Source organism: Deinococcus sp. QL22, assembly GCF_023370075.1.
GTDB lineage: Bacteria > Deinococcota > Deinococci > Deinococcales > Deinococcaceae > Deinococcus.
In genome coordinates this window covers 3042247-3155854 of the sequence record NZ_CP097149.1, presented here as the reverse complement: position 1 = coordinate 3155854, position 113608 = coordinate 3042247, and the positions used below count along the sequence as shown (strand labels likewise).

Here is a 113608-nt window from a genome sequence, read left to right as displayed (position 1 = left end):
TCGTGCTGAGCGCCGCTGGCCTGGAGGCGGTCGACGTCCTGATCCTGCTGCACGGCGAGAAGAGTCGCCTGTACCCGATCACCACAGAGGGCACCAAGCCGGTCAGCCGGTACCGTGCCCTGACCGAAGAGGAAGCGCCCTCTCTGGCCGACCCCAGCGTGTACACGGTGTTGCCGGTGTACGGCACGTTGATCATCACCGGGCCGAGTGAGACGGATCGACCCGGCACGGCGATGGATTTCGCGTTCTTGTTTGAAGCTTCGTACACGCGGAGGCTGGTATGAACGTCACGATCACGCTGCCGCCCGCCCTGGGGCCAGTCATCGTGACTCTGCCCGATGGTTCGGTGCTTCCCGCCACGGCTGCGCCTGAACGGCCTCCCATCGTCATCCGGCCACCGGGGCTGCCTGCCTCCGCTGAACTGCTGCCCGCACATGGTACGTACCCCGCCTCCACGCTGTTGGCGCGAGTCAACGCCCTGGTAGACCGCAAAGCTGAACTGACCGACACCGTTGTTCCCGACCTCGTTCTCTGGTTTGACAACCAAATTCTTTAGGAGTTCCCATGCCTACGATTCCCCTTGAACAGCGGTTGCTTGATCTGATTACCCGCACCACCACCGAATTTAAGACCATTCGCAGCGAGACGGGTGCGCTGGCTAACCTCACCACCGCACAAAAGGGCAGCTTGGTCGCCGCCATCAATGAACTCAAAACCCTCGTGGATTCGGCTTCTGGCATCAACGACGCGGCCCCCAGCACGACCACCAGCTACTCCAGCAGTAAGACCGACCAGCAGATTCAGGCCGCCATTAACGCCCTGAAGGGGGACGCGCCGCTCGCGCTGGACACCCTGAAGGAGCTGGGCGACCTGCTCTCCAGCAGCGACACCGACACGGATACCGCGCTCGCGGCGGTGTTGGCGGCCCTAGACGTGCGCCTGCGCTTCGACGCCGCCCAGGCCCTCACCGCCGAGCAGCAGCTACAGGCCCGCACCAACATCGGCGCAGTCAGCGCGGCAGCCCTTGGGAATACCGAACGTGACCTGGTGGAAGACTTCAACCTGGCGCTCCTCTAACCATGAGCCTGGAGACACGACTTTCTGCGCTGGGAACCCGCATCGGTCAGGTCATCAAGGCCCACCTCACCGACACGGCCAACCCGCACGCCGTCACCAAAGCACAAGTGGGCCTCGGCAACGTCCTGAACTCGCCGCAAATTCCGGCCAGTGAAAAAGGTACGGCCTCTGGGGTGGCCACTCTAGGTGCAGATGGGAAAGTGCCGTCTGCTCAACTGCCTGCGGGCGGCTCTAGCCCTGCCCGCACCACTGCGTCCGTCACCTCGTCTGTTCTCGCCAACAACGCATCCGAAGACCTCTCCATCACGCTTGCCAAAGGGTATGCCCTGCACAAAGTCACGCTGTCTGTCTCGGGCTGGCTGCGGGTCTACCGGGACACCGCCAGTCGCACGGCAGACGCCAGTCGCGCTCAGACCACCGACCCTGCCCCCGGCTCTGGCGTGGTGGCAGAAGTCATCGGCACGCTGGGCGTCTGGGATCAAGCGGTCAGCGGGTGGGACGGCAAAACACCTCCTGACGGCGTGATTCCGTTGCGCCTGAGCAACCTCAGTGGCGCGGCACAGACCATCACCATCACGCTCACCTACCTACCCTTGGAGGCTTAAATGGCTGCCAGTGCTTTTATCTACCCCAACAATCAGTCCACAGTCGCTCAGGTGATGACGAAGTTCCACGAACTCGCTCTTACAAAGGGGTGGGAACTTCAACATGCCAATACCATTGCCATCGGCACAGGCACGGCAACGAACCCGAAGTGGGACGCCACACCCGCCCTGAGTACGCCCGCAGGGATCGCCAGCTACCTGATGCCTTTGGCTGGCCTGACGAACCGCTGGGTGATTCAGATTGAGTGGGCCTGGGGAAACAGTTCCCCGACTGCGGCACTTGGATACACGACCACCGCTCAGGGCGTGAACACCTCGACAGGTGCGCTCATCAGTCCTGGGCGTCGGAACGGCTGGGTTGCACCCTCTTTCGTCGCCGGGATGACCTCCCTTTCCGTCAGCGAGTACGGCTTTGCCTTTATGATCGCCGCGCAGTGGCATGGTGTTGAACGTCGTCGGTCAATCGGCAACGTCATCCTTGACGATTTGATCTCACATCAGTTCGCTGAAGGCGGTTCGACAGGCTTCACGGGTGGCGCAAGGAACGTCGTACGTCGGTGGGACACACCCGAGTTTGGCGAGGACGGTTTAGCTTTTCTCGCGGGGTTTTCCACCAGTTCAACTTCTGGGGTTGCACAACTCTCCACGCTCAGCAGCAGCGATAACAATACCGGCTATCCCGTTGGGCCGCTGAGCAACAGCAACGGACTGGGCGGCATCCTGCGGCATGTCCAGTGCTTCCGCCCCAACGACTCGATTGCGAGCATTGACCAATCTATTGAGATTGACGGGCAGGCCCGACTGTACTTCCCCTATCCAGTGACCGGCCCAGGGGGACTCCGCACCCTCATTGCGAAGTCCTGACATGCCAGCACCCACCATTGCTAAACCAGAACTCCTCACGGGAATCTTTATGAACACGAAGTTCCGTGAAACGTTCAAGCCGCCCACTGGCACAACGGCGACCACTGCCGCTGTGACCCGCTCGGTGTCTGGGGCCGTCTACCCGCGTCCCACCCGCTAAATCCCGCCCCTGCGCCCGCCCACGCTTCTGGCAAGCTGGGCGGCTTTCTTTGGCCCGATGGGAGGCCCATGCACCGAACTGTCCGCTTGTTTCCCCTGCTGCTGCTGATCGGAGCCGTCGCCCTCGGTCTCGCTCCGCTCGCCGCCTTCAGTGCCCCCTCCCCGCCCGCTTACTGCGCCGTGCAGGCCAGCGCGAAGCCCACCATTACCCCTGGCATCTACACCGTCACCGTCGCCGTCACTTCCGCCTGTCCACCTAACGGGCAGGCCGGCGTGCGCCTGGAGTCTTACCTGGGCGGACACTTCCCCCGCAACAGTTGGTTCAACGTGCGCCCTGGCCTGCCCCTGATTCGTTCCGGCACCCCGTGGTACTGGCGGGGGCGGGTGCGCAGCCAGAGCGGCGCGGCCAGTTACCCCCTGATCATTCCCGGCATGACCTCTCCGTTTTCTCCTGCAAGGCCACCGCGATGAGGAGGGGCCGTGACTCAATCTATTTTTGCTGCCGTGGACTGGTACCTGGTGCTGTACGCGGCAGGCATGGGGGCCGTCATGTCCCTGCTCATGACCTGGCGGGAACGCAATGCCCAGAAGAGCCGCAACCTGCCGCTCAGCCCGTGGACGAGTCTCATCCCCGAAATCCTGATCGCCAGTTTCACCGGCACGTTCACAGCACTGATGGTGGCCGCCCGCTTTCCGGCGCTTCGCACCTTCGAGGGTGTCGGGTTTGTGGCAGCGGTCGCGGGCGTCATCGGGCCAGCCGTGTGGGACTGGATTCGGGCCAATGGCAGGCAAACGCTTCTCGAGTGGGCCGGGTCAATGGCCACCGGGGGCCTCAAGAAACTGGCAGACATTGCTGCGAAACACAACAAGGGAGGGCCGCCTGATGACCAGCAAAGCAAACCCACACCACCCGACGAATCGACGCTCTGAGCGCACCAGCCGCTTCCTGCGCGCACACAATCCCCTGCAGCCGCCCAAGCTGCGCGTGTGGCATGTCCTGCTCGGCCTGATCCTCATCGGCTTCTTCGCTGCCTGCGTGATTGCGTCCGGCGTGGCGGGGGAATTGGGCCGCATGACCCTGAAGGATGACTGGCGGATCACGGTGCTCTGGATTGAGGGGATCGCGGTGCTGTGCCTGGTCGCGCTGGTGGCCGTGCGGGCCATGAGCCCCCTGATGTATGTGGGGCTCTCCCTGCAGGTGGTGGCGCTCGGCTTCTGGCTGGGCATCTCAGTCACCGAACGGCTGCCCTTCACGCTGATCAACGGTGTCCTGCTGTTGGTGCTCACGCTGATTCCAGTGCGGGTCATCACCCGCCCGAATGAACAAGACCAGCTGGTGCAGACGCGGCAGGAACGAGATGACGCTCTGGCGGACAACGCCCACTTGAGGGCAAAGCTTGCCCGGTATGAAGGAGACTCGTGACCGCATTCTGGCCCACGCTGGATACCCCCACCACCCGCTACACCGTGCAGCCCAGTTGCGGCTGGCTCGATCCTGCCTATTACGCCGCCCTGGGCTCCGTTCATCCTGCCATCGACCTCAATGCCGTCACCGGCGGCAACACCGATCTGGGCGACCCGGTGCACGGCGCAGATTCAGGCCGCGTGGTGGCCACCATGTGGGATGCCTACATCGGCGGCATTGTGGAAATCCTGCACGGCGACGGCAGCATTTCCGGTTACTGGCATCTGCGGGACATTCACGTCAAGGTAGGCCAACTGGTCAGGGGCGGCGACCTGATTGGGCAGATCGGCAAGGGCGCGAAGCTGGACATGGCCGCGCACCTCCACTTCTACGTCAAGAAGGCAGGCGTGGTGCTCGCCCCGAACCACTGGCCGAGCGCGCACATCAAGAACCGTCAGGCCTGCGAAGCGTTTGTCCGTGAGCATTACCACCCGCCCGAGTATTGGCTGTACGCCCGTGACGCGAAGCGGACGCTGGCCTCGCTGCAGGCCTTGCGAGGGGCACCGACGACCCGCGTGCTGGTCAACGACATAGAGATTACCGGGCAACTGGTGCAACGTCCCGAACACGACCTGAGCATCGACGCCCGCACGGAAACGGTGCGCGTGTACCTGAACAGCCGTGAGCCCATGCCGGTCATTCCCGCCCTGCCCCCCGGCGTCGGTCACTGACGCGAGGAGACTGCCATGACCAATATTCCCTTGATTCTGCAGCCCGACGGCACCTATATGGGCACCTTGTCGAACGGCGACACCTTGACCCTGACTGTGTCGTTGTCGTTGGCCATGACGCCCGCATTGGTGGCCACGCCTGCCCCTGCACCCGTGGTGACGCCGCTGCCGCCTCCGGTAGTCACGCCGGAACCCCCCGTGATTGTCGTTCCCGATCCGCCTCCAGTCGTGGTGCTGCCCCCACCCCCGCCGCTTGTGGTGGTGCCGACACCGCCCAACATTCCGATGCCCAGCATTCCCCCAGTGCGGCTGCGGCCCACCCTGCCGGAACTGCCCAAAGGCAAAGTCTGGGAAAGCGCCATCAAGGTCAAACCGACTGACAATCTGGAAGGGCGCTACTTCTGGAACGAAGGCGAGGGGCCGTGCTTCACGTTGCCTGCCAACACGGTTCTGCCGTCCTTCGACAACGTGGTGGCCGTGTCACGCGGGCCAATGTTCTCTGGGTGGCGGTCGCGATTGAGAGGCAAAGACAGTTCCTACCGGATGCTGCCCCCCATCAGAGCAGGCCAGCCACCCGCGAGGTTCTTCGACCTTCAGGAGTTCATGGACATTGACTGGCACCATAACGATGTGTTTGGCATCGGTCAGGGCCTCTTCCTAAGTGGCTATAGCGAAGGCAATCCTCTGGCCCGTCAGTTTGCCGGGAACCCGAGCAAGGGCGACCGCTTCCGGCTCTACCGCAACCACCTCCACAACCCTGACGGCCGCATGAGTGACGGCAAAGGCGGATACATTCGCAGCCTGTGGGTGTCCACCCATGAAAACAATGCCCGGCGCAAAGCCACCGGCGGCGTGATTGGACGCGAGGTGTCCAACTACCTGCGACTGGGGAAGGTGCTGAACGTCCCCGGCATCGTGGAATGGAACCTTTGCACGGCTGACCTTGGCTACACGGTTGAAGACGGACTGGCCTTTCAGGAAACCTCGGGCCTGTCCAGTGACCCGCTGGTGGTGCAAGACAACTTCGTGGTCAACACGGGCGGGCCTGATCACGACTACGTGCCGGGGGTGAGCAAGAGTTACAACGGCTCCAATCAGGTGATCAGCAACCCCACCAGTCCGCAAGACCCCAGCAAAACCGAGTACAGCGGCACGAGTGGGTTGATCGAAGGCGTGGACAACATTCACGCCCGCAACCCGCACGACATGGTGCTTCGGCGCAACTGGGGGATCGGCTTCCGCGCCATCTGGTCGCAGCAGGGCGGCCACCACTGTGAGTGGGACGCCAACCGTAGCTACCTCACCGACCGCCACATTGAGGGCGTGCCGTGGGCAGGCGGGCCGAGCGCGTACTTCCAGATGACCAACTACGAGGAGCGGCGCAGACTGGCCACCGACAATGGCCTGCCAATCTTCGACGCCATCCTGTTCAATCGGAACGTGGAGTTTAACGCCACCACCGAAGGCCCGCTGGCCCTGCCTGCCGACCTGAAGACCTATGGCGGCAGCGGCAAAGACAACCTGAAACGTCTGATGGTTAAGGACGGCGGCAAGGCTGCTCTAGCCGAGTGGTGGGCCTTAGCGCACGCCAACAATCAGTCGGTCGGCAGACGCTTCTAACACCTGTTTCGGCCCTGTTCCATCAGGCCTGCTGCGTCACTAGACGCTGAAAATCCACCCCCTTCCGGCCCTGCCTTCACGGTGGGGCCGCGCCCTTGGAGTGTGCTTATGAATCCGATCATCGCTGTGTTGTTCCTGTTCGTGGTGACGCTGCTGCCCACGGCTTTCGCGCAGTCCCTTGGCCTGCCTGCAGGCATTCCCGCCGAATACACCGCCATTGTGACCGTCATCATCACTGCGCTCACGGGCTGGCTGGTCACGCCCCTAACGGCAGTCGCGAAAAAATTAGGGCGAACCGAAGGCCCCACCACCGTGCTGATCAGTGCGGTGTTGAGCATCGTCATTGCGCTCGGTCTGACCATCATTCAAGCGGCCCTGTCCAGTGGGACTGATCCGCTCTGGCCTGCGGTGATTTCGGCGCTCGTGGGGTGGGTCAAGGCCAACGGCGACTACCTGATGCGCGTGCAGGCCAACACCAAGGCCAATGTGCTGGCAACGGAGTCGGCGCGCGGCCAAAGCGATGAGGCGGCCGCGTCAGGGGGAGTTGAGCAGGAGGCGCTGCGCCCCTCTGGAGTGGAGGCTATTCCCACACCCTTCCTCAATGGCCTGCCTGAGGGTGCACGTCTGCTGGGCGGCAATCTGGGCAGCGCGGCGATGGGTGCCATGACGGGGCTGATTTCCTCGCCGCTGCTGGAGGTGGCAATCGGCTTGCTGACGAGCGCCTTTCCCAGCGGCGTGCCGAAAGGTTTGGCGGAACGTTTCCTGACGGAAGCCGTTCGCCTCGCGCCGGAGCTGCTGGACGGCGACGGGTACGTTTCCAACGCTGGTCGCCAGCGCCTGAACGGGGTGCTGCTGGACATCAAGGCAGGCCGACTGTAATCCACTCGCCCTTGCCTCTTCACTGATCTTTCGACAGGAGAACTCCCATGAAAAAAACCTTGTTTCAGTGCTTGTTGCTGTGCTCGCTCGCCCTTGCTTCCTGTGCCCCGGTGGCCCAACTGCTCCAGCCCAATGAGGGGGCCACGCTTACCCGCGACGGCTCCAGCCTGGTGCTGGCCAATCCCGGCCCGGACGCCCTCACCGGCGACCCGACCAAGCCCACGGACGGCCCCGCGCTGACCATCGACACGTCGGACACGCTGCGCCTCGACGCCGTGGCGCAGGCCTGGTGCAAGTCCGAGAAGATCTCCGTGGGTCTGCGCTGGTCGTGCAACGTGCCAAACCTGCTGCCGGGCACTCAGGTGCGGGTGCGGTTCGAGGACGGCACCGTGATCAACGCGGCGGTGCTGGCCTACCGCCCCAGCACTGGGATTCGTCCTGTGTCGATCTGGCTCAAGTAAGGAGGGCTTATGGCCTACAAAGTCAAGCTCGAAAAGGGGCGGCGGCGGCCGTGGGCTATGTGCTGGTGTCTGTGACGGGCTACGAATACTGAGCTCTGAAAGCACCCCATCACGGAGACAGCCGTCGGCCCACAAGAGAGTCTGGCGGCTGCTTGCTGCCGGAGGTACGTATGCAATTGAGTCTGCCACCCCTTACTCTGCTAGGCAGTGAGGTGCTTCCTATGCAGTTCGAGTCGATTACGAGACTGGATTTTCCACCGTTTAAAGATTTTTCACTCCAGTTGCCACCAGGTGTTACCGTCATTGCCGGGACAAATGGAGTTGGAAAATCTAGACTTTTGACGTTTCTCGCTCAACAGCGCTTTGGATCCTCTGGAGAACTGCACACTGTGACAATGCGCGGGATGGGAAGTGATGGCAAACTCATTCACTTTCAGCCCTACAGAAACCTCCCGCAGATAGGAATTCAGTCATTACAGCCTTACGATCAGCGTTACACCCCTAACAATTCCCCCCCGGATACCTCGAATTTTTCCAACATGGGGTACATTTTTAAACACTGGTTTGTCCATATGGACTACTTTGAAACAAAGGGTTGGATTGAAGATCCTCAGAGTGCAAGCAATTACAATCTATGCAAAAAAATATTTTCTATTCTTGATCCACGCTACCGGTTTCTGGAGATCAATAGAAATTTCGATGTTCTCATTGAGACCCCAACAGGACCCCTCTCCTACGATCAGACTTCAAGTGGTTTCCAGAGTGCTTATATGTTGCTTTTTGGCATCGTTCTCGGAGTTGAGTATTATTCCCGTGGCCAACAGGCTGCGGAAGAGTTTGATGGCTGTATTCTTATTGATGAAATTGACGTACATCTGCATCCAACTTGGCAAAACAAAATCCTAAGCTTGATTCAGGAAATTGTGCCGCGTGCGCAAATCATCGCGACTACGCACAGTCCCCACATCATTCAGGGATTGAGCGAGCATCAGTTGGTCGTGCTGGAGAGTGGGACAAATGGTCTTCCGCAGATCAAAAAGATTTTTCCCAAGCCGGAGTCCTACGGCTTTCAGGGCTGGAGTATCGAGGAGATCTTGCGGGATGTGATGGGGATTGAAGACACCCTCTCGCAGGAGCGTCAACGGATAGAACAGGAGTTTAATGACGCTCTTGACAGCGATGACCTTGCTGCTGCTCAGGCACCGTATGAGCATCTCATGACCATGCTCCATCCGACCAATCCCCTCCGGAGGGTCTATGACATGCAGTACAGGGCCATGGGTGGAGTCAGCGTGTGATTCGACTGCAACGAGGCCGCCCACCCGAATCGCTCGACACGCCCGAAAAGGAACAGGCCCTGGGAGAGCATTTCGAGCAATACCGTTCCACCCGTCCATGGCGGGCTGCTGACATCTTGGCCGCGCTGTTCCTAGAAGCGCATGAGAAATGCGTTTACTGTGAATCGTTACTGGGATCCATCGACAATATGCAGGTCGATCATTTCATTCCTAAAAACGAGAAGCCTTTGTTGGCGGCGACGTGGAGCAATCTCAACTGCTCATGCGCTGACTGCAACCGTCTCAAAGTGGTGGGGCCTGCATACGTCAATCCCTATGAGGATGAGCCTGCACAGCATTTCTTTTACTCGGGTTCCCGTTTGCATGCCATTACCGAGGAGGGTCGGGCCACCTTGAAACGCCTGCGCCTCGGCTCCCGACTGTCCGGCAAACATGACGTGGTCTGGGAAGGAATCGTCAGACTGGTGGAGACACTACATCACAAACTGGACAGAGTGGTGGGCGGCGAACTGGATGAGGTTTTGAAGGCGGATATCTGGTCAGATGCTGTGGCCATCGTGGAAAGTGGGACACCTGAGAAGGAATTTAGCGCTGTGATGGCCTCGCAGCTGCTTCAGTATTCGGAATGGGAGAGGGCTGAACAGGTGTTGCGGCACCTCAAGGTTTGGGATGCTGAGCTTGAGCGGTTGGACGTCCTGATGCGGTTGCAGGCCTTGCCGATTCGAAGGCCAGCTTAATTCAGCAGGCGGAGTTCAGGTGACTTCCCTCGCCCGGTCTCCTCTAATCCAGTGCCCCCGCCCCAGCTTCGGCTGGATGGCGGGGGCTATTCGATTGTTCACGTTGCACTTCAGCCCCGGGAGACTCGCCCCGGCTTCATTCCGCTCGGCTAACGAATCACCGTGTAGAACAACACAAATTCAGGGTTACTCCTGTAAAATTGATCCCGGTATCCAGCCGTAATAACTCCAGTCGTACTATTGCCGATATTGACTCCCCCGCTGATGCTGCCCGAAAAGCCACCAAATCGAAAGGTCACTTCCGCCTGCATGCGTGCGCCGTCTCCGCTCACTGGCCCCACCGACAGAATCCGGGAACCGTCGCCGGGATACACCGGTGAGATCAGTGCCAGCGGGTAGGCACGGTCGAGGGGAGGATCGGCGGTTACGGTCAGTATCACCGTTTTAACCTCTTCCGGACGGCCAGTGACTGAACGCGGTTCAAAAGAGGCCGTAAAGTTGATCGGCAGTTCAGTCAGTTGCACTGGTACGCGGTCAAGGGGTTGACCGTTCTGAGAGATCACCAAGTGAAAAGCGGATGAGTAAGAGAAAGCGCCGAGTGGTTTGGGGGCAGCGAACACCAGATCATGTGTTTCGGAAGCCGCGCCACTCAGGGTCAGCGTGTTGGTCTGAAGGACGATTGGAACAGGGTTAAACCCCGGCTGGATTGGATCGGCCACCAATCGGATATCGACTGGGCCGGATTTGTAGTTGGCAAAGGTCGCTTGGAGGGTGCCTGTATTCAGATGGTAGACCGAAAGTGCCGACTGGTTCAGCGTCAGTGTGGCAGGCCTGCTGGGCGTGGTGGCCTGGCAGGAGATCAGGGGTTTGGCCCAGTCCGCATGGTCAAAGTCGATGCCGTCGCCCGCATCGGTGACCACCAGGCGCAATTCCTGTTTCCCCGTAATATCGAGGTCAATCGTTTTGGTTGGGCTCGCCCCAGTCATGGTGCCGCTGTCATACGCTTTCTGGCCGTCCAGATACACTTGGAACACCACGCTGCCTTTGCTGCCCACTTCGTCGTCCAGGCCGATCTGGCTGGTGAAGCGCGTACAGGTTGCATCCGTGCCTTTGAGGCCGAAACGCATTTCGCTGCCGGCATGCGTCCCAAAACCCCGGTCAAAGGTGACGCCGTTGAGGGTGAGCGTCTTGCCGTCCCCGGCTTGTTGCTCGCCGTTGCTGCGGTCGATCTCGATGGGGCCCCAGGCGTTGTGGGCGGCGAGGATCGGCTCGTAGTACAGGTTGTTCTCTCCAGCAGTCAGACTGAGTGGGGTGAGCTGGTTCGGTGACGTGGTGTAGGCCCAGGGATAACTCACTCCACCTGCATACGGATCGGCGGCAACAGACGAGGGGGGCTGACCGCAGGCGGTCAACGCGAGGGTGAGGGCGCTTCCGACCAGCAGGGAACGGGTGAGTCGTAGATGCATTCCAAAGAGCCTCTAGCCACGGTGAGATGTGAGGGTTGTGAGGGGTGGCTGTTCAAAGGGTACCCCCAAGAGCTTTAGGTTTCTTCAACTTCAGTTCATGAAAGCTTAGGCGCACAGGAAGGCATGACAAGGCAGGGAAGGTGAAGTTGAGTCGGTTTCTTCAGTGAACCGCCCCCCGCTCCAGCTTCGGCTGTAGGCAGGGGCCTTCTTGCATTCTGTTGCTGTTGCGGCATTTGAGCCTTCGAAGTCAGTCCCCAGCTCTTACACTCAGAAGTATGAGATTCCTCACTCCCCTGAGCCCCGCCCCGCTCTTGCCGGACTCAGCTCCATGGTGACTGTTGCGGCCTGGCAAGCGTGGGTTGCCAGCTTGCCGAGTGATCCAGTCGAACTTGCACAGGTCAGGGCAGGGCTGCAAGTTGAGGTCACGCAAGCGGAGCGTCGGTTGGCGGAAGTCTTGGCCACGGGGGGTAACAGTCGGGCCCACCGAGAGACCCTGATTGAGCTGGCCAAACTGAACAGCAAGCTGAGGCTGCTGGAAGCTCGTTTGGTGGCGGCTTAAGGTCTCAGGGGCATTTGGGTCGCACCCTTTCACTCGGGTTGCTCACACCTCGCGACGCCCCCGCCTCAACTTCGACTGTGGGCGGGAGCATTTTGTTTTACCTTCTGCCTATGCACCCGCCTGACCTGACGCCTGTTGAGATTGCCGATCTCTTAGACGCCGCCTACCGTCAAGACCGAGGGTTGACGCATGACGGGCCAGATCTGACTGTGCGGCTCGAACTGGCTGATTATCTTGGCTGTCATCCTGAGGTACAAAGCGAGACCTGGAACGTGTGGCAAGAACTGATGGGTGATGAGGAAGGGGATGTGCTGGAAGATGATGCCGCGTTCTGGCTGGACGTGGAATTCGTGGAGCCCTGTCCAGACTCGTAAACCTGCCAGCAAAACCAGAAGTCCCACCTTGCATTCCGGTGCAGTGGTGGGGCTTTTCGTCATGTTTGGGGGTTAAGTAGTTCTGGGGTGGTCAATCCGCGAATGCAGTTCAATTCAGCAGGCTCAGCAGGTGCCGCAGCGTGGTATCAAACACGGTTGCCATCATCCACCCCATCAGGCTGTTCAGGAGCCGGGAGCGGATCAGCGGCCACGACAGGCGGGTGAGGACTGGCGTCGGCGGGTCGGTGGGGCATCACCACCAAGAGACACCCCACTGACCCGGCGTCAGTGGGGTGTCTCTTGGTGCAGCGTGGGTTAGAACACGCTCACGGGCAGGGTGGTGGGCGAGGTCACGGTGGAGTTCCGCATCTCGCCTTCAGCATTGGCGCTGTTGATGGTGCGCACCACAGCGTTCCAGCCTACTTTGAGGTTGAGGTTCAGCGTCGTGCTGAACGTGGGGCAGCTCAAGGTGCCGGTAACCGTGTGGGCCTGAGCCGTGTAAATGCGCTCGATGAAGTAGTCGCCCTGCACCGCTTTGCCGTTGTAGCTGAGGTTGCTCTGCTCGAAGTCGCGGGTGAGCACTTTGTTGGTGGTCGTATTTTCGAGCATGTACTCATCTACGGTGTAGTGGGTGGCGTTCGGCAGGCTCTGGGTAAAGAAGCCGGTGCAACCTTCGCGGGGGGTGGTCTGGTAACGGTTCAGATACGGCGCTACGTCGGCAGCAGTGGGCAACGTGAGCGAAAAGTTGCCCTGAGCGTCTATCGGGGCGGACGCGAGTACCTTGGCGTCTGCCACGTTGGTGGTGGGGTATTCCACGACGCTGAGGCGGCCTAGGGTACCGGGGGTCCAGGTTACGACCTTGTCGGTGATGACGCCGGCTGTGAGGGCGGGGTCAGGGGCGGGGGCGAGGTCGCTGGCCCGGTCGCACGAGGCGATCAAAACAGAGAGACTTAAGGCAGCAACAGCAAGGGAAAGTCGGTTCACGCGGGCCATCATAGGGTGAAGGTCTGGTGAGGGGAGGCTCAGATCCAGCATCCCCTGATGGGGGGGAGCAGAACTTCAAAGCAAGTTACCTCTGTAAGAACCTGACGCCTTGCTACAGAAACCCCGCTCTTTTCAGAGCGGGGCGCCGCAGCTGGTGGGGAGATCTACTCCCGCCGAAGCGTGCAGAAAGAGTAGCAAGGAAGAACCCTCTCCTTCGCTGATGCCTGGGCGAGGGCATTTTTACGTACCCCCCTGCGCTCACGTCGCTATGCTTTTCCCATGAATGACGTTCCCTGCCCTTGTGACTGAGTCTGGCGGTTTCGTGCTTCCCCTCGCGGGCTGATCGTTTATCAGAAAAAAGGCGAGGGTTGGTCACCGTGGCCGTCTAATCCGTGGTCATCGACGATTGAAAAATTCCGTTGTCAGTAGGGTAAAAACCCTCGTTTGGAGACTTGGCGCTCGTAGAGATCAACCGCCAATATCTGAGCAACAAAAACCCTTCCACTAAGGGACGGGGCGCTGATGCTGATCGAGATGGCGTTCAAGCGCCTGTTCCCTCAAGCCGGTACCGGACAACTCAGGCGATTTGGCTGGCTTGACTGCTCTCAAGAAGATGGCAACAAACTTGTCTCTTCTGGCTGGCGGCGTTCCGGCGCATTCGTTTTCGGTATGAGAGGTCGGCGGAAATGTTTCTGGCCCTGAACCTACTGGCCTGCGTATTGATCTGTTTCCGACGGCTCAAAAACGCGAGCAAGTCGTAATGCCGCGCCGGTTTTAGGTGTCCCAGGGCCACGGCGCCCCGGTGCAGGATGCGAGCTCCGGATCGAGGGCCAGCGTGAGCGCTCGGTCAAAGGGCCAGGCCATCCACTGCTGCTCTTTACGGATGAACAGGGGTACGAAGTGGCGGAAACTTGATGCCACGAGATACGCCGGTTGGTCCATTCCATCCTCGTGATCCATGAATAACACCGGATGGCTTGGTCCGTAACGTGCATCCAACGCCACTACGTAGACATTGCCGCACCCATCAACGGCCACTGGGAGCCATTGGGCTTGGACCCAATGCGGGTAGTGCGTGAGCACTTCACCCATGTCATTGGGCATATCGGGCGCAATCCCAAGGAAAGCCTGCGAATCAACGAACGCGCCATTGGTACGCCGGAGCCATTCGTGGACATCCTGAGGGACATGGACCCCGAAGCGCGTTTCGAAATGATGCAGCGCGTCAGCGGCGAGGCCTTGGGGCAGGGCTGGATCTGGTCGTGGCAGGGCGTCCAGAACCGCGAGCGCCTCATTGTAGGTGTCCATAGGATGCCGCCGTTCTATCACCGCCACCGACATAATCGACGAAGAAGTCAACCCCCCAAGCTTATGAAACAAGTTCTAATTCCGGCGTTGTCAGGAAGTTGTCACAGGCTCAGGCGCACGCTGAATCATGTCCCCACCTCCCGGGCCCAAGCCGCCACCACCGCCGCCCCGACCCCCGCCTACAGTCATTTACCCGCACCCCTCGACTTAAGCGAACAACAAGCCCTCACCTGCGCTGATGCGTGGGCGAGGGCTTGTTTAGTGTGCCTTGACACGAGTCAAGAACCATGAAGGGTGACTTACCTTGGACGGCCTGCGGTGGTTCTACCCTCTGCCCATGCACCCGTCTGACCTGACGCCTGTCGACCTCGCCGACCTGCTCAATGCTGCCTCTCGCCAAGACCGAGGACTGAGCCGGGAAGGGCCAAATCTAGAGATGCGCTCTGAGCTGGCTGATTACCTTGGCTGCTCCATCCCGACCCTTTAGTTGAGTCCGTTGTCGGGCCTGGGTTTCCCTTTTCGCTGGTACATGGCGGTATCGGCGTGATGGAGCAGCGACTCAACCGTGATGCCGTGTTCTGGATAGTTACTGGTTCCGACACTTGCCGTCACGGACAGTTCCTGCCCCGCCCATGTGATCGGCTCACTCACCGCCTGAGCAACACGCTTTTGAATGGTCGCAATCGTATCGATGCGGACAAGGTTCACCACAGCAGCAAATTCATCGCCACCCAAGCGCGCGACCACTTCTCCACCCCGCAGCATCGAGGTCAGACGCTGACCGACCAGCCGTAAGACCTGATCACCCATCTCGTGACCATAGGTGTCGTTGACCTGTTTAAATCCGTTCAAGTCGATGTACAGCACGCAGAAGGGCACAGGTGGGTTGGCACTGGATGCGGCGTCCATTCGGCGGGCCACCTCCTGTTCAAACCAGCGGCGATTCGGGAGGCCCGTCAGAGCGTCCGTGTGCGCCAGCTGTTGATACACTCTGGCCCGTTCCAGGGTGGCCGCGTGGCGACCCGCAAAGTGATACACGATCCCCGCCAGCACGAAACAGGTCAAATTGGCCAGATTCAATTGGACAAGCGCGTTCAGGGTTTGGCCGTCACGCTCGAACTCCGAGGTGGCCGCGTAGATGCCGGAGAGCAAGACCATCAATGCGATGAAAACCATGTTGACCATTCGGCCCAGGCGGAGGTTGGTGGTAAGGAAGGTGAACATGAAGACCGCTGGCGTCCAGAAAAACGTCCCGCTTAATCCTGCGGTCACATCATCGGTCGTGGAGAGGAAAAACAGGAGATAGCTCAGTTTGGCCAGAAAATAAGCGCTAAACCCGATCAGAACGCTGGAAGAGACAAACGCGTACGATCGGGGGTTCAACACCAGCAGAAGGGCAAGCCCGAGGAGACTCGCGAGAACTCCCCGGTACATCACCAGATCGAATGAAGGCGGAGACGGTGCCGTGGACTCGAGCACCAGGGCGGCTAGGGTGGCGACAACGGCCATGGCGAAGATCAGGAGCACCGTGGAGCGGTGCACGCCCACGATGTGGAGTGGCGGCTCTCGCCCCTGTTGATCCAGTTTGTTGCGCACTTGACCTTCCATGATAGAGGCGCCGGCTGATCGCTATCTTTCCCTGAGCGGATCAACCCTTTTTTGCCGGGGGGTTTGCGCGAAGGCGGAGGGAGAGCAGACCGACTGGAATATCCATGCGGTTGATCCATTCCATGAGGAGAGCCTCGTTACGCTCTCCCGTGTAGAGAAGAAGACCACCGGCTAAGCCCACCGATACACCCGAACCTGCCCGCCTCAGCGCGGGCTTTTCTCTTGCCAAGAAAAAGCCCCCTCCACGGGGGGCACGCTTGATCAAGCGGTACAATCCACCTGTCCAGCGCAACCACAGCATGAATCCAAGCAGGGACGTGGGTCTATCGGATTTCTGATACACCCCCACCGTATGAAAACCCCGCCCAGTGAAGGACGGGGCGCCGCAGCTGGTGGGGAGACCTACTCCCGCCGAAGCGTGCAACAAGGATATTAGACCGAATCTGCTGAGTGCTCCCGCTTGTGCTGCATCTAAAAGAAGGTCTCAGGTCAGTTTTTGGTGTGCGCTATCTGTAGATCACGTGACGTTCCTCAGGGCCTGGGCCTCGAATCCGAGTGTCCTCAGGTAAAGAGAGCAACTGCAGTGTCCGTCGCATCAGCTCGATAGCCTCATCCATGCGTGACCCATCCACCTCGATATCGATAATGATTTTGCCCATCCCTGCTCCCGCACCAGTGACCTCTCCCATGCGGGCGGCTTGTAACGCCTCTTCAAGAGCGTCCTCGATATCCTCTCGATCGATGGAATCAGAGGCATCAAAGCTTGTGACATTGAGAATAATCTCAAAAAATGATTTCTCAGCCATGCATTCAGCGTAGCCTCTCGTGGTGTCTTTGCGGTTGAGTCCATCGCCAAACTGTCTACGTTTTTCTACATCAGACCACTAGCGTGAGTTATCCACAGGGCAACCTTAGGGGAGTGGATAACTTATTGCTGTCATGAGTGCGCTACCACTCACTTCCGGGGCCACTTTGCTGGCCTGCCGTGACGCCCTGACCGCTGCCGGAGTGCGGGAATTTTATTACGCGGTCATTGCCCGTTGAGGTTGTTTCTTCACTCTCCCTGAACTGCCCGCAGATGCTCCCGCTTCCCTTTCGGCCCTGCCCTTTTCTCTACGCTTAAGCCCGCTGCTGCCAGTGCCCGCCGCACCCGTCCCGCCGCGCTATAAGTAGACAGGACGCCGCCCGGAGCCAAGGCCGCCGCCAACTGCTGGGCCACTTCCGGTGTCCAGACTTCCGGGTTGCGATCCGGCGAAAAGCCGTCCAGATAGAGGGCCGACGCCCACTCCTGCGGCAACTTGGCAGTCAGGACATCCCTAAAATGGACGGTCAGGCGCACCTGTTCGGTTTCTACCGTCAGTGTGGGAAGGGTAGGCCAGGCGTCCAGCAGGGCCAGCCACGCCGGATGCTCCGCGCCCTCATTGCCCTCAGCCACGGCCCGCAATACCTCTACCGGGGCCGGGTCAAATTCGTAAGCCACGTACTCCAACGTCGCTCCCCGCCTCGTCGTATCCGTCAGCGTCGCCCGGAAGTTGACGCCCACGCCAAAGCCGATTTCCAGCACGCGGGGGGCGGGGTGGGTGTGCGTGCCCGTGCCCTCCACGAACACATGCCGCGCCTGTGCTGCTGCGCCAAACCGCGATCCATACGCTTCTCCGAACCGGGCGTTGAAGGCGGTGCGCGAGCCGTCCGGGGTGTCTATCAGGGTGGGGAGGGAAGGGGAGGCACCGGGCATGGGCCAAAGCATAACGGTGCATCTCGTACCGGCGCACCTGTTGCGAGTGCTGCCGCTGGATGTATGCTGACGCCACCAACATTTTCTCTGAAGAACACTTTGCCCGGCGCGGTGGCTGTTCGCCCGTTCACTCTCAGTTCCCAAAAGGTCTGGTGGTGCAAAAATGCCCTTCCGTATTGTCAGCATCGCCGCGCACAGTGGCGCGGGAAAAACCACGCTCTCCGAAGCCCTGCTGCACCGTTGCGGGGCCGTTTCACGTGCCGGGAAGGTGGAAGACGGCACCACGCAATCCGATCACACCGAGGCCGAAAAACGCCACGGCTTTTCTATTACCACCGGAGTCCTGCGCCTGACCTGTGGCGGCACCGAGTTCACGTTGCTGGACACGCCCGGTTACGCCGACTTCGTGCGCGAGATTCGCGGGGCGATCCGGGCCGCCGACTCCACGCTCGTCCTGGTCAGCGGTGTCAGCGGGGTAGAGGTGGGCACCGAGCGTGTATGGGCCACCGCTGACCGCTTTGCCATGCCGCGTGTGGTGGCCATCAACAAGATGGATAGGGAACGCGCCGACTTTTATGCCGTGCTGGCCGACATCAAGTCCAGCCTGAAGGGGCCGGTGGCCGCCGCTTACCTGCCGTTGGGCGAAGGCGCAGACTTCCGGGGCGTGGTGGAAATCCTGACCGGGCGCGTGCTCTTGGACAATGGTCAAGAGGGCCAGCCGGAAGACGCCGCCGCCCTCCGCGCCCCGCTGCGTGAATCCCACGAAGCCTTGCTGGACGCCATCGTAGAAACCGACGACGACCTGATGAACCGCTATCTGGAAGGTGAGGAACTGAGCAACGAGGAGTTGCAAGCGGCGTTCTTGAAAGCTGTTCATGCTGGAACGTTGTATCCGGTGGTTCCCGTGAGTGCGGCTACAGGTGTTGGATTAGGTGCCCTGCTTGACCTGATGGTGGCCGGAATGAGAAGCGCCCGCGAGCGCGGCCCGGTGACGGGAGCGGACGGCCAGACCCGCGACCCCCTGCCCGAAGCGCCCGCCAGTGCCCGCGTGTGGCGTGTTAGCGTTGATCCGTACGTGGGCAAACTGGCCTATATCCGTGTCTGGAGCGGCACGATTCAACCCGGCGACACGCTGCGCAATACCACCCGTGGGGTGGACATCAAGCCCGCGCACCTGTATGTGGTGAACGGCAAAGACCTGACCGAAGTGCCGGAACTGCGGGCCGGAATGATCGGCGTGCTGACCAAATTGCCCGACCTACACACGGGCGATACTTTGGCCGACCCCGCGCAGCCCATCGAATACGATCCGCTGCTGTTGCCCGACCCGGCACATACGGTGGCCCTGCACGCCACCACCCGTCAGGACGAAGACCGCCTGAGCGCGGCCATGTCGCGGATTCTGGACGAAGACCCAACCCTGCATTTCACGCGCGAGCCACAAACCGGCGAGCAACTGCTGTCGGGCATGGGCGAGATGCATACCGTGATCGCCATAGAAAAATTGGCCGCGTTGGGCGTCAACGTGACCACTAGTATTCCCCAGATTCCGTACCGCGAAACCATCCACGCACCCGCTCAGGCACAGGGCAAGCACAAAAAACAGAGCGGCGGGCACGGGCAATACGGAGATTGCCGCATCCGCATCGAACCCGGCGAGGGGTACGCTTTCAGGAGTGCGGTGGTGGGCGGCGCGATTCCCGGCAAGTACATTCCCAGCATAGAAAAAGGCGTGCAGGACGCGCTGCAAAAGGGGCCGCTGGCAGGCTACCCGTTGCAAGATATTCACGTCACCGTGACTGACGGCAGCTACCACGACGTGGACAGCAGCGACATCGCCTTTCGTACCGCCGGAATGCTGGCCCTCAGAACCGCCGTGCAGGACGCCCGCCCCGCCCTGCTGGAACCTGTGATGCTGCTGAAGGTGCGCGCGCCCGCGCAGTTTACTGGCGACCTGATCGGAGACTTGCAAACCCGCCGCGCCCGCGTGCAGGGCATGGAACCGGAAGGCACGGTCATTACTGTGAGTGCCGTGGTGCCGCAAGCCGAACTGCAGAACTACAGCGCCGACCTCCGCAGCCTGACGGGAGATAGGGGCGCGTATTCGGTCAAGTTACATGGCTATCAGGATGTGCCGGAGCATCTGGCAAAGAAAGTGATTGAGGAAAGAAGGGGGGCGGGGGTGTAGAGGAGAACAACAATCTGTGTTCCTTCCTTGAAGGGGCGTTGCGGAGTAACGGGTGGGTTGTCTTGCAAGTCAGCCGACCTCCCCAAGAACATCAAACCAACAAGAACAGCCCCCGACGCATCCACGCCGGGGGCCACCCTCATGTGTCTTGACTCAGATATCCTTGCTTTACTCCGTCGCCACCGACTGATCCACCGTCTGCGAAGCGGGAAGCACCATGCGGAAGTGCCCGGCAGGATTCACCAGCAATTCGGCAATGCGGCGGGCGGGCACAGGTTGCTCACTCTTCAGCAGCAGCTCGTGGTATTCGCCCAACAGGTCGCGAATATCGGCGGCTCCCTGTGCGCTGAGAGGCAGGATTTGCACGCTGGCACCTTTGGCAAGGCGGCGAGACAAGGCCGCGTCGTCCATGCCCTGACCGGGTTCAAAACGCAGGTACACCACGCCGCCGCTCATGCCCGAGCAGATCCACGGGCCGGGGTCGCCCACCACGATGGCGCGGCCTGCGGTCATGTACTCGAAGGCGTACCCCTTGGCGTTGGCGCGGGTGGCGAGTGCGCCCAACGTGTCGTCAATGGGAGTGCGGAGGTCGCCGCCCAGCACCACGTCGGCCCCGCTGAGGCGCACGCAAAAGCGGCTGTCGGCGCTGCCCTGCACAAAGAATTTCCCGCCGATGGCCCCGTAGGCAAAGCTCTTGCCCACGCTGCCGTCCACCCGCGTGCCCTGATGGTTGCGGCCCTTCAGGATCACGATTTTGCCGCCCAGCGCACTCTTGCCCACGCCGTCCTGTGCGCCGCCGTCCACATGGATGTCCACGGGACTGTTGTTGAACGCGCCCAGTCCGTTGCCGGGGATGCTGCCCGCTTCAAAGTGCAACTTCACGCGGCGGGCCTGACGGGCGGTGCGGGGGTCGCGGGTCAGCGTGCCGACCAGATGCGTGCCCAGCGCACGTTCGGCGCTCTGAACCGGGCCGTCGCGGTAGATCACGTCTTCTTCGTCATCTTCCTCGATGGCTTCCGTGACCCACTCGCTCACCATTTTGGTCATGTAGTTCAGCGGCTTGTGAATCACGCGCTTACGGTTGCCGACCGTTTGCCACGCTTCGGGCTCTTCGGCGCGGCTCAGCAGTTCAGTCAGGTCGAGGGCGTCGGTGACTCCACTCAGCAGGTCGGCGCGGCCCACGAGTTCCTGCAACGAGCCGAAGCCCAGGCCCGCCACCAGCACGCGAAGTTCGGAGGCGATGCCGCTGTAGAAGGCGTGCAGGCGGTCTACTTCGGTAGGCAGCACACGCGGCACGAAGCGTTTGAAGCCGTGGGCTTTGGCCTCTTCTTCCGTCTCCACCTGCGTTGTGATTCCGACATGGCAGGTGTCCAGTTGGCAGCCCCGGCAGATCGTACAGCCGATAGCCACCATGCTGAGCGTGCCGAAGCCCACGCGGTTTGCACCCAGCGCCACCATGCGGGCCACGTCCAGTGCAGTCTTCAGGCCACCATCGGCCCAGAGTTCCACGCGGTCACGCATTCCGGCCGCCACCAGCATCCGGTGGGCACGCGCCACGCCGAATTCCACGGGCATTCCGGCGTATTTCAGCGCGTGACTGCGGGCCGCACCCGTTCCGCCTTCAAACCCAGACAGCGTGATGATGTGTGCCCCGGCCTTCGCCACGCCCAGCGCAATGGTGCCCACGCCCGGCGTCACCGGAACCTTCACGCTGATCTTGGCCTGCGGCGCGATGGTCTTCAGTTCCTCGATGAGCTGCGCGAGGTCTTCGATGGAATACACGTCGTGGTTGTTGGACGGCGAGATCAGGTCGGTGCCCTGAACCGCGTGACGGGCCGCTGCCACTTTCGCACTGACTTTCTTGCCGGGAAGGTGGCCGCCCTCGCCGGGTTTCGCGCCCTGTCCCACCTTGATTTCGATCACGTGGGCGCTGTTCAGCATTACGGAGCTGACGCCGAAACGCCCGCTGGCGACTTGCTGGCCGCGCCAGTGTGTGTACTGGTTCAGCATCGAGGGAATCTCGCCGCCCTCGCCGTTCATCGCCATGATGTTCAGGCGCTTGGCGGCTTCCACATAGGCACGGAAGGCTGTTTCACCCTGCGAGCCGAAGCTCATGGCGCTGATCACAAACGGCAGGCTGTGGCCGCCCACCGCCAGGTCTACGCTGTCTGGGTCTACGTCTTCGCGGTCTATCGGGGCCTTAAATTCCAGCAGTTGCCGCGCCGACAGGGGCATCTCCAGTTCCAGTGCCCGAATCCGCTGCTGGTAATCGGCGGGGCTGATTTCTCCGTTGGCGAGGCTGAATGCGGCCTTGAACACGCGGGGATTGAAACGCTGATCTCTGTCCATCGTTTCGCCGCCCGCGCCAAATTTGGTCAGGCGGGTATGCAGCGTCTTCTCAATCCCGGCGAGGTCGTAGCCCTTCTCGCCGCCCCAGAAGCCGCGTGCGCCGATGGCGTTCATCACGTCGGCAGACAGGCCCAGCGCACTGAAAATCTGGCCGTAGCCGCGCAACTCGTGAATGCCCATCGTGGACATCACCTTTTCCACGCCTTTGGTCAGGCCCGCGACCAGCTTGTTGGCGGCTTCCTCGGCAGGATACAGGGCGTACATGGCGCTCGGCTCCACGGCTTCGGCTCCCAGCCCGATGAGGAGCATCACGTCGTGCAGGTTGCGAATCTGGCCGCTGCGAACGACCACGCTGGTCAGGCGGCGCAGGCCCACGCCAGCCTCATCGCGGGCATTGGTCAAAGCCTGTTCCAACGAACCCACCGCCAGAGCGATGTCTATGGCTGCTTCACCGTTGGCGTACAGCGCCGTATCGTCCACGATCAGCACTTCCGCGCCGCCGCGCACGGCCTCGGCTCCCTGCGCGTGAAGGCGGGCCAGGGCGTCGGTCAGGCGTTCGCCCGTTTGCAGGTTGGGCATCAGCGTCACGGTCTGAAAGTAGTCGCGCACGCCCTGCAACGTCAGCGTGCCGTGTACTTCGGCCACCACTTTATTGGGGGCCAGGATCGGCGTCAGCAAATCCACGCTGTTGCCGTCGCTGCTGCCAGGCAGAGGGCGGCGGCCCAGCAGGGCACGGGTCGAAAAGTGCTCGATTTCGCGTTCGCGGTCAATGGCGGGGTTGGTGACCACGGCCACCGTCTCCTTGAAGAACTCCGCGAGGTTGGGTTTTTCAGCCCGCAGCGCAGGCATCTGGCCGTCGAAGCCCAGCGACGCGATCGGCTCTGCGCCCTTGTCGGCCACGGCTTTCACGTATTCCTCGTCCCAGCGTTCCCAGCCCATAGCCGCACGCACGGCCTTGGAAAATTCTGGCAAGCTGGCTTCGTCGGTGGCGGGGGCGTGGGGGCCGTTCACGCGCTCATGGGCGTTCTCGAAGTTGTAGCCCTTGCCGTGCACCCGCTCCAGCACCAGGCGCTGCACATTCTCGTTGGCGTGCAGTTTGACGGTGCCGCCGCCCAGGCAGGCCACCATTTTTTCACCGGGGGCAAAGGGGGCAGGGTCGATGACCATGCTGCCCAGGGGAATCACGCCGCGCTCGCTGCTCCAGAAGTATTCCTTCTCGGTTTCACCGAACCACAGGGGGCGCAGGCCCATCGCGTCCACGGAAAACACGCACTCGTTGCCGTGCCGCGCAATGATGGCTGCCGGGCCTTGCGCCAGTGGCCCGCCGCCCGCCCGCAGGCCGATGTAGGCGCTTTGCAGGGTCGTGGAAAAGCTCTTGACCTCGCTCAGCACGGGCGGGAACACGCTTTCTACAGCTTCCAGCAGGCTCATGCCCCGGTCATGGATATAGCCCATCAGCACGCGGTTCAAATCTTGGCTGTCGCTGCCGCCCGTGAGGGGCAGGCCCAGTTGCGTGCCTTCTTTGCGCAGACGGTCAATGGTGTTGATTTCGCCGTTGTGGGCCAACAGACTGAAGGGCTGCACCTGCTCGAAGGTCGACAGTGTATTGGTGGAATAGCGGTTGTGCCCGATGGTGACCACTGACATAAAATCGGGCTTGGACAGTTCGGGGTAGTAGCGGGGCAGGAGTTCGGCGCTGCCGCGCACCTTGTACACCACGGCGTTGGTGGCGAGGCTGACCACATGCACCGGGTACTTCTGTTCCAGTTCCAGCGCCAGATTGAAGAGCTGTGAGTCGCGTTCGTGGCGGGTTTCGCCCTTCACCATGCCCGCGATCTGCACAAATTGCGGCTCGGTCAGGCGGGCAATCGGCCCCAGCGCGTGCGAATAGACCTGCCCCTGACGCTCCAGCGACACAGTGACGCCGTAGCGACTGGCGGCCACCCGCAAGGCGTCCAGCAGTTCGCGGGTGCTCTGGCCCTGCGGCACAAAAAAGTGACCGACGAAAAAGTTGGGAGAGTCTACATCGGCCACATTCTGGCGGCCCTCTTCCATGTAGCGCTTCCAAACGAGGCGCGGAATATCGGTCTGAATGCCGGCGCCGTCGCCCTCGCCGCGCACTTCGCCGCTGCGGTGGGCCATGTGCGCCAGTTCTTCCAGTGCCCGCACCACGTTGCCGTGACTGGCCTCGCCTGTCTTGCGAATCTTGCACAGAATCCCGCAGGCGTCATGCCCGATCTCATCGAAATTGCCGGGGAACATCGGCTCCAGCCGGGTGCGCTCGGACTGGCGGTACAGGCTATCGCCCGGTTGGTAGAAGGGTCGGTCAGAGTGAGATGGGTTGGTCATGGCATCCTCCGGAGAAACTGGAACGGGCTGAGATGTGGTGCAGGTGCGGCTTCGTGTCCGGGAGACACCAACAAGGTGCATGCGGAGCGAAATTATTCATGTATATGGCATAAAGCAGCCGTTGCGTGTGCGGGCCTGTCCAGATACAGCGGGTTACTTGTACAGGCACAGGCCTTCATGAAAGCGCACTCTGAAACCACATGAAAGGAAAGGGCCTGCTGCTGTTACGTGGCGTTCCACATGTTATTTTGTCTCAGATCCATTCAAGTGATAGGGGCGGGGCATACCAGAGGGGTTACGTCTGACCCGAGTGGTCTAGTCTTTTGCCTGTATGCAGCACATGCATATAAACTCTCTTCAGCTGGTGTTGATTCAGGCCGTCTGGCATCCTTCCGATCTGGAGTGTCAATTGAGCAGAGGACTGACGGCGGAATCGCTCGTGCGGGCCGCGCTCTGAAACCAGCGGAAAAAGGCGTCTACGACCTCCGGGTCGAGTTGTTGGCCGCGCTGGTTCTTGAGTTCTAAGAGGGCGGCCTGTTCTGTCCATGCGCCCCTGTGTGGCCGCACACTGATCAGGGCGTCGTAGCAGTCGGCCACCGCAAAAATGCGTGCCAGCAGGGGAATATCGGTTCTAGCTAGCCCAGCCGGGTAGCCGCCGCCATTCCAGTGCTCGTGGTGAGAACGCACGATGTCCAGCGTGCCGGGCAGCACACCGGGAAAGTGGGCAGCCAACTCTGCGCCCAACAGCGTATGGGTGTGCATGATGTTTTGCTCGGCGGCGTTCAGAGAGCCGGGTTTCAGCAGCACCTCGTCTGGAATCTGCAATTTGCCCAGATCGTGCAAGTACGCCCCCTGCCGCAGCGCCGCGATGTGCTGGGCGCTCAGATTGAGCCACCGGCCCAATGCCGTTGCCAACTCCACGACCCGGCGGGTGTGGCCCGTCGCCTCGCCGCCCCGCGTTTCCATCGCCAGCCCCAGCACCAAGAGCGCTCCTTCCTGCGCCAACTGGGTCTGAAGGCGCTGCTGGTGCGTAGAGAGCATGGCGGCGGCCCACAGCCCAAACTCCTCGGCCATCACCAGGGACGCGTCGCTAAAAGCGTGGGGGTCGTGCAGGTTATCGAGGTTCAGTTCGGCAAATACCTGGCCGCCTACCAAAATCGGCAGCAGCAGATTTGCCTGCAATTCCTTCGACTGGCCCGATAACTTGTCTATATCAGGAGACTTGTCGGCCAAATCGAGGCGGCGCTGGTGCAATGCCTGCCCCACCAAAATTCTGGGCCGTCCCTGTACATGACCTGTGGGATCGCCGTGCCAGGCCTGCATATTGGGAGCTGGATAGATAAACCCCAGCAACTCTGGGCTAAACCCGACCTGCGCCTCGATGACCGAAATGCTTCCCCGGCGCACCCACAAACTGCCTGCTTCAGCACCTGGCACACATAGAATGGCGGCTTCCATCAGGCCTTGCAAATCTGGCATAGTGCCGCCCTGATGGGCCAGAAACCGCAGCAGCGAGCGGAAGGTATCTACAGCAGGCGACGCGGCGTTTAGTGGAGGCTGTACCAAGGGAGCCAGCGGAAGTTTCCATGCCACGGCCAAGCAGTTGCGGCCCGCGTTTTTGGCGGTGTACAGCAGGTCGTCGGCCTCCTGAAACGCTTTGGGGCCATCGGCCACCAGGCCGCCGGACAGGGTGATGGCGCGGTCTTGGGCGTCTGGCCACGCTATGTGGAACCGTTGGGTCAGCAGGTGCGCCACCTCAGTCTGGATGGTCTGTGCCAGGGCTTCGGCCTGCTGCCGCGTGCCCTGAATCCGTACCGCAAATTCCTCACCGCCCACCCGGTAGGCATGGGTCTGTTCAAGTTTGCTGCCCTCAACATGCATCTGCAGGAGCGTGCCAAAGTTGCGCAGCACGTCGTCTCCGGCCAGATGTCCGAATCTATCATTCAACGATTTGAAATGGTCGAGGTCCAGCAGCAGCAAAAATCGGTCAGGGCCAGAAACGTCGGGCTTATCGGTCTCAAAGGCGTAGCGGTTGAGCAGGCCAGTCAGGGCGTCGCGGGTTGCCAACACCTGATAGGTGCGGGCACTCCGGAAACCGCGGCGCATCAGCAACACCGTGGTGGCCCACAAAATAAACCCCAGCACGCTGAAGCCAAATTGCAGCGCCAAATTGGCCCAGGCTACGCCCGACCAAACATCAAGGCCCCAGTGAATGATGTTGAACATGATGCTACTGGGGATAAATATCAGCGCCGCCAGGTAGCCATAGGCCCGCACACTCCGCCAAATCCATCTGTTGTTGGAAAGGTCGGTCAAAGCAGGCCCGGCGTCCAAATCTGCCGGAGGAGTGTAGGTGTTTTGAAGCGCCCGCAGAGGACGGAGGCGCATATAGACTCCCCAGCGCAGCGCTCCCCCCACAATCATGATCAAGCTCATATGGATAAGCTTGGGTGTCGTAACTTCTTCACCGAGCAGTGCGGTATACAGGGCGACAACGAGAGCCAAGGCCAAGGCGCGGCTCGTTCCGGCGAAAAATGCGGCAATAGCCAGCGGTACGCCCCAAAAGTTGACGTACAGACCCGAAGACAATTCGTAAGGGTGGGCGAAAAAGGTCAGGCTGGCAACCCCGTATGTCACTATCCGTAAAAAGATGCTCAGGAACGAGGTGGCATGAGTAAAGGTAAAGCCGATCACCAGGGCAAACATGGCAAAAAGGGCCACATTGGTAAATAGTCCATCTACCCCAACTTTCAATACCTCATCCATCTGCGCCCCATCTTGACCTAAGAAAGATGTTTTGTGAAGCGTCAGAGAGGAAATTGCATGCATGGATACCTTCTGACTCACCGGTTTATATCAGGTGACTATAAGTATTTTTATACTGTCATTCCTCAGATAAATGATCATGTCCTGGTGTGAGCACCTCACCTGTTTGCTTCCGGCACAATAGTGAGGCTAGACTGAAAATATATTCACCCAACGGAGTGGACGGCCTGTCTGTATAAGTGTGTATTTAAGTGCGTGTATCACGTCTGCTGCGCTCTATGCGCCTCCGCCTGTCAGCCACAGCCTCCCCTCCGCCGATTCCGTAGAAACCTATGCTTTTAAGGAAGTGACCTAGAGTGGAAACTTTGCGCGTGTCCGGCAAATCTCGGCCCAATGCGGTGGCTGGCGCAATTGCTGCTCTGATTCGTACAGAAGGACAATTGGAAGTGCAGGCCATCGGCCCCGCCGCCGTGAATCAGGCGGTCAAGGCCCTCGCCATCGCCCGCAGTTACCTGGAGGGAGACCACCTCGACCTCACGGCCCAGCCCGCATTCGTCAAACTGGAGCTTGAATCTGAGGAGCGCACTGCCCTGAAATTTGTGGTGCTGTCGCTGAAGCCCGTGCGGTGAGCCGCGTCCGAGCAGCTTTGGAGTTGCTGAATACGAAGATCAGCTCCTCTCATAAAACTTGAGTGCCATACACTAAGATCGGTGGGGAGGAACTGCCGCTATGGACTTCTTGTTTGGCCCCTATAGCTCACTGATTCTGCTGATTTTTGTGGCTTCACTGCTCATTCAGGGCTATCTCAGCCGCACCTATGGCAAGTGGAGCCGGATTGCCAACCCCCGTCAACTTACAGGCGCGGAAGTGGCCCGTATGATGCTGGATGAACACGGCCTGCAACACATCCCAGTCAACGCGGTGCCGGGGCAACTGAGTGACCACTACGACCCGGTGCGTAAGACCGTCAATCTATCTCAGGGCAATTACGCCGTGCCCAGCGTCAGCGCGATGGCGGTGGCCGCGCACGAAGTTGGACACGCCATACAGGACAAAGTGCGGATGCCTGCGCTGGTGCTGCGGGGCCGCTTGGCCGTTCCCCTCGGTCTGGGCATGAATCTGGCCCCGTTGCTGTTGTTGGCGGGGGTGTTCCTGCAACTCACGGGCCTGATCTGGGTGGGTGTGCTGCTGTTCGGTGCGGCGCTGCTCTTCCATCTGATCACCCTGCCCGTAGAGTTCGACGCCAGCCGCCGTGCTCTGGCCTACCTGAATGAAGGCGGCCTGAACGGTGGCCCCGAAACCGCCAACGGCGCACGCACAGTCTTGACAGCCGCCGCCCTGACCTACGTGGCGGGCTTTGCCATGGCCCTGGCGCAACTGCTGAACGTGCTGGGAATTGCCCGCAGCCGCAGTAGCTGAATACCTCGCAGTAACGCTTTAGCTTTACCGAGCGGAGCGAGAAACGAAGAAAGTACGGCGCACTGGAAACGTGCCATGTTAAGTGCGCCGTACTTAAAGCAGTAGCTAAAAAGGTTGTGGGCCGGAGGGGATGTGGGCGCGTGCTCAGTACCCGAACCTGGTATGTCAAGTTGGCGGAGAAAAGACCCAAAAAGATCCTATGAATGGGCTGGGATGGGGCCGCCCATGTGACGCGCCTGCAAGGTTCGGTACAGCTCGCGGGCTAGGTGGGTCTTGAGTGCTCGAAGTGCCGCTCGTTTCGTTTTTCCCTCTTGTTCTTTCCTGGTCACGAATGTTTTGGTGCGTTCATCACAGCGCAGCCGGGTCAAGGCCATCAGATGGAGCACCCTGTTGAGCTGTCGGTTGCCACCGACACTCACGCACCAACGCGTGTTCTTCCCACTCCCCGTTCAACTGGGGCAGCGCCGATAACTGGCGAAATGATGGACATCCTCAAACCGCTTGATGTCACCGACTTCGGCGAGCACAGTGCCGGCCAGCACGACGCCGATCCTGCAACGTCAACAGGGTGGGGCCACCTGAGCGACCAGGGTCGCCATGGCGTGTTCAACTCTTTCAACGCTGCTTCGAGAGAGGTCAGTACCGCCTGCAGGGCGGTGCTCAGCAGTCCGTCGTCGTGTCTGGGAGCGCTTCGAGCATCATCTGGTTGGCTTTACGCTGCTGAGCGAGCTTGTCCCGCGTGCGGGACAATTCCTGCAAGCGGGTGCGCTGCGTGCTGAGCTGGTAGGGCGGGAGCTGTGGGTTGGCCAGCAGCACCGGGCGACGTTCTCGGCGTCGACTAGGTCGTTCTTTTTCTTGCCGCGACGCGCACGGTATTGGCTGGTCAGGCTGGGATGGATGTGATACACCGACTGATCATTGGCAAAAGCAGGGCCAACAGGGGAGCGACATACCGGTTGCCTGCACCTTCAATGGCCCAGCAATGCTCTTCGAAACGAGCAGACCAAGCACACAACTGATTCAGGCCGTCGGTGTCGTTCTGGACGCTCAGGCTGTCCAAAACGACGCCCGAGAGTCGAGAGCGACGGCCGTATGGGTCGTGGGGTGGGGATCAAGTCCAAGAATGATCATGGTGTCCTCCAACAGAGTTCGGCGTTTCACCCCCACCCGCGCAGGTCTGTTCTGGATTGGGCCCGCAGGCAGCCTGGTATCAAGCGAAGAGCAGCGGTGTCGTGCCGTTGAGAAAGAGAACGCGCAATTCGGGTACAAGCGACGAGCGCAGACAGTTTCAGGGCGACGCTCTCTCCTCACCTTATTTTTGACATACAGACAGTTTCAGGGGCTTGAAAAGCTCGGCTGACACGCGAGAACAGGACGCGTCCCCCGATGTCCTCGCCAAGCTGACCCGCTGCTTCACCGCGCACTTCCCGGAGTTCCGCAAGAACCAGGTCGAGTTGCTCTCGCTCATGGTCCTCGCTCTCCTTGGGGGCAAGGACGTCCGGCATGCTGAACTCGCGGCGCGCTTCCCCGGAAGCGCGCACACCGCCTCCGTCATTCGCCGCATAGAGCGCTTCTTTGACCGTCATCCCATCCAACCGGCCGACGTCGCCCGGGTCGTCTTGACGCTCCTTCCCGCCGCGCAGCCACGCGAATTCATCCTTGACCGGACAAACTGGAAGTACGGACAGACGGACGTGAACGTCTTGCTGCTGGCCGTCATCTGGCGGGGCGTTGCCATCCCCCTGCTCTACGAGCTGCTGCCCCACGGGGGCGGCAGCTCGACGGAGATCCGGCACACCCTTATGGACGATGCCCTCTGCCTGCTGTCCGCAGCGGAGATCCGGGTCCTGTATGCCGACCGCGAATTCGTCGGCTACGACTGGATTCAGGGACTGGCTCACCGTGGGATTCCCATCTGCGTGCGGTTGCGGCGCGACACGCTTCTAGACGACTGGACGGCGCAGGACTGGCTGAGTCGCTTGCAGACCGGCAACGCCGGTCTGCTGGTCGAAGACACAGTGGTCTACGGACAGCTGATGAACGTCGTTTTGACCTATACGCAGGATGGTGAGGCCCTGATCATCGCCAGCAACGCAGGGGCAGTGACCACGATCCAGTCTCGCTATCGGCGGAGGTTCCTGATTGAGTGTCTCTTCAGGGCGTTGAAAAGCAAGGGCTTCCAACTGGAGGGCACACACATGACGCTCCACGATCACGTGGAGCGCCTGCTGTGCCTATTGACGCTGACCTACACGTGGTGCGTGCTCGTCGGGGTCACTCTGGAATGTCCGAAGAAGACACATGGTCGCCGGGCCTGGAGCGTGGTGAAGATGGGTTTGCGGGAACTGGTGCGGTCGTTCAGCCGAGAGTCAGCACGCATGGGCGACTTGATTGACCTGCTGATGCCGTCCCACACGAACTCCCCGGAAAATGTCTGTATGTCAAAAATAAGGTGAGGAGAGAGCGTCGCCCTGAAACTGTCTGCGCTCGTCGCTTGTACCCGAATTGCGCGTTCTCTTTCTCAACGGCACGACACCGCTGCTCTTCGCTTGATACCAGGCTGCCTGCGGGCCCAATCCAGAACAGACCTGCGCGGGTGGGGGTGAAACGCCGAACTCTGTTGGAGGACACCATGATCATTCTTGGACTTGATCCCCACCCCACGACCCATACGGCCGTCGCTCTCGACTCTCGGGGCGTCGTTTTGGACAGCCTGAGCGTCCAGAACGACACCGACGGCCTGAATCAGTTGTGTGCTTGGTCTGCTCGTTTCGAAGAGCATTGCTGGGCCATTGAAGGTGCAGGCAACCGGTATGTCGCTCCCCTGTTGGCCCTGCTCTTTGCCAATGATCAGTCGGTGTATCACATCCATCCCAGCCTGACCAGCCAATACCGTGCGCGTCGCGGCAAGAAAAAGAACGACCTAGTCGACGCCGAGAACGTCGCCCGGGTGCTGCTGGCCAACCCACAGCTCCCGCCCTACCAGCTCAGCACGCAGCGCACCCGCTTGCAGGAATTGTCCCGCACGCGGGACAAGCTCGCTCAGCAGCGTAAAGCCAACCAGATGATGCTCGAAGCGCTCCCAGACACGACGACGGACTCGCTGAGCACCGCCCTGCAGGCGGTACTGACCTCTCTCGAAGCAGCGTTGAAAGAGTTGGAACACGCCATGGCGACCCTGGTCGCTCAGGTGGCCCCCACCCTGTTGACGTTGCAGGGGATCGGCGTCGTGCTGGCCGGCACTGTGCTCGCCGAAGTCGGTGACATCAAGCGGTTTGAGGATGTCCATCATTTCGCCAGTTATTGCGGCGCTGCCCCAGTTGAACGGGGGAGTGGGAAGAACACGCGTTGGTGCGTGAGTGTCGGTGGCAACCGACAGCTCAACAGGGTGCTCCATCTGATGGCCTTGACCCGGCTGCGCTGTGATGAACGCACCAAAACATTCGTGACCAGGAAAGAACAAGAGGGAAAAACGAAACGAGCGGCACTTCGAGCACTCAAGACCCACCTAGCCCGCGAGCTGTACCGAACCTTGCAGGCGCGTCACATGGGCGGCCCCATCCCAGCCCATTCATAGGATCTTTTTGGGTCTTTTCTCCGCCAACTTGACATACCAGGTTCGGGTACTGAGGGGCGCGTGCCTGCATCCCCTCCTTTTGTTTTGACTGCTGCTGAACCCGGCATACTGGCCGCCATGCAGCAGTTCGTGTATGTGTTGGAAGTGGTGCGCGGCACTGGGTACATCCGGGCGCATTTTGCCCAAACGGCGGGAGCCGCGCAGCGCAGGGCCAGCAAGTATGTGGCTGGCGGAGTCTGGGCCGAAACTGGGCAGGTAGGCCAACCGTTGCGCCTCCTAGACGGCCAGCGGGAGTTGGCGCGGGTGGTGCGAGAAACAGTGGATTACAGCTGAATATTGATCGTCCTCGCCCCTCCTTAGACCCTCAGACCCTTGACCCTTGGACACAGCACACTCGGATAAGCACAGCACCCTTAGACCTCGCCCGCCTAAACGTGATTCCCTCTGCCTCCCGGCCTAGCCCCTATGCTGGCCCCCTATGCGCGTTGTTCTGAAGTTGGGTACGAGTGTCTTGACCGCCGGGGGAGACCGGATTCACGCGCCCCGGATCGTGGATCTGATGCGGGGCATGGTGGCGGTGCGGGCGGCGGGGCATGAGGTGGTACTGGTCACGTCGGGCGCGGTCATAGCCGGGTGGGAGGCGCTGAATTTTCCGCCGCGTGACCGGACTCTGGCCGAAAAACAGTTGTTGGCAGCCGTAGGACAGGGCCGCCTGATGCACACCTACGCCCAGATTGCCGACCTGTACAGGGTTCCGGTGGCTCAGGTCTTGCTCACCGCCGACGATTTCCGAGACCGCACGCGCTACCTGAATGCCCGCACCACGCTGGACGCCTGCCTGTCGCGGGGCGTGCTGCCGATCATCAACGAAAACGACACGGTGGCGACCGGGCAACTGAAAGTGGGCGACAACGACACGCTTTCTGCCTTTGTCGCCAACCTCACCGAAGCCGATTTGCTGGTTATTCTGACCGACGCGCCCGGCCTGTACACCGCCGACCCGCGCACCCACCCCGACGCCACCCTGATTCCCGTCGTGGAGCGCGTGACCCCCGACATCTGGGCGCTGGCGGGCGGCGCAGGCAGCCACCGGGGCACGGGCGGGATGCACACCAAAATTCAGGCCGCCGAAATCGCCACCCGCGCCGGAACCCCGGTGGTGGTCGCGCCCGGAGACGCCCCCGACGCCCTGCCCCGAATTGTGAGCGGCGAGGCGCTGGGCACGCGCTTTTTGGCCGCCGTGAACCGATTGGAGGCCCGCAAACGTTGGATTCTGGCCGAAATCGCGCCGGGTTGTGTGACGCTGGACGAGGGCGCGGCGCGGGCCGTGCGCGAACGGGGCGGTAGCCTGCTTCCCGCCGGAATTACCGCTGTAGAAGGCACCTTTGAGCGAGGCCAGACCATTCGGCTGTTGGCGCCCGATGGCAGCGAGGTGGCGCGTGGCCTGACCCGGTACCGCGCCGCCGACCTGTCGCGCATTCTGGGTCGCCACTCCCGCGAGATAGAGGGCCTGCTGGGCTTTACCTACGGCGCAGAAGCAGTGCACCGGGATGATCTGGTGAGGATTTAGAAGCTGGGGTGTGGATCGTAGGAAAAGCGCGGCTCTGACCAGCATGTCTAGCTGTTGACCTGCCCACAACCGACAACCGACACCCCCCAACCCCCTTCCCCCCATACTGTTGCCCGTGCGTTCATCCCCTGTTCCGCCCATTCCCGCTCTGATCCTGTCCATGCTGTCTATTCAGGGCGGCGCGGCTTTTGCCAAAACGCTGTTTCCGCAATTGGGGCCAATGGGCACGACGACGCTGCGAGTCACGTTGGCCGCGCTGATCTTGGGTCTGATCTTCCGCCCCCGCCTCAGCGCTCTCAATCGGGGCGATTGGTTGGCCATCATTCCCTACGGCCTGTCCCTCGGGCTGATGAACCTGGCGTTTTATCTGTCTCTCACGCGCTTGCCGCTGGGCTTGGCCGTAACCCTAGAATTTGTGGGGCCGCTGGTATTGTCGCTGGTTTTGTCGCGCCGCCCATTGGATTTTGCTTGGGTGGGGTTGGCCGCTGTGGGCATCGTCATGATCGCGCCACACGGGGGAGGGAGCGCGGCGCTTGACCCGATAGGCGCGGCGTTGGCCCTCTTGGCGGGCGCCTTTTGGGCGCTGTACATCCTTGCAGGCGGGGCGGTGGCACGGCGCTTGCCGGGGGCGACGGGCGTGGTGGCGGGCATGGCTATTGCCGCGCTGGTGTCGCTGCCGTTCGGGTTGGTGCAGGCGGGTGCGGGCTTGCTGCACCCCTCCGCGTTATTGATTGGCTTTGGCGTGGCCATTCTATCGAGTGCGCTGCCCTACACCCTGGAAATGTACGCCCTTCGCGCCCTGCCCGCCCGCGTCTTCGGCGTGATGATGAGTATAGAACCGGCCTTTGCTGCCCTGAGTGGCCTGCTGTTCCTGAACGAACGCCTGACGCTGGTGCAGTGGTTGGCGGTGGCCTGTGTTATTGCCGCCAGTGCCGGAATCAGCCTGACCGGAGTCAGCGCTCACAGCGAGCCGGAGCCGATTGGGTGAAGGTTTTTGTGTGGTTGGGCGTGAATATGACCGATTATCTCAAGTAGTTTCTTTTTGCCCCACAAGCCAAAAAAACGCGGAGTGTGCCCGTAGTTACCTACGATTCACACTCCATGTTCCAGTTTTTGCCCTTCTAATACGGACTCCACTTCATTCGGAATTCTTCTTACAGGTTAAATCCGAACATCCGCATCTGGCGTTTGCCGTCTTCGGTCATCTTGTCCGGCCCCCACGCGGGTGTCCACACGAACTCCACGTTCACCTGATTCACGTTGTCCAGACGGCTTACGGCCATCTCGGCGTCGGCGCGGATCAGGTCTTGCACGGGGCAGCCCACGCTGGTCAGGGTCATCGTAATGTCAATAATGCCGTCCGGGTTGATGTCCACGCCGTAGATCAGGCCCAGATCGACCACGTTTACAGGGATTTCAGGGTCTTTGACCACTTTCAGGGCTTCCATGACCTGCTCCTCGGTAGGCATTCCGGCGGCGGCCAATTCGCTGGCGGGAATCGGAGTCAAGTCGTCCATTACTGGCCGCCCTTCACGGTGGGCAGGCCCTGTTCGGCCCAGGCCATCGTGCCGCCCTTCAGGTTGGTCACGTCGCTGTAGCCATTCTGAAGCAGGAATTGTCCGGCCCGGTCACTCCGCGCCCCACTGCGGCAAATCATGACCAATGGGCGGTCTTTGGGCAGTTCGGCAAAGCGGGTTTCAAATTCGCTCAGGGGAATCAGGGTGGCTCCCTCGGCGTGGATTTCGTCGTATTCGTTCTGCTCGCGCACATCCACCAGCAGTGCGCCGCCCTGCACCAATTGTTGCCCTTCGGTGGGCGTCGCTTCGTTCAAAGTTCCGGCAGTCATGCCTTCATAATACCTGAGTAGAGCAGTCGGATTGTGCCGAGTGCGGAAGGCGCGGGCCTATCCTGTGCCTATGCTCATCCCGCCTAACGCCACGCTGATAGACCTGCGCTCAGAGGCGCTGCGGGCCGCCCAGCCTCTAGGCGAATATGTCAACAATTCCGTGCTGGCCGTCACTCTGGAAGCGATAGAAGAAGGCACACACAGCCTCGCCACTGTGCCGGGGCCGCTGCTGGTGATCTGTGAGCGGGGCGTGCGCTCCGGCCTGGCGGCGCGGTATTTGCGGGCCGATGGCCTGGACGCGGGGCATGTGGTGGGCGGACTGGCAGCCTTGATAGAAAAATAGGGTTTAACTCCGTCGAGAAGTCAACAACGCGGGTTACCCTTGGCCTTCTTAGACCCTCAGACCCTTGGCCCTCAGATCGTTCTGCCCGCCCCTAACCCCAACCCGCCCCACCTTCCCACCCGCATCAACCCGCTAAACTAATCCGTTATGTCGTTCGAGCCTGTGCCCCAATCCAACCCAGTTCAGCCCAACTCCACCCTATCCATGCCCCTCCAGCGCACCAGAGTCAAGCCAGAGGTCATGAGTCCGGTAGGCGGCTGGCCTCAGTTGCGGGCGGCAGTCGAGGCGGGGGCCGACGCCGTGTTCTTTGGGGTCAATCCGGTGGAGGGCACAGGCTCCGGTTTTCATGCGCGGGCCAAAGTGGGCTTCGACGCCGCCGAATTGCCGGACATCATGCGCGACTTGCACGAACGGGGCGTGCAGGGCTTCGTCACCTTCAATGTGCTGGTGTTTGACCGGGAACTGCGCGACGCCGAGCGGCAACTGATTCACCTTGCCGAAAGCGGCGTGGACGCCATCATCGTGCAGGATCACGGCGTGGCACGGCTGGCCCGCCAGATTTGCCCCGATCTGGCCGTTCACGGCAGCACCCAGATGAGCGTAACCAGTGTGGAAGGCGTGCGGCACGCGGCGCGGTTCGGGGCCAGCCGGGTGGTGCTGGGGCGCGAACTCTCGCTGCGCGACATAGAACGCATTGCCGCCGCCACCGATATCGAACTGGAGACCTTCGTTCACGGCGCACTGTGCGTGTCCTATTCCGGCCAGTGTTTTTCCAGCGAGGCGTGGGGCGGGCGCAGTGCCAACCGGGGCCAGTGCGCCCAGGCCTGCCGCCTGCCCTACGAAATGCTGGTAGACGGCGTGCAGCGCGACCTCGGAGACGCCCGCTACCTGCTGTCTCCGGGCGATCTGTACGCGCTTCATCAGGTGCCGGAACTGGTCAGGATCGGTGTGAATTGCCTGAAAATCGAGGGCCGCTACAAAGACGCCGAATTTGTGGCCCTGACCACTGCCGCCTACCGTCAGGCTGTAGATGAGGCGTGGGCGGGCCTGCCCCTCAGCGTCACGCCGCAGCAGGAGCGTGATCTGGAGCAGGTGTATTCGCGTGGACTCGCGCCGCACTTTATGGCCGGAACCAACCACCAGACCGTCGTGCGGGGGCGTGCACCGCGTCACCGGGGCGTGCAGGTGGGCGTGGTGCGCGGCGTCACCGAGCGCGGCGTGCTGGTGGAACTCTCGGAAGCCCTGAAGCCCGGCGACGGCCTGGTTTTTGACCCGGCCAACTGGCGTGCCCCCGAAGGCCGTGAGGAAGGCGGATTCCTGTATGGCCTGTGGGCGCAGAGCCGCCAACTGAGCGAATCCGAACTGGCTGCAGTGCGCCCCGGCCAGACCTACGAACTCCGCTTCGGGCGCGGCGCTGTCGATGGCCGCCGCGTGCGTGTAGGCGACCCGGTGTGGCGCACCCATGATCCCACGCTGGTGGCCCGCGTCAAACCCCTGCTGGACGCCAGCGATCCGGTCTACACCCGCCCAATTTCGGCTGAGTTCGTGGGGCAAGTTGGTCAGCCGGTTTCGCTCACCCTTACCGATGAAGTGGGCCGCAGCGTCACTGCCACCCTGCCCGAACCGCTGGCCCCCGCCCGCAACCGCGCCCTGGATGAGGCCAGCCTGCGCGAGCAGTTAGGCAAACTGGGCGGCACACCGTTTCACCTGTCGGCCCTGACTGTGCAACTCGAAGGTGCGGGATTCCTGCCCATGTCTTCGCTGAATGCCCTGCGCCGGGACGCCACCGACCAACTCCGGGCGCTCCGCCGCGAAGGGAAAGCGCAAACCGTTATCCAGACGCCCGCGCCTGTCTCACTGACCCCTGAGCCCGTCCCAGTTCCCGCCGTTTCCCCCCGCCTGCACGTCCTCGTCCGCACCCCCGAACAACTGGACGCCGCCCTTGCCGAGCGCCCCGATTCCATCACGCTGGATTATCTGGAACTGTACGGCCTGAAGCCCAGCGTGGAGCGCGTGAAGGCGGCGGGCATTGCCGTTCGGGTCGCCAGCCCACGCATCCTCAAACCCACCGAACAGAACTTGCAAAAGTTCCTGCTGTCGCTGGGGGCCGACCTGTTGGTGCGTTCCGGTGGCCTGCTGGAAGGCCTGCAAGACGCACTGGCCGAGTTGCCCGAAGACCAACGCCCTGCGCTGATCGGTGATTTCAGCCTGAACGCTGCGAACGTCCTGACCACCCGCGCCCTGCTGGACTTAGGCTTGCAGCGCGTCACGCCCGGCCACGACCTGAACGCCCGGCAGGTCACCGAACTGGCCGCCCTCGCCGGAGCCGCCAACTTGGAAGTCATCGCCTACCAGCATTTGCCCGTGTTCCATACCGAGCATTGCGTGTTCTGCCGTTTCCTCTCGGACGGCACCGACTACACCAATTGCGGCCACCCCTGCGAAACGCACCGCGTGGCCCTGCGAGACGAACGCGGCGTGGCGCACCCGGTTATGGCCGATGTGGGCTGCCGAAATACGGTCTTCGAGGGCCGTCCGCAAGTGGCGAGCGCGCATCTGGGCGGCTGGCTGGAAGCGGGCCTGCGCGACTTCCGTTTTGAGTTCGTTCATGAATCGCCTGCCGAAGTGAGCGAGGTTATCCGCGCCCACCGTGCCTATCTGGACGGGCAGGATTCGGCCCACACGCTTGCCATGCGGCTTGCCCCCATTGGCGCTCAGGGCGTCACCGAGGGCAGTCTATTCGTGCCCAACAGCTTTGAATTGCTGCCTGCCTTGCCGGTGCTTTAGGCATGTGTTAGGGCGTGAAGTTGTCTACATTGCCCCCATTACATACCCCCCAGTTATTTAGATCTCTACTTTTTAAGCTCATCACAGTCAGGTAGTCTGCTGTATGTCGGTTCACTTGCCTGCCTGCCCGCCTGCTGCGGCACATCCTGTCAAGACCGAGCGCCACGATACCGACGCGATGAGGCATCACACCAACACGGGTGTGCGCCACGTCCATACCTACCGCGAACACGCGAACGGGCTGTTCGTGGCGCGGCGTTTTGACCGTCATCCACGCATTCGGCATTGGCAGGCGCAGTTGCTCCCCGCGTTGGGCGTGCAACTCTGCCGCTACGACTTTCATCAGGCCCGCGAACATGATTACTACATCGACATTGCCTCTATTTCGCAGTCAGTGGACGACGCCGCCGTGTGGGAAGTCCGCGACCATTACCTAGACGTGATCGTCCATGAAGGCGTGACCGCTGAACTCGTAGATGCCGATGAATTGGAAGCCGCCCAAGCCGCCGGATTCATTTCCGAGTCGGAAGCCCACCGCGCTTACGCTGCCGCCGATGCTGTGCTGCACGGCCTCCGGCTGGCCCGCTACCATGTGGCCGACTGGCTGGAAGCACAAGGCGTGTGCGTGGAGTGGTTGAAGTCGGAAGGCGTGGGACAGGGGGAGTCGGCTGAAGTTCTGTCCAACTAGGAGGGGCGAACGTGGAGTGCGGAACGTGGAAACAGCCAAACCACGATTCCACTCCAAGATTCACGCTGCACGATCCTGCCTGTCACCTTCCCGTGACACGCCGCCCGCTAGCCTGAACCGTGATCGAAGTCAGCGGGTACACCAAACGGTACGGGCGGCATGAGGCGGTCAGCAACCTGAGTTTCAGCGTGCAACCGGGCGGCGTGTTTGGGCTGTTGGGCAGCAACGGGGCGGGCAAGACCACCACCATTCGGGCGCTGGTGGGCCTAACCCGCCCCACGTCGGGTACGGTGCGGGTACAGGGATTCGATGTGTGGGCCGACCCGGTGAAGGCCAAAGAAGCCTTCGGTTACATCCCAGACCGCCCGTATCTGTACGGCAAACTGACTGCCCGCGAGCTGCTGCGTTTTGTGGGCCAGCTCTACCGCGTGCCCAACATCGACTCCGAAATAGACCGGTGGCTGGAACTGTTCCGCCTGACCGACTACGGCAACGAACTGATCGAAACCTACTCGCATGGGATGCGGCAAAAAGTAGCCATCGTTGCCGCCCTGCTGCCCGATCCGCCCGTGCTTATCGTGGACGAACCGATGGTGGGCCTCGACCCACACGCGGCGCGGCAGGTGCGCGAGTTGTTCCGGGGGCACGCAGACCGGGGCCGCACGGTGCTGCTGACCACCCATTCCCTGCCGCTGGCCGAAGCCATTTGTGACCGTCTGGTCGTTCTGGATCGGGGCAAGGTGCTGGGCGAGGGCACGATGGACGACCTCCGCACCCGCACTGGCACGGCGGCGGGCGGGGTACACGGCGACAGTCTGGAGCGGATTTTCTTCCGGCTGCTGGAGGAAGAATTGGCCGAGGCGGAGAGCCGCAAGGCTGAGGCATTGGTGTGACGACCCAGCCTTACCGTCCGTTTCCGCCGCCTGCCCGCGCTCCCAGTTTGCTGGCGCTCAAGGCCACCGCTTTCGGGCATACGCTGCGGCACGGGCCAAAGTGGGGGTATGCCTTTCTGGTGGTGCTGGCAGTGGCGCTCGTCTCGGCAGAAGTCTACGGCACCTGGCGGGCACTCCAGTTTCTGGGGCGTTTCGGCTCCATCGGCACCAATGTGTTCGCCCGCGTGCTGGAAATCGGCCTGATTACCCTCAGCAGCGGCGTCACCTTCAGCGCCACAACTACGGCTATTTCCACGCTGTACCTCAGCGACGACCTGAATTTTTTGCTGACCCAGCCGATCCCCACGCGCCGGGTCTTTGCCCTGAAGGTCTTTGAAACGTTCCTGAACACCGCCCTCGTGCCGCTGTTCCTGATGCTGCCGCTCTTGGCGACCATCGGCGTATTTTTCGGTGCGCCGCTGTGGGCCTACCCGGTGATGCTGGTGGCCGCCGTCCTGACTTTTGCCGCTCCAGTCGGCCTCGGCGCACTCTTGGCAGTTGGCCTAATGCGCGTCGCTCCGGTGGGCCGCGTGCGCGAGGTGTCCACGGCGCTGGGCGTGCTGTTCAGCGCGGGTCTGGTGTACGCTATCCGCGCCCTGCGGCCCGAAGTGTTGGTGGAGAAGGTGCAAGACCCGGCCCAATTTGAGGCCCTGATGCAGAATTTTTCCAGCCCCAGCAGCCCATTCTTGCCGCCTGCCTGGGCTTCTCAGGGCATCTGGCAGGCCGCGCAGGGGCAATTGGCGTGGCCGCTGCTGCCGCTGGTGTTGTTGTCTGCTGGTCTGTTGTTGGCCGCCACCGCCCTCGCCACCCGTGCCTATCAGGAAGGGTGGGCGCGGGCGCTGGACTCCAGCACGCCCCGGCTTGATCCCCGTCCCCGCCGGGCCAGCGCCGCCGAACGCCTGGCAAACCGCTTCGGCATCGGCGGTAGCCTCGCCTACAAAGACCTGCGCCTGACCCTGCGCGACCCGACCCAGTGGAGTCAGTTGTTGGTGGTCGTGGCACTGGCCGGGGTCTACCTCGTCAGCGTCAGATCGGTGCCCATTCCGATTCCACAATTTCGCGGCATTCTCGGCTACGTGCAGTTGGCCTTTCAGGGCTTCATCATCGCGGGCGTGGCGGTGCGGCTGGCCTTTCCAGCCCTGTCGGTGGAGGGCCGCGCCTACTGGCTGCTCAGAACAGGCCCCATTACCGCCCGCCAGATCGTGGTCAGCAAGTTTTTGGGTGTGCTACCCGTCACGCTGATTCTGGGCCTGGTGATGGGTCTGGTCAGTGCCCGCAGCATGAATCTCGGCCCCACTCTGCTTCTGCTCAGTGGACTGGTCAGCGTCAGCAACGCCTTTGTTATCACCGCTTTGGGCGTGGGCCTCGGCGCAGCGGCTCCCAAATTCGATGCCGACAACCCCGCCGAAATCGGGGTCAGTCCAGGCGGGTTGGCCTTCATGGGTCTCAGCCTGGCGTATTCCGTGCTGGCGCTGCTGCTGCTGGCCCGCCCGGTGGCCGGAAGCGTTCTGCGCCCCGATCTGTTTCCCGGCTACAGCGCCCTATCTACACCTGAAGGAATCTTGGGCCTGATCGGGCTGTCGGTGGCGACGGTGCTTTGTACATTGGGTGCGCTGCGTTGGGGTTGGACGCGGTTGGATCGGCTGGAATAGCGGGTCTGGGACGCAGGAAAGACACAGCGATTTAGTCAAGCTGTTCTTCAGAGCTTGTCGCCTACAGTCAAAAAGAGGGCGAACAGCGCACACTCACGCCCCCGCCCTCTCTTCGTGGTGTTTTCCTAATCCCTCATTCAGTCGTGAACGAGTTCAATTCCGGTCAACTCTTCCACCTTCAGGCCCCACTGGTTCATGGCGGCCACGAAAGGATCGGGGTCAAATTCTTCCACGTTGTACACGCCAGCCTTCTTCCACGTGCCCTGAAGCATCAGCATCGCGCCGATCATGGCAGGCACGCCGGTGGTGTAGCTGATGGCCTGCGCCTGCACTTCCTTGAAGGTCTCGGCGTGGTCGCAGACGTTATACACAAAGTGAACCTTCTCCTGGCCGTCGTGCCCGATGCCGCGAGCCTGCACGCCGATGCAGGTTTTGCCGCTGTAATCGGCGGCGAGGCTTTCGGGGGCGGGCAGCACGGCCTTCAGGAACTCGATGGGCGCGACCTGCTGGCCCCGGAAATTAATAGGCTCGATAGAGGTCATGCCCACCGCTTCCAGCACGCTCAGGTGCTTGATGTAGGCTTCCCCGAAGGTCATCCAGAACCGGGCGCGTTTGATGGTCGGGAAGTTGACCACCAGCGATTCGAGTTCCTCGTGGTACAGCACGAAGCTCTTACGGGTGGCGACTTTGGGGTAATAGATGTCCTGCGCAATTTCCAACGGCTGGGTCTCGATCCACGCGCCGTTTTCCCAGTAGCGCCCGTTGGCCGTAATTTCGCGGATATTGATTTCTGGGTTGAAATTGGTGGCAAAAGCCTTGCCGTGACTGCCGTTGTTGCAGTCCACGATGTCCAGATAATGAATCTCTTTGAAGTGATGCTTGGCGTGGTGGGCGGTAAACACGTTGGTCGCGCCGGGATCGAAGCCGCAGCCGAGAAGCGCCATCAGGCCCGCCTTCTCGAAGCGCTCGCGGTAGGCCCACTGCCACGAATACTCGAACTTGGCCACGTCCAGCGGCTCGTAGTTGGCGGTATCGAGGTAATGCACGCCGGTTTCCAGGCAGGCGTCCATAATCGTCAAATCCTGATAGGGGAGGGCCACGTTGATGACCAGTTCAGGCTTGAAGGAATTGAACAGTTCCACCAATGCAGGCACATTATCGGCATCCACGCTGGCCGTACTGAACTTGGTGTTGCTGTCCGGCAGGTGCTCATGAATTTCGGCCACGATCTTGTCGGCCTTGCTGACGGTGCGCGTGGCAATCAGCACTTCCGTAAAGACGCTGTCGTTCTGGGCGCATTTCTTGGCAACCACGTTGCCCACGCCGCCTGCTCCAATAATGATGACTCGGCTCATACGCGGCCCAGTGTAATACCAAATTGTGATGATTCGCCAGAATCATCCGAGCGGAGCGAGTGGCAAAGAGTACGGGCTGGCGGCGATGGACAAACATCCGGTGAGGGTACGGTAGGGTTGGGAATCAGAGCATGTCCGTATAACCCGAGTGCGCCCCCCCCCGTCAGATACCCGCTGCTGTAATGGGCGGTGTGAGGTTTCTGGTCAGGTGGTCTTGCTAGGCTGCCCACATGAGTAAGCCCACCCCGCCCCCAGTTCGCACCATTACCGATGCCCAGCGTAAAAGCACTTTCCGCACCTTCCTCTGGATTCTGGGCGGATTCATAGCGACCATTGGCCTGTTGGTCGCCACCTTCAGTTTTCAGGGTCGCGCCGCCCGCGACTACGGCTCCCGCGCGGTACAGGCGGCCCTGGCCAGCCAGCCCTCACCCAGCATTTCCTACGAGCAACCCTGCGCCGACCTGTTGAATATGCCGCTGCCCGACACCGTAGAAAAATGCGTGATTCGGGTGGTCAGCGGTGCGCCGGAGGCCATTCTGGATGTCGAAGGCGGACGGCAGTACCGGATGACCAAGTGAGATAGACGGCCCACCAGATCTATACGGCCTTTTAAATATGTAACGAATAGCCTAACAGTCAGATAAACCAGCCAAAGTGTATGGATGGGCTAGGGCCGCTCTAAACCAGCTTTGGCGGTCATCTCATCTGCATGAATCGTAAGCGTTTCACACTATGAGACATGAAACACCTTATGTTCCCTACGGTGGCGCAGGCCGACGCTTTTGTTCAGGACTTGCAGTCTCAAGGCGTTATTCGCTCTGAAATGGGTTCGGCCTCTGTCAATCGCCGCAGCACCATGACCGACAGCAGCATGGCCAGCACCACTGGCGTGACGAACGATATGGGCACGGACTACGCAGGCGGCACCGCCGAAGATGCGGGCGCTGGCGCAGTGAAAGGCACGGGCGTAGGCGTGGCTGTGGGTGCGGTGGCCGGGGTCGTTGCCACCATTGCAACGGGCGGCCTGGCCGGGATTCCCGTCATTCTGGGGATGGCGGCTCTTGGTTCGGGTGTAGGCGCAGGCGTGGGCGCAGTGGGCGGCGCGGCGGGCGTGGACGAAACCAATGGAATGGGCCACACCTACGACGTGGACGACGACCACTACGACCGGATGAGCAGTACGGTTTCCAATGGTGGACGCGCTGTTGCCATCGAAGATTCCATTCCCCACGATGTGGTCGCTGCTGCCGCCGCCCGTCACGGTGGACAGTTCGTCTAAGTTCTGCGTTTTACCCCCAAGCAGAGAAGGCCGCTCCGATGTGGATGCGGCCTTCTCTGCTTGCCTAAGTTTTCCTTGCTGAACCTGACTGGACTGCTTTCAGTCAGCGGCGTTGACGGGTAAGGGCGCACCCGCCGAATTCACGTCATTGACCAGGCCACCGTCGTCACGGGTTTTGGCAACGGCGATGGCATAAATCAGCAGGCCGAACAACGGCTTGGCGAGAACGTCGGCAATGGTGTAGCCGACCTGCACGCCCACCACGGCGCTCGAGCCCACGATGCCCAGCATCGGCAGAATGTAGGCGATGGGGTACACGCCCCACGAGGCCAGCAGAAGCAGGCGCAGGTTCCTCACCAACACCTTCACTTCTGCAGACTGGCGCTCGGTGGCGCGGGCCAATTCGACCCACAAGATGTACAGGATGTACAGGAAAGGAATGGTGCTGAGCGTGCCCCACAGGAAACGGGTACCCGTGTCGGTGGCGATTTCGCCGGGGTAGCCGAGAACGATCATCAGGGTAGCGGCCACCGCCAGTCGCAGAATCAGGCTGTTGGCCACGTGGCGGGCCAGGGCCAACACGGCAACGGCTTCTACCAGCAGGAGGGGCACCGTCAGCAGCCAGTCTACGTAGCGGTAAGCATCGTTGAATGGCACAGTCGTCGGTGCATAGACACCTGCCGCATTCAGCGCATAGGCCGCCTCGAAACTATTGAAGATTCGGACGTAATGATAGGCAGCGATGGTCACGACGACGCCACTGATCAGCAGGGCGATCCGGTATTTTGGAGCCACACTGGAACGCGCCAAAAAGAAGAAGATGGCAGACGCGCCCATTGCGGCAATAGCAAACGAAAAGAAATTGTAGATCAGATTGAACTGACCTGCTGTGAGGGTTGGCCCCGACGTATCTGGCCCGCCGACATTGGTTTGGGCCAGGGCTAAGCCAGCAAGTAAGACACCAAGGAATGGCAGCACACGTTTCATCATTGTTCCCCCAGAAGTCGCTTTATACGGCTGATAAATCAAAAAATGACAGGTCACAACCGCAAACGGCGATTGAGTTGACTTGGGCGCTCGAGCACCATTTGGTTTCTGGCCGAATTCATCATGCGCCCGGCATTAATAAAATTTAATGATGATCTCTTACAGTTTGATCAAGCGGTAACCACCAAAGCTATTAAAACTCTCGGTCATCATGCAAGCGACGAGCAGACTCTATTCAAAACCTTGCTCCTGGGGTTATGACTTACTAATGATCAGGGACATTTGTCCACTTTTCATTGACTCGGTTGCCGTTCTCTGCAACCACCCCGCAAGTCCATTACCATGGGCGGCAGAATGCCTCACTCCCGCCTGAAACTGCCGCCGCGTTGGTTGATCTTGCCTGTCGCTCTGGCGGTGTTGTTGGCCCTCGGCCTGAATAGCCGCCAGGGCCGCACTGCTGATCTGGTGGCGGCGCGGGCCTACGCAAGCGCCGTGCAAACAGCGGCTCAGCGGGCATGGCGCAGTGACCCGGCCCAACCTTTTCTGGAAGCTGGCACCAGTGAAGACTGCCGGGGCGGCGTGGCAGAGGCCAAAGTCAGCGCCTGCACGGTCACGCGCCTGCCCAACGGCTTTGAGGTGGAAGTGACGCTGGGGCAGGCACAACTGACGGCCACGACGTACTAAATCTGCACCCTTCAGCACCAGCTCAAGTTGCGCTTTTCAAACAGGCCAGCGCTGGCTGGGGGTAAATGGGGTCATGGCCCAACTGTACGGCCCGCCCACCGGGAGGAAATTCGGCGTTTTGGTGGAGGTGGGGCCGTCAATTTGGCCTGCCCTGTGTTGGCTTGTCTTGGGCTGGCTTTTCTTGACCTGGCTGCGCTAGCTTTTTCTATGGCTGACTCTGTGAATACTGACACGGTGGATATTGCGGCGTTGTACCTGTCGGATGTGCGGGCGCGGATGCGGGGCGTAAAGGCGCTGGGACACGGAGCGTTGGCTCAATTGCAGGAGACCGAGATCAACACGGCGTTATCGGCAGACGGCAACAGCTCCGGGGTGGTGGTGCAACATCTGGCCGGAAATATGCGCTCCCGCTGGGGCGGCTTACGCTTCGGCTATACGGCGGCAGAAGGCGAAACAGGCACGCGCAACCGTGACGCCGAATTCGAGCCGCACTTCAGCACGCTGGCTGAAGTGCAGGCCGAGTGGGAAGCGGGCTGGGATGTGTTTCTCTCGGCTTTGGATCACCTCACACCCGCCGATCTGACCCGCACACTGACCATCCGGGGCGAGATGCATACCGTGCTGGAAGCCGTGCAGCGGCAAGTGGCGCACTACAGCGGGCATGTCTATCAACTGATTTTCTTGGTCAAAACATTGCGCGGCCCAGACTGGCAGACGCTCAGCATTGCGCGTGGCGGATCGGCGGCCTTCAATGCACAGATGCAGGGACGGCAAACACAGGAGCGGTAAACACAGGAGCGCAACGGTTGAGGCTCTAGCCTGTCTGACCCGCCCGCCCGTTTGTACCGGCCCGCCGCGCTAGCCTCACACCATGAGTTTTGACGGCCTGCCCGAACGGTTTGATGTGATGGTGTACCCCACCGCCGAATTGCAGGGCGAGCTGCGGGCGCAACCCAGCAAGAATTACACCACGCGCTATCTGCTGGCGGCGGCGCTGGCTGAAGGAGAAGCACGCGTGGTGGGCGTGGCGACCAGCGAGGATGCCGGGGCCATGCTGCGCTGCCTGGCCGATTGGGGCGCGGGCGTGGAACTGGTAGGCGACGACGCCGTGATCCGGGGATTCGGCGCACATCCGGCGGCGGGCGTGACGCTGAATCCGGGCAATGCTGGTGCAGTGGCCCGCTTTCTGATGGGCGTGGCGGCATTGACTACTGGCACCACCTTCGTCACCGATTACCCCGATTCGTTGGGCAAGCGGCCCCAGGGCGACCTGCTAGAAGCTCTGGAACGCTTGGGCGCACGGGTCAGAAGTGAGGCGGGCAGGCTGCCCATTTCTATCAGCGGGCCAGTGCGCGGCGGCCCGGTGGAAGTCAGCGCTGAACGCTCCAGTCAATACGCCAGCGCCCTGATGTTTTTGGCTCCGCTGCTGCCCGCTGGCCTGGATCTGCGCCTGACCGGAGACATCAAGAGTCACGCGCCCCTGCGCCAGACGTTGGATACGTTGGCGGTGTTCGGGGTGCAGGTCAGTGCCAGCCAAGACCTCAGCCGAATCTCTATTCCGGGTGGGCAAAGCTACCGTGCCGGACGGGTGTTGGTGCCCGGCGACTACCCCGGCAGTGCCGCGTTGCTGGCGGCTGCAGCCACGCGCCCCGGCGTGCTACGCCTCAGCAATCTGCGCGAGCATGACCTTCAGGGCGAGCGCGAGGCCGTAGATGTGCTGCGACAGATGGGGGCCGACATCACCCGTGAGGGCGACACCCTGATCGTGCGCGGTGGCCTGCCCCTGACTGCCGTGACCCGCGACGGAGACGGTTTTACCGACGCCGTGCAGGCCCTGACTGCCGCCGCCGCTGCCGCATCCGGAACCACCACCTGGGAAAATGTGTACACCCTGCGCCTCAAAGAATGTGACCGCATCAGCGACACGCGGGCCGAACTGGAACGGCTGGGCCTCAGCACTTCTGAAACAGAGGACAGCCTGACCATCACGGGTACGGAGCGAATCGCGGGCGGCATCACAGTCAGTGGGCACGGCGACCACCGCATGATCATGCTGCTGACCCTGCTGGGGCTGAGGGCCGACGCGCCGATTCGGATTACAGGCGCACACCACATCCGTAAAAGCTATCCGCAGTTTTTTGGGCATCTGGAGGCGCTTGGGGCCAAGTTCGAGTATCTGCCCACCGACGCACACTGAGAATGGGCGCAGGTTTCCCCCATTTCTGAGGGGAAGGCGTTGCGGAGCGATGGTGGGGGTTCCCCTCCCAACTCTGCCTGAACCTCCCTGATTCTTGCACTGCGTTCCAGAACTGAGGCACGGTCACCACAAGTATTTATGCTGAGTTCAAGATTCAACCCAGTGCAAATCGCAGAGGTCGGTTCAGCTCGCCTTTCTTCCGGTCTGGTTCTCCGCTGCTTTCACGTTCAGGAGGTTCTGCCCATGACTCAGCCCAACCTGTACAGCAACCCTGACCTTCAGGGCGATTCGCCCGCTTGGATGAGCTTTATCTGGATTGCGTTCGGCCTGAGTTTTCTGATGATGATGGTCGGCGTGTATTACCTGCCCGTAGACTGGTGGATCAAAGGTTACCTGTACATGGGTACGATGTTTTTGACGGCCAGCATACTGACGCTGAGTAAGAGCCTGCGTGACCGCCACGAACACGAGCGACTGGTGAACCGGGTCAAGAGCGCCCGTACCGAACAAGTGCTGAGCAAGTACGGAGAATAATCGAGCACGGGAAAATGCAGGGACAGCAAACAGGGACGGCAAAGAAGAATGGGACAGGGCCGCAACGCCGTGTCCCACTTCGCCAACTCAACCCCAGCTGTTATTCTTCGCTGCTGTCGCGGTTCTGGCGGGTCGTGCCGTCGTTTGCGTTGGTGTGGTTGCCGTCTACATCGGCCACCAGATTGGTGTGCAGAACCGCTGCAATGCCGCCCGCTGTACCGCCGACGACGGCTGGAACTCCGCTGGCGTTGCTATTGGCTATGGCCGGAACGAAGGTTTCGTCGTTGTCGCGCCGTTGCTCGCCTTCTACCGGAGAATTGACCCGGTTGCCCGCGTCCTGCTCGACTTCCTCCACACTCTTGCCGAGAGGTTCGTTGCCGTAGCGGTTAGAGTTGTCAGTCATGCGTTCAGTGTGCGCGCGCTCCTTGCGGGGCAGCGTGAGTACAGCTTACGGGCCTCTTCATGCGTGAAGGCCCAGTCAGGCTAGAGGGCGCGAACTGTGAACTAAGTCGGTATGCTGCTTAGCACAGTGAATGTCACCTTGCAGGCCACCCCTTCCTATATTTTAATTGCCCGTACATATGCCGGAGTTCTCCCCGCAGGAGCAGACGCATGACTGATCGCGCCCAATCGGCCCTGAAAGCCACCGGAATGGACGAAACCCCCATCGCCTCACTGGAAAAAGACGACGCTCTTTTTGCGCTGACCACACAGACCCTGCTGTTTCAGGATGGCGGCGGCACCCGGCGAGTGACCCTGCGCGACCTGACCCGTATCCACAGCGACCAGGAAGGTACATTGCGCGTAGAAACGCCTGCTGGTACGGCACTCACGGCCAGTCTGCTGGGCTTCGACGCTGCCCGCGTGCAGGCCTTTTTTGCACAGGTGCGTGACACCACCGCCCGCGCCAAGCAGCAGGTCGCCTCACCCTTACCCAGCGGTGGAGAGAAGACTTTTGCCAGCATTCCGGCGGCTCCAGCAGTGACGGCGGCCCCAACGCCTACACCGGTCAGCCCGCCACCCGTAACACCAGCCACCCTGACTTCAGCGGCCTCAACTCCTGTTATGCCAGAACCGCCAAAGCCAGAATCCCAGAAAACTCCCCCCACCATCGTTATTGGCGACCCCGATGATGCACACGATGAAGCCGGGGCCCCCACCGCTGCCCCGGTGACGCGCACCGTCATCAGCCCTGCTCCGAGTCTTGCGAAGTCGGAGGCGGCTCCTGCTGCGGCTCCCACCGGTCCAACACCCCCCACGCCTCAGCCTTTGGTCATCTCTTCCAGCGGATTCTCGCCGTCCAGTGCACGGCCCACTGTTCCGTATGGTTCCGGAACGACCAACCCAGCCGCTTCTCCTCCAGCGGCTCAGCCTGCGGCGACTCCTGCCCCCAAGTTGGCCGCACCCAAAGTGGCCGCGCCGACTCCGCCGGTTGCGGCGGCTCCCGCGCCCTCTGCACCTGTCCCGCAGCCCACCGCCATCAAAACCCTGCCCACGCGCAGCGCCTCGGTCAGCGGTTTGCACGCTCAGGCCGATGCCGTAGAAGCGTTGGTCAGCCGCCTGCGGATTCTGGGCGTGGTACTGGGCGTGTCGGCTATCGCGCTGGCCTTCTTCCTGTTCACCGCCGGGCAAGGCCTCAGCGGCATCTGGACACTGATTGCAGGCGGCGTGGGCGGGATTTCGCTCCTCACGTTGGCGGAACTGGCCCGCTTGCTGGTGGGCATTGCGCGGGCCACCGGGAACGGCAGCAGTAACGACAGTCAGTGAGGTAATCTCACGCCGATGACTTCCGACGCCACTCCGGCCCGCCCGGCCCCCACTCCCGCCCAGCAAGAAGCCCGTGATCTGCTGATAGAAACCGTGCGGATTCCCTCACTGTCGGGGGAGGAAGGCGCGGCGGCACAGTTTGTGACCGGGTGGATGACGGCACACGGCTTTAAAGCGCACACAGACGAGGCGGGCAACGCAGTGGGCGAGCGTGGTAGCGGGCCATATACGGTGGCGTTGTTGGGCCACATAGACACTGTTCCGGGCAACATTCCGGTGCGGGTAGACGAATCCGGCGTGCTGTACGGGCGCGGCAGTGTGGATGCCAAAGGCCCGTTTTGTACGTTTGTGGCGGCAGTGGCGGCCCTGCCGCCGGAGGCTCTGGCCCAGGCCCGTTTCGTGTGCATCGGGGCCACCGAGGAAGAAGCCCCCAGCAGCAAGGGCGCACGCCACGCCATGCATACCCTCTCGCCCGACGCCGTGCTGATCGGAGAGCCCAGCGGTTGGGCAGGCCTGACGCTAGGCTACAAGGGCCGCCTGGTCGCCAAACTCCGCGTGACCAAAGACAACTTTCATACCGCCGGGGAAGGCAGCAGCGCCGCCGACGACCTCACCGAAGCCTGGTTCAGCATCCGGGCGTGGGCGGCGGGCGTGGGTGCAGACAGCCCCGGTATCTTTGACCGTGTGCAGGCCACCTTGCAGGATCTGGGCGCGTCGGGTGACGGGTTAACGCAGACCGCTTGGGCCAGCGTGGGCCTGCGCCTGCCGCCGAGTCTGGCTCCCTACGATGCTCAGGATGCTGTGTACCACGCCGCTTCTGGCCTGACCACCGACATCACCTTTACCGGACACGAAAGCGCCGTGCGCCACCCCAAAGACAACGCGCTGACCCGAGCCCTCCGCACCGCCATTCGCGCTCAGGGGGGCACGCCTACATTTAAGGTCAAAACTGGAACCAGCGATATGAACGTGGTGGCCGAACTCTGGCCCGTGCCCACGCTGGCGTATGGCCCCGGCGACAGCAGCCTTGATCACACGCCTGAAGAACGCTTGGACTTGGCGGAATATGACTGCGCCGTTCTGGTGCTGACCGACGCGCTGACCCGCTTGGCCCAAACTGCGGCCACAGCTTCAGCTCCTTCTTAAACCTCTGATGTGCATTCTCCTCATCCTGCGTCTATGACGGCGGGTCAGTCTGCCTGCACGCATGGAACCCGTCACACTTATCCTGATCTTGTTTGTGGCGGCGCTGGTGCTGTTTGCCACCGAATGGCTGCCCATCGACGTTACCGCCCTCTGTCTGCTCTCGGCCCTGTTGGTCTTGGGCCTGATTCAACCCAAAGTCGCCTTTGCCAGCTTTGGCAGCGATACCGTGCTGACCCTGGCCTCTCTGTTCGTGCTGACGCGGGTGCTGCTGCGGGCGGGAGTGATCGAATGGATCGGCACGACGTTGGCGCGGCGAGCAGGCAACCCGACGGCGCTGCTGCGTGGGCTGCTGGGCACGGTGGCGGGCGTGAGTGCTTTTACCAGTAATACCGCAACGACTGCCGTTTTTTTGCCTGTGGTGGCGGGCGCTTCCCGGCGGGCAGGGATTCCGGCCAGCCGGGCGCTGATGCCCTTGGCTTTTGCCAGCATTCTGGGCGGCACGATTACGGTCATCGGTACAAGTACCAATCTGGTGGTGTCGGGGGCGCTTCCGGCCAGCGGCCTCAAACCACTGGGCTTTTTCGAACTGGCGTGGGTGGGCATTCCCTGCGCCGTCATCGGCCTCGCCTACCTGTTCTTCGTGGCTCCCCGCCTGCTGCCCGCCCACAACACCGAACTGGCCGAGGGTGTGCGGGCGTACTTGGCCGATCTGACGGTGGCCCCCGCCAGCCCTCTGATCGGCCTGACCTTGCGCGAAAGTGGGCTGGGACGCGATTACGGCCTGACGGTGGTGGCGGTGCGCCGCGCTGGGAGCACGGACAGCAACTATGGCCCCGGCCCGGATTTCATCATTGAGGAAGGAGATACCCTGACTGTCGAAGGGCAGACCGAGCGCATCCTGGCGGGCAAAACGGCGCTGGGTGTCGTCAGCCGCAGCGAGCAGAAATTACTGGCCCTGTCTGCCGCAGAAGTGGGGACGGCCGCCCGTCCGGGCGATGTGAGACTGGTCGAAGCGGTGGTGATGCCCGGTTCCAGCCTGCTGGGGCGCACCCTGCGCGAGAGCCAATTTCGGGAACGCTACGGCGCGTCGGTATTGGCCCTGCACCGCCGCTCGCGCACGCTGGCCCGTGCGGGCAATCGGCCCCGTTCAGACAGGGGGGCAGACATGGTGGAACGCCTGGGCCGCACCCGTCTGCAAATCGGGGATGTGTTGCTGGTGCAGGGCAGCGCTGCCCGAATAGACGCGCTGGGCGAACATCTGGTGGTGCTGGGTGACCTGACCGAACAGGTGCGCAATCTGCGCCGTGCACCGCTGGCCATGCTGCTGTTTGGCGGTGCGGTACTGGCGGGCGGCTTCGGCTTCGTGCCGCTGGCTGTGGCGGCTGTAGTCGCAGTGGCCCTCAGTGTGGCTCTGCGCCTGATTACCCCAGAAGAGGCTTACCGCAGCATCGAATGGCCGATTCTGGTGCTGGTGGCCTGCATGTTGGCTTTCGGTACGGCCTTTGAGTCTACAGGCGCGGCCAAAGTTCTGACCACGGCGTTGTCGGGCGTGCTGGAACCACTGGGGCCGTATGGCTTGCTGGCCGCCCTGTTCGCGGTCACGGTGGCCCTCACCCAACCCATGAGCAATCAGGCCGCCGCACTAGTCATGCTGCCGCTGGCGATTGGCACGGCCACCGCGCTGGGTTACGATCCGCGCCCCTTTGCCATCGGCATTACAGTGGCGGCCAGCAATTCTTTCCTCACGCCGCTGGAGCCGTCGTGCATGTTGGTGTACGGCCCAGGACGTTACACCTTCCTCGATTTTATCCGTGTGGGCGCGGGCCTGACGTTCGTAACATTTGTGGTTGCCATGCTGGTTATTCCGATGGTCTGGCCGTTCTAGAGTCGGGTCAATAAGGTTAAGACAACGCAGCAGACGGGCAGCCAGAATGTTCTGGTTTGCCCGCCTGTTGCGTTGTCTTAACTCTTCCTCAGATGAACAGAGGTTCGTCCGGGTCATCGGGCAGGGGGCGGCCTTTGCGGGCCAGCAGTGCCGCAGTGGTGCCGATGCCGACAAGTGCGCCGACAGCCAACACCACCAGCGTCCATGTCAAGACGAGATGTGAGCGATCCGGTGAGCGGTCTGAACCCATAGCAGCAGCATAACAGCCCCCGCCCCGCTAAACCTGAAATCTGAAAGCTTACCCACTATTGAGGAATGTGGGGTGGGTTGAGGACTTGCAAAGCTGCGCCAGCACAGGAGATGAGTGAACAGATGGATTGCCCTTCCTTAGACCCTCAGACTCTAGCCACTTGGACTGCCGCTACTTCCCCCCTCAATCTGCACTAGACAGCGCTGCCGCATCAGCCTGGGCCTTTGGCTGATCCAGCTGGCGTGGCAGCCTGTGCCACAGCGCCGCTACCGCCAAGGCCCCCAGCGCGGCCAGGGTGACCAGGCCCCAGCGCGATCCCAGTAGACCAGTGGTGGAAATCAGACTGCTGGCAATCAAAGCTCCGGGCGGCCCCATGCCCACCAGCACAAAGGAGTAAAGGCTCATGACGCGCCCGCGCAGGTGATCGGGCAAGGTCAGTTGCACAGTAGAATTGGCGCTGACCAACAGAGTGAGCATGCCGAATCCGCAGACCGCCAGAATGGGCGTGGCGATGACCGGGCCGGGAGCGAAGGCCAGCGCGACGGTACTGACAATCAGAATAATGCTGCCCACCCGCAGATTCTTGAGGGGATTGGGTTTGCTGGCCTGCCACAGCGCTCCCGCCATCGCGCCTACCCCAAAAGCCGCGCTCAGTACGCCGAATGCCGCCTCGCGTGCATCGAACACCACGCGGGCGTAATAGGGAATGATCACGTTGAAATTGATGACCGTCAGGCTGAGTGCGCCCACCAGCAGCATCACGTTCCGCACGGCGGGCGTGCCGCGCACGTAGCGCAGGCCCTCGCGCACGTCTTCGGCCATGCTGCCGTGCTGACCGCCATCGCGAGCCGGAAAAGGCAGGGTGGCAATCACGAACAGCACCACGAAAAACGACGCCACATTCAGGTAAAAGGGAAGGGCCAGCCGTGAAAGATTGTCGGAATTGCCGCCCGCCAGCAGCGTCACGCCCAGCGCCGCCACCACGCCGAACAACGCTTGCCCAATGGTGCGGCTCACATTAAAAGACAGGCTGTTGAGGGCCACCGCGTTGGGCACGTCGCTCCTCGGTACAAAGTCCACGACCATGCTCTGACGGGCGGGCATATCAAATGCATTGGCCATGCCGCTGATAAAGGCCAAGATCATGACCAGAGGCAGGCTCACCACGCCCAGATGAGTTGTCACCGCCAACGCCGTTGCTGTAATCAGCAGGGTAATTTGGGTCGCCAGCAATACCCGGCGGCGCGGCACCCGGTCTATGACCGCGCCTGCAAACAGTGACAGCAACAGGCTGGGCGTAAACTGTGCCACCGTGACCCACCCCAGCGCCGCGCTGCTGCCGCCCGACAATTCCAGCACCAGGTATTGCTGCGCGGTGGCCTGCATCCACGACCCCACCAGCGAGAGAAGTTGGGAAAACCAGTAACGGCGGTAATTGGGGTGGCGCAGGGCACTGAAGGTTCGGCTGCGCCACGCGGTGGCACGCGCAAGCATTCCCGCAGGATAGGCCCGTACAGCAGCAGTTGTGGCCTGAGCACTCGCCTGAACTGTCCTTCAGTCAGTCATTCGGGACGGTGCGGGGGCCAGCACGGGGGGCAACGCAGTCGTCTTCATGGTTGGCATGGGGGCTAGGCAGGCCAAAGGTGCGCGTGTTACGGTGCGTCTATTCCTGTCCTGAGCGTCACCTGAAGATAAATTTATCTTGGGTGGCCTGTCCCAAAAGCCCCCTGTGAGACCCCTCTAGTGCGCTACGTTTACTCAATCCGCCGTTCTGCTTTGGCCCGTTTAGTCACGGTTGGCTTGCTGCTCGGTGCGGGCTTGTCTGCTGTGGCAGGCGCGACAGGGGGTTCTGTTTCCTCCCCAGCCCTCGCCCTATTTACCGTTACCGTTCAACCCGGCGACACTGCTTATGCTCTGGCACGCGGGGCGGGCATCAGCCTAGAGACGCTGCTGGCTCTCAACGGCCTGACCCCGAACGCGGCGGGCGGCGTGGACTTGCGGGCAGGTCAGACCCTACGGATTCGGGACTTGCCGCCGCATGTGGTGCAACCCGGCGAAACGTTGTATGGGCTGGCCCGCCGCTATGGAATCACGGTAGACGCGCTGCTGGCCGCCAATGGATTGCCCCCCAGTACCGTGCTGAGCGTCGGCCAGAGTCTGCGCCTGTCTGGGCCAACGGCTGCTGTGGCGTCGGCTCCCGCTGCAGCGGCTCCGGTGCTCCAGACTCCAGCAGTTCCAGTCCAGACAGTCCAAGCTCCAGCAGTTCAGCCTTCTCTTGTTCAGAACCCACTTACTCGTACAACGCCGCCCGTTTTGAGCGTTCAAAGTCAGCCCGTGCCGACCATCAATTCGCCCCAGATTCAAGGCTCCAGTGTGGCTTCAAGCATCCTGCCCAATCCCCTGCTTAACGCCCTCCCTAATGACTGGCGCGGCGCAGCGATGGCGTTACTGGGCACGCCCTACGTTTACGGCGGGGCCACCAGAGTCGGAACCGATTGCAGCGGCTTCGTGCTCCAGGTCTTTGGCCCACTGGGGTTACAGTTGCCCCGCCGCAGCGCGGATCAGGCGCAGGCTGGGTTGCCCATAGACGCTGCTGCCCTCTTGCCCGGGGATCTGGTCTTCTTCGATACCGAAGGACGCGGCAAGGTCACGCACGTCGGCATCTATCTGGGCGAAGACACCTTTGTGAATGCCAACAGCTACCGGGGCCAGGTGGCCGTAGACAAACTGATGTCTGACCGCTACTGGGCGGCTCGGTATCTGGGAGCGCGGCGCGTGCTGCCTGAAACTTTGGCCTACAGCCGGTAAAAGCGGAGGGTAGGCGAACTCAATCTCCTGTGCCGCGCATTCAGGCCAGCAAAAAACCGCCCAGTTGCATAGGCGGCTCAATGGGTTCAGTCAAAATTTAGGCGTCGTCGGAGGGGTCGGTCTGATCCAAAATGGCGCGGTACTCTTCCATATTCTCGCCCTCACCGAGTTCTTTGGCAATTTTTTCTATGGCGAGGCGCACCACTTCGCTTTTGCTGATCAGCCGTTCAGGGCTGGACAATTCGTACGCTGTGCGCGTCAGCAGCGCGTCCTGCTCGTCGCTGATCACCACTTGGAGACGTTTACGGTCTTTCTTGGGCATGACGCTCCTGCTCAGCCCTCGCTCAAGAACATGGGAAAGCGTGGGGAGAATATGAAAGGGGAAGACGGGAAAGAATCCGGAAGATAGCTGCGGAATGCTTGGAGCTTGGGCCTGCGGGCAGCGTAGCACGCAAGAAGAGTGGCCTCAACATCAACCTCAGTTGACGGCCCTGAGTAGAGCAAGTGAGATGAGTCTAACTATACCCCCAACGGCGGCAGGTCCAATCGGTCTAGACGCGCAGTGAGTATCGTGTGTAAGATGCACCTGTTAAGAGGGAATCTGCCAGTGATTTTGGTTGAGATTTACTCGTTTTTTGTACCTGTCTTCCTTCATGCCGCGTCTTGACGGCAGACCAAACTCATCTACCTGCGCCTTCCGCGTTGTAAAAGGAACCCCATGCAACTGACCCCACTGCACATCCAGGGAGGCCGCGAACTTAGCGGCGAGATCGCCGTCCAGTCCAGCAAAAATGCGGCCTTGCCGATCATCGTCGCCAGCCTTCTCAGCAGTGAACCAGTCACGTTGCACGGCATTCCGCGCCTCAGCGACGTGGATACGATTCTGGATCTGGCGCACCACATCGGCACGCGCCACGCCTGGGTCGGCCCCAACAGCCTGAGCCTGTACACCCCCGAAATCCTGAACACGCACGCGCCCTACGCGCTGGTCAGCAAGATGCGGGCCAGTTTTATTGTCATGGGCGCCATTCTGGCCCGCGTCGGAAAAGCCACCGTGAGTATGCCGGGCGGCTGTGCCTGGGGGCCACGCCCTGTAGATCAGCACGTCAAGGCGTTCCGGGCGCTGGGGGCGCACATTACCGAAGACGGCGGCGACTTCGCAGCCGAGCGGACGGGCAGCCTGAACGGCACGTTTGCCTTCGAGCTTCTGACGGTGGGCGGCACCCACAACGCGGTGCTGGCGGCGACCCTCGGAGACGGTGTGGTGGTTCTGGAAAACGCCAGCATCGATACCGACGTGATCGACATGATCGAGTTTCTGAACAGCCTCGGCGCGCGCATTGAGGGCGCAGGCACCAACACCCTGACCATTCACGGCGTGCCTGCCCTGCACGGCGGCGAATACACCGTCATTCCTGACCGCATTGAAGCGGCCACCTTTATGATCGCCGCCGCCGCCACCCGCAGCCGCATTACCCTGACCAATGTGCGCCCCGATCACCTGCGGGCCGTGACCGCCAAGCTGACCGAAATGGGCGTGGATATCACCGAGTCGGGCAAAACGCTGGTCGTGGATGCCGCCAACCGCGACCTGAAACCCGTGAACGTGACCACCCAGAGCTACCCCGGTTTTCCCACTGATGTGCAGCCGCAGATGAGTACGCTGCTGGCGACCATTCCCGGTACGAGCGTGGTGCAAGACCCCGTGTACCCGGATCGCCTGACGCATGTGGCTGAACTGCACCGTATGGGCGCGGATATCACGGTCAGCGGATACACGCAGGTGATTCAGGGGGCCAAGCTGCACGCCGCCCCCGTAAAGGCCGCCGACTTGCGGGCCGGAGCCGCACTGTTTATCGCGGCCCTCACCTGCGAGGGCGAAACCGTGATCGACGGCGTGCAGTACCTGAACCGGGGCTACGAACGTTTGGCCGAGCGCCTGCGTGGTCTGGGAGCCGACGCCCGCCAGCCAGAGCCAGCCCTCGCCAGCGCGATGGATTGAGATTTTAAACAGCAATAATAAAGTGCCTGCTCCGGTGATCTGGAGCAGGCACTTTTGCTGTACTACACGTGTTTGAAGAGCCTCTATACCAACTCGGCCCGCGCTTCCTGCTCCTTGCGGAATTGCAGTTCATACAGGTCGCGGTACACGCCGCCCGATGCCATCAGCGCCTCGTGCGTCCCGTCCTGCACGATGTGGCCTGCATCCAGCACCACGATCCGGTCTGCATTGCGAATGGTGCTGAGGCGGTGGGCGATCACGAAGGTCGTGCGGCCCATCATCAGCGTTTCGAGGGCCTGCTGCACCAACGATTCCGATTCGTTGTCCAGCGCACTGGTCGCCTCATCCAGAATCAGGATGCGCGGGTCTTTGAGAATGGCGCGGGCAATCGCGACCCGCTGCCGCTGACCGCCCGAGAGTTTCACACCGCGCTCACCTACAACAGTGTCGTAGCCCTTTTCAAAGGCGCTGATGAACTGGTGGGCATTGGCAGCGCGTGCGGCGGCCTCAATTTCAGGCAGGGTGGCGTTGGGTCGGCCATATAGGATGTTCTCGGACACGGTGCCGGAGAACAGCAGCGTTTCCTGCGGCACGAGGCCCACCTGCGCCCGCAGATCTTCCAGCGTGTAGTCGCGCACGTCGTGTCCGTCTACGCTCAGATTGCCTTCCGACACGTCCCAGAAGCGGGGAATCAGGTTGACGAGGGTGGTCTTGCCTGCCCCGCTTGGCCCCACGAGGGCCACGACCTGTCCAGCGGGTACGTCCAGATTGATGCCGTTCAGAATCGGTGCGCCCTCGTATTTGAAGTTGACATTCTGGAAGCTCACGCGGCCTTCTGCGCGGGCCAGCGGCACCGGCTTGGACGGCGCAGGCAGGTCGCTCTTTTCGTCCATCAGTTCAAAGATTCGTCCCGATGCGCCCAGAGCTTCCTGAAACTGGTTGAAAATCCCGGTCAGGGCCGCCACCGTGCCGCCCACTTGCAGCGCATAAATTAGGAAGCTGACCAATTTGCCGGGGGTCAGGTCGCCTGCCATGACCTGCCGCCCGCCGTACCACAGCACCACCGCCAGCGCTCCGAACGTCAGGAAGCTCATAACGCCCGCCATCAGGGCTTGCAGTTGGGCACGCTGAAGGGCCGCCACAAAACTTGCCATGACGCCGCGTCCGTAGCGGTTACGTTCCACGTTCTCAGCGGTAAAACTCTGCACGACTCGCACGCCGCTGATGGCTTCCTCGGCACTGGCGTTGGCATCGGCAATAGCGTCCTGCACGGTGCGGCTGATCTTGCGAATCCGCCGCCCAATGGTGATGGCCGTGCCGATGACGAGGGGAATGACCGCCAACGTGAGTAGGCTCAGGCGAGGGCTGGTGGTAATCAGCAGGATCACGGCCCCGATCAGGCTGACACTTTGGGCGGCCAACTGCGCCAGCGCCGTGCTGGTCACTGTTTGTACCGTTCCCACATCGGCAGTCAGGCGGCTGGTCAGGTCACCCGTCTTGTGGTTGCCAAAAAAGCGCGGCGACAGCGTAATCAGGTGCGAAAACAGCGCCCGCCGCAGGTCGGCCACCACGCTGGCTCCTACCCGCGAGAGCAAGTAAGACTGCGCCGCCCCAAACAGAGCCGAGAGAGCAAAGATTCCCAGCAGGCTGATCACGGTGCGGTCAAGTGGGCCGGTGTCGGTGCTACCTACTCTCAGAAAAGAGGCGTCGATCAGGCGTCCGAACAGACTGGGAAACACCAAGCTCAGGCCGCTGGAAACCAGTGTGGCGAGCAGGCCCAGCAAAAACAGCTTCCAGTAGGGGCGGGCGTAGGCCAACAGGCGCAGCAATTGTTTGGGATCGCGTTTGGGGCGCGGCGCGTTGGGGTCTGCATCGGCAGGCAACGCCATAGAACGGCTCGGACGAGACAACATAGGGCTTAGGGTACGCCTCAGAAGGGGGGAAGATGGCCCGCCCGCCTTCAATCCAGGAATCTGCGTTTGTTCGGTTGTGAGCCGGAAGGTTCTGCGAGTATCCCTTGTGTTGTTCGGCTCTCAGGATTTTACAGGTGGAGAAGGCAAAAGCTACAGCCTGAACCCGGCTTGATAGCAGTGTGTGACAGTACAAAACTAAAGCGGCGGGCATGTAGATAGCCCGCCGCCTCGATGTTTCCTACGACCCTATTCTGCTTAAGCCAAGACCGCCTGAGTTTCCACGTACTCCATGCCCAACGCGTCGGCCACGCCCTGATAGGTGAGCTGGCCCGCGTGCGTGTTCAGGCCGAGGCTCAGCGCCTTGTTGCGGGTCAGTGCGCCAATCCCGTGATCGGCCAGCAGCAGGGCGTAAGGCAACGTCTGATTGGTGAGAGCAAAAGTACTGGTGCGGGGCACGGCTCCTGGCATGTTGGCGACGCCGTAGTGAATCACGCCGTCCACAAGGTAGGTGGGATCGTCGTGGGTGGTGGCATGAATGGTTTCCACACAGCCGCCCTGATCTACGGCCACGTCCACAATCACGCTGCCTTCCTGCATGAGGGGCAACATGTCGCGGGTGACGAGGTGGGGGGCTTTTGCGCCGGGAATCAGCACCGCGCCCACCAAGAGGTCAGTTTCGGGCAGCAGGGCGCGAATGTTGGCTTCGCTACTCATCATGGTGGTCAGCTTGCCGAAAAATACGTCGTCAAGGTAGGTCAGGCGGCGGTGAGACACGTCCAGCACGGTTACTTTTGCCCCCAAGCCCATCGCCATTTTTGCGGCATTGGTGCCCACCACGCCGCCGCCCACGATCACCACATGTCCGGCCTGTACTCCGGGTACGCCGCCGAGCAGCACACCGCGCCCGCCCACTGGCTTTTGCAGGTGGTACGCGCCCGCTTGCACGCTCAGGCGGCCCGCGACTTCACTCATGGGCATCAGCAGGGGCAGGCTGCCGTCTTCCACCTGTACGGTTTCGTAGGCAATCGCGGTGGTTCCGGCCTTCAGCAACGCTTCGGTCAGGGCGCGGTCTGCGGCCAGATGCAGGTAGGTAAAGAGCAGCAGATCGTCGCGCAGGTAGCTGTATTCACGCTCAATCGGCTCTTTTACCTTGACGACCATCTGAGCGGCCCACGCCTCATCTGCCGTGCCCATCACCGCGCCCGCCGCCACGTATTCGGCGTCAGCAATGCCGCTGCCCACGCCTGCGCCGTGCTCTACAGTGACGGTGTGGCCGCGCCGCACCAGCGTTCCCACACCGCCGGGAGTGAGGGCGACACGGTTTTCTTTCACCTTGATTTCTTTGGGCAGTCCGATGTTCATGATGTTTCTCCTTGGGGTTTGCCAGAGATGCACCGCTGTGATGTTCACGCGGCGACACTTGATTGAGATGGCGCAATGCTAGCAGGAAGGCCCGCCGCCGCGATTGCCCGCAGGCCCGCTAAGAGGGGCATTGCCGCAATAACGTTGCGCCAAACTGCTAAACTTGGCCCCAAGATGTCACAATCTCAGCCCGCTTCCGCACGTTCCGGTGCCGTGGAACTCGACGCCATTGACCGGCACATCCTCGCCATCTTGCAGCGCGACGCCCGCATTCCCAATACCGAGTTGGCCGATGAAGTGGGCCTGACGCCTGCGCCTACCCTGCGCCGGGTGCGGCGGCTGGAAGAAGAGGGCATTATTCACCGTTATGTGGCCCTGCTAGACCCCAAACAGGTGGGCCGCGACCTGATGGTGGTGGTGCGCGTGACGCTGGACAAGCAGACCAAACAGGGCTTCGAAACGTTTGCCGAACATATGCGCAACCGCCCCGAGGTGCTGGAATGCTACCTGTGCCTGGGCGACACCGACTACCTGCTGAAGGTCTGCCTGCCCGATCTGGACGCCTACCAGAAGTTCCTCGTAGACGTGCTGGCCGCCATTCCCGGCGTTCGCAACACGGCCAGCACCATCGTGGTCAAACAGGAAAAATACACCACCAGTCTTTCGTTGGACTGAGTTGCCCCTTTGGGTGGGTGGCCGTACACCGCAACGGGGGTCTTTTGCCCGTCTCATATTCACCCTCTCTATACTCCGGTTATGTTGCTCCGTAAACGTTCCCTTGGTCTGTCCCTGCTCGGCCTCTTGCTGATGGCCTGTGCGCCTCAGGCCAGCAAGGTTCCCGCCAAAGTTCCAGCCTCGGTTCCTGCCAAGACGCCCGCTGCATCGGCTCCGGCTGCCGCGCCCGTCGTCTATGCGCCGCTGCCGTACCTGAGTGCCGCACCCATTCGCACCTTCGCCAAAGCCGAACAAGTTATCGTGCCCGGTAAGCAGTACCGCGCCGTCCTGAAGACCAGCAAGGGCGACATCACCATCGACCTGAACGCTGCGGGCAGCCCGGTGGCCGTCAACAACTTCGTGTTCCTGGCCCTCAACCGCTTTTATGATGGAACCCGGTTTCACCGCGTCATAGACGGCTTCATGGCGCAGGGCGGCGACCCTCAGAGTGCCGACCTCTCCAAAAAAGCGGCGTGGGGAACGGGCGGCCCCGGCTACCAGTTTTCTTACGAGGTCAACAACAAGTTGCGCTTCAACTCGGCGGGCGTGCTGGGCATGGCCCGCTCGCAAAGCCCGGATTCGCAGGGCAGCCAGTTCTTCATCACTCTTACCGACGCCGATTTCCTGAGCGGCCAGTACACGGTGTTCGGCAAAGTGAGTGCGGGACAGGACGCTCTGGCCAAGCTGACGCGCACGGCCAGCGGCAACGATACGCCCCTGCCCTCAGCGGTAGCCGACACCTTGCAGAGCGTCACAATTCTCGCCTCCAAATAGGTCTTTCCAACATCCAAAAAGCGTGATGCAGCAGCGCGGCGTGAACTCCGGTTTGCGCCGCTTTTTTCTGACTGGCCGTATGGAGATCACTAGGCCAAACGGTGCAGTCGCCTTTCTCAGACCCTTCAACCCTCGCCCCTTAGACTGCTGTTCCACACCAACCTCAACGGGGATGCTCCCACCCGCTTCCTCCTTGCCGCTACACTCCATCTATGACTTTGTTGCGCCGCCTTCTGCCCGTTGCCGCTGCCGGAGCTGCCCTGTATTACCTGCGCGGCGTGTACCGTTTCCGCGATCCGGTGCGCCTGCCACCCGCCGATGCCGACACGGTTCTGGCTCCTGCCGATGGCCTGATCTGCCTGGTCAAGCGGGTGACTGGCGGGCAAATCTACGCCGATTCCGGGTCACATCCCATCCCGGTGAGCGATTTGGCGGGCTTACCGGAAGCGGCCCCGGATGGCTGGTTGGTGGGCGTGTATATGGGGCCGCTGGACGTGCATTTCACCTACCATCCGGTGGGCGGGGCCGTGGTGCGTGCCCACCACACGGGCAGCCGCCAGAATACCCCGCTGCTGTCGGCTGGCGCGGCGGCCTCGCTGCTGGCCGGGCGTCCCGCCGACTTGCTTGCCACACGCGGCACGCTGGAAAACGAGCGGCACGCGCTGACCACCCACACCATTCACGGCGAAGTCACGACGACCCTGGTGGCCCCTGGCAGCGGCCTGAATGCCACCACCTACACCCGCGAGGCCGATACCGTGCGGGCAGGCAACAAGAGTGCTTTCTTGGACGAAGGCGGCTTGGTGCTGCTCTATGTGCCTGCCGCTTTTACACCGCAGGTCAGCGTAGGTGACCGCGTGCTGGGCGCAGAAACGGTGGTGGCGCGGGCCGAAGCATGATCTTTCCATTGGTCAATGCAGCTCAGTCAGGGCGGGCGCAGTTTTTCTTGTGGCTCGCTCCGGTAGTGCTGGTGGCGCTGGCCTTCATTCCTGATCCACCCGATGCGCCCACCGTACCGCATTGGGGACTCCTTGTTGTGGCTGCTCTCTTTGCTGCTCTATTTCAGCTCGCGCCGCGCCGCTTGCGCTACCGCCTGACCCCCAATGGGTTGGAAATTAGTCGGCTGCTGGGAACCACACTGCTTCCTTACGCCGGAATGCAGGTCAGAAAGACAGTAGGACGTTTGGGCGTTCGCACCTTTGGAACGGGGCTGCCGGGGTATCTCACCGGGGCATTTTCATTCGGGTCAGACGGCGTACGTTCGGTCACGGCGTTGGCTTCGGTGGCGTCGGGTGGGGTTCTGATCGGGGTTCCGGTGAGCAAGGAAGCCCTAGCCCGCCCGCCGTTCATTCTGCCGCCTAAGCCAACCTCTGGCGCTGAACCGCTTCGGTGGTATTTCCTCACGCCTGCCGACCCACAAGAATTACTGGTGGAACTTGTGCAGCGTGGTGCGGTGGTGGCTCCATGACCCTTACCCTGCTGCCCGATGTGGGCGACCTCCTGCGCCTCAGCCCCCAGTACAACGCGGGTACAGTCGTCGAACTGCTGCGGTTTCTGGGAGCATCCGAAGTCTGGTGGGCCACCGGCTCCGACCCCGATCACCCCCTGCGCGACGCCTTGCCCGCTGCCCGCATCGGCATTCGGGAGGTGGCCCCCGATTGGGCCTGGGCCGAGGCCGAATACCACCAGCTCACCAATTTTTTGAACCAATACCCGCAGGGCCACGAACGGTTGCGGGCGGCGGGACAGGCCGAACGCGCCCTGAGTGCCGCCCTCACCGAACCTCTCAGCGCCGTGCGGGCCATCAGCCCAGAGCTTCTGGACGCCGCCCGCGCCTACCATGACGCCACCCGCACGGCACTCGACGAAGGCCCCGGCACGCGCTGGCAGGAGCGGCGGTTGTCGGAGTTGGCGGCGGCGGTGCAAGGTCAATTGGGGCAAGGTGAATCAGGCGTCGTGCTGGTGGCGCTGGACGACTTACCGGGCCTGCAAGCCCTCTTGCCCCATTCTGTTTTGCCTGATCTGGCCAACTTTGCCCCCGGCGAACTGAGCCGCGTGCGGGCGCTGGCTGACCGGGCATGGCAACTGAACGAGGGTGACGACTTGGGGGCGCTGCTGGCCGCCCTAGACCGTGAACCCGGCGATCCGGTCACGCCCAAAGCCGAACTTGACGCCGCTGCCGCCAGCATTCACCTGGCGGTGGGTGACTTGGCGGCGGCCCGCGCCCTGCTGGAACGCGCTGCACACGGCCTGACCGACTTGCCCCGCAGCCTGCCCGGTCTGACACTGGCCCGTTTGGGTCAGGTGCGCGACGCGCAGGGAGACCGGGATTTGGCGGTGCGAACCTACCGCGCCGTGCTGGCCCTCAACCACGCCCCCGCTATTGCCCGCAAAACGGCGGAAGCGGGCCTGCAAGTGCCGTTTAGTCTGGAGATTCCGGCCACGGATTGAGATTCACCGCACCCGCTCCAGCCACCACGCCCGCACGTCCAAGCGTTCGGAGTGCAGCAGATGGGGTTGGCCTTCCAGTTGTATGCCTAGGCGATCCGCCAACGTATTTTCGGCAATTTCGGCTTCGGCGCGGCGCAGCGGCCAAGGCGTGTGCTGGATGTGGCCCCGGTAGACCCGCCCCGTTTTGTCGGCGCTGTATAGGGCGAGGCGGTTGGTCAGCCAGTCGTCCAGCGAACCGGGCGCGGCCTGAAACTCTGGCCCCACTGGGCGGTAGGCGGCGGCAAACCGTCCCGCTGGGGCGTCGGCTTGCGTGCGGGCGCTGGCGTAGCGCGTGACGCCGTGTTCACGGTGCATCCACATCTGGGCCAGGCTGTAGGGCAGATGAAAAAAGGTGCGGGCCAGCACCACAGGCAGCGCTTCGGGAATGTCCAGACTGTAAAACCAAACGCCCGGCACGCCGTCTACCGTCACATACGTCCTCAGGTTCAGTTCTGGAAAGGCGCTCAGGCGGGGCACAGCGGGCGTCAGGCGCGGGGCGACGCCGCTCATACGGAACGGCACGACGCCTAGGTAGGCTCGCCCGCCGCGTTTGTCCACCTCTACACCCGCCGGGAGGGTGCGGGCAATCAGGTCAGGATTCACCGCCCAGTGCATAAAACACAGGTCGTGCCACTGCATCCGCAGCACCCAGGGGCCGCGTGCGGGGGGCAGGGGAGAGGGGTCAGAGGAAATCATAGGTGCAGTCAAGCACAGAGGCGGGAGCCAGCACTGTCTGAGAAGCTGCCTGAACACAAGGTCATGCGTGACTCAGACCAGCTTCAAGGCCGAGTCCATTAGCGTTATAAAACCGTCTGCGCCCTTTGCTGCCTTGGTTGTTTACCGTTCCCCAGTCATCTGCCCCACGCTGACTTCTCCGCTTCTACCACTGCCGGTTTGTCCGCTACTGCCCGTCATCATCAGGCCCAACTGGGTTTCGGTGGCGTCGGCGGCGTTCACTTCTCCGGCAATCTGGCCCTCGTACATCACCAGAATCCGGTCTGCAAGGTTCATCACTTCGCCCAAATCGGCGCTGATGAGCAGCACGGCCAGACCCTGATCACGGGCTTCCACGATTCGGGCGTGAATAAACTCGATTGCGCCGATGTCTACGCCGCGTGTGGGCTGGCTGGCGATCAGAATTTTCGGGCCTTTGCGCATCTCGCGGGCCACGATGATTTTCTGGGCATTGCCGCCGCTGTAACGCCCGGCTTGCAGGCTGGCACTGCGCGGGCGAACGTCATACTTCTCCGACAGGTCGCGGGCATTTTGCTCGATCACGTCCAGATTCAAGAAGCCGAAGCGTCCGGCAAACGGTGCCTGATCGTGTTCGCCCAGAATGAAGTTTTCGGCGGTGGTCATGTCCAGCACCAGCCCGCGCTCGTTGCGGTCTTCGGGAATGTGCGACAGGCCCGCCGCTTCCACTTCGCGCACGCCCCGCGCCGTTTTGCCCAGATAGGCGATCGTGCCGCCCAGCACCGAGGTCAGGCCCGTGATGGCTTCTACCAGTTCGCTCTGGCCGTTGCCCTCCACACCTGCAATGCCCACGATTTCGCCCGCCCGCACCTGAAACGACACATTGTCTACAGCGTTTTTGTGCTCGCCCTTCACGGTCACGTTTTTAATGTCCAGCGCGACTTCCCCCGGCTGGGCGGCGGTTTTGTCTACCCGCAAATTCACCTCGCGGCCTACCATCATGCGGGCCAGCGTTTCGGTGGTGGCTCCGGCGCTGGGAATAGAACCGATCATCTTGCCGTCGCGGATCACGCTGATGGTGTCCGAGATGTGCAGCACCTCATGCAGCTTGTGGCTGATGAAAATCACGGCATTGCCGCTGGCCGCGTACTGATTTTTCAGGAAGTCGAACAGTTCGTCGGTTTCGCTGGGAGTCAGTACGGCGGTGGGTTCGTCCAGAATCAGGATGCGTGCGCCCCGGTACAGCGTTTTCAGAATTTCCACTTTCTGCTGCTTGCCCACCGGAAGATTCCCGATCAGGGCGTCTGGGTCGAGGTCGAAGTTGAATTGCTTGACCAGATCGGCCACCTTGCGCCGTGCACCTGCAATATCAATTCGCCCGCCGATGGTCGGCTCTGCGCCCAGAATCACGTTTTCGGTGACGGTCAGGGTATCGACCAACATGAAGTGCTGGAACACCATGCCGATGCCGCGTGCGATGGCGTCGGCGGGGTTAGACAGGCTCACGGTTTCGCCGTCTACGACAATTTCGCCGCTGGTGGGCGGCTGAGCGCCGTACACGATCTTCATCAGCGTGCTTTTGCCTGCGCCGTTTTCGCCGCACAGGGCGTGAACGCTGCCCCATTTCACGGTCATAGAGATATTGTCGTTGGCGAGTACCAGTGGAAAGCGCTTGGTGATGTTCCGCAGTTCCAGTGCATTTTCAGAGTTGTGCCGAACCTCGCGCAGCACGTCAGGAGTGGGGGCGGTCATGGGTACAGTGTAACGGGGCCGGGGCTGAGGATGAAGGCGCTGACGCCGATGTACCCGCCAAAGAACTCACGCCTGCTTTTGCGCCCGTCCGCCGGGCTTGCTCTGATTCCCAAGCATCTGGCCCTGCTGATTTGAACGGCCACCGGATGTTCAGCGAACGCCGCCAGTCTGTGCTTTTTGCCATTCGCTCTGCTCCGCAGCTGTTCCAGTCCGCTCAGATGATTCTTGCAAACCATCGCCATCAGGCAGAATGTCAGGCATGGAAGCATTCTGGTTGGCGGTCACGAATCTGGGGCGGGATGAAGTGTTTATCGTGGCGTTGGCGCTGTATACGTGGTTGGTCAGCCCACGTGGCGGGCGCAATTTGGGCGTGGCGTTTGCCCTGAGTTACCTGGTCAATACAGCCCTGAAATTTGGCTTCGATCTGCCCCGACCCTTCACCAACGACCCGGCGGCGGCCAGTGCAGCGGCCAAAGCCACAGCGGGCGGCCCTGGCCTGCCCAGCGGCCATACGCAAATGGCAGCGACATTGTGGGGCGGCATCGCCCTCCAGGTGCAGCGGCCCGGAATGTGGCTGGCGGCGGGCCTGCTGATTGCGCTGATTTCCTATTCCCGCCTGGCCCTCAACGTGCATTACCCCAGCGACGTAGTGGTGGGCCTGCTCTTGGGCGGCGTATTTGCCCTGATGGCCGCCCGAATCCATGTGCCCGACGAGAACGCCGTGCGTTGGGGCGTGCCCGCGCTGCTGCTGCTGGTGGCTGCCTTCCTGCCCACTGGAACGCCCCGCGAATACGGCACCGCTTTGGGCCTGCTGGCCGGATTCTGGTTTGTGCGCCCCACCTTCACCCCGCCCCGCGACGTGGCTGGCCGCCTGATCGTGGCTGTACTGGGTCTGGTTTTGGTGTTCGCCGTGTTCTTCGGACTCGGAGTCTTGCCCCAAAGTGTGAAAGACATCGGGCTGGTGCGGGCGCTCCGGTATGCGGTGTTGGTATGGGTTGCGGCAGAAGGCGTGCCGCTGGTGCTTCGTCACTGGATGCCTAGAGGGGTGTAGGGGGTGGGTTGTGGGTGTAGGGACAGAAAAAGTCAGCGCCTAACCTTTTTCTCCTCTTGCCACAAGCTACAACCCACCTCCGACAACCATCCTTGTGTCCCGTGTCACTTCATTTTCTAAAGCATCAGGGGTAATATACCCCCATGACCACCCCCGACCAGCAACACGCCCAGCAGGCCGACGCGCAGGCTCCGCAGCAGCAAGTGTTGGTACCGCTGACCACGCCCGAAGACGTAGACCACTTTCTGAAAGAGCATCCTCTCGCCGCCGTATTCAAGGCAGGCACCTGCCACAAGACCATGCAGGGCTTTGGCGTGCTGGAGCAGTTTTTGCAGCGCCACGAGTTGCCTGTCGGCTTTATTCGGGTCGTCGATTGGCGTCCGGCCAGCAATCACATTACAGACCTGACAGGCATTCAGCACCACAGCCCGCAACTGATTCTGTTCAAGGAAGGCCAGCCGCAGTTTGAAGTGAACAACTGGGACATCACCCCAGAAGCGCTTGAGCCTGTGTTTACGGCGCAGGTGCCGGTGCGGGCCGGAGAAGGTGCAGTCTCTACCGACGACAATGTGGAACCCTACCGCCGCCTGATGAACGACTTTGTAGAAGGCCGCCTCAGCGATTGGGCTTTTCAGGATCAGTACGTGAACATGTTCCGCGACGACGCCAGCCTCCGCAGCCAGCGTGAATTCGACCTGTTGTCGCGCTTGTTTGGCGACCCCGACGCCTATCACGGTGGCCTGCACCAGTTGGGTCAACCCCAGCAGCGCGGCGACCTGAAAGCCCGCGTGCAGGAATTGTTGGCCGAACTCGGTTGATTCTGGAGCAGGGCGGTAGAGGGATCAGTTTTAGCCCAGGCATCGGCGTCTCATTTTCAGGACAAAGAGAGCCAGTTTTCTGGAGCAGCCTGACCTCTACCTGCCGTTCCTAACATCCTGTTGATATAAAGTTAATTTCTTCATTCATCTCACGTCCGACCCAGCCGAATTCGGTGGGCCGGACGTGAGATTTTCGACGTGTGTAAGCGGGCGGTAAGACGATTCGCGGTGAGATAGAGGCGTTCATTTTTTGCACACCGCTCACTTAGTTTTCTCAGAGGGGTTGCTCACAGCTTCAACCCGTTGCTCTTCCAAGACCGCCCCGCGTACACAGCGAAATTTTAACTTCCACTCATGTTGATCGTAGGTACACTGCCCATGTTGATGACTCTGCCGCTGCTCTCCGTGCCGCAAAACCTTGCGGTGTACTCTCACCTTTCTACCGACCATTACCCCTGGACAGAAGTGACGGTAGACCTCGCCGCACGTCAGGCACAGGGTTTTACTGGAATATTCGACGCCATGCAGGGCCAGCGGTGGGCACGGTTCGTGTGGGTGCGGGGCCAGATGCGCGGCGGATTCACGGCGGGCGGCGAGGTCAGCTGGGCCACCATGATGCGCGGGTTGCCGCAGGCCAACGTCAGCTTGCAGGAGCAGGAGCCTGTGGTGGCCGACATGGTCTGGAGTTGCCGTCAGGCCAATCCGGCCCCCCTGCGCGGCGCGTGGCCCGACGTACAGACCACCCTAGAGCGCGAACGGTTTTTTGGGGTACTGGTGTCTGGAACCGCGTGCAGCTACTGGGAAACAGGCCGGATGCTGGGCGGCACCTTGCCCAAGCCGGGGGCAACCTGCGTCACGCTGTCGCCGCCCGTCATCGATGACCGCCCCTCGTTGCTGGCCTTCTGGATGGAACTGATCGCCGTGACCCACCGCGCCTTTGCGCTGGACGAAACCTGGCGGCAGGTGAGCATCGGGCTGGCTGTCGATCATCCTTGCCTCGATCCTTTTGCACAGGAAGTTCGCGTGCTGGGCGGGGTCTTGCAGGTCGATCAGGAGGTGGGTGTGAGTGAGTTGCGGCCCGCGCTGCTGGCAGCCTACCGCGCCACTCTGACCCGTTTGGGCGTGCGCCTCGCCGATTTGCCCATTGCTTCTCTGCGTGAACAGCCCATCTGGGCCACTGCTGGACTGGAGGTAACCGCATGACCGTGCCCACTGGACAACCCAACCCGACTGGCCCCCTGAGCTGGCCGGGCGATCTGCAAGATGCTACGCCGCTGCCTTTTAACGTGTGGCGCGTGATGCATCAGGTGAATGGCGAGCGCGACGCGATGGAAGTGGCGCGGCTGGCCCGTGTCAGCCTGCCCGAGGTGCTGGACGCCATGACTCAGGCTGGACGTTGGTCTGGCCGCGCCGCACAGCGCGAACAGCCTGTGACTGAGCAAGCCCTGAAAGAAATTCAGCAATGCCTGATGGTGGTCGTCGGGCCCATGGGTGAATTTATGGTGGACGACGCTTTTGAAGACCTGGGGGAAGACAACGTGACCCTCAGCCAACTCCTGGGCCACCTGGCGACCCAGTTAGGCGAAAGCCGCGTGCAGGCGTTTGTGCGGCAACTGCGGGCGCGGGGCATCGCGTGACACGGCTACGCCGATCCAGAGACGGTCCACGACTCTCACTGTCTGAATTTCTCCGAGTTCTACAACTCTGCCTTACTGCTCCCACTTCCGTCCGCGCCCCTCTTCTGCCCAGCGGTTTAGGCTTGGGCAGCCCCCACCGGAAGGTCATGCCATGAAGTACACCGTCATCATTCGCCAGCCCGTATCAGATGAGGTTCGTCCCACTCTGGAGAAACAGCTCATAGAACGCTTCGGCCTCACGGGCGATCAGGCCCAGCGCCTCTCGGCTCGCCGCTCTGGCCGCCTGATGAAACCCACCGGACGTGCCCGCGCCGACCTGCTGCTGCGCGTCTTTCAGGATGTGGGCGCGCAGGTGGCCATGGAGGAAGTGCGCGAAGAAACGGGCATGTTCAGCGATCCCTTTCAGGCCGTGCCTACCCCTACGCCCGCGCTGGCAGGCTGGGGAAACAGCCTGAACGAAGACGCGCCGATGGCTCCTAACCGCCAAGGCGAAACGCTGGCCGAACTGATTGCCAGCAGCGCCCGCAGCGATGGTGGCCGTCAACCTGCCAGCGCAAGTGCGCGTGCGGGATTGGCCGAAAACGACAACTGGGCCGACCTTGCCGCGCCGCAGCCTACCCCTGCGAATCTGGGTGGACGGGACAGCAACGACCTGGAGAGCCTGTTCCCGACGGGCACAGCGTTTCCGGAGACCACTGTGTTTCCAGACCCCTTTGCACAGAGTCCGTTGGCACAGGGCGGCACTCTGGCCGACGCGCCCGCTAACTTGTCCGATCCTGCTATGGCGCAGGCCAATGCCTCTGCCGACGTGTGGTCTGACTTTACGGGCGCCCTGACCATCACCGACGCCAAGCCCCGTGAGGAAGCTGCCGCTGCCGAAACGCCTTCGGCGATGTTCCTGACCGCCGTAAACGAAGAAAGCCGTAGCAATCTGGGAGCGCGGCGCAGTCTGGCCCAACAGCTGACCTTCGGGGCGCTGGCACCACTTGCGCTGTCTACCGCCGTGACGCTGACCCTGCTGAGCCTGACCCTGCCCGGACTGCAACGCCAACTGGTGGCCCAGAACGCACAGGCTGTAGCTGTAGCCGTGGGAACCAGCCTCGACACCCGCGACCAGGAAACCGTAAACGCGCAGCTAGACGCCCTCTTGGCACGCTCGGCGGTAGGCTTCGTGCGGGTGGAGTTGCCCGACGGCACGACCTACTTCCGTGGCCGCGACCCTCGCCTCGACGGAACCCTGCAAAGCAGCGTGGCGAAGTGGCTGGTCGATAACCCCATCACGGGCACGTTCCAGACCTCGGGCAGCGCCGCCGACAGCTACCGCACCCAGTTGCAGCAGCTGGAAGAAGTGGGCGCGGGCGATTCCTCGCAGGCCCAAGAACTGCGCCGCCAAGCCGAAGACCCCGCCAACCAGCGCAGTGACCGCACGCCCTACGTGGTCAGCCGTCTGGGCGTGATCGAAGGCCAAAATGGACAGCGCACCACCACCTCGGCCACCGAGAAAAACGACAGCCTGCTGTACCGAATCGCGGTAGGAGTGCCCAACGCACAGGCCGCCATCAACCTCCGCAACACGTTGCTGCTGGTGCTGGGCGTGTCGCTGCTGGCGTTGGCGTTGGCCGCCGCCCTGGCCGTGCGTGCTGCCCGACGCGTGGTGCAGCCTATCGAGCGCCTTGTGGCAGTGGCCGACGCCATCAGCATGGGCGACCTGTCCCGCCCCGTGCAGGCCGACCGCAACGACGAAATCGGTGATCTGGCACAGGCATTGGAGCGCATGCGCCTGAGCTTGGAAGCCGCTATGGATCGTCTGCGCCGCCGCAAACGCGGGTAAGGTTTCACCCCTTTGCAGGAGCGGGCGGCAACGGTGCAGAGGCACTGGGCCGCCTGCTTCTTTTTGGGTTGATGCGTGCGCCATGAGCGGTATCTGTCGTAGTCGTCCTGCTGTGCTGAGTTGCCTCACCAATCCTAATTTCGGCAAGAGCAGGAGGTTCAGGTCGAACTGCAATCTTGTGCGTGACCCTGAACCCTTAGACGGTTTGGCCTGCCTACCACCCAAGTCGTGCAATCAAAATAAAGACTACCTAAAGGCCACCGGACACGCAATTCTGACCGCTGGCCTGCAACGTAACCTTTACCTTGGAGTCATGACTTCCCAAACGCCGCCCGCTGCCCCAAATAGCCGTCCTAAACGCCGACCCAACCGCGCTCTAGGCTGGACGGTGGCGGGCCTGGCCTTGCTGGGTGCACTGGCTGGAGCCACCGCCTACACAGGCGCACGCACCCAGGACACCACCGAACAGGCGATTCAGGGCATGGTCACGGCTCTGGATGCCAGCGGCGTGGCGAGCGTGGAAAATTCTAAGTATCAACGCGGATTTACGAACTCTACACAAACGATGACAGTCGTGCTGGGCGACGGCGAGGACGGAGAAAAGCCCATGCGCCTGCTCGTGACCAACCGCATTCAGCATGGGCCTTTGCCGGGGTTCAGGTCGGTGGGGCAAGCGCTGATCGATACCGATGTGCGCTTTGAAGACGCCGCCCTGCAGGCCCGCATGACCAAAGCTTTGGGTGGCAAACAGCCCACTATTCGGACAGTGGTGGGCTTGGGCGGAACCTCTACAACCGATCTGAATATTCCTGCCGGAACCCTGACCGAGGCAGGCGACACGGTCAATTGGCAACCGCTGACGGCGCAGGCCAGTATGAGCGGGCTGACCTCGCGCGTAAATCTGAATTGGCCGGGGCTGACGGTGGCAGGCGAACTGGCGGCCACTGTAGGCCAGGTGGCCGTGAACAGCGATATTACCCGCCGATCCAAAGATGATTTGCTAGGCGTGGGCAAAACGAACGCGACGGTAGACAGTCTGACCATTTCGGGTGGTGAAGCCCCGGTGAATGTGCGGCAAATGCGGCTGGGCAGCGAGGGTCGCCTGAACGGTGCAGCGCACTATGACGGCACACTGACCTACGACATCGGCCAGATTGAGGGCGCTGGGCAGACTTTTAAAGATGTGCAGTTGCATCTGGCGGCGCGGCACTTGGCAATTGCGCCCCTGCAACGCCTGGGCAAGCTGGTCAACGATTTGCAAGCGGCGCAGCGCGGCAGCACGGGCAGCCTGCCTGACCTGACCGCCGCCCAGGAACAGCAAATTCAGACCGACCTGCTGGCCCTGCTGAAAGAAGACCCGCGCCTTATCATTGACCGCCTGAGCGTGGGCACAGGCAGCGGCCCGGTGGTGCTGACCGGGCAAGCGAATCTGACCGGCCTGGGCCAACTGAGTGGCGAGGAATTGGCCGCGCTGGAGCAGGTGCCGATGCTGGCCCTGAGCCGCGTGGACGCACAGGCCCAAGTACAGGCCAGCGAGGCTGCGTTGTCGGGTTTGGTGGAAGCGTTTGGGGAAGAAAGCCCGTTCAGCGACCCAGCGGCCATAGAGCAACTGATAGAAGCCGGATTTGTGACCCGCAGCGGCAATAAGCTGACCGCCAATCTGAGGTTCAAAGATGGGGCGTCCACGCTGAACGGGCAATCGTTGGGCGATTTCTAGGACAGCTCACAGCCGATCTGAGCTGCAGGCCATCAAGACTCTTAGAAATTAGACTTGACAAGTAGGCCAAGAGATCACAGAACGGGGCAGAGGGCCGTCATTGGCTCCCTGCCCCGTCAGGACTTGAACTTTACTTGTTCGCTTCCATGCTGTGCTTCATGTCGCGGATCTGGTCATGGCTGGCTTTCACCTGAGCAAACTGCGTTTCGACAAAGGAACGGATGTCGGCGGGCAGGTCGGCTTCTTTCAGCACATCCTGATAGTTTTCCACGGCCACGTCTTCGCCGCGCTCGCACTCGGCCACCACCTGGTAGTCCCCGCGTCCGGTCACGGCGTCGCGCACGTTCAGCCAGGTGCGGTGCAGGGCCGCGCCCACGCTGCCGCCCTCGCGGGGCTTGTCGCCCAGGCGGGTGATATGGGCTTCTACTTCGCTGGCAAGCTGGCGGCGCTGGGTGCTGCGCTCCAGAAACAGGGTTTTCAGGCTGGTATCGGTGGCGTGCTCGGCAGCATCAGCAAAGCCTCTTTCGCCGTCGCGTAGGGTTCCCAGAAGGTATTGCAGTTTGTCCAGCACGGTTTCGTTGTTCATAGTCATGGTAGTGCCTCCTAAAGCGTGAGGGCGAATGCAGGGAACGCGGCGCACTTTCCGGATTGACCCGGTGCGTCCGGCCTGCAGGCCATGAGCTGAGAGTACGGTTCACCCCCGCACGGTTTGGCGCGAAACCATACAGGTAGGATTAACAGGACATTGAGCCAACGTTGGTCATGTCCTGGGATAAAGCGACTCGGGTCAGAACTTATGGATCGTCGGACACCATTCCGGCTGCTCCTGCTCGTCGGGGGCACAAGACCGAATCAGGTTCGAGTCCAAACATGGCACCAAAAAAGGCCGCACGCAGCGGCCCTTTTTTGGTTTGAGAGGATTTAGGGAACGACGATGGAGGGTTCACGGTAGAGCCGCCGCCTCCGCAAGAGGCAAGCAGCGACACGCTGGTCAGGGCAACAAGACCTAATTTGACGGTCATATTTATATGATCTTCCGGTGAAATTGCCAACAAACGATCTTTGAAACACGCTGGCCTTCAGGTCAGATGGTATTCCTGGCAGTATTGGACTTTTTGTTGAGCTGTTCTTATTTAATCAGATGAATGACTATGAGACAATTACTAAAGAGTTAAACAGAGATCAACTAGTTCGGGATTTCTAAAGTTATGATGCCGGGCTGACAGCTAAGTTGACCGTAGCGGCTTTCCATCTCCATTTACGAGGGATTTTCTGAAAATAGATGGTGGACTTTAATAAAGCGAAGACAGCATATAATCAACAGTCAAAGCAGCAAATATTACGCACATCCGAGTTTATGGAAATTCTTTACAATAAATATTAGGCTATATATTTGTAGCCAAGGCCATGGAAAATAGGAGTAATTCTGTATCAGTTGATTATAATTATGATGTCCTGCCTGATTTAGAATAAAATGTATCTGCGAACCACGACTTGAAAGCAAAATAGTTTGAAAAGTATTATAGGTAGAATTTGATTTACAGACGATAGGCAAAGATTCTATCTTTGTATAAAATCACAGCACTAATCAAATCTAATCTGCTTGACGCCCAGCGTTTTTAAACAAAAAATATCCATACAAAATAACCCATACGAACGCTGACAGATATTACGAGCAAAAGTCGTGGTAGGTGTGCTTATTATACCAATGGGCATTCGAGCCAATTTTATAAAATCAAATCACTTCTCTGTAAGCTACGCTCTGGCTTCGGTTCTGCAATTCGCTGCGGAGGTATTGCAGACGCGGGTGCTCCAGCTTGGGGTCGTGCGCCAGAATGTGCTTGGCCAACTCGCGGGCCCGCTCGATGATTTCTATATCGTTGGCAAGGTCGCCTAGGCGCAGGTCGGGCACGCCGCTTTGCCGGGTGCCGCGAATCTCGCCGGGGCCGCGCAGTTTCAGGTCGGCTTCGGCGATCACAAAGCCGTCGGTGCTGCTCTCGATGATGCCGAGGCGTTGGCGGGTTTTGCGGCTGTTCTCGCCGGAAATCAGCACGCAGTAACTCTGGGCACTGCCCCGGCCCACGCGCCCGCGCAACTGGTGAAGCTGGGCCAGCCCAAAGCGTTCGGCGTTTTCAATCACCATCACGGTGGCGTTGGGCACATCCACGCCGACTTCGATCACCGTTGTAGATACTAGAATGTCGAACTCGCGGGCGCGGAAACGGTTCATCACATGGTCTTTCTCGGCGGCGCTCATTTTGCCGTGCAGCAGGTCTATGCGGGCTTCGGGCAGGATGACTTTCAGGTCTTCGGAAAGCTGTGTGGCGGCCAACAGTTCCAGCGTGTCGCTCTCCTCGATCAGCGCCGTGACCACGAAGGCCTGCCTGCCCTCACGAATCTGGCGCATGGCGAACCCGTAGGCCTGCTGGCGGTGCGTGTCTTGCAGCAGTTTGGTCTCAATCGGGGTGCGTCCGGGCGGCAGTTCGTCAATAATGCTCAGTTCGAGGTCGCCGTAAGCGGTCAGCGCCAGGCTGCGCGGAATGGGCGTGGCACTCATCACCAGCACGTCGGGGCGGCCCGCCAGCAATTTGCGCCGTTGCTGCACGCCAAAGCGGTGTTCTTCGTCCACCACCGCCAGCCCTAAGTTGTCGAAGCGCACGTTTTCCTGAATCAGGGCTTGCGTGCCCACCACCACGTCCACGTCACCCTCGGCAATGCGCGTTTGCATCTCCAGCTTTTGCTTGGCGGTCATGGCCCCGATGAGGAGGCCCACCCGCACATCCAGTTGCCCCAAATAGCCCGACAAATTGGCGTAATGCTGCCGCGCCAAGATTTCGGTGGGGGCCATCAGTGCGCCCTGATAGCCGTCGCGCACGGCCAAATACAGGGCGCAGGCGGCCACGGCGGTTTTGCCGCTGCCCACGTCGCCCTGCACCAGCCTTGCCATTTGGCGCTCGCTCCGCATGTCGTCGGTAATTTCCAGCAGCACGCGGCGTTGGGCACCCGTGAATTGAAACGGCAGGGCGCCTTCAAAGCGGTGGATGTCGTCGCCTGTGGCCTGAAACCGCTTGCCCAGTAGCACGGCGTCGTCGCCTTGCAGCAGCACGCGTAACTCTAAAAACAGGTATTCGTCGAAGCGCAGACGGTTCATGCCATGTGCCAACTGCGCCTCGTCGTGCGGAAAGTGCATGCCCCACAGCGCGTCCGACAGGTCGGTGAGGCCGTACTTTTGCCGCCAGTGCGCGGGTAAATAATCGTCCAGCGGCACGGCTTCCAATGCCCGGTAAGCGGCGCGGCGTAAAAACTCCTGACTGATGCCGTCTTTGGAGTCGTATACCCCTACGATTCGGCCGGTGCTGAGGCTGCCTTTGGCGTCTTCCACCGTCTCCAGATGCTCCACGCCAATTTGCACACTGCGGCCAAATTTCTTGACGCGGCCCGTGAGCACCAGCCTCGCCCCCACGCGCAATTGGCGTTCCATCCACGGCTGATTGAACCAAGTGGCCTTCACGCGCCCGCCCGCCGGGGTTTCCAGCGTCACATCCAGAATCAGCATGCCGGGTTTGGGGCTGCGGCGCGATTTGGCGACCACCGTGCCTTCCACCGTTACTTTCTGGCCTTCCTCCACTTCCGACAGGTCGGGCAGGGCGCGGCGGTCTTCGTGGCGGTGAGGATAGGCGTGCAACACGTCGCGCAGATTGTGCAGGCCCAACGAATTCAGCTTGCGCGTTCCGCCGGGGCCGGTGTCCAGTCGGGCCAGATCAGCGTCGGGTGGCAGGCGTTCGCCGGGGGCGGCGGTGGGAACGGCGGCGCGGGCCGGGGCGCGGGGGGTTCTGGGCGCTTTGGCAGCGGCGTCCTGTCCGTCCAGGACGTTCAGGGCAGCATTCAGGGCGGCGGCGCGTCCACCTTCATCCAGCTCGCCGTAGCCCTTCAGCGCCTCCCGTACACCCGGAAAAGGGTTGCCCAGCGGCGACGCTAGCAGCTTTTCTACACCGCCCGCCACAATTCTGTTCTGATGCCCACTGGCCCGCTCTGCCAGCAGTGGCCGCCTGAGTTTGTCGCGCAGTTCTGCCACTGTTGCCATACGGGGTGCAGGCTAGCAGGCGGCGGCGGTGGGGAGGGGGAGGCGGGCAACAAAGGGGGCCAACGGGCAAAAAAGACCCCCAGCACTGAGCCGGGGGTGGGATAGAGAAAAGGGGAGTATATGATCTGGGCCACAAGCTCAACCCAGTCTCAACTCACTTCAGGCTGTACACCCGCACGCTGTCGAAGCGGTTGGTAAAGCCGCTGCCGCCCATAGAGAACAGTCCAATTTTGGCCTGCCCCAATTTGTGCGTCCAGGTGCCGCCCTTTGTCCAGCTCATACCGTCGCGGCTGGAATAGGCGGTGTAGGTTTCGCCTGCTCCGGCGGTGGCGCTGGCCCGCCGCACGATTCTCAGCCACGTTTCGCGGCCCGGTGCGCTCAAAACGGTGTTGCCGTAACGGGGGAATTTGTCGGCCACCGGGTTTTGCTCTTTGGCAAACTCGATCTGGCGGGTATTCCAGATAGAGGTCACGCCCAGCTTGATGAAGTTGTCGTCGTCGCCGTAGATCAGGAGGCCGCCCTGCGCGTAATTGAAGCAGCATCCGACATCAGGCAGGTCACTTTGCAGCTTGATTTCTACAGCGTAGTCGCCAGCGGGCGTGTTCTGGGTCAGCACCGAGGCGTTGTTGCTGTTCTCAAACAGGTCGCCGGGTTGCGTGGCGAAGCGCAGTACGCCGTTTTCCAGTCCGGCTTCTGCGGCGGCAGGTGGGCGAACCCAGGTCCAGCGGGGGTCGAGAGCCGAGCCATTAAAGTCGTCGTTGAAGGCGCTGATGGTGTTGCCCAGCACATCGGGTTTAGGGGGGTTGGGCTTGTAGGCGCTGACCTGTCCGGTCTGTGCAGCGGGGGCAGGCATCACGCCGTCAGAGGCCCAGTTGCCCGCCCGCACGGTGGGCCATTCATCTACCCAATCCAGCGGGTCTAGCAGCACGGGGCGCCTGTTCACGCCGCCGGGGGTGAAGTAAGGATTGTTCAGGTCTATGGCGTGGTACATCGTCCAGTCCTGCCCGCCTGCATCGGTAAACACGGCGTTGTGGCCGGGGCCGACCCAGCGGTTGCCGTTCATGCTGATCAGGGGGGTGCCGCCCGTGCGGGGGTCGAGCAGTGACACGCCTTCCTTGTCTACAAATGGCCCAGTCGGAGACGCCGAGCGCCCGGTAAACATGCTGTAGCCGGTGAGGGGGCCGTTGCAGCAGTTGGCCGCCGACAGCATCAGGTAATAAAAGCCGCCGTGTTTCACGACCTGTGCGCCCTCGTAGCGGTTGTCTATCGCCACTTCTTTCTGGGTGGCGGCGTCGGTTTTCAGACCGTCGGCGCTCAGTTGCCGCACCGAAATTCCGCCGAAGTAACTGCCGTAGTACATCCAGTTCTGGCCTGCATCATCGGTAATCACTTCCGAATCGAACACCCAGCGGCGGTCGTTGGGGTTGCCTCCGGGCGGGCCTTGCGGCTCCACAATCGGAGTACCGCTGTCTGTCCACGGGCCGACTGGAGAAGTGCTGGTGGCCACGCCAATCGCGCTGCCGCCCGCTTTGGTGTCGCTGGCCGTGTAATACAGGTAGTATTTGCCGTTCAGGTACTCGATGTTGGGGGCCCACAGCCCCGCGTCATCTTTCACCCAGTCGGGTTTGGTGGCAAAAGCGTCGCCCACATATGTCCAGTTCACCAGATCGGCGGATTTAGCCATGCTGATCAGGTGAAAATTCAGGTTGTTTTGTGCATCTACGTCGCCCGTGTTGTGAGGGTCGGTGGTGCAGTACAGATACCAGTTAGTGTCGCCGGGTGTGCGCGACTGGATCACGGCGGGATCGGCGCAGGACTCTACCTTACTCCCGTCAGCCTTGCTAATCGTCAGCGGGTTGCTGTAGGTCAGCTTGAGGGTCTTGTCGGGCGTCTTGATGGTGTCGCAGGCCGACAGCAGGCCCACGAGCGCGAGCATGGGCCACGCGGCACGGGTACGGAAACGCTGTTCTGAAAAATTATGGGTCTTGGGTTGATGCATCACTAAACCTCCTGAGAATGAGGGGAGAGGCCAGCGGAGCCGAGAGAGGCTCCCGATAAAGTTAGGGACGATAGGGAACAGAAAACATGCTTTGTCTTTGGCCTTCCGAACAGCAGGGATCGCCACAGTCGCCACTGGCACAGCAAAAACAACTCGCTGGGTGCACTGTGGGCAAGACAGACCGGGCCAGTCTGATCCGGCGAAACGTAAGCTTAAAGACAAATTGATCTTAACACGAAACTCGTGACAAACCCAGTTTTGTTGTGGCTTTATGAACATCTTGTGCTGCTGACGAGCACGATGCCACCGGCCAAAGGCAGCAGAACGAGCCTTGGTAACGAGGCCCACGGCTTGAACGAGGCCGGAAAAGCTTGCCTTCCGGCGCAACTCTGCTGTCCTGCTCGGAGCAAATCTTTAGCCTCGCCGCACACCCCTGCATCTGGTCTGAACTGCCCGGTACACTGCGCCGCATGAAGTGGTTCAATCTGCTATTGATTTTCCTGCCCGTCGCGGTTGTTCTGGAGATCACGGGTGGCAATCCCACTCTCATTTTCGTCAGTGCGGCGCTGGCTATCTTGCCGTTGGCCGGAATCATGGGTCAGGCGACCGAGCAGTTGGCGGTGCGGGCGGGCAGCACCGTAGGCGGGCTGCTGAATGCCACTTTTGGCAATGCCACCGAACTGATCATTGCCTTTTTCGCCCTTCAGGCGGGCAAGCTGGAAGTGGTCAAGGCCAGCATCATCGGCTCTATTCTCGGCAATCTCCTGCTGGTGTTGGGCCTGGCGATTTTGCTGGGTGGTCTTAAATACAAAGAACAGAAATTTAGCGTCAAGGCGGCGGGTACGCTGGCCAGCCTGCTCACCATCAGCCTGATCGCGCTCAGCATACCGACCATTTTTGACCTGACAGCCCGGAGTGTATCCCCTGATCTGGTGGGTCAGCTGGACGTGAATCTGTCGGAAGCCACGGCTATCGTCCTGATCATCATGTACGTCTGCTACATCTTTTTTACGCTCCGCACGCACAAAGATATTCTGAGCAATGCCGATGAGCACGGCGAGCATGAAGGCCCGCTGTGGAGCGTTCCCAGAGCAGTCGGCGTTCTGGCTGGGGCAACAGTGGCAGTCGCGTTCATGTCCGAATTTTTGGTGGGTACCCTGGAGGCAGCAACCTCCACGCTGGGCCTCACCGAATTCTTCGTGGGATTGATCCTGATCCCGATTATTGGCAACGCTGCCGAACATGCTGCCGCCGTACTGTTTGCCCTCAAGAACAAGATGGATCTCAGTCTGACCATCAGCCTCGGAAGTACGGTGCAGGTGGCGCTTCTGGTCGCCCCGCTGCTGGTGCTGCTGGGCTTGTTGGTGGGTCAACCTATGAATCTGGTGGTCACGCCACTGGAACTTGTCGCTATCGGCGCTGCCGTGCTGATCGGCAATTCGGTGGTACGGGACGGCGAAAGCAACTGGTTGGAAGGAGTGCTGCTGCTGGGCGTCTACGTGATTCTGGCCTTTGCCGTATTTTTCTATCCAGTGGCGTGAGTCCGGTGTTCGGGCTGCCTGTCACCCCCACTCCCCCCGCCGTGTGAGGTTTCGCCTCGCCAATGGTCATTTCCGGCATATCATGGCCCGCAGATGCTGAATCACCTCTCGCAACTTGTGGCTGACGTAGACGGCGCGTGGGCAGCGGCCATTGGCGGTCTGGACGGCCTGCTGGTGGAAGGCCACACCGCCACCACCGCAGACCTGAATTTGTTGGTAGCCGAACACGCCGGACTCCTCCGCACCGCCAGCGCCGCCTACAGCCAAACCCTCAATGGGGGCCAGACCCGCGAACTGTACCTGCGCGGCGAACGCCTCAGCGTGTACCTGCATCCCATCAATGCCGATTTCTTTTTGCTGCTGGCCCTCGATGGCCGCAGCAACCTGGGGCAGGCGCGGCTGTATGGCCGGGACACCGCCCGAAAACTGGAGACTCACCTGTGAAACTTGAACCCCTGCACGCCATTCCCGGTGTCGTGGCGAGCGCCTTGGTCGGGCCAGACGGCTTGCCCGTCGAAATGTACGGCGAAGCAGGCGACGCCCTCGCCGCCGAACTCGCCTCGCTCCGGGCCAGCCTAGACCGCACGGGCCGCCGCCTCGGAGCTGGAGAAGTGACCCGGCTGGCCTTTACCAGCGAGCGCGTAGAAGTGGTGGCGCTTGCCAGCGGCGAATTCGTGCTGGGCGCGGCCATGTTGCGCGGCAGCGACACCCGAGCTGCCCAGCAAGCGTTGGCCCGCCTTGCCCTCGACCTCACCGATTTGCCCAAGGTGGACGACGCATGATTGAGGCCCTGATGGAAACTCGCGGCGTGCGTCACGCCCTGTTGGTGAATGCACAGGGCGAAATCGTGACCGCTGCCGGGCCGCGTGGCCCCGAAGCCGACGCCGACCTGAACTTGGTGGCCGCAGGCCGCGCCGTGATTGCCAGCCTGCAAGCCACGCAGGGCAGCGGCGAATGGAACGATCTGTTGCTCGACGTAGACGGCGGCCCTGTCCTGCTGACTCCGGTGGGCGATCAGATTTTGCTGGCCGCGTTCGACGACGTAGCCAGCCTGGGCCGAATCCGCTTCGCCGTGCGCCGTCTGCTGGGGCAGATTTAAAACTTAGCCGTTCTAAAAAGATCGGGGGCCATGCGCTGTGAATGCACTGGCCCCCGATCTTTTTGTTTCTGTATCTGTATCTGTCGAATCACGGCCCGAATCTCAGAGCCGTTCTGCCTTTACTCCGCGTCCACCGCTTCAAATCCCGGCAGTCCGTCAAACAGCCCGCGCAGGGGGAAGGTAGGCAGTCCGGTGCGCGTGCCGCCGATGCTGAAGTTTTCGCTGCCCAACATGCCTACCTCCATCGCTTCGCGTTCTTCGGGGGTCATGCGGCCCACCAGACTCTCCGCGCCCATCTGCGTGCCGTGCGCGGCCAGTGCAGCCTTTTTGTTCTCGGCGTAGGGGGCCACGTTCATGGTCACGGCCACCGTGCCTGCGTCCACGCCGTAAACCAGCGGATCCAGGTCCTGGCCCATCCGCGAGAGCATTGCGGCAGCGGCAGTGGTCAGGGCCGTGAAATACAGGCGCTGTGGCCCGCCGCCCGGCAGGTGTCCGGTGCTAAAAAACGCCGCGCTGGTGGCCCGGTGAATCTGCAAATGATCCACATGGCCGTAGCCGCCGTGCGGGTCGAAGGTCAGGATCACCTGCGGGCGAAGGTCGGCAATCAGCGCCCGCAACTTGGTCTCCACATCCAGCGGATTCACGTTCAGCATGGCAACGGGGTCATCGGTGCGCGTGCGCTCGTAGCGGCCCGAATCGTGGTAATCGAGAAAGATGGGCGGCTCGATTTCCAGTGCTTCGCAGGCGCGGCGTAACTCCTGCTCACGCTGCACGCCGAGATCGTCTACGGTCATGCCCGGCACCGTGATCTTGCCCGCCTCGCCGCGTGTGGCACAGGCCAGTACCACGCGTACACCCCTACGGGCATAGTGGGTCAGGGTGCCGCCTACACTGAAGGCCTCATCGTCCGGGTGGGCAAACACGGCCAGAATGGTGGGCTGGGTATTGGGTGCGGTGTGTGTAGGTACAACGTTTGTAGGTGCAGCGTCTAGGTCGTGAGAATTCGGCTCGGCAGTCATGGGCGGTAGTCTAGCGGGCAAGACTGGGCCAGATCGTCAGCTAAGCTAAACGCATGAAGGCAGCCCTACAAGCCATCTGGACAGTACTGGAGCAGATCGTTCTGGCACTGATCGGGCAGCCTGTGGCAGGCAAGGGAGTCAAGCCCAAGCGTGCGCCTGACTTTCGCCCTGCTTCGCCCCGCCGCGCCGTGTGGGAAGTGTCCCGCCAAGCGTGGCTGGCCCTGATCGGTCAGCCGGATTCGCCGCCGCGTCCCTGTGAACCGCCTCCCAAAGATTCCGCTTCAGCCGCCTCCAACAGCAAGCCACGTTCGTAAAAGTCCCAGATTTCATCCAGCCAGGTGACGTAAAGCAGGCGGCGATTCCGCAGATCGGCGGCATCGAGCGCCTGCCCCAGCGCGGCGTAAAAGCGGCTGCCCTGCTCCTGCATGGCCCGCGCCGTCCAGTACGGTTCGGCAGCCATCAATCGGGCGAGGCGGTCTTCTGGGGTGAAGGGTGAGTCGGGCATCTATCTATTATCGATTCCCGGCGGCCTGAGCAACGTCCAAAAGCTTTTGTCCTCCCCACTAAGGGAGGGCGTTGCGTGAGCAACGGGGGTTCACCTTCCAAGCCGGATACACTGACCCCCACCACGCCTGACGCAACCGTACACGCCCTCTGATACGCTACCCCTATGCCAAAGGTGTTAGCCGTCACAAGTGAAAAAGGCGGCGTGGGCAAAAGCACGCTGGCCGTGCATCTGGCCGGAGCGTTGGCCGAACGTGGGCTGAGCGTGGCCCTGATAGACGAAGACCCCCGCGTGGGCAGCAGCGCCCGTTGGGCCTTGCGGGGAGCGAAGCTAGGTGGGCCTGCCCTGCCCTTTGCCGTGTATGAGGCCGAAGATGTGAAGCCCAAGAAGCTGGCCCCGCTGGATGTGGTGGTTATAGACACCGAAGGCCGTCCCAAACGCAAGGAACTGCGCCAGCTGGCAGACCGCGCCGACCTGATTCTGGTGCCCAGCGGAACCTCTGCCCTGGAACTGGAAGCCACGCTGGAACTGATGGATTTCCTTCAGGGCGACGCCGACGCCAGCCGCAAAGCGCGTGTGGTGCTGACCCGTGTGCCGCCAGTAGGCCGCGCTGGAGAAGAAGCCCGCGAGGATATGCGCGAGGCGGGAGCGACTGTGTGCAATACGCTGGTGCGGGCATATGCCGCCTACGTGCGGGCCGCCGAACTGGGCACGCTGGCCCGCGATGTGCGCGACCCCCGTGCCGAAACCGCGTGGGAAGACATGGTTTCGCTTTCCCGCGAGTTGCTATGACGCTTGCCCTGCTTGCCGGAGCCGAATAATGGCCCGGTTCGACTACCTGAAAGAGGCCAATAAGGGCAACAAGAAGGCGGCAAAACGGCCCAAACAGGCCAAATCTGCTGCCATAACTGCGCCCGTGTCTGTGGTGCCCGAACCCGCAGGGCCGCGCAAGGGTGAAACCGCCGAACGGGTCGAAGCCGTGTATGTCCGCAAAGAAACAGTGCGGGCCGTGTGGCGTGAAGTGAAGCGCGGCGGCGGCGAAAGCGTCAGTGAACTGGTCGAAGATTTGCTGCTGCGCTGGCTGCGCGAACGTACCTGATTTGCAGGCACGGGCCTCTGCTCATCTCTCACCCTGCGCTACCCTGACGCCCATGACTGTTGGCCGCTACGCCCCAAGTCCGACGGGGGGCATGCACTTGGGCAATGCCCGCACCGCGCTGCTGGCTTGGCTGCATACACGCGCCCAAAGTTCGTCCACACAGCGGGGGCGGCACATCCTGCGTTTCGAGGATCTGGATGGGAGCCGGGTACGCGGCTGGGCCTACGACTCTACCCGCCGTGATTTGGCGTGGCTGGGCCTCGACTGGGATGAGGAATATCTGCAATCTGAGCGACTGGACTTGTACGCCGATGCAGTGGCGCGGTTGGACACCTACTCCTGCACCTGCACCCGCCGCGAAATTGAGGCGGCGATTCAGGACAGTGCAGGCGCTCCACACGGCGCGGAGGCGGTGTATCCGGGTCTGTGTCGGGGCAAACAGTCTGACACTGACCCTTCGCGGCCCGCTGCCCTGCGTTGGAAGGTGCCGGATCAAACCGTGTGCGCCACCGACTTTCTGACCCGGCAGACCCTCTGCCAGCACTTGCCCACCGAGGCCGGAGACATCGTGCTGCGGCGCAACGACGGCGTATTCGCCTACCATCTGGCGGTCGTAGTCGACGACGCCGCCATGGGCGTGACCGACGTGCTGCGCGGCGTGGATCTCTGGACAGCCACACCGCGCCAGATCGCGCTTCAGGAGGCATTGGGGTATCCCCAGCCGCGTTACCTCCACGTTCCTCTGATGACCGATTACGCCGGGGAGCGCCTCGCCAAGCGCGGGGGTGCGCCGCCTGTTATGGCCCTGCGAGAAAGGGGAGAGGATGCAGGGCGGGTGCTGTCCGCCCTCGCGCATTCGCTGGGCCATGGCTTCTGGCCTCAGCCTCTGCCACCTGAAGTCGGCCTGGACGACCTGTTGATGCTCTGGCGTTCTAAACTGGATCAGCTTTTGCCGTAGCTCACCCCCCCCATCAAGTACCCCCAATCTAGACCAGTTGTCTAAGTTTCCCGAACGAGCGTTAGGTCTGGAGGGCTAGCATTTTGCTATGACCCTCAAGCTCTCTGATCTGACGCTGCTGCTGCCCGATTATCCGCAGCCTGACCCGCGTGGGCGCTTTGGCCGTTTCGGTGGCCGCTACGTGCCCGAAACGCTGATTCCGGCGCTGGATGAACTGGAAGAGGCGTACCGCAACGCCAAAAAAGACCCCAGTTTCCTGAACGAACTGGATCGCCTTCTGCGTGAATTCGTGGGCCGCCCCAGCCCGCTGTATCTGGCCCAGCGCCTCACCGATTACGCGGGCGGGGCCAAGATCTACCTCAAGCGCGAGGATTTTAATTACACCGGCGCACACAAGATCAACAACTGCCTTGCACAGGGGTTACTGGCCGTGCGAATGGGCAAAAAGCGCGTGGTGGCCGAGACGGGCGCGGGGCAACACGGCGTCGCCAGTGCCACCGCTGCCGCCCTGCTGGGGCTGGACTGCGTGGTGTACATGGGTGCGGAAGACATTCGCCGTCAGGAGCTGAACGTGTTCCGGATGAAGCTCCTGGGTGCAGAAGTGCGCGAGGTGACCAGCGGTACCAAGACCCTCAAGGACGCCACCAACGAGGCTATTCGGGATTGGGTCACCAACGTCCGCGACACCTTTTACATCCTGGGCAGCGTGGTGGGGCCCCACCCCTACCCGGCAATGGTGCGCGATTTCCAGAGCATTATCGGGGAAGAGACTAAAGTGCAATTGGAAGCTCTAGAAGGCCGCCAGGCCCCAGACGCGATTGTGGCCTGCGTAGGCGGCGGCAGCAACGCCATCGGCATTTTCGCGCCCTACGCCTACCTGCCCGAAGGTCAACGCCCTCGCCTGATCGGAACGGAGGCCGCCGGAGAGGGCGTGCATACCGGCAAGCACGCCGCGTCGGTGGCAGGCGGGCGCGTCGGCGTGCTGCACGGCTCCCTCATGTACCTGCTGAACGATGACGAAGGCCAGATCGTGCCGCCGCATTCCATCAGCGCGGGGCTGGACTACCCCGGCATCGGGCCGGAACACTGCTTTTATTCCGAAACTGGGTTGGCCGAGTACGTACCTGTGACCGACGCGCAGGCATTGGAAGCCCTGAGCCTGCTCACCCGCTTAGAGGGAATTTTGCCTGCTCTGGAAAGTGCCCACGCCATCTACCACGCTGTCGAACTGGCCCGCGAACTTGGCCCGGATGGAATCATCGTGGTGAATCTCAGCGGGCGCGGCGACAAGGATGTTTCGGAAGTGATGCGTCTATTGGATCTTGAGAAGAAGTTGGAAACCGAAAAACACGGTCAGCACGTGGCTGATGCCCACAAAGTTGAGGTCATCGCATGAGTGCCCCCACCCTTTCCAACGCTGCTCCCACCACCGACAAGGCGCGTGGCCCCGCCCGCATCCACGCCGCTTTTGCCGAGGCTCAGGCGCAGGGCCGCGCCGCTTTCATCCCCTTCATGACCGCCGGATACCCCAGCGCCGCCGAGTTTCCCGCAGTGGCTGATGCCCTGCTGCAGAGGGCCGACCTGCTGGAAGTGGGGATTCCCTACTCCGACCCGCTCGGAGACGGCCCCACCATCCAGCGGGCCAGTGAGAAGGCGCTGGACGGCGGCACGAGTACCCGGCGCACCCTGCAACTGGTGGCCGATTTGCGCGTGCGGCACGACAAACCCATTGTCATCATGACCTACGTGAATCCTATCTATGCCGTCGGCCCGCGTGAATTTATGCGGCTGGCACAGGCGGCGGGCGTAGACGGCCTGATCCTGCCTGACCTGCCACCCGACCAGGACATAGAAATCGCAGCCCTGGCCGCCGAATACGGCCTCGCGGTCACGTTCCTGATCGCGCCCACCAGCACCCCGGCCCGCGTGCGCTTGGTGGCCGAAGCCTGTACCGGATTCCTGTACGCGGTGAGCGTCACGGGCGTCACCGGAACCCGCGAAGGCGCAGCACTCGGCGAAGTGCCCGCCATGCTCGCTCTCGCCCGCCAGTTTGCCCATGTGCCGATTGCCGTGGGCTTCGGCGTGAAAGATGCGGCCACCGCCTCGCAAGTGGCCCAACAGGCCGACGGTGTGGTGGTGGGCAGCGCCTTTATCAATGCCGTGCGCGACGGACAAGATGTGGGGGCGTTGGCGGCGGAGATTGCCCAGGGGTGTAAAAAGCTGTAAGTGGCCTAAAAACCGTATGTAGTGAGTGGTGAGTGGTCAGTGGAAAAAGAGGGGAGAGGCTAGAGCTTCGGCTGCGCTTTTTGGGTTTCCCACTCACCACTCCCCGCTTACCACTTACCCTGTACCCATGACTTCCCCCAGTTCTGCCCCCTCCACCTGGCTCCAACACCGCCGCGTCGGTGAAGCTGACGTATATTCCCTCACCGACGGCCAATTTGGGCTGGACGGCGGCGCGATGTTCGGCAACGTGCCCAAAGTGCTGTGGGAACGCCGCGCCCCTGCCGACCACCTCAACCGCATTCGCCTCAGAATCAATCCGCTACTGATTCGCCTGAACGGGCACAATACGCTGATCGAAACCGGCTTCTGGGACGGCGGCGACGAGAAGTTTGAAACGATCTATGCCCTAGACCGCGATGAAACGGTATTTCGTGGGCTGGAGGAAGTAGGCCTCACACCTGACGACATTCACACGGTCATCAACACCCACCTGCATTTTGACCATGCTGGACGTAACACCACGCTGCTGGGCGACCCGACTTTTCCTAATGCCCGCTACGTGGTGCAGTCCGCCGAACTGCAGGAAGCCACCCATACCCACGAACGCAACCGCGCCAGCTATATCGCTGAGACCTTTCAGCCTATTCTGGATGCAGGCCTGTTCGACGCTGTAGACGGCGAGCAGGAGCTTCAGCCGGGCCTGAGCGTGCTGCCGGTGCCGGGGCATAATCTGGGGCAACAGGCGGTGGTGCTCCGCAGCGGCGGGCAAACACTCGTGTATACCGCCGACATGCTGCCCACGCTGGCCCACGCGCCGTATCCGTACATCACGGGCTATGACCTGTACCCGGTGACCACGCTGGACAACAAGCGCAAGTATTTGCCCCAATGGTACGAGCAAGGCGCACTGATTTGCACGCCGCACGACCCGGATGTGGCGTTTGCCCGATTGATAGAGGGGAAAAAGGGCGGCTTTGAGTTGGTGGCGGCGGAGTAGGGAACCAGTAAGAAACACGCCCCGCCGATGGAGAAGGCGGGGCGTGTTCTAAAAACAGATCAGATTTAAGGGAGGACGGTCAAGAACGATTCGTAACCGTTGCCCGTATATGTGCCGGTAGTAAGGAACGAAACACCGCTATTGGTGTTCATGATGGCGTCTGTAATCCTATCTGTAGGGATTTGGCTGATGGTGCCTGATGTTGCATCCACTTTAAGAACACTGCTGTAGCCGGTGGCCCAAAGAACGTTTGAATTATTCTGATCAAAACCAACGATCTTGGATACGGAACTGTTCGTTCCATTGAAGGTGGTCGTGGTGCCATCGCTGTTGACTCTAACGAGTGGGCCATTGCTGGAATACCAGACTTGCCCAGTATTAGAAACTGCGGCACTCTCAAAACTGCTGCCTGAAGGGTTGGCCACAGGACTGATAATTGACGTCAACGTATCGATCAGGAGGAGGGTACCACTGTAACTAGGTTGTAATAGGACATATTTCCCACTATTACTTGCAACCAAGCCGTTGATACGGGAATACTGTTCACCGCTGTCAATCATAGTTTGTGTGCCCGTTGCTGGATCCCACCGAAAAAGGCCATACGAAAATGCGCCAGCGTCGTTCGTGAAGAAAAGGCTGTACCAAATGCGGCCTTGAGCGTCTACGACTCCACTCCCCATACCTTTGGTACTTGTGGTATTCAGTTTGGTTACCGTGCCATCATCTTTAAGTCGGAAGATGCTGGTGGCGTTGTTGTATTCGGTTCCTAACGCATAGATATCTCCGCCTGGGATAGCCAACAAGGGTACCGAAACATCAGTCAGTGTGACCTCTTTTGCGCTCTGCCCACCAGTGATGCGGCGCAAGGTGCCCAATTGGCTGTTGCCAGAGGGGCTATAACTACTCATCACCCAAACGCCGGTGGTGGCCGGAGCAAGAGGTTTATAGGGTAAGACGCCCAGTGAAGTTCGGGCAGGCTTAATCGATAACTGGAAGACATTGGGCATGCCATTGTTGTTAACAGGAACTTTATCGCCTGTTACTTTGACCTGAGTGGTGCTCAATGGGGCGTCAACCGCAACCTGCATAGGAATAGCTACGGTGGTGGTTGCATTGGCGCTGACGCTGACGGTTACGGGAGAGGCCGTTACTCCTATCGGCAAATCAGTGAGGTTGAGCGTTACATTGCCACTAAATCCTTCTTGCGGGCTGACATTGACAGATACAGAGGCGCTGCCGCCCTGATAAACGTCCACCCCACTCATAACATTGGCTACATAAACATTGACTGAAGGCACACGAACGATGGCGGGTAGTTGGGTTCTGCCCAGTTCAGTTCCCCCCTGAGAAGCGATCAATGCAAGCGGGCCGGAATAATCCGTCGCCTGATCCGTGAGGCTAAAAGTGACGGTGGTGGTCAATGCCTGCGGCCTGACTGCCTGCAGGATGAGGCCAAGCCCCTGGGTAGATTGGGCTGAGAGTGCACTGGTGCCACTCAGATTGATGGTTGAGGGCGTAACTTTGACGCTCGGAAGGCTGGTACTGAGGTCGACGATTCCTGAGACAGCCCCCCTAGGAGTCAAGGTAATTTGCCGCGTTACCGAGGTGCCTGCCCGCAAGATGACTTCGCTGTAATCAGTAGGGTTTAAGAATATAGAAGGTTTCTCGGCCACAAATCCCAGTTGAATTCGTGCGTCGCCGGGAATGTTTCTGATGGTAAAGATCGTCGCGCCCCCGCTCTCAGTTCGGACGATGCTCAAAGCATTCCAGCCCACATTGACTGTGAAATCAAGATCAATCCGAGCGCTGCCACAAAAGGCCGTACCTTTAAGGCTGGTGGCAGTTTGAGCATAAACCCGTGTTACGAGAGTTCCAGTGCTTGTCGTCTCTGTGATTTCTCCCAATACGCTGCCTGCCGAGTTGAGCGCAATGGGACGAGCAAATTCTGACCGAAAGTCACTCCCTGTCGTTCCGGCGCTGAGGGTACATCTGTCCAAAAAGGAGGCAAGGGAAACAGGCATTGGCAATACCGCATTCAACGTGCCACCCGCAGAAATGTCAGCTGGGTTGCCGTCAACAGTTGTCCGTGCATTTAAAAGGTCAAACGCGATTTTGCCTGTGCCAGCATTCCAGCCCGGAATCGTGCCCACGACTCTTGCCGCGTCCAACGCCGTACCCGCCAGGGCCGTGTAGGTCAGCGATACAGATTTGCTGGCATCCAGCGTCACTGTTTGGGCGGCGGGGGCGGCATAATTGGCCACTGCGCCCCCCTCGACTTTCAGGACACTATTGGCGGGAAGGCCCGTAAAGGTTTTGCTGGCGTCGAGTGTTCCCTTAAAAACTTCCGTGTTGGTGGCCGTGTTGGTTAGCGTTACAGGTGCACTCGCTACGCCGCTGAGGTTAACCGTCAGATCGAAAGTGGGTGCAGGCGCGGGCTTGGTGTAGGTCAGGTCCACTGTTTTGTTGGCATCCAGCGTGACGGTCTGGGCAGCGGGCGTAATGTAACCGTTCACTGCGCCGCCTTCAACTTTCAGGACACTGTTGGCAGGAAGGCCCGCGAAGGTCTTGACCGCGTCCAACGTTCCCCTAAAGACTTCCGTGTTGGTGGCGGTATTCGTCACTGTAACAGGAGCGCTGGCCACGCCGCTCAAATTGACCGTTAGATCATATGTAGGTGCGGGAGTGGGCTTGGCATAGGTCAGCGTGACCGTTTTGCTGGCGTCCAACGTCACCGTTTGGGCAGCGGGTGTGGTGTGGTCGGTGACGTTGCCGCCTTCCACCTTCAGTACGTCGTAGGCCGTGAGGCCAGTAAAGGTCTTGGTGGCGTCCAGCGTGCCTTTAAACAGTTCTGCGCCGGTAGCAGTATTGGTCACAGTTACAGGCGCGGACGATACACCAGCCAAAGCAACCGTCAGATCAAATGTGGGCGCCGGAGTCACGTCGCCGGGGCAGGCCGTCAGCAATACCGTGAGGCCCAGCATCGCGCCCGACAATTTCAAGTTCTTAAGAATCTTCATATTCACTTAGGATTCTAACGTTCAAATGAGCAGAGCGTGTGCAAGATTGAGGAATCTTCACAAGGGTTAAGACGGCGTCAGACTGATCAGAAGGGCGGTGCCCAAGCCGTCTATCCCACCTGCCTTGCCCCTAGCCCCGGTGCGGCGGTACACTCAGGTCATGCCGAGCGCACTGACGATGAACGGAACTGCCCAATGGGGACTCCTTCTTCGCTGGGGGCGTTGAGCGCTGGCCCTGCGTTCACCTGTAGCCCCCGGAACCCCAACCGTTCCGGGGGTCTTTTCTGTCACGGGGAACTCACACGGCAAAGTCACGTAGCAAGGCCAAACAGCACCATCAACTGGGGGAATAGATATGGCAATGACGATTTCGGAAAAGATTCTGGCGGCACACAGTGGACACGAACACGTCGTACCGGGGCAACTGATCGAATGCACCACCGACTGGGTGCTGTGCCACGAGATCACCACTCCGGCGGCCCTGCGAATGCTGGAAGAACGCGGCATGGACAAGGTCTTCGACCCCAGCAAAATTGTCGCTATTCCCGACCACAGCGTGCCCGCCATGAATATCAAGGCCGCCAAGATGTACCAGAAGCTGAAGTCCTGGGTCAAGGAAAAGGGCATCGAGCATTTTTATGACGTGGGGCGCGGCGGCATTGCCCATGTGGTGCTGGAAAACACCGGACTGGTCAAGCCGGGGCAAACGCTGGTCAGCGGCGATTCTCATACCTGCAACGCGGGCGCACTGGGCATGTTCGCCACGGGCGTGGGCAGCACCGACCTGGCCGGGGCCATCTACGCGGGCCGCGTCTGGTTCAAGATTCCCGAAACCATGCTGATCCGCGTGACCGGAGAGATTCAGCCCGGCGTGACCCCCAAAGACATCGTGCTGGAGGTCATCAAGCGCATTGGGGCCGATGGCGCCAATTACATGGTGATGGAATGGGTGGGCGACACCATTGACCGTCTGGACATGGAAGGCCGCTTTACGCTGACCAACATGGCGATTGAAGCGGGGGGCAAAACTGGCATCGTGGCCGTGGATGACACTACCCGCGCCTACCTGTCGGCACGCGGCATCGAACCCGGCAGCTACACCGAATACACCTCCGACCCCGATGCCCAGTACAAAGTCGTGATCGACGTGGACGCCAGCAAAGTGGAACCCACCGTCGCCTATCCCCATATTCCCAGCAACGGGCGTGTGGCGGGCAGCGACAAAATCGCCGTGACGCACGCCTACGTGGGCAGTTGCACCAACGGGCGCATTGGCGACCTGCGCGACGTGGCCCGCATTCTGAAGGGCCGCAAGGTGGCTGACGGCGTGCAGATGATCGTGGTGCCCGCCACGCAGGCCATCTGGAAACAGGCCGCGCAGGAAGGGCTGATGGAAATCTTCGTGGATGCAGGCGCGAGCGTCAGCTACCCCAGTTGCGGCGCTTGCCTCGGCATGCATTCCGGCGTTCTGGGGCCAGACGACGTGTGCATCAGCTCGACCAACCGCAACTTTGTAGGCCGAATGGGCGACCCCACCGCGCAGATCTATCTGGCGAGTCCCGCCACCGTTGCCGCCAGCGCTGTGGCCGGATTCATTGCCGACCCCCGCGCCTACAACGCCGACGGCAGCAACGCGGCAGACTGAGCGTGGAGGCGAACTGATATGGGAGACGCTAGACGCCGTAAACAACTGGGCCTGATGCCCACTGTGCATCCTTTCGAGGCCGATATGGATACCAGCGGCAACGTGACCCTGAACCAGGGGCCACAGGAAGCCGCGCTGCAAGTGCTGATCGTGGACGCCCTGCGCGAAACCCAGCCTACGGGGCCGCTATGGGACAGTTCTTACCGCACCTCGTTCGTGATGGCGGGCCGTCCTGACCGCCTGCTGGAAACCGCCGAGGATGTGCAGTCTATTGCTGTGCCGCCGCACCGCCGTTTTGTAGGCGAACTGGCGCTCGGAACGACGGTGCCCGAAGATGCCAACACTTACACCCATCTTCCTGTCGAGGGCGGCGTCCTGCACCTGCGCCAGCACACGCATTCTGCCGACGGCGTGCGCTGGGAATCCTTCCCGGCCAACACCGATCCCCGCCGGGCGCTGGAATTTCTGATGCAGCATCCGGCGGCGGGGGGACAGGGCAAAGTGGTGGCTACCTTCCGAATTGAGCAGGCTCCTGAAGGCCGCGTGACCATTGACCCTGAGCCGCCCGGCGAATGGCTGGAAGCATTGGAAGAACTGGCCTCCGAGTGGCACGGCCAGACGCCTGAGGAGTGGGGCGATCTGCATGCCGAACAGGTGGATGAAGACAAAGCTACCGCGCCCGTGTTGAAGCGCAGCCTCTTCGAACTGCGCGAGCCTGCACTGCTGCTTTCGCCATTGGGCACGCCTTTTGCCCAAGTGGGGGGACTGGAGCTGCACATAGACCCCGCAGGCTCCGGCTACTCGCCCGACGGCGAAGAGTGGATTACCTACGACCCCGAAGCCGCGCCGCTAGGCGACTCGTTGCCCCCCGAACTGAGCCAGTTTTTGGATGTAGACACCGTGACCGTCACCGTGTTTGCCGATGGCCGTGTGGAGTGGGAAGAAGATGATGTGCCTGCCGACCAGGCCGACCGTATTCGCGCCGATCTGGTGCAGGCCACGGGCGCAGGTCACCCCGAACGCTGGGCCGACTGGACAGAGAATCTGCTGCTGGAAATCTTTGCCGACGAATACCCTGACCTCAACGAAGTGGAAACTCTGCCTGTGCCGATTGCCGTGCGCCTCGATATTCCGGTGGACGCCCTGACCGATGCTGACCCGTTGGCGCAGGCGTTTATAGAATCCGAGCTGACCTTTGACGGCCAGACCTGGCACGACCTGTATGCCGAAGAATTGCCCGCTGAGCTGAATGCGGTTCGGCCTCTGAATTAGGTTGACGTTTGGGGCGGTTTAAGGTCTAGGGTATAAGGGACTAAGAAGAGATTGGCCTACTAGGACGCCTGTTCTGACCGATCTGCCCACCCGAAGACCCACCGCCCCACCCCCTTAGACTGCCCCCACCTTCCTCCCCAATCCCCCAAAAGGAATCCCCATGCCCAAAGTTCATGTCTTCGGACGCGACCACATCAACACCGATGAGATTATTCCGGCCCGCCACCTGACCACCGACGTGGAAGCCGAACTGGCCCCGTACGCGATGGAGGATTACGACAAGACCTTCGCGGCGCGGGTGCAACCGGGCGACATCATCGTTGCAGGCGCAGATTTCGGCTGTGGTTCCAGCCGTGAACACGCGGTCTGGGCCTTACGCGGCGCGGGCATCGGCGCGGTCATTGCCCCCAACTTCGCCCGCATTTATTACCGCAACTCCATCAACAACGGCTTTCTGGCGCTGGAATGTGCCGGAATCGTGGAGGCCTTCGAGGACGGCGACGAGGCCGATCTGGATTTGATCGGCGGCACGATTGCCAATCTCCGCACGGGCCAGAAGCTGACCTTCGTGCCTGTGGCCCAGTTCGCGCTGGACGTGCAAAAAGCGGGCGGCTGGCTGGAATACATGCGCGACCACGATCAGGCCGCGCTGGAAGCCGAAACGTTGAAGGCGGCCAGCACCGAAGCTGGACATGGACACCCCGGCCAAGAAGCCAAACAGGAGGCGCACCGTGCCTAAAATCGTGATTTTGCCCGGCGACGGCATCGGCCCCGAAGTCACCGCCGCCGCCGTGGAAGTGCTGCGCGAAGTGGCCCCCGACGTGACCTTTGAAGAACACGCCATTGGGGGCGGAGCATACGACCAGTACGGCGACCCGTTGCCCCAAATCACCCGTGACGCGCTGGCCGATGCCGACGCGGTGCTGCTGGGCACAGTCGGCGGCGCACACAACAGCCCCTGGAATCTACTTCCCCGCCCCATGCGCCCCGAAAGTGGTCTGCTGGCGCTGCGGAAATTGCTGGGCTGCTACGCCAACCTGCGGCCTGTGCGCGTGCAGCCGGGGCTGGAGCATCTCAGCCCCCTCAAGCCTGATTTGGCGCGCGGCGTGGACATTCTGATCGTGCGCGAACTGTTGGGCGGCGTGTACTTCGACCAAGACCGCAAGATCGAGGGCGATACCGCCTACAACACCATGCGCTACACCACCGCCGAAGTGGAGCGCGTGGCGAAAGTGGCGTTCTGGGCCGCCGAACAGCGCCGGGGCCGAGTGACCAGCGTAGACAAAGCCAACGTGCTGGAAGTCAGTGAACTGTGGCGGCGCGACGTGACGGCGCTGCGTGACCGCGACTACCGCAATATCCACCTGAACCATGAATACGTGGATAGCGTCGCCATGCTGATCGTGTCCGACCCCAGCCGCTACGACGTGATCGTCACCGAAAACCTGTTTGGCGACATCCTGTCCGACCTCGCCGCCGTGATTCCCGGTAGCCTCGGCCTGATGCCCAGCGCCAGCCTAGGCGACGGCGCGGGCCTGTTCGAGCCGATTCACGGCAGCGCCCCCGACATTGCCGGAAAGGGGATTGCCAACCCCGCCGCGGCCATCATGAGCGCCGGAATGTTGCTGCGGCACGGCCTCAAGCGTAGCGACGCCGCCAACCAGATTGACCGCGCTGTGGCGTTGGCCCTCCGCGAGCATCCCACACCCGATCTGGGCGGCAAGGCCGATACGCGCACCTTTACCCGCGCCGTGCTGAACGCGATGGGCAGCCCCAGCGTGGGTTAACTCCAGCGTTGGCTAAGCAGAGTCGGAATCGAGAACGGGGCGAGGCAGGAAGCTTTCGCCCCTACTTGTCTTATTGCCTTTTTTCCACATCGTATAGGCGCGTTTCAAGCTTATCTATACAAGTTCGCTGCCCACTATAGCTGGAATATAAGATTAATTGCTTTACGGTCATTTATTAATGAAAGTAGGCTTGAGGAGACATTTCATGACCGAATACCGCGACCCGGCCTATGCCTGCGCTTACCTTGCCATGCAGGATGTTATTCCTCAGCGCGACGTGGGCGAGCGGTTGCTGCTGGATGTCGGCTGCGGCGATGGCCGATTGCTGGCGCTGGCCCACACGCGCTTTCCGGGTGCAGAAGGCGTTTTGCTCGATCATTCTGCGGCCATGTTGGATGCCGCCCGCGCCCGCACTTGGCCCGCTCCGGTGGACTATGTGGCCCACGACCTGAGTCAGCCCTTGCCGCCGCTGGGCACCTTTGACGCCATCATCAGCGGCTTTGCCATACACTATCTGTCTGATCTGCGGAAGCGCGAGCTGTACACCGAATTGCGCGGCCTGCTGAATCCGGGCGGTCTGGTGCTGAATTTGGAGCACGTCGCCAGCGTGGATGCCCACGAACACACCCGCTTTCTCGACCTACTGGGCGGCAAAGAAGACCCCAGCAACCAGCTTGCGCCCGCGTGGGATCAAGTGGCGTGGCTGCGTGAAAGCGGATTCGCGCGCGCCGATGTGGTCTGGAAGTGGCTGGAACTGGCACTGATCGTGGGCTGGACGGATTGAGGCTAATGTGCTTGCAGACGTGCCTGACTGGGCGCATTCTGTCCCCATGACCCAAACCGCTTCCGTGACTTTCCCCGCCCCCAAGCGCATTCCGTATCCCGGCGGCTGCGTGCTGGAGCCGGGGCCGTATGCGCTGGATTTTCTGCTGAAATGGCAGGCCGACGTAACCGTAGGCGCCACTGTTCACGCCGATACGCCCGTGTTTCCGCTGTTGCGCTCCTTGCTGGCCGACCCCGCGGCGCATGGCATAACTCAGGCCGAAGCGGAGGCGGCGCGGGAACGCTTTTTGGAGGTGGCAGGTGGGGCACTGCGGGCGGAGGGCGGCCAGGTGGAGTGGCTGGCGCGGGAATTCGGGCGGGCTTGATACGGGCTCCATATGATTCCCGGACAGTCGGCCCTGCTGATCAATACGGCCACCGCCTGTCCGTTCATCTCCCGGCACCCGTACTCTTTCTGACTCGCTTTGCTCGAATTGAATCCCTAAACTACTGGATTCAATCGGAATCAGTATGACCTCCATCCCCGACCTGTTGCCCACGCTGCCCGGTGAGGTACTGCACGCCCGCGTGGCCCGCACCCTGCGTGACGCCGTGCAGCGCGGCGTGTTGGTGCAGGGAGCACGGCTGCCCGGACACCGCACACTGGCCGCGCAGTTGGGTGTGTCGCGCAATACGTTGGTAGATGCCCTGGCGCAGCTTCAGGCCGAGGGGTACGTCAGCGCGGGCGAGCGGTCTGGAACCCGTGTGGCTGTGCCGCCCGCTTCCGCTGTTGCTGCTGCCAGCACCTCCCCGTTGCCGCTGAGTGCGTGGGCCACCCGCGCCCTCGCAGGCCGAATCACCGACGCGGGCGGCGTGTACGCGGTGGATTTCCGGGTGGGCCAACCTGTACCCGACTTGTACCCGGCGGGAGCCTGGGCTTTGGCTCTGGCACGGCGGGCGGGGCAGGCCAGTTCGGGTTCATTGGGCCTGCCGTCTAATTTGCCGACTGAGCCGGGATTGAACGAACTCGGCCCGCTGGAAACCCGCCGCGCCCTTGCCGCCTACCTGAATGCCGAACGCGGCGCGCGGGTCACGCCCGACATGCTGATGCTGACGGGCGGCACGCAATGGGCACTGGACGCCCTGGCCCGTGTATTTTTGGAAGAGGGCCGGGTGGCCGCCACCGAAGACCCCACCTATCCGGGAGCGCGGGCCGCCCTCGCCGCCACCGGAGCCACATTGTTACCCGTCCCCGTTGATGAGCAGGGCATCGATCCAGCGGCATTGCCCGCACACGCCACGCTGCTCTATGTCACTCCCGGCTGTCAGTACCCCACTACCGCCGCCCTGCCCGCTGCCCGAAGTCAGGCCGTGATCGCTTGGGCGCGGGCCTGCGGAGCCTTCATTCTGGAAGATGATTACGCCGCCGACCTGCACCACACGGCGCGGCCCCCAGCCGTGATGCAGGGCCTCGCGCCTGACCGGGTGTTGCTGCTAGGCAGCTTCAGCAAAAGCCTTGCCCCTGTGACCCGCAGCGGTTATCTGGTGGCCCCGCCCGATGTGGTGCGCGTGCTGGCCGGAACCCGCCCCCTCACTGACCGTGCTCCCGGTGTGCTGGACGCCCTCGCGCTGGCCGACATCCTCTCTTCTGGAGCCTACGCCCGCCACCTGCGCCGCGCCCGCCAGAACATTCGCCACCGCCACGACACGCTGCTGGAAGCGTTGGCCGCTCATCTTCCCGGCTGGCAACCCACCCCCGCTCGCGCCGGCCTGCACGTACATGTCACGCTGCCCCCCCACCTGACCGAAGCCGACGCTGTGGCCATTGCCCGCCGCGCCGATGTGGCTCTCACGCCCGCTGCCCCACTGGCCGTGCTGCCCCGTCCGCCCGCCGTACTGCTGGGGTACGCCCACTTGCCCCCGGAAGCGATTCGGGACGGGGTGCGGAGAATGGGGGAGAGTAGAACGTAAAACGTGGATCATGGTTTGGGCTTTTAGCCTTTTCCACGATCCACGTCCTACAGTCAGCCCTTATCTTTTCCCACTCACCACTCCATACTCACGGCTTTTAGACAAAGGCGCTGAGGCCCGTAATCGCCCGCCCCACCACCAGCGTATTAATCTCGTTCGTGCCTTCATAGCTGTAGATCGCTTCGGTGTCGGCAAAGTGCTTGGCGACGCCGTGTTCCAGTAGGATGCCGTTGCCACCGAAGGTTTCGCGGGCAAAGGCCACCGTTTCGCGGCAGCGGGCGGCGGTAAACACCTTGGCAAGTGCGGCGTGTTCGTCGTTCATCTCGCCCCGGTCTGCCATATAGGACAGGCGCAGGCACAGCGTAAACATGCTGGTCACGTTGCCGAGCATATGCACGAGGTGATTCTGAATCAGTTGAAATTCGCCGATGCGCTTGCCGAACTGCTTGCGGGTCTGGCTGTAGGTGAGGGCCAGTTCGTAGGCTCCCATCGCGCAGCCCACGCCCTGCCACGCCACGCCCGCACGGGTCAGGCGCAGCACGTCGGCGGTGGTGCGCCAACCTTGCACGGCTTGCAGGCGGTCACGTTCCTCGATCCGGCAGTTCTCCAGAGTAATGTGCCCGTTTTCCACGATCCGCAGGGCGATCTTGCCCTCGATCTTCTTGACGTCGAAGCCCGGCGTTCCGGCCCGCACGATAAAGCCGCGCACTTCCTGGGTGTCCACGTCGCGTGCCCAGATCACGGTCAGGTCACTGAAGGTGCTGTTGCCGATCCACTTTTTCTCGCCGTTCAGAATCCAGCCGTCGCCGTCGCGCTTGCAGGTGGTTCGCATGCCCTGACTCACCTGAGAGCCGCCCTCGGGTTCAGTCAGGCCGAAAGCACCGATGGTCTCCAGATCCATCATTTTGGGCAGCCATTCGGCTTTTTGCTCGGCGCTGCCGCCCAGCGCGATGGAGGCAAAGGCAAGGCCCGCATGCACGCCGAAAAAGACAGCCGTACTGACGTCTACTTTGCAGGCTTCCAGCGTCACCAGCCCTTCAATAATGGTGGCGTTGGGTTTGCGCGTGCCGTCCTCGTTCCAGATTTTACGCAACAAATCTAGCTTCCGCAGTTCAGGAATCAGGTGTTTGGGGAACTCGTCGCGGCTCCAGTATTCGTTCATGATGGGCGCAACGTGCGTGTGCATAAACTCTTTGGTCTGTGCGGCCACCTCGCGCTCATCGTCCGTCAGGGTGTCCATCAGGCCATAAAAGTCGCCGTTGGCGGTGGGCAACGCTGCCTTTTTGCCCGTGTCGCCCGACACCATGCGCGTCAGTTGCTTCAGTTGACCATCGCTCATGCGTGAGGCAGCGTTCAGCAGGGCAGGCAGGTCTACGCGCCCGCTCAGTTTGCCCAGCGCCTGAAGGTCAATCTGGGCCAGCAGATCCATCGGATTAGGGGCCATCGGATTGGAAGCCGTCGCGTCCTTGGCAGGAGAGGTCATGCCCTTAGTTTGACATATTTTGTACTCGGTACAAAGTTTTAATTCTTGCGATTGTGCTGTCTGCCTGTTCATTCATTCTTTAAAGAGCGTGGGGCGGAGGGTTGGGGGGCCTCTAGCATGGGGTATGCCCCTCTTTTCGTCCTCAGTTGCCGCTCCATGACGCTGCCCAAAGCAGACAGGCCCACTCTCCCCCTGCCTGCAAAACCTGCCGGATATGTGGAACTGGCGCGGTATTCCAGCCTGGGGAGGCTGTGGGGGTTGCTGGGCGGTGCGCTGCGGTCAGGCCGGGACATCAGTATTGTGCGCGGCGATTCGCCCGACCTATGCCGCCGCCGAATCGCCGGGTATGCGCTGCCGGGTGCGGCCCTGTTCCTCGATACGGCCCGGTTACTCAGTCAACTCGAAGACGGCTTCGAAACCCATCCGGCGCTGCTGGCCCTCCTGTCAGGTGACGCCGACCCACTGCGGGCCGAACTGAACGCACACTTTGAACTGCAACTGAATTTTGTGGTGGCCCTGACGGCTGGCCGCGACCTGATCGTTCGTCCTGAGTTCCGCTATCTGCCTACCGTGCCCGGACTGAGCACCTTGCCTGCCCAGTTGGCACTTGTGCCCCGGCGTTTGGGGCGCGACGAATTGCACTTGCTACTTCAGCGGGCGTGTGGATTGGCGTAAGTAGTAGAGGCGCGAAAGTAGAGCATCCCCCAATTGGGGGTGTAGGAGTTCCGTCAACGCACGTGAAGCAACCGCTTTACATTGGAACTTTATTCAGACATTCTGGTCAGACAAGCGCCTCAACGTCATTTTGCTTGATGCTGAACTATCATGCACATATTTCTCACAGCAGATTTGAATAGCAGATCACCTGTGAGGGTACGTTTTTAGTCCTGCGGTAGCCTATTTAATTGAACAACCGGTTAAGTGAACCGTGAATGAGTTCACAGCCAACTGGACAGTTAAAAGGATAAGGTCTGACTCGTGGTCAGCGAAACTCCCCGTCCCGCCCGTGCGCGTAGCCCTGAAGAAAAATCTCAGCGACGCGACGATATCCTCCGTGCCGCCGAACGTCTCTGGACGAATACGCCTTACGCTGACCTGAGCATGAACCAGGTGGCACGTGAGGCCAAACTTGCCAAAGGCACCCTGTATCTGTACTTCGATACCAAAGAAGAATTGTTCCTGGCCCTGCTGACCGAGCATCTGCAGCAGTGGCTGGCACACCTGACCGGCATGTTGGCCGAGCGCCAGCCCAAAACGCCCAATGACGTTGCCGATGTCATCATCGATTCTTCTAAAGGCTATGAGGCCCTGCGCCGCCTGTTGATCTTGCTGGGCACGGTACTGGAGCGCAATGTGCGCCCCGAACTGACCCTGAACTTCAAGCGCGACGTGCGCCGGATGCTGCAAGAAGTCATTGCCCAGATGCCCTTCGAGCCCGACCTGACCCTCAAGATCATCGTGCATGTGTACGCCCTGGCGGTTGGCTGGCAGCAGATCACCGAAGAGACGCCGTCTTCGGAAACCCTGCGCCGTTACCCTGAAATGTCGTTCCTGACGTTGGATTTCGACACCGAGTTCCCCATTTCGGTACGCGCCACTATTGACCGCCTGACGGCCAAAGCGTAAGCACCTGTAACAGATACAACCACAGAAGCAGGCTCCCCGGTGACTTGGGGAGCCTGCTTTTTCGGCATTCAAACGGGTTGGATTATTCCTATTCCTTCACGCCGCCGGATACGGTTCCGCCCACGAAGTAGCCCTGGAAACCGTAGAAGAGGGCAATAATCGGAAGCGCACCCAGGGTAGCGGCGGCCGAAAAGATGCCCCACTTGGTACTGAATTGCCCGGTGGTAAAGCTGCGGAGCATCACGCCCACCGTCCACTGATCCACGCCCGTCAGCAGGATGCTTGCCAGAATGAATTCGGCGTAGGTGCCGATAAATTGGTTCAGGAAAATGAAGACCAGAATGCCGCCCGACAGGGGCAAGACCACCTGTAAGAACGTTTGCCAGCGGGTCGCGCCGTCCACCATCGCGGCTTCTTCCAGCGACTCCGGCAGGCTTTCCACATAGCCCTTGAAAATCCAGGTGTTGAAGGCAATCGCGCCGCCAGAGTACGCCAGAATCAGGCCCGTAAAGGTGTTGACGAGACCCAGAATGACCATCAGGGTGTACACGGCCACCAGCGCCAGGAAGACTGGGAACATCTGAATAAAGATAAAAAACAGCAGCATCTGGAACCGGCCTGGAAAGCGCAGACGGGCCATCGCGTAGCCTGCGGTGGTACTGAGAACAATCGCCAGGAAGCCCGTGACGCCCGACACTAGTAGCGTGTTGCGTACCGACAGCAGGAATTTGCTCTCATTGCCTTGCCCCGTAAACTGCGAGGGCACCATAAAGATGACCAGCAGGGCGAGTGCGGCGATCAGAGCACGCATGGCCCAGGCCCGCGCCTGCGTCAGGCGTTCGCTCTCGCGGCCCACTCTGCCGATGATGGCCAGAATCAGCAGGGCGGTCAGGGCCGCGCCCACGATCCCGGCCAAGACCAGTTGCCAGCCCGGAATAGTTACACCGTCGAACAGTGCGGCGTAGTTTTCAAAGCTGAGCACCTGCAAATTGGGCAGCAAACCAGAGCGGTACAAGATGTTGGGGTCAGAGAAATTGGGGAAGGCGAACAGGCTATTGCGGGGGTCGAAGGCCGCAATCAGCACGTACAGCAGTGGATAGATGGCAGTCAGCACGACCAGCATCAGGAACAGGTGCGTCAGTTGATCGCCCAGCACGGCGGCGTAACTGATTTTGCGCCCGGTGCGGGCTATGCCGATTCTCTGCCCGATCAGGCTGGTGAGGGCCAACACGCCGCTGGCGGCCAGCAGGAACAGCAGGAAGCGAATCCAGCCTCTTTCTACAAAATAGATGGTGAAACTTTTGGGCCTGCCCGCCATGTTGCGGGCCAAAAAGTAGCCCAGCACGAGAAAGCCGATGACGACAGCAGCGGCCACCAGCCAGGGCGCGGCGCGGCGCAGTGCGCTCGGTTCCTTGTGCACGTACCCACCGGGCGGCAGATTTTGGGGAGTCGGAAGGGCAGTCATTTGCGGGCCTCCTCGAACACGCCAGCGGCCTTAAAGTTGACGAGGCTGATGGCGAGCGTCAGGAAAAAGATGATCAGGGCAATGGCACTGGCCAGGGCATAATTCTGGCCGCCTGCACTGGCAAAAGCAGTGTTATAGCCCCAAGACAGCAAAATGTCCGTACTCTGCGCGGTGCTTTCGCGGCCTTCCTGAGCCGGGCCGCCCGCCGTGAGCAGATAAATAATGCCGAAATTGTTGAAGTTGAAGGCAAAGCCCGACAGCAGAATCGGGGTAAAAGCCGTTCGCAGCAGAGGCAGGGTGATGGACTGGATTTGCTGCCAGCGGCTCGCGCCGTCGATGGAGGCAGCTTCGTACAAGTCTTCGTTGATGGTGGCCAGAGCGCTGATGGTGGCGGTCATCATGTAGGGAAAGCCCAGCCACAGGTTGACCAGCAGAATAGAGACTTTGGCCCACAGTGGATCGTTGAGCCAGGGCACGGCGGCAAAGCCCAGCAGCCCCAGCGCCTTATTCACGATGCCGAATTGCTGGTTGTACAGCGCCACCCACATCTGCACGCTGATGACGGCGGGAATGGCCCACGGCAAGAACAGCAACGTGCGGTAGATGTTGCGGCCCTTCAGACGCTTGTTGTAGAGCAAGATGCCCAGAATCAGGCCCGCCAGACCGTTGATGACTACAGTCGAAAAGGCAAAGATGATTGTCCACAGGAAGACAGGCCACAGCGCACTGCTGGCCTTGGAAAAAATTTCCTGAAAGTTGGCGAGGCCCACGCGCTCGATGCGGTTGATGCGGGTCACGTCGGCCAGCGCGAATCCGGCGGCAACGGGGGCCGTCAGCGTCACGCTGTTGCCCTGAATGCTGGCAATCCGCGCCCGCACAGGCGACGAAGCGTCCTCGTCCAGCAGCACCAGGGTATCGCCCACACAGGTGGCCGCCCGGCAACGCAGATAGGCCTGCACCGAATCGGCTTCCGGCGTTTCGCCCAGAGTGACCACGCGGCGGTCTGCGCTCAGCGTCGCCGCTGTTCTGACACCCGAATCCGGGTTGCCGCTGTTCTGGCCGCTGTAGTTGGTAAAGGCGTAATTGACGGTCAGGATGATGGGCAGCACCGTAAAGGCGATCACGAACACCAGCGCCGGAAACAGGTAAAACCAGTTGACGATCCATGGCACCAGCCGCCCCGTAATAGGCGTCAGCACGAGCAGTGCGCCCAGGGTGTACACCAGAATCATGTACGGGGGGGCGTCAGGCAGGGCGCGGGCCGTAACACTCGCCAGCAGCCAGCCGATCAGGGCCGCGCCGCCCAGTAACACCGTCAGCACCAAAATGGCGATCAGTACGCCGCGGGTTCCCTCCGGGGGAACAGTGGTGCGTTTGGCAGGAAGAGGCAGGGACGTGGTCATCGGTTCTAAAACCTCCTTAAAAAACTTGGTGTCAAGTGCGCCCTATTGTGGGCGTCATCTGAATTGACTGCAACTCTGTGGGCGGGTGGCCTCAGCATTGACCTAGCCAGCTGTTCTTTGCACTCGTTTGATGGTGCACAGCCGGAGCAATGAGAACGGACAGGCGTCTATGGCCTGTCCGTTCTCATTCAAAAGGTCTGACTTTACTTGATGTTGCTGTTAATTTCGGAAACGGCTTTGTCCAGAATCTGCGAGTAGTTCTGGTTGGGCTTTTGCACGCTCTGGGCAATCGCGGCGCTCCAAGGCCCCCACACGCTCCCCATTTCCACAATGTTGGGCATAGGAGTGCCCATGCTGATGGTCTTGCCGAAGCCTGCCACCACGGGGTCGGACTTCAGTTTGGTGCGGGCGCTGAGGCTGATGGGAATACGGCCCCCGGCCTTGTTAAAGCTGACCTGCGCGGTGCTGGAAGAGATCTGCTTGGCAAACTGCGCCGAAGCGGCCTTCTGCTTACCGTAGGCGTTGATCATGGTGCCCTGCACACCCACGAAGGGGCTCCACTTGCCGGTTGCGCCGGGAGGGGTGGGGAAGGCGGCGATCCCGTAGTCGATGCCTGCTTTTTTGATGTCGCCGATGTCCCAGGGGCCGGTGAGCAACATGGCGAGGCGTCCGTCGACGAACGCACTCTTGGCTGCGCCGCCGTCTACACCCTCGGGTACGAGGTTGTACTTGTAGCGCAGGTCGTTCAGGAACGCGCTGGCTTTTTCGGCTCCGGCGTTGGCAAGGCCGATGTCTTTGGGGTTCAGGGTGCCACTGGTGTTTTTGAACACGTAGCCGCCGTAAGCGCTGACCACGCCGTAGTTCATGTAGGCGTTGCTCAGGTCGGCGAGGAAGCCGAACTTACCATTGCCAGTGTTCTTCTGGGCCGCTGCAAGGAAGGCGTTCCAGGTGGTGGGCGCGGTAGGGATGAGCTTCTTGTTGTACACCAGCGCCACGCTTTCGGCGAACATAGGCAGGCCAAACAGCTTGCCCTTGTAGGTCATGGCCGTCAGTGCGGTCTTGTCAAAATCAGTGCGGCTGGTCACGTACTTGTCCATCGGCTCCACAACACCGGCAGCGGCCAACTGGCCCAGGCGGTCTTGGGGCAGCGTCACCACGACGTCGGGGCCTTGGCCCTTGGGCGCACTCTGAATGAACTTGTCAGGAATGTTGTCGAAGGGCACGCTGACGAGCGAAATCTGGGTGCCCGTCTTCTTGGTGAAGTCGGCAGCCTGAGACTTGAGCCATGCCAGTTCGGGGCCGCCAAAGTGGGTCCAGACGGTGAGGGTGGCCGCGCCAGCCTGAGAGGTCAGGGCGCTGCCCAGCAGGGCGAGAGACAACAGTGTCAAGGCTTTCTTCATAATGCTCCTTGGGTGGATCGGCGGTGAACCGCTTCCAGTAAAACCAGACGAATGAAGTGGAGAACAGGGCCACCGTATTCCGCTTGCTCCAGCAACGCTGAGAATGCAGCCAGTTGCGGAGGGTTTTGCACGCGAGCCAAAATCTCACGCAGCGCTGAGGGGAATGAACGGGGATGTTCGCCCCTCATTATAGGTGCCGCCCTGTCACTTGACAAGACAAGTCCCTGGCCCTGGGTTAGCTTTTATTTCACGTTGTCGTCAGAGAAAACGGTTTTTGTTGGAGTGAATACAATTTTCCTAGCTGGTCAGCACGCCGCGCCGCTTCAATGGTCAGGAGGCCATTGCTCTCCCGACGCATTCACTGCATTTCATCTATTCCGCCGTATGCTGGCAGAGTGATTCGCTCCCGCCATCCTCACCCCAGTAAGGCAAAGACTGACCGCCCCACGTCAGAGGCAAGTTCTGCGTCCCGACCCGACACGGCGTCACAGTCAAACAAGTTTCGCCCACGCCCCGACCAGGCCAATCCCGCCCGTGAACTGGCCGTGCGGGTGCTGCTGCGCGTGCTGGCGGGCGAATCGTTCGCCGCCTCCGCGCTGGATTCGGCCCTACAAGCCGCCAAATTACCCGGACGCGATTCTGGCCTCGCCACACATATCGTGTACGGCTCGCTGCGGTACGCGCCCACCCTTCAAGGGCTGCTGACGCCGATGCTGTCGGAAGAGACCCATCCCAAAGTGCGGGCCTTGCTGCTGGCCGGAGCTTTTGAAAAACTGATTCTGGGCACGCCCGCGCACGCGGTGGTCAGTGAATACGTGAATCTGGCGCGAGACGCCCGTTTTGCGCCGCCTGCACTCGTGAATGCCGTGCTGCGCCGCGTGGCCCTCCCGCCCGAAACCGACGAAACCCGCACCGCCCTTCCCGCGTGGCTGATTGGGGTCTACAAGTCTGCGTTTGGCGACCATGCCGATTCCGTCATGGCCGATCTGCTGACGCCGCAACCCCTCTGGCTGAGCCTGTCGGAAACGGGGGAGAGGCTGCTGGAAGAGGAAGGCAGCGAAGTATTTCCCGGCCCCAACAGTGTGCGGCGCGTGGCCTTGGCCCGCCCCCTGCGCGAATCGGCGGCGTATGTGCAGGGCGAGGCGCAGCCGATCAACCCGGCCAGCCTGGCCTGCGTGGACGCGCTGGGCGATGTGGACGGCGTGCGGGTGCTGGATTTGGCGGGCGGCATGGGCATCAAGGCGGCAATGCTGGCGGCACGCGGGGCCAGCGTGACCAGCGTGGACGTGATGCCCCACAAGCATGACGCGGCCCGCACCAACCTGGAACGCCTCGGCCTCAGCGCCGACTTCATCACGCACGACTTGACCATGCCACTGGACTTGCCGCCCGCTGCGCTGGTGCTGCTGGACGCGCCCTGCACGGGCAGCGGCACTCTGCGTTCTCATCCCGAAATCAAGTTGCGCCTGACCGCTCAGGCTGGAGCGCAAATGGCGGCCCTGCAAGCCCGGATGCTGCCCCAGGCCGCCGCTGTCGTCGCGCCGGGCGGTGTGCTGGTGTATTCGGTCTGCTCGGTCATGCCGGAAGAAGGCCAGGACATCATCGCCGGATTTTTGGCCGCCCACTCGGACTTTGTGCCCGACCCGTTGCCCGACCTGCAGGTACCTACTGTCCCCGCCGGAGCAGGCGTGCTGACCGTGCCCGAACAAGGCATAGACGGCTTTTTCATTGCCCGGATGCGCCGCTTGGATTGAGGGAATCGGGGAAGAATGGCGTGAAGTCCGGTCAAAGTGGACAGAGGCGGGACTCAGCGGGCCTAGTCTTGCCAAAGTCAGAGCTTGATCCAGCCACGTTCGGCTGACCCAGCCTCGCGATCCCTGATCTACACTTTTCCCATGCCTTCCAAGCGAGTTCTGCTCGGTGCCGCCCTGCTGATGTTCGCCGCTGCTCCTGTACAGGCCCAAACTCCGGCTGCACAGGCTTCGGATGTACAGACGCCCGCCAACTGTGCGCTGGCCAACGCCGTAGACCCGGCCACCTACGATCTGCTGACCCTGACCACTTGGAACGAGGCGAGTCAGGACGAATCCAGCTACAACTGGGCGCAGTGCCGCGCTGCCAAGTTAGATAGAGACTTGGCGACGCAACCGCAACTGCGGGCCAGATTGCAAACCCTCCGCAAGCAATACCGCGAAATGAGGGCCATAGAGGGCCAATTGGCCGGAATCCGGGCGGGCGGCGGCACGATGTATTTTCACCAAGTGCCGCGCATGTATCCGGGGTTAGAGGAACAATTGGCGAGTCTTGGGGCGCTGGCCCGCAGCACGCTGGGCGCACCCACAGGTCAGCATTACGCCAAAGTGATCGCGCACGCCAAAGCAGATCAGGCCAAGTACATCAAGCTTCAGAGGGCCTATAAACCCGGCCCCGACGAAGACTACGTGAGATTTAATCCAACTGAGTGGGCCGCTACCCTGAACCGCTATGACACGCTGGGCAAAGCCATCATGCTTACCTTGGGCAACCGCAACGACGCGGCTACGGCGCTGGGCTACAGCATCCTGACCCACTTTACTTTCTCCGCCGAGCCGGAGGAGTACGGGTACTGAGTGCGCCAAAAATTCCTGAACGCGGGGCCAAGCGGTGCGTTCAGGGTCTTTCTTTTTAGAACCGCGAAGAGGGGATGCAGATGATTTACAGCCCCTCTTCCAACTGGAACTTCAGCCCTGCTTGCCTTCCGTCTCCAGCCCCAGCGCGGCGTCCAGCGCCACTTCGATCATGCCGTTAAAGGTCAGTTGGCGTTCGTCAGCCGTAGTTTCCTCGTGGGTAATCAGGTGGTCGCTGATGGTCAGAATAGTCAGCGCCCGTACGCCGTGTTTGGCGGCCAGTGTATACAGTCCGGCGGCTTCCATTTCTACCGCCAAGACACCAAAATCGGCCCACTGCTGAAACTGCTGGAACTCGTCCTGGTAAAAGGTATCGCTGCTCATGATGTTGCCGACGTGCGTGGCAAACCCGCGTTCCTGCGCGATCTGGTAGGCCCGCAGCAGCAGGCTGAAATCGGCAATCGGCGCAAAATTTTTGGCCCCAAAGCGGATGTTGTTGATGTTGGAATCGGTGCAGGCCGCCTGAGCCAGCACCAGATCGCGCACATGCACATGCGGCTGGTAGCTGCCCGCCGTGCCTACCCGGATCAGGTTTTTGCAGCCGTAGCCCGTGATCAGTTCATGCACGTAAATCATCGAGCTGGCAATGCCCATGCCCGTACCCTGCACACTGACGGGCTGGCCTTTGTAGGTTCCGGTGTAGCCCAACATGCCGCGCACGGTGTTGTGCTGCACAGGGTTTTCAAAGAAAGTTTCGGCGATGTGCTGGGCACGCAAGGGGTCGCCGGGCAACAGGACGGTTTCGGCAATCTGGCCGGGTTGGGCGTTCAGGTGAAGACTCATCGGGCCTAGCCTAGCAAGTTTGGCGGACGCACCTTCAAAGTGCTTAGCCGTCTAGCCATCTCCGTCTACCCATTCCTGCGCCAGCCAGTGCGCGTGCGGTAGGCCCCGGCTCAGGATGCCGCGCCGCACATCGGCCACGTCGTAGGCCACCCAGTGAAAAGTAGGTTTCCAGCCCGCCGCCGTTCGCTCCAGCATCAGGTATTCGGCCCGCGCCAGATTCACGTAGCGGTCGCCGCGTTTCTGGAAGGGCAGACCCACACTGCCGGGATTCAGCAACGTCCAACCGTCCAATTCACGGTGCAAAGGCTGGTGCGTATGCCCGCCAATCCATACCGCCTGCTGCCCGAATCCAGCCCGCAGCTCCTCCAAACGAGCTTCTGGCGTATGCTCCGTCAATTCCTCGGTGTCGCGCTCTGGACCGCCATGAAAGCAGAGCAGATCGGGCCATTCGGTGCGGGCGGTGTAGGTCTGCAACAACTCCAATTCGGTGCGGCCCAGTTGTGTTCTGGCCCATTCGCCAATGCTGTGCAATTTTTCTTCATCTGGAAAACCGCGTGGGACAAAGGCTTAAGCGGCTTCCAGCAGCATTCGGTCAGCGTTGCCGCATACCACGGGGCAGCCCAGCGCCGCAATTCGCTGGATGTATTCGGCGGGCCACGCACCGTCCATCGCCACATCACCCAGGCAGAGATGAGCCTCGGCTCCCTGCCGCGCCATATCGGTCAGTGCCGCCGTCAAAGCAGGCAGATTGCCGTGGATGTCGCCAAATATCGCCAACCTGAAGCCTTCTTGCATACATCAGCGTAATGGAGAACATCT

108 protein-coding genes (1 of these 108 cut by a window edge) are annotated in these 113608 nt (G+C 61.3%); 74 read left to right on the top strand and 34 right to left on the bottom strand.

Features of this window, described 5'->3' with window-relative positions:
• From M1R55_RS15665 to M1R55_RS15595, 15 genes are all read left to right on the top strand, one after another.
• On the top strand, positions 1–284 hold the 3' portion of the coding sequence (locus M1R55_RS15665; RefSeq protein ID WP_249392648.1) for a hypothetical protein. The gene continues 181 nt to the left of window position 1, outside the view; the window shows 284 of its 465 coding nt (coding positions 182–465); its start codon lies off the left edge, out of view; the stop codon is at positions 282–284.
• Entirely contained in the window at positions 281–556 is a 276-nt protein-coding gene (locus tag M1R55_RS15660; protein WP_249392647.1) for a hypothetical protein, read from the top strand. Before M1R55_RS15665 ends, M1R55_RS15660 begins: the two co-directional genes overlap by 4 nt.
• 8 nt (positions 557–564) lie before the next feature.
• Positions 565–1077 (top strand): hypothetical protein, encoded by a 513-nt coding sequence (locus tag M1R55_RS15655; RefSeq protein WP_249392646.1) that lies wholly within the window; start codon positions 565–567, stop codon positions 1075–1077.
• Positions 1078–1079: 2 nt separating this feature from the next.
• Entirely contained in the window at positions 1080–1682 is a 603-nt protein-coding gene (locus M1R55_RS15650) for a hypothetical protein (RefSeq protein ID WP_249392645.1), read from the top strand.
• Entirely contained in the window at positions 1683–2546 is an 864-nt protein-coding gene (locus M1R55_RS15645; RefSeq protein ID WP_249392644.1) for a hypothetical protein, read from the top strand.
• A gap of 1 nt (position 2547) precedes the next feature.
• The gene (locus M1R55_RS15640) at positions 2548–2706 is read left to right on the top strand and encodes a hypothetical protein (RefSeq protein ID WP_249392643.1); all 159 of its coding nucleotides are present in this window, start codon (positions 2548–2550) and stop codon (positions 2704–2706) included.
• Between the two features lie 68 nt (positions 2707–2774).
• The gene (locus M1R55_RS15635) at positions 2775–3176 is read left to right on the top strand and encodes a hypothetical protein (protein WP_249392642.1); all 402 of its coding nucleotides are present in this window, start codon (positions 2775–2777) and stop codon (positions 3174–3176) included.
• A gap of 9 nt (positions 3177–3185) precedes the next feature.
• The gene (locus M1R55_RS15630) at positions 3186–3635 is read left to right on the top strand and encodes a hypothetical protein (RefSeq protein WP_249392641.1); all 450 of its coding nucleotides are present in this window, start codon (positions 3186–3188) and stop codon (positions 3633–3635) included.
• Positions 3589–4128 carry a hypothetical protein gene (locus M1R55_RS15625; protein WP_249392640.1) on the top strand — a complete coding sequence of 180 codons (540 nt, stop codon included), beginning with the start codon at positions 3589–3591 and terminating at the stop codon, positions 4126–4128. Before M1R55_RS15630 ends, M1R55_RS15625 begins: the two co-directional genes overlap by 47 nt.
• The gene (locus M1R55_RS15620; protein ID WP_249392639.1) at positions 4125–4841 is read left to right on the top strand and encodes a M23 family metallopeptidase; all 717 of its coding nucleotides are present in this window, start codon (positions 4125–4127) and stop codon (positions 4839–4841) included. Before M1R55_RS15625 ends, M1R55_RS15620 begins: the two co-directional genes overlap by 4 nt.
• A gap of 15 nt (positions 4842–4856) precedes the next feature.
• Complete coding sequence (locus M1R55_RS15615; protein WP_249392638.1) at positions 4857–6461, top strand: hypothetical protein; 1605 nt, start codon at positions 4857–4859, stop codon at positions 6459–6461.
• A gap of 108 nt (positions 6462–6569) precedes the next feature.
• Positions 6570–7340: a hypothetical protein gene (locus M1R55_RS15610; protein WP_249392637.1), complete on the top strand. Its 771-nt coding sequence runs from the start codon at positions 6570–6572 to the stop codon at positions 7338–7340.
• Between the two features lie 47 nt (positions 7341–7387).
• Positions 7388–7801, top strand: a complete 414-nt coding sequence (locus M1R55_RS15605) for a hypothetical protein (protein ID WP_249392636.1) — start codon at positions 7388–7390, stop codon at positions 7799–7801.
• Between the two features lie 170 nt (positions 7802–7971).
• On the top strand, positions 7972–9099 hold the full coding sequence (locus M1R55_RS15600) for an AAA family ATPase (RefSeq protein WP_249392635.1): 1128 nt from the start codon (positions 7972–7974) through the stop codon (positions 9097–9099).
• Entirely contained in the window at positions 9096–9836 is a 741-nt protein-coding gene (locus M1R55_RS15595; RefSeq protein WP_249392634.1) for an HNH endonuclease signature motif containing protein, read from the top strand. Before M1R55_RS15600 ends, M1R55_RS15595 begins: the two co-directional genes overlap by 4 nt.
• A gap of 149 nt (positions 9837–9985) precedes the next feature.
• Here M1R55_RS15595 and M1R55_RS15590 read toward each other — a convergent pair whose 3' ends face one another.
• Positions 9986–11302 (bottom strand): NPCBM/NEW2 domain-containing protein, encoded by a 1317-nt coding sequence (locus M1R55_RS15590; RefSeq protein ID WP_249392633.1) that lies wholly within the window; start codon positions 11300–11302, stop codon positions 9986–9988.
• A gap of 328 nt (positions 11303–11630) precedes the next feature.
• Here M1R55_RS15590 and M1R55_RS15585 point away from each other — a divergent pair, with 328 nt between their 5' ends.
• Both M1R55_RS15585 and M1R55_RS15580 read left to right on the top strand, forming a co-directional pair.
• Positions 11631–11861, top strand: coding sequence for a hypothetical protein (locus M1R55_RS15585; protein WP_249392632.1), 231 nt, complete (start codon positions 11631–11633; stop codon positions 11859–11861).
• Between the two features lie 110 nt (positions 11862–11971).
• Entirely contained in the window at positions 11972–12235 is a 264-nt protein-coding gene (locus M1R55_RS15580) for a hypothetical protein (protein ID WP_249392631.1), read from the top strand.
• 315 nt (positions 12236–12550) lie between these two features.
• On the opposite strand, the gene M1R55_RS15575 is transcribed toward M1R55_RS15580, so the two are convergent.
• Positions 12551–13219 (bottom strand): hypothetical protein, encoded by a 669-nt coding sequence (locus M1R55_RS15575; protein ID WP_249392630.1) that lies wholly within the window; start codon positions 13217–13219, stop codon positions 12551–12553.
• Positions 13220–13993: 774 nt separating this feature from the next.
• A complete protein-coding gene (locus tag M1R55_RS15565; protein ID WP_249392629.1) occupies positions 13994–14527 on the bottom strand; it encodes an SMI1/KNR4 family protein in 534 nt (177 codons plus the stop codon).
• A gap of 337 nt (positions 14528–14864) precedes the next feature.
• On the opposite strand from M1R55_RS15565, the gene M1R55_RS15560 reads away from it, so the two are divergent.
• Positions 14865–15014, top strand: a complete 150-nt coding sequence (locus M1R55_RS15560) for a hypothetical protein (protein WP_249392628.1) — start codon at positions 14865–14867, stop codon at positions 15012–15014.
• Here M1R55_RS15560 and M1R55_RS15555 read toward each other — a convergent pair.
• The 3 genes from M1R55_RS15555 to mnmD all read right to left on the bottom strand — a co-directional run bounded on the left by M1R55_RS15555 (position 15011) and on the right by mnmD (position 17870).
• Complete coding sequence (locus M1R55_RS15555; RefSeq protein ID WP_249392627.1) at positions 15011–16135, bottom strand: diguanylate cyclase; 1125 nt, start codon at positions 16133–16135, stop codon at positions 15011–15013. The genes M1R55_RS15560 and M1R55_RS15555 overlap by 4 nt on opposite strands.
• Positions 16136–16641: 506 nt before the next feature.
• A complete protein-coding gene (locus tag M1R55_RS15550; protein ID WP_249392626.1) occupies positions 16642–16941 on the bottom strand; it encodes a hypothetical protein in 300 nt (99 codons plus the stop codon).
• Between the two features lie 248 nt (positions 16942–17189).
• The gene (gene mnmD, locus M1R55_RS15545; RefSeq protein ID WP_249392625.1) at positions 17190–17870 is read right to left on the bottom strand and encodes a tRNA (5-methylaminomethyl-2-thiouridine)(34)-methyltransferase MnmD; all 681 of its coding nucleotides are present in this window, start codon (positions 17868–17870) and stop codon (positions 17190–17192) included.
• 163 nt (positions 17871–18033) lie between these two features.
• On the opposite strand from mnmD, the gene M1R55_RS15540 reads away from it, so the two are divergent.
• On the top strand, positions 18034–20058 hold the full coding sequence (locus M1R55_RS15540) for a translation factor GTPase family protein (RefSeq protein ID WP_249392624.1): 2025 nt from the start codon (positions 18034–18036) through the stop codon (positions 20056–20058).
• A gap of 168 nt (positions 20059–20226) precedes the next feature.
• On the opposite strand, the gene M1R55_RS15535 is transcribed toward M1R55_RS15540, so the two are convergent.
• Positions 20227–24756: a glutamate synthase-related protein gene (locus tag M1R55_RS15535; protein WP_249392623.1), complete on the bottom strand. Its 4530-nt coding sequence runs from the start codon at positions 24754–24756 to the stop codon at positions 20227–20229.
• Between the two features lie 405 nt (positions 24757–25161).
• Complete coding sequence (locus M1R55_RS15530) at positions 25162–27522, bottom strand: HD domain-containing phosphohydrolase (protein WP_249392622.1); 2361 nt, start codon at positions 27520–27522, stop codon at positions 25162–25164.
• A gap of 356 nt (positions 27523–27878) precedes the next feature.
• Between M1R55_RS15530 and M1R55_RS15525 the strand changes: the two genes are divergently transcribed.
• The gene (locus tag M1R55_RS15525; protein ID WP_249392621.1) at positions 27879–28151 is read left to right on the top strand and encodes a stage V sporulation protein S; all 273 of its coding nucleotides are present in this window, start codon (positions 27879–27881) and stop codon (positions 28149–28151) included.
• Positions 28152–28251: 100 nt separating this feature from the next.
• Positions 28252–28941, top strand: coding sequence for a zinc metallopeptidase (locus M1R55_RS15520; protein ID WP_249392620.1), 690 nt, complete (start codon positions 28252–28254; stop codon positions 28939–28941).
• 449 nt (positions 28942–29390) lie between these two features.
• Here M1R55_RS15520 and M1R55_RS15515 read toward each other — a convergent pair whose 3' ends face one another.
• Complete coding sequence (locus M1R55_RS15515) at positions 29391–29483, bottom strand: IS110 family transposase (RefSeq protein WP_249392619.1); 93 nt, start codon at positions 29481–29483, stop codon at positions 29391–29393.
• Positions 29484–30284: 801 nt separating this feature from the next.
• Between M1R55_RS15515 and M1R55_RS15510 the strand changes: the two genes are divergently transcribed.
• The 5 genes from M1R55_RS15510 (at position 30285) to M1R55_RS15490 (ending at position 35076) form a co-directional block, all read left to right on the top strand.
• Complete coding sequence (locus M1R55_RS15510; protein WP_249392618.1) at positions 30285–31397, top strand: IS4 family transposase; 1113 nt, start codon at positions 30285–30287, stop codon at positions 31395–31397.
• Positions 31398–31573: 176 nt separating this feature from the next.
• The gene (locus M1R55_RS15505; RefSeq protein WP_249392617.1) at positions 31574–32518 is read left to right on the top strand and encodes an IS110 family transposase; all 945 of its coding nucleotides are present in this window, start codon (positions 31574–31576) and stop codon (positions 32516–32518) included.
• Between the two features lie 84 nt (positions 32519–32602).
• Positions 32603–32851 (top strand): hypothetical protein, encoded by a 249-nt coding sequence (locus M1R55_RS15500; RefSeq protein ID WP_249392616.1) that lies wholly within the window; start codon positions 32603–32605, stop codon positions 32849–32851.
• A 145-nt stretch (positions 32852–32996) separates the two neighbouring features.
• Positions 32997–34088 (top strand): glutamate 5-kinase, encoded by a 1092-nt coding sequence (proB, locus tag M1R55_RS15495; protein WP_249392615.1) that lies wholly within the window; start codon positions 32997–32999, stop codon positions 34086–34088.
• A gap of 160 nt (positions 34089–34248) precedes the next feature.
• Complete coding sequence (locus M1R55_RS15490) at positions 34249–35076, top strand: DMT family transporter (RefSeq protein WP_249394238.1); 828 nt, start codon at positions 34249–34251, stop codon at positions 35074–35076.
• A 166-nt stretch (positions 35077–35242) separates the two neighbouring features.
• Here M1R55_RS15490 and M1R55_RS15485 read toward each other — a convergent pair whose 3' ends face one another.
• Together M1R55_RS15485 and M1R55_RS15480 are read right to left on the bottom strand one after the other, a co-directional pair.
• Positions 35243–35605: a metal-sulfur cluster assembly factor gene (locus M1R55_RS15485; RefSeq protein WP_249392614.1), complete on the bottom strand. Its 363-nt coding sequence runs from the start codon at positions 35603–35605 to the stop codon at positions 35243–35245.
• A complete protein-coding gene (locus M1R55_RS15480) occupies positions 35605–35934 on the bottom strand; it encodes a rhodanese-like domain-containing protein (RefSeq protein ID WP_249392613.1) in 330 nt (109 codons plus the stop codon). The genes M1R55_RS15485 and M1R55_RS15480 overlap by 1 nt, the downstream gene beginning before the upstream one ends.
• Before the next feature lie 70 nt (positions 35935–36004).
• Here M1R55_RS15480 and M1R55_RS15475 point away from each other — a divergent pair, with 70 nt between their 5' ends.
• The 5 genes from M1R55_RS15475 (at position 36005) to M1R55_RS15455 (ending at position 42336) form a co-directional block, all read left to right on the top strand.
• Complete coding sequence (locus M1R55_RS15475; protein WP_249392612.1) at positions 36005–36277, top strand: rhodanese-like domain-containing protein; 273 nt, start codon at positions 36005–36007, stop codon at positions 36275–36277.
• 240 nt (positions 36278–36517) lie between these two features.
• The gene (locus M1R55_RS15470; RefSeq protein ID WP_249394237.1) at positions 36518–39064 is read left to right on the top strand and encodes a U32 family peptidase; all 2547 of its coding nucleotides are present in this window, start codon (positions 36518–36520) and stop codon (positions 39062–39064) included.
• Between the two features lie 103 nt (positions 39065–39167).
• Positions 39168–39752: a DUF402 domain-containing protein gene (locus M1R55_RS15465; protein WP_249392611.1), complete on the top strand. Its 585-nt coding sequence runs from the start codon at positions 39168–39170 to the stop codon at positions 39750–39752.
• A 119-nt stretch (positions 39753–39871) separates the two neighbouring features.
• Positions 39872–40645: an ABC transporter ATP-binding protein gene (locus M1R55_RS15460; protein ID WP_249392610.1), complete on the top strand. Its 774-nt coding sequence runs from the start codon at positions 39872–39874 to the stop codon at positions 40643–40645.
• Positions 40642–42336: a hypothetical protein gene (locus M1R55_RS15455; RefSeq protein ID WP_249392609.1), complete on the top strand. Its 1695-nt coding sequence runs from the start codon at positions 40642–40644 to the stop codon at positions 42334–42336. Before M1R55_RS15460 ends, M1R55_RS15455 begins: the two co-directional genes overlap by 4 nt.
• 137 nt (positions 42337–42473) lie before the next feature.
• Here M1R55_RS15455 and M1R55_RS15450 read toward each other — a convergent pair whose 3' ends face one another.
• Complete coding sequence (locus tag M1R55_RS15450; RefSeq protein ID WP_249392608.1) at positions 42474–43691, bottom strand: saccharopine dehydrogenase family protein; 1218 nt, start codon at positions 43689–43691, stop codon at positions 42474–42476.
• Between the two features lie 230 nt (positions 43692–43921).
• Here M1R55_RS15450 and M1R55_RS15445 point away from each other — a divergent pair, with 230 nt between their 5' ends.
• On the top strand, positions 43922–44269 hold the full coding sequence (locus M1R55_RS15445; protein WP_249392607.1) for a hypothetical protein: 348 nt from the start codon (positions 43922–43924) through the stop codon (positions 44267–44269).
• Between the two features lie 161 nt (positions 44270–44430).
• Positions 44431–44970, top strand: coding sequence for a hypothetical protein (locus M1R55_RS15440; protein ID WP_249392606.1), 540 nt, complete (start codon positions 44431–44433; stop codon positions 44968–44970).
• A 99-nt stretch (positions 44971–45069) separates the two neighbouring features.
• On the opposite strand, the gene M1R55_RS15435 is transcribed toward M1R55_RS15440, so the two are convergent.
• A complete protein-coding gene (locus tag M1R55_RS15435) occupies positions 45070–45960 on the bottom strand; it encodes a bacteriorhodopsin-like (RefSeq protein WP_249392605.1) in 891 nt (296 codons plus the stop codon).
• Positions 45961–46311: 351 nt separating this feature from the next.
• Between M1R55_RS15435 and M1R55_RS15430 the strand changes: the two genes are divergently transcribed.
• The 4 genes from M1R55_RS15430 to M1R55_RS15415 all read left to right on the top strand — a co-directional run bounded on the left by M1R55_RS15430 (position 46312) and on the right by M1R55_RS15415 (position 49372).
• Positions 46312–46641 (top strand): hypothetical protein, encoded by a 330-nt coding sequence (locus M1R55_RS15430; RefSeq protein ID WP_249392604.1) that lies wholly within the window; start codon positions 46312–46314, stop codon positions 46639–46641.
• Positions 46642–46848: 207 nt separating this feature from the next.
• Positions 46849–47430, top strand: a complete 582-nt coding sequence (locus M1R55_RS15425; RefSeq protein WP_249392603.1) for a DUF1572 family protein — start codon at positions 46849–46851, stop codon at positions 47428–47430.
• An 82-nt stretch (positions 47431–47512) separates the two neighbouring features.
• Complete coding sequence (aroA, locus tag M1R55_RS15420) at positions 47513–48838, top strand: 3-phosphoshikimate 1-carboxyvinyltransferase (protein ID WP_249392602.1); 1326 nt, start codon at positions 47513–47515, stop codon at positions 48836–48838.
• Positions 48839–49081: 243 nt separating this feature from the next.
• Entirely contained in the window at positions 49082–49372 is a 291-nt protein-coding gene (locus M1R55_RS15415) for a YiaA/YiaB family inner membrane protein (protein ID WP_249392601.1), read from the top strand.
• 100 nt (positions 49373–49472) lie between these two features.
• On the opposite strand, the gene M1R55_RS15410 is transcribed toward M1R55_RS15415, so the two are convergent.
• Positions 49473–49775 carry a hypothetical protein gene (locus M1R55_RS15410; protein WP_249392600.1) on the bottom strand — a complete coding sequence of 101 codons (303 nt, stop codon included), beginning with the start codon at positions 49773–49775 and terminating at the stop codon, positions 49473–49475.
• A gap of 209 nt (positions 49776–49984) precedes the next feature.
• On the opposite strand from M1R55_RS15410, the gene M1R55_RS15405 reads away from it, so the two are divergent.
• The 3 genes from M1R55_RS15405 to M1R55_RS15395 all read left to right on the top strand — a co-directional run bounded on the left by M1R55_RS15405 (position 49985) and on the right by M1R55_RS15395 (position 54170).
• Positions 49985–51139 (top strand): hypothetical protein, encoded by a 1155-nt coding sequence (locus M1R55_RS15405; RefSeq protein ID WP_249392599.1) that lies wholly within the window; start codon positions 49985–49987, stop codon positions 51137–51139.
• A 15-nt stretch (positions 51140–51154) separates the two neighbouring features.
• The gene (locus M1R55_RS15400) at positions 51155–52285 is read left to right on the top strand and encodes a [LysW]-lysine hydrolase (RefSeq protein ID WP_249392598.1); all 1131 of its coding nucleotides are present in this window, start codon (positions 51155–51157) and stop codon (positions 52283–52285) included.
• A gap of 61 nt (positions 52286–52346) precedes the next feature.
• Positions 52347–54170, top strand: a complete 1824-nt coding sequence (locus tag M1R55_RS15395) for an SLC13 family permease (protein WP_249392597.1) — start codon at positions 52347–52349, stop codon at positions 54168–54170.
• An 88-nt stretch (positions 54171–54258) separates the two neighbouring features.
• On the opposite strand, the gene M1R55_RS15390 is transcribed toward M1R55_RS15395, so the two are convergent.
• Together M1R55_RS15390 and M1R55_RS15385 are read right to left on the bottom strand one after the other, a co-directional pair.
• Entirely contained in the window at positions 54259–54420 is a 162-nt protein-coding gene (locus M1R55_RS15390) for a hypothetical protein (protein WP_168733616.1), read from the bottom strand.
• Between the two features lie 183 nt (positions 54421–54603).
• The gene (locus M1R55_RS15385; protein ID WP_249392596.1) at positions 54604–55914 is read right to left on the bottom strand and encodes an MFS transporter; all 1311 of its coding nucleotides are present in this window, start codon (positions 55912–55914) and stop codon (positions 54604–54606) included.
• A gap of 324 nt (positions 55915–56238) precedes the next feature.
• Between M1R55_RS15385 and M1R55_RS15380 the strand changes: the two genes are divergently transcribed.
• A complete protein-coding gene (locus M1R55_RS15380) occupies positions 56239–57228 on the top strand; it encodes an NlpC/P60 family protein (protein ID WP_371827122.1) in 990 nt (329 codons plus the stop codon).
• A gap of 97 nt (positions 57229–57325) precedes the next feature.
• Here the strand turns inward: M1R55_RS15380 and M1R55_RS15375 are convergent, their stop codons facing one another.
• The gene (locus tag M1R55_RS15375) at positions 57326–57550 is read right to left on the bottom strand and encodes a transcriptional regulator (protein WP_249392595.1); all 225 of its coding nucleotides are present in this window, start codon (positions 57548–57550) and stop codon (positions 57326–57328) included.
• Positions 57551–57946: 396 nt separating this feature from the next.
• Here M1R55_RS15375 and murA point away from each other — a divergent pair, with 396 nt between their 5' ends.
• On the top strand, positions 57947–59230 hold the full coding sequence (gene murA / locus M1R55_RS15370) for a UDP-N-acetylglucosamine 1-carboxyvinyltransferase (protein WP_249392594.1): 1284 nt from the start codon (positions 57947–57949) through the stop codon (positions 59228–59230).
• A gap of 83 nt (positions 59231–59313) precedes the next feature.
• On the opposite strand, the gene M1R55_RS15365 is transcribed toward murA, so the two are convergent.
• Together M1R55_RS15365 and ald are read right to left on the bottom strand one after the other, a co-directional pair.
• A complete protein-coding gene (locus tag M1R55_RS15365) occupies positions 59314–61119 on the bottom strand; it encodes an ABC transporter ATP-binding protein (RefSeq protein WP_371827194.1) in 1806 nt (601 codons plus the stop codon).
• A gap of 279 nt (positions 61120–61398) precedes the next feature.
• Positions 61399–62505 carry an alanine dehydrogenase gene (gene ald / locus M1R55_RS15360; protein ID WP_249392592.1) on the bottom strand — a complete coding sequence of 369 codons (1107 nt, stop codon included), beginning with the start codon at positions 62503–62505 and terminating at the stop codon, positions 61399–61401.
• Between the two features lie 174 nt (positions 62506–62679).
• Between ald and M1R55_RS15355 the strand changes: the two genes are divergently transcribed.
• The 5 genes from M1R55_RS15355 to M1R55_RS15335 all read left to right on the top strand — a co-directional run bounded on the left by M1R55_RS15355 (position 62680) and on the right by M1R55_RS15335 (position 66444).
• Positions 62680–63180 carry an Lrp/AsnC family transcriptional regulator gene (locus M1R55_RS15355; protein WP_249392591.1) on the top strand — a complete coding sequence of 167 codons (501 nt, stop codon included), beginning with the start codon at positions 62680–62682 and terminating at the stop codon, positions 63178–63180.
• Between the two features lie 81 nt (positions 63181–63261).
• Entirely contained in the window at positions 63262–63993 is a 732-nt protein-coding gene (locus M1R55_RS15350; protein ID WP_249392590.1) for a peptidylprolyl isomerase, read from the top strand.
• Positions 63994–64205: 212 nt separating this feature from the next.
• The gene (locus M1R55_RS15345) at positions 64206–64892 is read left to right on the top strand and encodes a phosphatidylserine decarboxylase (protein WP_249392589.1); all 687 of its coding nucleotides are present in this window, start codon (positions 64206–64208) and stop codon (positions 64890–64892) included.
• A complete protein-coding gene (locus M1R55_RS15340; RefSeq protein ID WP_249392588.1) occupies positions 64889–65461 on the top strand; it encodes a PH domain-containing protein in 573 nt (190 codons plus the stop codon). Before M1R55_RS15345 ends, M1R55_RS15340 begins: the two co-directional genes overlap by 4 nt.
• Entirely contained in the window at positions 65458–66444 is a 987-nt protein-coding gene (locus M1R55_RS15335) for a hypothetical protein (protein ID WP_249392587.1), read from the top strand. The genes M1R55_RS15340 and M1R55_RS15335 overlap by 4 nt, the downstream gene beginning before the upstream one ends.
• A gap of 3 nt (positions 66445–66447) precedes the next feature.
• Here M1R55_RS15335 and M1R55_RS15330 read toward each other — a convergent pair whose 3' ends face one another.
• Both M1R55_RS15330 and M1R55_RS15325 read right to left on the bottom strand, forming a co-directional pair.
• Entirely contained in the window at positions 66448–67179 is a 732-nt protein-coding gene (locus tag M1R55_RS15330; protein WP_249392586.1) for a YqjF family protein, read from the bottom strand.
• 141 nt (positions 67180–67320) lie between these two features.
• The gene (locus tag M1R55_RS15325) at positions 67321–68928 is read right to left on the bottom strand and encodes an ABC transporter ATP-binding protein (protein ID WP_249392585.1); all 1608 of its coding nucleotides are present in this window, start codon (positions 68926–68928) and stop codon (positions 67321–67323) included.
• 259 nt (positions 68929–69187) lie between these two features.
• On the opposite strand from M1R55_RS15325, the gene M1R55_RS15320 reads away from it, so the two are divergent.
• From M1R55_RS15320 to M1R55_RS15295, 6 genes are all read left to right on the top strand, one after another.
• Positions 69188–69979: a phosphatase PAP2 family protein gene (locus tag M1R55_RS15320; protein ID WP_249392584.1), complete on the top strand. Its 792-nt coding sequence runs from the start codon at positions 69188–69190 to the stop codon at positions 69977–69979.
• Between the two features lie 143 nt (positions 69980–70122).
• On the top strand, positions 70123–70797 hold the full coding sequence (locus tag M1R55_RS15315) for a monothiol bacilliredoxin BrxC family protein (protein ID WP_249392583.1): 675 nt from the start codon (positions 70123–70125) through the stop codon (positions 70795–70797).
• A 384-nt stretch (positions 70798–71181) separates the two neighbouring features.
• Positions 71182–72000, top strand: a complete 819-nt coding sequence (locus M1R55_RS15310; RefSeq protein ID WP_249392582.1) for a hypothetical protein — start codon at positions 71182–71184, stop codon at positions 71998–72000.
• The gene (locus M1R55_RS15305; RefSeq protein ID WP_249392581.1) at positions 71997–72434 is read left to right on the top strand and encodes a hypothetical protein; all 438 of its coding nucleotides are present in this window, start codon (positions 71997–71999) and stop codon (positions 72432–72434) included. Before M1R55_RS15310 ends, M1R55_RS15305 begins: the two co-directional genes overlap by 4 nt.
• Before the next feature lie 151 nt (positions 72435–72585).
• Entirely contained in the window at positions 72586–74265 is a 1680-nt protein-coding gene (locus M1R55_RS15300) for a HAMP domain-containing protein (RefSeq protein WP_249392580.1), read from the top strand.
• Between the two features lie 313 nt (positions 74266–74578).
• Complete coding sequence (locus tag M1R55_RS15295) at positions 74579–75982, top strand: YdgA family protein (RefSeq protein ID WP_249392579.1); 1404 nt, start codon at positions 74579–74581, stop codon at positions 75980–75982.
• Positions 75983–76112: 130 nt separating this feature from the next.
• Here M1R55_RS15295 and M1R55_RS15290 read toward each other — a convergent pair whose 3' ends face one another.
• The 3 genes from M1R55_RS15290 to M1R55_RS15280 form a co-directional block, all read right to left on the bottom strand.
• On the bottom strand, positions 76113–76574 hold the full coding sequence (locus tag M1R55_RS15290; RefSeq protein WP_249392578.1) for a PA2169 family four-helix-bundle protein: 462 nt from the start codon (positions 76572–76574) through the stop codon (positions 76113–76115).
• Between the two features lie 1143 nt (positions 76575–77717).
• Positions 77718–80066: an ATP-dependent DNA helicase RecG gene (gene recG, locus M1R55_RS15285; RefSeq protein WP_249392577.1), complete on the bottom strand. Its 2349-nt coding sequence runs from the start codon at positions 80064–80066 to the stop codon at positions 77718–77720.
• Positions 80067–80220: 154 nt separating this feature from the next.
• Positions 80221–82065 carry a family 43 glycosylhydrolase gene (locus M1R55_RS15280; protein WP_249392576.1) on the bottom strand — a complete coding sequence of 615 codons (1845 nt, stop codon included), beginning with the start codon at positions 82063–82065 and terminating at the stop codon, positions 80221–80223.
• A gap of 470 nt (positions 82066–82535) precedes the next feature.
• On the opposite strand from M1R55_RS15280, the gene cax reads away from it, so the two are divergent.
• The 4 genes from cax to M1R55_RS15260 all read left to right on the top strand — a co-directional run bounded on the left by cax (position 82536) and on the right by M1R55_RS15260 (position 84705).
• Entirely contained in the window at positions 82536–83606 is a 1071-nt protein-coding gene (gene cax / locus M1R55_RS15275) for a calcium/proton exchanger (protein ID WP_249392575.1), read from the top strand.
• 93 nt (positions 83607–83699) lie between these two features.
• Positions 83700–84050, top strand: coding sequence for a roadblock/LC7 domain-containing protein (locus M1R55_RS15270; protein ID WP_136367061.1), 351 nt, complete (start codon positions 83700–83702; stop codon positions 84048–84050).
• Positions 84047–84388, top strand: a complete 342-nt coding sequence (locus tag M1R55_RS15265) for a roadblock/LC7 domain-containing protein (RefSeq protein WP_249392574.1) — start codon at positions 84047–84049, stop codon at positions 84386–84388. Before M1R55_RS15270 ends, M1R55_RS15265 begins: the two co-directional genes overlap by 4 nt.
• Entirely contained in the window at positions 84385–84705 is a 321-nt protein-coding gene (locus M1R55_RS15260; RefSeq protein WP_064014816.1) for a roadblock/LC7 domain-containing protein, read from the top strand. Before M1R55_RS15265 ends, M1R55_RS15260 begins: the two co-directional genes overlap by 4 nt.
• A gap of 119 nt (positions 84706–84824) precedes the next feature.
• Here the strand turns inward: M1R55_RS15260 and M1R55_RS15255 are convergent, their stop codons facing one another.
• Positions 84825–85724 (bottom strand): PIG-L deacetylase family protein, encoded by a 900-nt coding sequence (locus M1R55_RS15255; protein ID WP_249392573.1) that lies wholly within the window; start codon positions 85722–85724, stop codon positions 84825–84827.
• Positions 85725–85953: 229 nt separating this feature from the next.
• Complete coding sequence (locus M1R55_RS15250) at positions 85954–86229, bottom strand: hypothetical protein (protein ID WP_249392572.1); 276 nt, start codon at positions 86227–86229, stop codon at positions 85954–85956.
• Positions 86230–86394: 165 nt separating this feature from the next.
• Between M1R55_RS15250 and M1R55_RS15245 the strand changes: the two genes are divergently transcribed.
• The 6 genes from M1R55_RS15245 to M1R55_RS15220 all read left to right on the top strand — a co-directional run bounded on the left by M1R55_RS15245 (position 86395) and on the right by M1R55_RS15220 (position 91509).
• Positions 86395–87021: a ParA family protein gene (locus M1R55_RS15245; protein WP_249392571.1), complete on the top strand. Its 627-nt coding sequence runs from the start codon at positions 86395–86397 to the stop codon at positions 87019–87021.
• Positions 87022–87049: 28 nt separating this feature from the next.
• A complete protein-coding gene (locus M1R55_RS15240) occupies positions 87050–87328 on the top strand; it encodes a hypothetical protein (protein ID WP_249392570.1) in 279 nt (92 codons plus the stop codon).
• Between the two features lie 52 nt (positions 87329–87380).
• Positions 87381–88286: a tRNA glutamyl-Q(34) synthetase GluQRS gene (gluQRS, locus tag M1R55_RS15235; protein WP_249392569.1), complete on the top strand. Its 906-nt coding sequence runs from the start codon at positions 87381–87383 to the stop codon at positions 88284–88286.
• 88 nt (positions 88287–88374) lie between these two features.
• Positions 88375–89682 carry a tryptophan synthase subunit beta gene (gene trpB / locus M1R55_RS15230; RefSeq protein WP_249392568.1) on the top strand — a complete coding sequence of 436 codons (1308 nt, stop codon included), beginning with the start codon at positions 88375–88377 and terminating at the stop codon, positions 89680–89682.
• The gene (trpA, locus tag M1R55_RS15225) at positions 89679–90512 is read left to right on the top strand and encodes a tryptophan synthase subunit alpha (protein ID WP_249392567.1); all 834 of its coding nucleotides are present in this window, start codon (positions 89679–89681) and stop codon (positions 90510–90512) included. Before trpB ends, trpA begins: the two co-directional genes overlap by 4 nt.
• A 127-nt stretch (positions 90513–90639) precedes the next feature.
• On the top strand, positions 90640–91509 hold the full coding sequence (locus tag M1R55_RS15220) for an MBL fold metallo-hydrolase (protein ID WP_249392566.1): 870 nt from the start codon (positions 90640–90642) through the stop codon (positions 91507–91509).
• A gap of 65 nt (positions 91510–91574) precedes the next feature.
• Here the strand turns inward: M1R55_RS15220 and M1R55_RS15215 are convergent, their stop codons facing one another.
• Entirely contained in the window at positions 91575–94532 is a 2958-nt protein-coding gene (locus M1R55_RS15215) for a hypothetical protein (RefSeq protein ID WP_249392565.1), read from the bottom strand.
• Positions 94533–94881: 349 nt separating this feature from the next.
• Here M1R55_RS15215 and M1R55_RS15210 point away from each other — a divergent pair, with 349 nt between their 5' ends.
• From M1R55_RS15210 to M1R55_RS15180, 7 genes are all read left to right on the top strand, one after another.
• Entirely contained in the window at positions 94882–96171 is a 1290-nt protein-coding gene (locus M1R55_RS15210) for a 3-isopropylmalate dehydratase large subunit (protein WP_249392564.1), read from the top strand.
• 18 nt (positions 96172–96189) lie between these two features.
• On the top strand, positions 96190–97443 hold the full coding sequence (locus tag M1R55_RS15205; RefSeq protein ID WP_249392563.1) for a hypothetical protein: 1254 nt from the start codon (positions 96190–96192) through the stop codon (positions 97441–97443).
• Positions 97444–97603: 160 nt separating this feature from the next.
• Positions 97604–98182, top strand: a complete 579-nt coding sequence (locus tag M1R55_RS15200) for a 3-isopropylmalate dehydratase small subunit (protein ID WP_249392562.1) — start codon at positions 97604–97606, stop codon at positions 98180–98182.
• Positions 98175–99230 carry a 3-isopropylmalate dehydrogenase gene (gene leuB, locus M1R55_RS15195; RefSeq protein WP_249392561.1) on the top strand — a complete coding sequence of 352 codons (1056 nt, stop codon included), beginning with the start codon at positions 98175–98177 and terminating at the stop codon, positions 99228–99230. Before M1R55_RS15200 ends, leuB begins: the two co-directional genes overlap by 8 nt.
• A 205-nt stretch (positions 99231–99435) precedes the next feature.
• Positions 99436–100014, top strand: coding sequence for a trans-aconitate 2-methyltransferase (locus M1R55_RS15190; RefSeq protein WP_249392560.1), 579 nt, complete (start codon positions 99436–99438; stop codon positions 100012–100014).
• Between the two features lie 46 nt (positions 100015–100060).
• Complete coding sequence (locus tag M1R55_RS15185; protein WP_249392559.1) at positions 100061–100378, top strand: hypothetical protein; 318 nt, start codon at positions 100061–100063, stop codon at positions 100376–100378.
• Between the two features lie 145 nt (positions 100379–100523).
• On the top strand, positions 100524–101963 hold the full coding sequence (locus tag M1R55_RS15180) for a PLP-dependent aminotransferase family protein (protein ID WP_249392558.1): 1440 nt from the start codon (positions 100524–100526) through the stop codon (positions 101961–101963).
• A 97-nt stretch (positions 101964–102060) separates the two neighbouring features.
• On the opposite strand, the gene M1R55_RS15175 is transcribed toward M1R55_RS15180, so the two are convergent.
• Complete coding sequence (locus M1R55_RS15175) at positions 102061–103446, bottom strand: acyl-CoA dehydrogenase family protein (protein ID WP_249392557.1); 1386 nt, start codon at positions 103444–103446, stop codon at positions 102061–102063.
• A 156-nt stretch (positions 103447–103602) separates the two neighbouring features.
• Between M1R55_RS15175 and M1R55_RS15170 the strand changes: the two genes are divergently transcribed.
• Entirely contained in the window at positions 103603–104121 is a 519-nt protein-coding gene (locus M1R55_RS15170; RefSeq protein ID WP_249392556.1) for a hypothetical protein, read from the top strand.
• 303 nt (positions 104122–104424) lie between these two features.
• Positions 104425–105072 (top strand): TetR/AcrR family transcriptional regulator, encoded by a 648-nt coding sequence (locus M1R55_RS15165; RefSeq protein ID WP_249392555.1) that lies wholly within the window; start codon positions 104425–104427, stop codon positions 105070–105072.
• An 88-nt stretch (positions 105073–105160) separates the two neighbouring features.
• On the opposite strand, the gene M1R55_RS15160 is transcribed toward M1R55_RS15165, so the two are convergent.
• The 3 genes from M1R55_RS15160 to M1R55_RS15150 all read right to left on the bottom strand — a co-directional run bounded on the left by M1R55_RS15160 (position 105161) and on the right by M1R55_RS15150 (position 109340).
• Complete coding sequence (locus tag M1R55_RS15160; RefSeq protein ID WP_249392554.1) at positions 105161–106537, bottom strand: sugar ABC transporter permease; 1377 nt, start codon at positions 106535–106537, stop codon at positions 105161–105163.
• Positions 106534–107940: an ABC transporter permease subunit gene (locus M1R55_RS15155; RefSeq protein WP_249392553.1), complete on the bottom strand. Its 1407-nt coding sequence runs from the start codon at positions 107938–107940 to the stop codon at positions 106534–106536. Before M1R55_RS15155 ends, M1R55_RS15160 begins: the two co-directional genes overlap by 4 nt.
• A 203-nt stretch (positions 107941–108143) precedes the next feature.
• On the bottom strand, positions 108144–109340 hold the full coding sequence (locus M1R55_RS15150; RefSeq protein ID WP_249392552.1) for a maltose ABC transporter substrate-binding protein: 1197 nt from the start codon (positions 109338–109340) through the stop codon (positions 108144–108146).
• Between the two features lie 545 nt (positions 109341–109885).
• On the opposite strand from M1R55_RS15150, the gene M1R55_RS15145 reads away from it, so the two are divergent.
• Together M1R55_RS15145 and M1R55_RS15140 are read left to right on the top strand one after the other, a co-directional pair.
• Complete coding sequence (locus M1R55_RS15145) at positions 109886–111094, top strand: RsmB/NOP family class I SAM-dependent RNA methyltransferase (RefSeq protein WP_249394235.1); 1209 nt, start codon at positions 109886–109888, stop codon at positions 111092–111094.
• 141 nt (positions 111095–111235) lie between these two features.
• Positions 111236–111949, top strand: a complete 714-nt coding sequence (locus M1R55_RS15140; protein ID WP_249392551.1) for a hypothetical protein — start codon at positions 111236–111238, stop codon at positions 111947–111949.
• Positions 111950–112060: 111 nt separating this feature from the next.
• Here the strand turns inward: M1R55_RS15140 and deoD are convergent, their stop codons facing one another.
• From deoD to M1R55_RS32135, 3 genes are read right to left on the bottom strand one after another with little or no spacing between them, the layout of a single operon-like run.
• Entirely contained in the window at positions 112061–112789 is a 729-nt protein-coding gene (deoD, locus tag M1R55_RS15135; protein WP_249392550.1) for a purine-nucleoside phosphorylase, read from the bottom strand.
• 51 nt (positions 112790–112840) lie between these two features.
• Positions 112841–113320 (bottom strand): metallophosphoesterase, encoded by a 480-nt coding sequence (locus M1R55_RS32140; protein WP_371827121.1) that lies wholly within the window; start codon positions 113318–113320, stop codon positions 112841–112843.
• A 36-nt stretch (positions 113321–113356) separates the two neighbouring features.
• Positions 113357–113584 carry a metallophosphoesterase gene (locus M1R55_RS32135; protein WP_371827120.1) on the bottom strand — a complete coding sequence of 76 codons (228 nt, stop codon included), beginning with the start codon at positions 113582–113584 and terminating at the stop codon, positions 113357–113359.
• Between the last annotated feature and the right edge of the window lie 24 nt (positions 113585–113608).

Bases quoted from the DNA above. Each gene is read 5' to 3' on its own strand.
- M1R55_RS15660 (WP_249392647.1), top strand. From the start codon at position 281: ATGAACGTCACGATCACGCTGCCGCCCGCCCTGGGGCCAGTCATCGTG.
- M1R55_RS15655 (WP_249392646.1), top strand. From the start codon at position 565: ATGCCTACGATTCCCCTTGAACAGCGGTTGCTTGATCTGATTACCCGC.
- M1R55_RS15650 (WP_249392645.1), top strand. From the start codon at position 1,080: ATGAGCCTGGAGACACGACTTTCTGCGCTGGGAACCCGCATCGGTCAG.
- M1R55_RS15645 (WP_249392644.1), top strand. From the start codon at position 1,683: ATGGCTGCCAGTGCTTTTATCTACCCCAACAATCAGTCCACAGTCGCT.
- M1R55_RS15640 (WP_249392643.1), top strand. From the start codon at position 2,548: ATGCCAGCACCCACCATTGCTAAACCAGAACTCCTCACGGGAATCTTT.
- M1R55_RS15635 (WP_249392642.1), top strand. From the start codon at position 2,775: ATGCACCGAACTGTCCGCTTGTTTCCCCTGCTGCTGCTGATCGGAGCC.
- M1R55_RS15625 (WP_249392640.1), top strand. From the start codon at position 3,589: ATGACCAGCAAAGCAAACCCACACCACCCGACGAATCGACGCTCTGAG.
- M1R55_RS15615 (WP_249392638.1), top strand. From the start codon at position 4,857: ATGACCAATATTCCCTTGATTCTGCAGCCCGACGGCACCTATATGGGC.
- M1R55_RS15610 (WP_249392637.1), top strand. From the start codon at position 6,570: ATGAATCCGATCATCGCTGTGTTGTTCCTGTTCGTGGTGACGCTGCTG.
- M1R55_RS15605 (WP_249392636.1), top strand. From the start codon at position 7,388: ATGAAAAAAACCTTGTTTCAGTGCTTGTTGCTGTGCTCGCTCGCCCTT.
- M1R55_RS15600 (WP_249392635.1), top strand. From the start codon at position 7,972: ATGCAATTGAGTCTGCCACCCCTTACTCTGCTAGGCAGTGAGGTGCTT.
- M1R55_RS15590 (WP_249392633.1), bottom strand. From the start codon at position 11,302: ATGCATCTACGACTCACCCGTTCCCTGCTGGTCGGAAGCGCCCTCACC.
- M1R55_RS15585 (WP_249392632.1), top strand. From the start codon at position 11,631: ATGGTGACTGTTGCGGCCTGGCAAGCGTGGGTTGCCAGCTTGCCGAGT.
- M1R55_RS15580 (WP_249392631.1), top strand. From the start codon at position 11,972: ATGCACCCGCCTGACCTGACGCCTGTTGAGATTGCCGATCTCTTAGAC.
- M1R55_RS15565 (WP_249392629.1), bottom strand. From the start codon at position 14,527: ATGGACACCTACAATGAGGCGCTCGCGGTTCTGGACGCCCTGCCACGA.
- M1R55_RS15560 (WP_249392628.1), top strand. From the start codon at position 14,865: ATGCACCCGTCTGACCTGACGCCTGTCGACCTCGCCGACCTGCTCAAT.
- M1R55_RS15555 (WP_249392627.1), bottom strand. From the start codon at position 16,135: ATGGAAGGTCAAGTGCGCAACAAACTGGATCAACAGGGGCGAGAGCCG.
- M1R55_RS15550 (WP_249392626.1), bottom strand. From the start codon at position 16,941: ATGGCTGAGAAATCATTTTTTGAGATTATTCTCAATGTCACAAGCTTT.
- mnmD (WP_249392625.1), bottom strand. From the start codon at position 17,870: ATGCCCGGTGCCTCCCCTTCCCTCCCCACCCTGATAGACACCCCGGAC.
- M1R55_RS15540 (WP_249392624.1), top strand. From the start codon at position 18,034: ATGCCCTTCCGTATTGTCAGCATCGCCGCGCACAGTGGCGCGGGAAAA.
- M1R55_RS15535 (WP_249392623.1), bottom strand. From the start codon at position 24,756: ATGACCAACCCATCTCACTCTGACCGACCCTTCTACCAACCGGGCGAT.
- M1R55_RS15530 (WP_249392622.1), bottom strand. From the start codon at position 27,522: ATGGATGAGGTATTGAAAGTTGGGGTAGATGGACTATTTACCAATGTG.
- M1R55_RS15520 (WP_249392620.1), top strand. From the start codon at position 28,252: ATGGACTTCTTGTTTGGCCCCTATAGCTCACTGATTCTGCTGATTTTT.
- M1R55_RS15505 (WP_249392617.1), top strand. From the start codon at position 31,574: ATGATCATTCTTGGACTTGATCCCCACCCCACGACCCATACGGCCGTC.
- proB (WP_249392615.1), top strand. From the start codon at position 32,997: ATGCGCGTTGTTCTGAAGTTGGGTACGAGTGTCTTGACCGCCGGGGGA.
- M1R55_RS15490 (WP_249394238.1), top strand. From the start codon at position 34,249: ATGCTGTCTATTCAGGGCGGCGCGGCTTTTGCCAAAACGCTGTTTCCG.
- M1R55_RS15485 (WP_249392614.1), bottom strand. From the start codon at position 35,605: ATGGACGACTTGACTCCGATTCCCGCCAGCGAATTGGCCGCCGCCGGA.
- M1R55_RS15480 (WP_249392613.1), bottom strand. From the start codon at position 35,934: ATGACTGCCGGAACTTTGAACGAAGCGACGCCCACCGAAGGGCAACAA.
- M1R55_RS15475 (WP_249392612.1), top strand. From the start codon at position 36,005: ATGCTCATCCCGCCTAACGCCACGCTGATAGACCTGCGCTCAGAGGCG.
- M1R55_RS15470 (WP_249394237.1), top strand. From the start codon at position 36,518: ATGAGTCCGGTAGGCGGCTGGCCTCAGTTGCGGGCGGCAGTCGAGGCG.
- M1R55_RS15465 (WP_249392611.1), top strand. From the start codon at position 39,168: ATGTCGGTTCACTTGCCTGCCTGCCCGCCTGCTGCGGCACATCCTGTC.
- M1R55_RS15450 (WP_249392608.1), bottom strand. From the start codon at position 43,691: ATGAGCCGAGTCATCATTATTGGAGCAGGCGGCGTGGGCAACGTGGTT.
- M1R55_RS15445 (WP_249392607.1), top strand. From the start codon at position 43,922: ATGAGTAAGCCCACCCCGCCCCCAGTTCGCACCATTACCGATGCCCAG.
- M1R55_RS15440 (WP_249392606.1), top strand. From the start codon at position 44,431: ATGAAACACCTTATGTTCCCTACGGTGGCGCAGGCCGACGCTTTTGTT.
- M1R55_RS15435 (WP_249392605.1), bottom strand. From the start codon at position 45,960: ATGATGAAACGTGTGCTGCCATTCCTTGGTGTCTTACTTGCTGGCTTA.
- M1R55_RS15430 (WP_249392604.1), top strand. From the start codon at position 46,312: ATGCCTCACTCCCGCCTGAAACTGCCGCCGCGTTGGTTGATCTTGCCT.
- M1R55_RS15425 (WP_249392603.1), top strand. From the start codon at position 46,849: ATGGCTGACTCTGTGAATACTGACACGGTGGATATTGCGGCGTTGTAC.
- aroA (WP_249392602.1), top strand. From the start codon at position 47,513: ATGAGTTTTGACGGCCTGCCCGAACGGTTTGATGTGATGGTGTACCCC.
- M1R55_RS15415 (WP_249392601.1), top strand. From the start codon at position 49,082: ATGACTCAGCCCAACCTGTACAGCAACCCTGACCTTCAGGGCGATTCG.
- M1R55_RS15410 (WP_249392600.1), bottom strand. From the start codon at position 49,775: ATGACTGACAACTCTAACCGCTACGGCAACGAACCTCTCGGCAAGAGT.
- M1R55_RS15405 (WP_249392599.1), top strand. From the start codon at position 49,985: ATGACTGATCGCGCCCAATCGGCCCTGAAAGCCACCGGAATGGACGAA.
- M1R55_RS15400 (WP_249392598.1), top strand. From the start codon at position 51,155: ATGACTTCCGACGCCACTCCGGCCCGCCCGGCCCCCACTCCCGCCCAG.
- M1R55_RS15395 (WP_249392597.1), top strand. From the start codon at position 52,347: ATGGAACCCGTCACACTTATCCTGATCTTGTTTGTGGCGGCGCTGGTG.
- M1R55_RS15390 (WP_168733616.1), bottom strand. From the start codon at position 54,420: ATGGGTTCAGACCGCTCACCGGATCGCTCACATCTCGTCTTGACATGG.
- M1R55_RS15385 (WP_249392596.1), bottom strand. From the start codon at position 55,914: ATGCTTGCGCGTGCCACCGCGTGGCGCAGCCGAACCTTCAGTGCCCTG.
- M1R55_RS15375 (WP_249392595.1), bottom strand. From the start codon at position 57,550: ATGCCCAAGAAAGACCGTAAACGTCTCCAAGTGGTGATCAGCGACGAG.
- murA (WP_249392594.1), top strand. From the start codon at position 57,947: ATGCAACTGACCCCACTGCACATCCAGGGAGGCCGCGAACTTAGCGGC.
- M1R55_RS15365 (WP_371827194.1), bottom strand. From the start codon at position 61,119: ATGGCGTTGCCTGCCGATGCAGACCCCAACGCGCCGCGCCCCAAACGC.
- ald (WP_249392592.1), bottom strand. From the start codon at position 62,505: ATGAACATCGGACTGCCCAAAGAAATCAAGGTGAAAGAAAACCGTGTC.
- M1R55_RS15355 (WP_249392591.1), top strand. From the start codon at position 62,680: ATGTCACAATCTCAGCCCGCTTCCGCACGTTCCGGTGCCGTGGAACTC.
- M1R55_RS15350 (WP_249392590.1), top strand. From the start codon at position 63,262: ATGTTGCTCCGTAAACGTTCCCTTGGTCTGTCCCTGCTCGGCCTCTTG.
- M1R55_RS15345 (WP_249392589.1), top strand. From the start codon at position 64,206: ATGACTTTGTTGCGCCGCCTTCTGCCCGTTGCCGCTGCCGGAGCTGCC.
- M1R55_RS15340 (WP_249392588.1), top strand. From the start codon at position 64,889: ATGATCTTTCCATTGGTCAATGCAGCTCAGTCAGGGCGGGCGCAGTTT.
- M1R55_RS15335 (WP_249392587.1), top strand. From the start codon at position 65,458: ATGACCCTTACCCTGCTGCCCGATGTGGGCGACCTCCTGCGCCTCAGC.
- M1R55_RS15330 (WP_249392586.1), bottom strand. From the start codon at position 67,179: ATGATTTCCTCTGACCCCTCTCCCCTGCCCCCCGCACGCGGCCCCTGG.
- M1R55_RS15325 (WP_249392585.1), bottom strand. From the start codon at position 68,928: ATGACCGCCCCCACTCCTGACGTGCTGCGCGAGGTTCGGCACAACTCT.
- M1R55_RS15320 (WP_249392584.1), top strand. From the start codon at position 69,188: ATGGAAGCATTCTGGTTGGCGGTCACGAATCTGGGGCGGGATGAAGTG.
- M1R55_RS15315 (WP_249392583.1), top strand. From the start codon at position 70,123: ATGACCACCCCCGACCAGCAACACGCCCAGCAGGCCGACGCGCAGGCT.
- M1R55_RS15310 (WP_249392582.1), top strand. From the start codon at position 71,182: ATGACTCTGCCGCTGCTCTCCGTGCCGCAAAACCTTGCGGTGTACTCT.
- M1R55_RS15305 (WP_249392581.1), top strand. From the start codon at position 71,997: ATGACCGTGCCCACTGGACAACCCAACCCGACTGGCCCCCTGAGCTGG.
- M1R55_RS15300 (WP_249392580.1), top strand. From the start codon at position 72,586: ATGAAGTACACCGTCATCATTCGCCAGCCCGTATCAGATGAGGTTCGT.
- M1R55_RS15295 (WP_249392579.1), top strand. From the start codon at position 74,579: ATGACTTCCCAAACGCCGCCCGCTGCCCCAAATAGCCGTCCTAAACGC.
- M1R55_RS15290 (WP_249392578.1), bottom strand. From the start codon at position 76,574: ATGACTATGAACAACGAAACCGTGCTGGACAAACTGCAATACCTTCTG.
- recG (WP_249392577.1), bottom strand. From the start codon at position 80,066: ATGGCAACAGTGGCAGAACTGCGCGACAAACTCAGGCGGCCACTGCTG.
- M1R55_RS15280 (WP_249392576.1), bottom strand. From the start codon at position 82,065: ATGCATCAACCCAAGACCCATAATTTTTCAGAACAGCGTTTCCGTACC.
- cax (WP_249392575.1), top strand. From the start codon at position 82,536: ATGAAGTGGTTCAATCTGCTATTGATTTTCCTGCCCGTCGCGGTTGTT.
- M1R55_RS15270 (WP_136367061.1), top strand. From the start codon at position 83,700: ATGCTGAATCACCTCTCGCAACTTGTGGCTGACGTAGACGGCGCGTGG.
- M1R55_RS15260 (WP_064014816.1), top strand. From the start codon at position 84,385: ATGATTGAGGCCCTGATGGAAACTCGCGGCGTGCGTCACGCCCTGTTG.
- M1R55_RS15255 (WP_249392573.1), bottom strand. From the start codon at position 85,724: ATGACTGCCGAGCCGAATTCTCACGACCTAGACGCTGCACCTACAAAC.
- M1R55_RS15250 (WP_249392572.1), bottom strand. From the start codon at position 86,229: ATGCCCGACTCACCCTTCACCCCAGAAGACCGCCTCGCCCGATTGATG.
- M1R55_RS15245 (WP_249392571.1), top strand. From the start codon at position 86,395: ATGCCAAAGGTGTTAGCCGTCACAAGTGAAAAAGGCGGCGTGGGCAAA.
- M1R55_RS15240 (WP_249392570.1), top strand. From the start codon at position 87,050: ATGGCCCGGTTCGACTACCTGAAAGAGGCCAATAAGGGCAACAAGAAG.
- gluQRS (WP_249392569.1), top strand. From the start codon at position 87,381: ATGACTGTTGGCCGCTACGCCCCAAGTCCGACGGGGGGCATGCACTTG.
- trpB (WP_249392568.1), top strand. From the start codon at position 88,375: ATGACCCTCAAGCTCTCTGATCTGACGCTGCTGCTGCCCGATTATCCG.
- trpA (WP_249392567.1), top strand. From the start codon at position 89,679: ATGAGTGCCCCCACCCTTTCCAACGCTGCTCCCACCACCGACAAGGCG.
- M1R55_RS15220 (WP_249392566.1), top strand. From the start codon at position 90,640: ATGACTTCCCCCAGTTCTGCCCCCTCCACCTGGCTCCAACACCGCCGC.
- M1R55_RS15210 (WP_249392564.1), top strand. From the start codon at position 94,882: ATGGCAATGACGATTTCGGAAAAGATTCTGGCGGCACACAGTGGACAC.
- M1R55_RS15205 (WP_249392563.1), top strand. From the start codon at position 96,190: ATGGGAGACGCTAGACGCCGTAAACAACTGGGCCTGATGCCCACTGTG.
- M1R55_RS15200 (WP_249392562.1), top strand. From the start codon at position 97,604: ATGCCCAAAGTTCATGTCTTCGGACGCGACCACATCAACACCGATGAG.
- M1R55_RS15190 (WP_249392560.1), top strand. From the start codon at position 99,436: ATGACCGAATACCGCGACCCGGCCTATGCCTGCGCTTACCTTGCCATG.
- M1R55_RS15185 (WP_249392559.1), top strand. From the start codon at position 100,061: ATGACCCAAACCGCTTCCGTGACTTTCCCCGCCCCCAAGCGCATTCCG.
- M1R55_RS15180 (WP_249392558.1), top strand. From the start codon at position 100,524: ATGACCTCCATCCCCGACCTGTTGCCCACGCTGCCCGGTGAGGTACTG.
- M1R55_RS15175 (WP_249392557.1), bottom strand. From the start codon at position 103,446: ATGACCTCTCCTGCCAAGGACGCGACGGCTTCCAATCCGATGGCCCCT.
- M1R55_RS15170 (WP_249392556.1), top strand. From the start codon at position 103,603: ATGACGCTGCCCAAAGCAGACAGGCCCACTCTCCCCCTGCCTGCAAAA.
- M1R55_RS15160 (WP_249392554.1), bottom strand. From the start codon at position 106,537: ATGACTGCCCTTCCGACTCCCCAAAATCTGCCGCCCGGTGGGTACGTG.
- M1R55_RS15155 (WP_249392553.1), bottom strand. From the start codon at position 107,940: ATGACCACGTCCCTGCCTCTTCCTGCCAAACGCACCACTGTTCCCCCG.
- M1R55_RS15150 (WP_249392552.1), bottom strand. From the start codon at position 109,340: ATGAAGAAAGCCTTGACACTGTTGTCTCTCGCCCTGCTGGGCAGCGCC.
- M1R55_RS15140 (WP_249392551.1), top strand. From the start codon at position 111,236: ATGCCTTCCAAGCGAGTTCTGCTCGGTGCCGCCCTGCTGATGTTCGCC.
- deoD (WP_249392550.1), bottom strand. From the start codon at position 112,789: ATGAGTCTTCACCTGAACGCCCAACCCGGCCAGATTGCCGAAACCGTC.
- M1R55_RS32135 (WP_371827120.1), bottom strand. From the start codon at position 113,584: ATGCAAGAAGGCTTCAGGTTGGCGATATTTGGCGACATCCACGGCAAT.